This window comes from Parabacteroides chongii, from assembly GCF_029581355.1.
Lineage (GTDB): Bacteria > Bacteroidota > Bacteroidia > Bacteroidales > Tannerellaceae > Parabacteroides > Parabacteroides chongii.
Genome location: NZ_CP120849.1, coordinates 894,890 through 1,010,232, shown reverse-complemented (window position 1 = coordinate 1,010,232; position 115,343 = coordinate 894,890). Strand labels below are relative to the sequence as shown.

The window sequence follows — 115,343 nt, the reverse complement described above, 5'->3', positions numbered from 1 at the left end:
GCTCTATCTGCGCCTGCGTCTTGACCGGATTCTGACGCAACCATGCTTCCAACTCCGCTTTCTCAAAATAAAGCATTTTGCCCTGCGGCTTGTAATGGGGTATCAAGTTACCCGAAGTCAGCTTGTACAGGTAACTTTTAGAAAGGTTCAAGAACTTGCTCGCTTCATCGAAGCTAAGCACGTTCTTTGAAAGGAACAACATCTTTTCGAGTTCGGAAACTCTTAACTCTAAATCTCTTTCCATATTGTTTAGGAATTTAGGTGAAACAATATGAAGGTGCGCACCCTCGTTTTTTTGTTAACGGGGGCAAAGTTAAGAGCTTGAAAATGAAGTCTAATTGACCTTTGTTTGAGCGTTCAATCTATGCTCAACCTTTTTGCAGTTGTTTGATGTATTTGTCTATGATTTCATATCCTTTCGGATAGATGTTTTTCGCTTGGTCTGTCGCACTCGACAGGTCAGTACGTGTAAGCGGTTCACCTTTTATCTTCTTCAATATCAGCTTATTGTTTGCTATGACAGACTGCCATTCATAAACGATGTAATTATAACAGCTAAGTTGCATCATAAGATAGGCTAACAGACGGGTATTATTAACTTTCAATACCCCATTCAGTTTGCAGTTGAAAAAATCGGTAAGTATTTTGGCGCTGACGGTAGTAGTAAACATATTCGCTTCATTCACACAGTCGGTCAGAAGTTTGATTTCATTAGCTTTCAACGTGGACTTGAAAGGATTGCTTTTGCCCACAATCTTGGTTGGATTAGTATCTGCACTTTCCTCTTTCTCTTTTGGCAAGGCTTGCTCTTGGATGGCAACCGCATCTGTATGGTAATTGCTTTCCTGTTCTTGCAGATAGCGCAAATATTTGGAAAGCACGACAAGATTAACGATAATGGACAAATAAGGAAGCCGCCCATCATAACAGGACGGTTCATGCAAATATGCATCCATATCAAAATCAGAGCAGCGGAAACCGATATATTTTTTTCTTTCATCAGAATTCAAGTCCTCAAAATAACCACTTTCCCACAAAAAATCGGGAATATCCATATCCAATACAATGTTACGCACGACACGGTATTTTTGTTGGATGGCTACAATATTTTCAGTCACACGGAAAATTTCTTGCCGCAAATAATCCTTTAGCTGGGCTTGCGTCAAATATTCACGTTTTAAAAATAGTGCATCTACTTTAGTTTTATAGTCATGCGCTATACAACTATCTAATATCTTCTGTATTTCTCTGAAATTGGTTTCTATATGATTTTCCATAATCGTGTGCCTTTAAACGTTCTTACTACAAATATAAGGTAAGAATCTCACTTTTCCCGAAAACATCGGCAATAATAAGGAAGAAAAGATAAGGTAATAGTTAAGAAATTATAAAGATACAGGGAGAAAAATTATAAAAGTACACCTTTTCTTTGTATTCGTCATTCAGTACACATTTAGTACGCCCCATAAAAGCAGAAAACCCTGATAATTAAGTAATTATCAGGGTTTATTCGTACCCAGAGCCGGGATCGAACCGGCATGGAAGTGAATCCACTGGTGTTTGAGACCAGCGCGTCTACCAATTCCGCCATCTGGGCATCTGCTTTTTTGCTAATGCGTTGCAAAGGTACGCATAATTTTCATACATGCAAGCATTCGGGGTATTTTTTTCAAATATTCTTTGAGAAAAATCTAATAATACTTTATATGAGAATAAATCCCGGATTATTTCGTTAACTTTGTAAGAGTATAATTAAAAACAACCTGTATATCATGAAAGATAATTATTGCGTTATCATGGGTGGAGGGATTGGCAGTCGCTTCTGGCCTTTTAGCAGAGAAAGTTATCCAAAACAATTTCTTGATTTCTTTGGAACTGGCCGTTCCCTGTTGCAAATGACTTTCGATCGTTTTTCCAAGATTATTCCGATTGAAAATATTTTTATTGTAACGAATGAAGCTTACGCCGACCTGATCAAAGAACAATTACCCGAATTGAGGGAAGACCAGATCCTGCTGGAGCCGGCACGTAGAAATACAGCTCCCTGTATTGCTTACGCTGCTTACCATATAAAAGCATGCAATCCGAATGCCAATATCGTTGTCGCTCCTTCCGATCATCTGATTCTGAAAGAAGATGTTTTTCTGAAAGATGTTCAGAAAGGATTGGATTTTGTGAAGAATAATAATGCACTGGTAACATTAGGTATCAAGCCGAGTCGTCCGGAAACAGGTTATGGTTATATTCAGAGTAGTGATTCTATGCTGGGCGAATTTACCAAAGTAAAAACCTTTACGGAGAAGCCGAACCTGGAATTGGCGAAGGTCTTTTATGAAAGCGGCGAGTTTTTTTGGAACTCAGGTCTGTTCCTGTGGAATGTAAATGCCATACTGGATGCGTTTGCCAAATATCTTCCGGATATTGCCGTTCGTTTTGATTTGGGGAAAGACAAATTCAATACTGAGAACGAACGTGAATTTATCCGTGAAAATTTCCCTTATTGCCTGAAGATATCTATCGATTATGGTATCATGGAAAAGGCGGATAATGTGTATATGCTGTGTACTGATTTCGGTTGGGCTGACCTGGGTACCTGGGGATCGTTGTTCGAGCTGGCACCGAAAGATGAAAATAATAATGCAGTATTGAAGAATAGTAATGCGCTGCTTTATGAAAGTTCAGGGAATGTGATTGCCGTAGGTAATTCAAAAAGACTGGCTGTCATTCAAGGTGTAGAAGACTGTATCGTCGCTGAATCAGGCAATGTATTGCTTATTTGTAAGAAAGATGACGAACAGCGTATCAAGCAGTTTGTGGCGGATGCGCAGATAAAATTCGGGAAAGAATTTAATTAAACCATTTCTTTCCCAAATAATGTACGGGATACCAGGCGGCCATTAACCCGATGGCCGCTACCGTAATAAACGCAACGAGAAGATCGGTGAATACGACCCGTACGGGATAAGCATCGATGACAAAAGCACCTGCTGTCTGTCCCAGTTTGATAAATCCGAAATGTTGTTGCAGGAGACATAATACCAGACCGATCACAATTCCTATCACTGCCCCGAAACCGGATATCATCCAGCCTTCAAATAAAAAGATACGACGGACCAGTTTATCGTCGGCTCCCATATTCTGCAGGGTACGTACGTCGTCTTTTTTCTCGATCATCAGCATGGACAGGGAACCTACCACATTAAATAAGGCAATTGCCAGGATAAATGAAAGGATCAGAAAGGTCATCCATTTTTCTACCTGCATCATCTTAAAGGAGGCTTCCTGCTGTTCATAGCGATCCTGTACAATGAACCGGTCGCCTAAAAGCGCTTTTATCTGTTTCTTAGCCGAAGAGATATCTACACCGTCTGCAAGTTTCAGTTCGATGGAGCTGACCTCCTTGTCATATTTGAGCAATTGGCGCACCAGTGAAATAGGGAGTATCATATACCCTTCGTCATATACCTGTTGGTTGATCAGGAACACGCCGCCTATGTAAGCATATTCCTGGTTAAAAGAAGATGCCGGATTGGATAGATTAACCTTTTCATCCCGTTTGGGAACATATATCTCCAAAGGTGAAGCAAATCCCGGTTTGGCACCCAGTTTGGCAGACAGTCCGACACCTAATGTCGCATAATCGGCGACTTCATCTTTCAGTATGAAACTGCCGTCTATCAGTATGCTGTCGATCAGTGTCAGATGGCTGAAGTTTTCATCGACTCCTTTGATGACGGCGATGTCCTGGCGGTCGTGATAGCGAACCAGGGCATTGTCCTGGAGGACTTCTCCGAACCAGGCAATATCCGGTAACTGTTTTACTTTCTGAAATTCGGCTGTAGTCGGATCGAAAACCTTGCCGGTACGCGGACTGATCTTCAGTTCCGGATCGAAACTGCTGAACATACCTGCTACCAGGTCGTTGAATCCGTTATAGACCGACAGTGCACAAACGACTGCAATCGTTGCAACGACCACGCCGCAAACACATACCATCGAAATTATGTTGATGGCATTGTGGGATTTCTTCGAAAAGAGGTACCGCCGGGCTATATAAAACGGAAGATTCAAAGCTTGATTTTCTTATTTCTGCAACAGTTTGTCGATGTTTTCAATATAATCCAGCGAATCGTCGATGAAGAAACTCAGTTCCGGAATGATGCGGACCTGTTTTCCTATACGTTTACCCAGTTCGAATCGGATCGCTTTGGTATTCGTGCGGATCGCTTCAAGCAGTTCCTGGCCTTTTTCAGAAGGGAATATGCTCAGATAAGCTTTGGCTACGCCCAGGTCGGGACTGACACGCACGGCACTAACAGAAATCAATGTACCCGGCATTGCCTGGGTCTGTTTCTGGAAAATATCGCCTAATTCTTTCTGAATCAGACGACCTATCTTATTCAGTCTTGTACTTTCCATATCGTTCTCAATTTATTTTTTCCATATCATTGTCAGACCGTCTCGAAGCGGAAGGATCACTTTCTCCACCCGTGGGTCTTCCTTTATTTTATCATTAAAACTAAGTATCCCGATGGTTTGTTTATCCGACGGGTGAGGTTTTTCCAAAACTTTCCCATCCCACAGGGTATTATCGGCGAGAATCAGTCCGCCCGGGCGGACTTTGGGAAATACCAGGTCATAATAATCGGAGTACAAACGTTTGTCGGCATCGATAAATACCAGGTCGAATGTCTCGTCCAGTTCCGGTATGATCTCCATAGCATCACCGATGTGCAATCTTATTTTAGCCTTATGAGGAGAGCGGGAGAGGTATTTCATGATGAAATCTTCCATCTCGTCGTTGATCTCCAGCGTGTGGATCAAAGCGTCATCTTCGGTTCCTTCTGCCATACAAAGTGTGGCATAGCCCGTATAGGTACCGATCTCCAGTACACGATGGGGGCGAAGCATGCGGCAAAACATTTTCAGTATACGTCCCTGCAGATGTCCGGACAACATACGCGGACGCAGCAAATTCACATTGGCATCCCGGTTCAGGGCGGATAACAATGCGCCTTCTTCGTCGCTATGAGAGAGAATGTATTCGTCTAATGTCATTTGCTACACCTTTTTCGGTTTTATTTTATTTATTCTTTGAAGGTCGGGAGGGAATATTTACTTCCTGCGTCCAGTACTTTTCCTACGTTATTGATTTCGAGGAATGTTGTACCGCCGCCTTCGCCGAAGCTACCGCTCAGGTAAGCAACCATGTCGTTACGTGTGATACGTCCGCTCTTGATCAGTTCGTTCAGTGCACTGTAGAAATATCCGCGGCGGCTGTCATCCCACGGCTGATAAACTGCCCATACGCCGTATGATAAAGAAAGCATGCGGGTTACGCGTGAGTTGTAGCAGATAGCAAATACAGTAGATGTGCCACGGAAAGCTGCCAGGTAACGTGCTGTACGTCCGGTGTGGCTGTCAGTGATGATTGCCTTTACATGTAATTTGTTGGATGATTTTACAGCTTGTTTTGCCAGGAATGAAGTAACATCCAGGTCATTTCCTTCGATAGGGACACGGATATCATTTGCTGCCAGTTTGGTCTTTTCTGCTTCGCGGGCAACTTTAGTCATTGTCTGTACTGCCTCCAACGGATATTTACCGTAAGCTGTTTCGCCGCTAAGCATCAACGCATCTGTGCGATAATAGATGGCGTTGGCGATATCAGTTACTTCCGCACGGGTAGGACGTGGGTTCTTGATCATGGAGTGAAGCATTTGGGTCGCAACGATCACAGGTTTTTTCACTTCCACACATTTGCGGATCAATACGCGCTGGATTCCCGGAATCTTTTCTGCCGGCACTTCGATACCCAGGTCGCCACGGGCGATCATGATACCGTAAGCTACTTCCAGGATCTCGTCGATGTTGTCGACGCCTTCCTGATTCTCGATCTTGGCAATGATCTTGATCGGGCTTTTATGTTCGTCCAAAATGTGTTGGATATCCAATACGTCCTGTTTGTTTCTTACGAAAGAATGTGCGATGAAATCGAGGTCGTTCTCGATAGCCCAAAGGATATTCTTACGGTCTTTGTCTGTCAAGGAAGGGAGGTTGATACGTACACCGGGCACATTCACGCTCTTGCGGCTTCCCAGTGTAGCGTCATTTTCCACTTCGCAGACCAGGTAGTCGTCATGTTTCTCGATCACCTTCAGCTCCAGGTCGCCATCGTCGATCAGCACATCGCTGCCGACCGTCAAGTCTCCGACAAAATTCCTGTATGAAACATATATACAATCATGCGTAGTCTCTTTATCCGGGTCGCCCATGATCTTAACGGTTTCGCCGGTAGTGAAAGGTATTGGCTCGCTGGCCGTTGTAGTACGGACTTCCGGCCCTTTGGTGTCCATCAATATACCGATGCGGTCAGACACTTCGCGTACATTTGTAACAACACGGTTCAAACCTTCTTCCATCATGTGGGCCGTATTCAGGCGCACAACATTCATTCCTGCGTTGTATAATGAGCGGACGAACTCCACATCACAACGTTGATCAGAAATTGTAGCAACAATCTTCGTATGCTTTAACATATACCTTAAATATTATAACCTATTATTTACCTTTTTCGAATTGTATAAGCGCTTCGAGCGCCAAACGGTATGAATCTAGTCCGAATCCCAGGATCACTCCTTTGCAGGCTGCCGATATCATCGATACATGACGGAACGATTCGCGTGCATGTACATTCGAGATGTGTACTTCTATTACCGGAGTAGTCACTGATTTTATGGCATCGTGCAATGCGATGGATGTATGTGTATATGCTCCCGCATTCATTATAATACCATCGTATTCAAAACCCACTTCGTGGATCTTGTTAATCATTTCACCTTCTATATTACTCTGAAAGTAAGCTATTTCGCATTGCGGGTATCGGGCACGTAACTCGTCCAAATATCCTTCGAAAGAAGCATTACCATATACTGTTGGCTCACGTTTGCCCAACAGGTTAAGATTAGGACCATTAATAATCTGAATCTTCTTCATTTGCTGTAACTTTATTACCTTTGCACCACCTGGTACGGGCTGAAAAATATCCGGCAAAGGTAGTGATTTTATTTGACACATACATAATGACCTGTGTACAATGCAACAAGGAAAAGATATAATCAGCAAGTATAAGACCTGGCTCCGGCTGGAAAAGTCTCTATCTGCCAACTCGATAGATGCTTACCTGACTGATCTGGATAAACTGACCCGCTTTATAGAAAATGAGGGGAAAGAGTATACCGACATTACTTATCAGGATTTACAGCAGTTCGTTGCCCAGTTGCGCGACATCGGCATACACCCGCGTTCGCAGGCCCGGATTATCTCCGGTATAAAGTCGTTTTACCGCTTCATGCTACTGGACGAGTATATAACAGTTGACCCGACGGAATTGTTGGAGTCGCCGAAGATTGGATTGAAACTTCCCGAAGTGTTGACAGTCAATGAAATAAATAATATATTGGACTCCATCGATCTTTCTCTGCCGGAAGGACAGCGTAACCGGGCGATGCTGGAGGTATTATACAGTTGCGGTCTGCGTGTTTCAGAGTTGATCACTTTGCGTTATTCGGATGTTTATTTCGATGAAGGATTTATCCGGGTGGAAGGAAAAGGCAGTAAACAACGGCTGGTTCCGATCTCCGATACGGCTATCCGTGAGATAAAGAACTATCTGTTGGATCGTAACTTGATGGTAGTGAAGAAAGGGTTTGAAGATATTCTGTTTCTGAGCCGCCGGGGAACGGCTCTTTCCCGCATCATGGTCTTTCATATTATCAAACAACAGACAGAGATGGCAGGTGTCCATAAAAATGTCAGTCCCCATACATTCAGGCATTCTTTTGCCACCCATCTGCTGGAAGGTGGCGCCAATCTCCGTGCCATCCAGGATATGCTGGGACATGAAAAGATAACGACAACGGAAATATATACCCATATCGACCGCCAGTTTCTGCGCAAAGAAATACTGGAACATCATCCCCGGAGCCATCGCCGGGAATGATGTCTTTTACTTTTCTTCTTCCGGGTTACGGATGCGGTTTATCCTTTCGATCAGCTCGTCTCCTAGTGCCCGTTTGGTGCTGATATGTTCTTTCACGGCTGTGACGAACGGGTTTTGCTCGAATGCTCCGCGTACGATTTCGAAATCCTCTTCTTTTTCTTTGCGGGTGCCGTCTACACCGAAGCCGGTCATTGAGGTGAGGGAAAATTCTTTTTTAGCATCTTTATAAAGGAGTTCGTCCAAACCGATAACGGATGATTTCCATATTTCGACCAGTTCGATGATCTTATCGGCGGTAATCTTGCTGAGGCTAATGCCGTAGTATTCTTCTATCTTTTGGTAAGCCCATGTCCATTCCATGTCATAGTATGAGCGGTGCATAAGATGGAAGAAAGCCTCCGCCCTCTCCAGGGAGTTTATTTCACCGCTCTCGATATGCTCGATCAAACTGTCCAGTTGATCTTTGGGAAGGATCAATCCGGAAAGGTCGACCCATTCGCCAGTCCCTTCGGCAGTAGTAGGGACCAGTTGCCTGCGGACTTCTTCGATGTCGCGGAAGGGAGTTCCTTCCAGACGTTTGATAAGCGAATTTCCTAAAAACTTGTTGATAGCCATTCTATAGAACTTCAGTGCATTTTGCAGAGAAGAACCTTTGATGCGGGTATTTTGATAATAATATATTTCCGAAGTCTCTCCGACAAGCGTTTGCAGGTTTGTCAGGATATCGACAGCCTTTAGCATCTTCCGGATCGTATATGGGCTTAACAGATTGTAGTTAATCATATCCAGCTGGTTCGGATCGGTGCGTTTATCGCGCTTCGGCCATTTTTGGGCATCACGGATCGTACCGACACTCCGCAGGTTTACGCCCGGCACCAGATAAGTCTCGTCATCTTTCTCTATCAGATAAGAGAAAGGCATGTCGGAGGTGTCGCTATGATGGTGATGTCGTCCCATAACCAGGGAGAATGCTCCGATGCGTGCCGGCCAAAGAATATATGAATCGCTGGTTGTTTTGGAGCCTCTTTCCACGATACCCTGATGGATCGGACCGAGTTTGTACATATGGTTGCTTTGGTTCGAACCGCTTCCGGCGTTCAGGAATGAATACATACCGGCGATCAGCAGGCTGCTTTTATGCATGGAAACGGTGAACGGGCCGGCGAAGATGGCGCAGGCTTCCCCGTTTTCAAAGGAACAGTTACTGAACAACAGGGAATCGTGAGCCGAAAAGTTATGTGTTACGTGGCATGCCTGCCCGATAAAACAGCGGATGATCTTCGCCGCATCGGCAATCACGGCACCTGATGAGATGATAAAATCCTGGGCGATCACACTGTCGCCGATATATACAGGGGCTTCTTCGTTACTATTCACCGTCCCGTTTTCCAGGCGTGTACAATTTTCCAAGGTCGCATGCTTGCCTATATTGACATTCCGGATTGTTCCGGTGTTGATTATCCGAGTGTTCTCTCCGATTGTACCGTGGTCGGAAGTGACGCTTTTAGTATAACCGGCAATCAGTTCCTGCAATCGTTCGATCAGTTTCGGGCGGTGGCGGTAAAGTGCGATCACATAAGCCATCGGTGCTGAAAGCCAGTCGTAGATAGGGACCTCTCGTCCTCCCGTCTCGTTCAGTACCGAAACCGGTATATTATTACCGAAGGAACTTTCTCCGTCAACTACAATCACATTGACATTTTCTATAAAACAATTGTCCTTGATGCGGTAGTTCGCGATATAATTGTGTGTATTCTCGATCAACACATTATCACCCAGCATGCAGTTATGCAAGGTCGCATTTTTTAGACCGCTATGCTTCCTGATCCCGCCCGGCAGAGTGAATTTCTTTTCAAAAATACCGAGGACGACAGTGCCGGAGAAATGTACGTTATGAATATACTGTGTACCGAAAGCAACAGGGACTATAACATTTTCCCAGTTTTCTGCATGGCAGCCCTGAGATTGCAGGAGCGCAATCTCTTCCGGCCGCAGGTTTCTGATTTTTTCCATTGGTCAACTTATTAATAATCTTCTTGCCTATTCCTCGTCGTACTGCTGGAAGAGGAAATCGTTGTAGGGGAAGCGGGTGATATGTATCTGTTTAACCCGTTCGTATAATAATGCTTTCAGCGCATCTATGTTGGTGCGTTCTTTGGCTGAGATAAAGATACAGTTGTCCTGTAGCTTATTCATCCAGGTACGTTTCAGTTCGTCGAGGTCGATATTCTCCCGTGTTCGTGGTGTCAGGTCATCTTCTTCTTTGGGAGTGAAGGTGAATGCGTCGACTTTGTTGAATACCATGATCATCGGCTTCTCCGTTTTGTCGATTTCCGCTAGTGTCTTGTTTACGACTTCGATCTGTTCTTCAAAAGTCGGATGGGAAATATCCACTACATGGACCAGTAGATCGGCTTCGCGCACCTCGTCGAGTGTTGATTTAAACGATTCCACCAGTTCGGTAGGTAATTTGCGGATAAAACCGACCGTGTCTGACAACAGGAACGGCAGGTTTTCAACGATTACTTTTCTGACAGTGGTGTCGAGCGTGGCGAACAATTTGTTTTCGGCAAACACATCGCTTTTGCTCAGTTGGTTCATCAACGTGGATTTACCGACGTTGGTATAGCCCACCAGTGCGACACGGACCATCTTGCCACGATTCTTTCGCTGTACACTTTTCTGTTTGTCGATATCCACCAGGTCGCGTTTCAGCTTGGCAATCTTATCCAGGATGATACGTTTGTCGGTTTCCAGCTGGGTTTCACCCGGTCCGCGCATACCAACACCACCACGCTGGCGTTCCAGGTGGGTCCACAAGCGGGTCAGGCGCGGAAGCATGTATTTATATTGTGCCAGTTCGACCTGCGTTTTTGCATGGGCTGTTTGGGCACGGCTGGCGAATATGTCGAGTATCAGGCTGGTACGGTCGAGTATTTTCACCTGGAGTTCTTTTTCAATATTACGAAGCTGCTTCGGTGAGAGTTCGTCGTCGAAGATAACCAGTCCGATTTCATTCTCGACCACGTATTCTTTGATCTCCTGTAATTTACCGGTACCGACAAATGTGACGGGATTCGGATAATCTAGTTTCTGATAAAACTTTTTGACAGCATCTGCTCCGGCCGTATCGGCAAGGAATGCCAGTTCGTCCAGATATTCTTTTACTTTCTGTTCGTTTTGCTCGGGGGTAATTAAACCGACGAGCACAGCTTTTTCAGTTTTTGCTTCTGATATGATAAATTCTTTCATGCAGCAAAGATAATCATTTCAATTATTTCTTTATATTTGCAAACATAATAACGATCAAAATAGTTTAGCTATGAAAAAGAAACATTTACGTATGTTTCGGCGCATCTTTGCCGGAACAGCCATTCTGGCAATTTTAGTGCCTGTCCGGGCACAAGTGTCTAATCCGTCTGCATGGGGTGATTTCGTGAAAGGAAGCGGGAATGCGTTGGTTGTCGATACGATTAGGCGGCAAACATTTCGACAGCATCCCGAAGATAACTGGGAATATGTAACGAATGGAGAAACGGTTTTGCCGGATGGTACAACTACACTTCAGATACCTTTAGGTGGAACTGTCTCTTTTACTTCCTTCTCTACTGAGGGATATAAAGATGTTGTGATCAGGTTTCGTTGTGCCGGTGACAAGCTGGTCGATGGAGCGGATTTATCTGCCCGTTATTTAACAGAAGAAGGGGAGCTGACAAAAGTGTTATATGCTCCGAAGGTTAAACCTGATAAGGAGGACAATTGGTTTAATTATAAAGTTTTTCAAATAGAAGGGTCTCCTTCTTCTCTTGAGTTGTATGCTGAAAAGCCCGCTGTTGGCTCTAAAGATGGGGTTTATCTGGTAAATAGTTTTTCTGTCCATGGTCAAATTCCAGAATATTCTTTCTTCTCAGGAAAAGGAAATTGGAATGATGCGATTTGTTGGTCGAATCTTCCCCCTTTACGTCGTCGCTGTGCGCTCATCTCCGGAACAGCAACTATCAACTCTTTCATTGAGTGCCAAACTGCATCGCTAGGTAACGGTGGTAACTTGACTATCACAGAAAACGGCCATTTCATCGTGAATAACCTCTTCCTGCATAGCACTGACAATCGACCGACAGCTACTGACTTCTCACTGACAGTGCAAGGCAAACTATCTGTAAAAGAGAGTGTAAGCCTTCAGCATACTTTCCCCGAAAAAGCTAAATGGTATTTCCTCTCTTTCCCTTTCGATGTCTATCTGAAGGAGATCGATAACCGCTTCCAATTGAAGGATGAGCAATTTACAGGTAACGGCAATTACTTCTATGTACAAATGTACAATGGTGATAAGCGGTCCTCTACTCAAACACCGACAGGAAACTGGGAGGTCTTCTCTATTCCTGTTTCTTCAGATAACCCCCTTGTTTTTGAAAGAGGAAAAGGTTATTTAGTCGCATTGGATGCGGCAGCTTCTGATAATACATTAACCTTTTCCGTTGAGGGAGAAAATATACCTGAGGATTTCGGAAAGGCGGTTTCCATTCCTGTCAATGTCGCTTCGTCTATGGATGCAGGTGATGATAACAGTGGTTGGTATCTTTGTGGTAACCCTTTGCCCGCTTCATTAAAACTGTCTCAGATACAGCCTGATCCGGCACTCGACGGAAACATTTATCTATATGATGGAAAGAACTATGCCCCTTATGCAATAGGCAGCAATTATGAACTTCCCCCCTTGGCTGCCTTTTTCGTTAAAGCGAGTGCCACAACTGAACTGACTGTTACGAATGAACCGTCTACCGCAAAGGCAGTGTTGCTAAAATCCGGTTATCCTTTGCGTTCTGAACTGACGGAGCCGATAAATGTTAAAACTCAGCTGTTAAAAATAAGAAAAGAAAACGAGACGAGTATTTTAAAAGGTAATGTGCTCTATCTGAGTGGATTTTCGTCTGTCGGGAAACTGAAAGTGGTCGATGTCACGGGACAACTTGTATATTCCTGTCCGGTACCGCAAGGTTCGTCTGTGCAATCATTACCTCTTCGGGGCGGTTTGTATATACTGATTATTGAAGCTGGTGGTTATCGTGCCCAACACAAATGCGTTCTGGCCCAATGATAAAATAAACTATCTTGTATCTTTGCCTGTTGAAAAGTAAAAAAAAGAATCCGTTATGAAGAGAATTAATATTACAACCGGCGTTCTGCTTGTCTACCTGTTTGTTATGTGTGTATGGGGATGGCCCGGAAAACAGCCGGATCCGGATTGGGTACAGTATTTTTCGGTCCTGGGAGTTTCCCTGTTCGTTATCTTCCTACTGCGCTATCTGCAGGTCAAACGTATGAAGATGCGGAAAAAGTGGAAAGAAGAGAACGAGACAAAATAAAATAAAAAAAGGTGCGCCCTCATCATAGTGTGCGCTTTCCCCACTATTTTCATAGTTGTGGGGAATTATCCCCATCTAAGTGGGGAGTTTTCCCCTTCTTTGTGGGTTCTTTCCCCCATCCCAATGGGGAAAGATTCCCACAGTGATGGGTAGAATAGGGTACTGAACTTTATATTCTTGCTGAAGCAGGGAAGATAGGTTTTGTCATTCGGAGTAAAAAAGAGATTATAGTGTATTTAATACTTATTAACGCCTTTTCTGTTGCAATTATACGAATTATTCGTAGATTTGCGATACAATCGTAAATTGATAAGAATCATGGAAAAATTGACAATGCAGGAAGAAGAGGTAATGCGCTTGATTTGGCAGATTGGTCCTTGTTTCGTAAAAGAGATACTGGCGAAATATGCAGATCCGAAACCCCCTTATACAACGCTTGCTTCTATTGTAAAGAATTTGGAACGAAAGAAGTATGTGAAGAACAAACGTTATGGAAATACGTATGAATACACTCCGTTGATCCCGGAAAGTGAATACAAACGTACTTTTATGAGCGGAGTAGTTCGTAATTACTTTGAGAACTCGTACAAGGAAATGGTCTCTTTCTTTGCCAAAGATCAGAAGATTTCGGCTGATGACCTGAAAGATATCATCGATCTGATAGAAAAAGGAAAAGAATAAACCTTATAAACACCTTATTACCATGACACCGGAATTTGCCTACTTTTTGAAGGTGAATGTAGCCTTTGTACTCTTTTATGCCTTCTACCGTCTGCTCTTTTACAAGGACACGTTCTTTAAGTTGCGTCGGGTCTCCCTCCTTGCTTTCTTTGGCCTCGCATTGCTTTATCCGTTGCTGAATATTCAGGAGTGGGTGAAAGAACAGGAACCAATGACGGAAGTGATCATGATGTATTCGGCGATGATGCCGGAAGTTACCATCACCCCCGAAACGGTCGTTAAGACAGACTGGAAAGCCGTGATGCTTTCCGCAAGTTCGTATATTTACTGGAGTGTCGTGGCCCTTTTACTAGTCCGTTTCTTTGTGCAGTTGACCAGCATCCTGCTGTTGGCATACCGTAGTAAACGGACTCTTATTCATGGTGTCCTGGTTTATCGGCTCGATAAACCCGCCGGACCCTTTTCGTTCTTCCAAATGATATTCATACATCCGGAAAGCCATTCGGAGAAAGAGATAGATGAAATACTTACACACGAATGTACCCATGTATTCCAATGGCATTCGATAGACGTGATGATTTGCGAGCTGATTACTGTCGTATGTTGGGTGAACCCTTTTGCGTGGCTTTTGAAACGCGAGGTGCGCCATAACCTGGAATATCTGGCAGACAATACCGTTATCCAATCCGGATACGACTGCAAGAGCTATCAGTACCATCTACTGGGACTTGCCCATCATTATCAGGCTGCAGCAACATTATATAATAGTTTTAATGTATTACATCTAAAAAACAGAATTAGTATGATGAACAAAAAGAGATCCCACGGGATCGGAAGAACAAAATACCTGATATTCATTCCTTTGGCAGTATTCCTGATGCTGCTGAGCAACATCGAGGCAGTAGCCCGTATTACAAAGGAAATAGCAGCCGATGCTGTTGCCGATGTAAAGGAAGCTACCGAGGTGATGATCACTCAAGGGGATAATGTGAAAGTGACAGGTCAGGTAATCGATGATTTTAACGGACCGGTTATCGGTGCGTCAGTGATAATCAAAGGAACCAATGTCGGTACGATTACCGATACCAAAGGTAACTTTACTCTTGAAACAACAAAAGATGCCGTTCTTAGTTTTTCTTTCCCTGGAATGAAACCGAAAGAGGTTGCGGTAAAGGATGTGTTGGGTAACCTGAAAGTACAGCTGTATCCGGACGGAAGCATACAAAGAACGCAACCGACTACGGGAACTGCTCCTGCTGCCTCTCCTAAGCCTAGAACATCAACGGACCAGGTATTTACGGTAGTAGAAGTTATGCCGGAGTTTCCGGGTGGACAAGAAGCTCTATTGCAATTTCTGGCAAAAACCGTTAAATATCCGGTAATCGCCCAGGAAAATGGAATCCAGGGACGTGTGACGGCTTCTTTTATTGTAGAGAAAGATGGTTCGGTGACGGATATAGAAGTGATTCGTGGTGTAGATCCGTCGCTCGATAAAGAAGCTATCAGGGTACTTTCTACAATGCCGAAATGGACGCCCGGAAAGCAACGGGGACAAGATGTGGCTGTTAAATATACCGTACCGGTCACTTTCCGTTTGCAAGGAAAGGATGCCCCTGATTCCGGAGGAAACAAGCAAGAAAAACAAGAGTTGCAGGGAAAAGATGCCGAGAATGAAATAGTTGTTGTCGGTTATGGCGAGCAAAAGGAGACTACAGTTTCCGATCAGGTGTTTGTAATGGTAGAGAAGATGCCGCAGTATCCGGGCGGAGATGCAGCTCTCACTCGTTTTATCGCAAATACAGTACAGTATCCGGTGAGTGCTCAGCAAAACGGCATACAAGGACGTGTTGTTTGTTCATTCATTATCAATCCGGATGGAAGTGTCAGTGATGCGGAAGTGATCCAGGGGGTCGATCCCGCTCTTGACAAAGAGGCTTTACGTGTAATAGGTCAGATGCCTAAATGGATTCCGGGCATGCAGCGCGGAAAGGCTGTAAAAGTAAAATATACGACTCCTGTGACGTTCAGATTGCAGTAATCATTTAATACATACGAGCGGATGATGCACAAATATATTGTTTTGCTTCTTCTCAGTGTCCTGTCCCTTATGGGGCAGGCACAGAGTGTATCGCTTCAGGAACTGGTGAATAAGAAGAAATTTCCGGAAGTGATTGCCCTGGCCGATAGCCTTACTCCGGCAGATTCTGCCGATTATGTTACTATGTCGGCTATCGGCCAGGCTTACGAAGGTATCTTGGAGTATGATAAGGCTTACCGGTATTATCAGTATTGTCTGCAAATGGATACGACGAACGCAGATGCTTTCACTTCCGTAGCCCGGGTGGCGATGAATCTGGGAAAAGCATCGGTAGCTAAAGATTGTTTCCTGAAAGTTTTGGAAGCGGACAGTACGGACTTTTATGCTAATTATCAACTGGCGCGTCTGTATTCGCAGATCGGTGATTATGAGAATGCTGTCCTGCAGTTCAACGTCTTACGCGATCAGGACACGACGAAGGTAAATCCTGTTATCTACCGGAATATTGCCGATTGTTATATGAAGATGAATTCCGTACCGGCAGCTACGATCTGTTATTATCAAGCCTATAATGTGAACCGTGAAAATGCCGGCCTTGCAAGTGCGCTGGTCAATTGTCTGTACCGGTTGGGCGGCCCGAACGTACTGGACGGTCTGGCTGTTTGCGATACGGCTTTGTTTTATAATCCCGGCAATCAGTCCCTGCGTCGCAGCAAGGCGATGGGGTTCTATATGAATAAGCAGTATGCCACAGCCGATACCTTATACCAGGATCTGTTGGCGGAAGGCGATACCTCTTTTCTTACCTTGAAATATGGTGGTGCTTCGCGTTATCTGTCGGGACGTGCCATGGATGCGATCGACTTGTTGGAATGGGCTTACCGGAAAGATACGACAGATGTAGAAACAAATTTGTTGTTGGGAGCCGCTTTGGGGAAGACATACGATCGTAAACGTGCTTACCAGTTGTTCGACCAGGCTGAACAGTTGATGCAGCCGAATGAGGCTTTGGTCAATTTGTTGTTGACCTCCCGTGCCGAGACCTTATGGAAAGACGGGCGTTCGCGGGAAGCTGAAAGGTTGTTGTATAAGGAATGGTTGGCGAATAAAGACCGTTTGGATCTGTTGTTCCGTATCGAACAGAAGTTCTCAAATTGGGGACCGACTTATGACACGGAAGAAGAACGTGATCGTGCCTTATTTGTCAAAGTCACTTTCCTGAAAGAATGTATCCTGACAGGAAAGAAGCTGAAAGGGTTCCATGTATATCGTCCTTTGTTGCAATATATGTATGAAGATGCTTTCTTCAAGAAAAAGGATGAGCTGATTATGATCGCTCCCGACGGTAAGAGGAGTAAGTTGGCGGTGGACGAATTGAAGTCTGTCATCGATCAGTTGCCGGAAACTCCGGAACTCGAAAAGAAACTTCAAAAGCAGATGGAGGACAACTTCAAACAGAGAAAGCAAGCTGCGAATCCTAAGCTGGAGCCTCTCGACGAGAACTCTGAAGCTTTTAAAGCGAGCATGAAGGCTGCAGGAAAATTACACGAGGAACAGAAACTGACAGAAAAGAAATCAGAATAATTAAATAGAACAGATATGCAGAAGTTGATCAGAATGATGAGTACGATGTTATTCATCCTTACCTTTTACGTCTTTACATTACAGTCTCAGGAGCTTTCTTTGCAGGAGTTGGTAAACAGAAAACAGTTTCCGGAGGTGCTTGCTCGCACGGATAGTCTGACGGCGGCAGATTCTTCGAATTATGCAACTATGTCGGCCATCGGGCAGGCTTATGAGGGTATGTTTCGGTATAAAGATGCATATCGTTGTTTTCAGCATTGCCTGTCGATGGATACGACGAATATGGATGCATGGAATGCGCTTGCCCGTGCCGCTATTAATTATGGAAAGATAGCGGAGGCGGAGCGTTGCTACGGGAAAGTACTGGAAGCGGATAGTTTGAACTTTTATGCGAACAATCAACTGGCACGCCTGTATTATCAGTTAGGGGATTACGGGAAGGCGATGGATCACTATCGTACGCTGGCTACGTTTGAGAGCGATAATCCTACCATCCTGGCAGGTCTCGCCGATTGCCATATGAAAAAAGGAGGAATGAATACGCTGATCGCTTTGGAGTTATATGCCCGTGCAATGGAGATCAATCCGGAGAATATCCGTGTCGCTTCTTCCTTGATCAACCTGTTACTGTGGCAGGGAGATGGGAAAGGAGCATTGCAGGTCTGCGATACCGCTTTGTACTATAACCCCGATAACCGACAGATACGGCAGAGCCAGGGGATGGCTTTGTATATGACGAAAAAATACCTGAAAGCGGACACTGTCTACAGCAGTCTGTTGGCGGAAGGAGATTCTTCTTTTATCAATCTAAAATATGCCGGTGCTTCCCGCTATATGTCCGGTCATGCATTGGATGCCGTGGAACCTTTGGAGCTGGCTTATGCAATCGATTCGACTGATGTGGAAACGATTTTGCTTTATGGAGGTACATTAGGTAAAACTTACGACCGGCAGCGGGCATATGAATTATTCGACCAGGCGGAAGAATGTATGAAACCGAAGAAGTTTTTCGTCAATTTGCTGGCTACTTTCAGGGGAAGCGCTTTGGAGCGGGATGGCCGATTCAATGAAGCTGAAAAAGTCTATTATGAAGCCTGGAAGAAAGATCCGACACAGTTGAACCTGTTATATGAAATCAACAAACATTACTGGCTAAGAGATTCGGAGATGTTCGATGATGAGAAACGGTTACAGAAAGCGCTTTTCAGCAAATATATTTACATGACAGAGTTGATGAAGAGAAAGGAACCGAAAGAGAACCTGTTCGGCTTCCGTTATTTCTTGGAAGACTTATACAAAGAGGCTTTCTTCCGGAATATGACGGAGTTGACCATGCTGGCTCCCGACGGTAAAAAAAGCCGGTTGTCCATGCCGGATCTGCAAAACCTCATCAACCAGTTACCCGAACCTTCCGAATTGGAAAAGAAACGGCGCGAACAAATGAAAGCAGCTATGAAGGATTACGAGAAAAAACATAAGAAAGAAATAGCTGCAAGAGATTCGGCAAAGGAAGTTAACGTTGAAGGAAAGGCCGTTAAGCTGGAATGAACGGCAGAACGGAAAGCATACAGTATTAATCGTTAAATCAGTACAAATATGGGAAAAAGTATCAGGATCACAGGTGTTTGGTTGCTCGTATTGGCATTCTATATGCCGCTTATGGCACAAAAGAATATTGCTTTTGCGGATGGAGTGAATAAGCAGAAAGAGATAAAATTGAGTGAGGTGGCCTCCGGTGTGAAATACATCCCATTGGAAACGACTGCGGAATCATTGTTGGGTAAAGATATTATGGATGTGACTTTTGCCGGTGACTATCTGTTTGTCTGCGATTATGTTAATCTGTTCCAGTTTACCCCGGAAGGTAAATTCGTCCGTAAGATAGGAAAGGCAGGAGAAGGTCCGGGAGAATATACGCAGTCCGTGATGGCTGTCGTTTATGATGAAGATGCACAACAGATATTTATGTCTGATTTCAGAAAAGGAAAGGTACTGGTTTATTCTTTTGACGGCAAATACTTGTATGACATCGATACACAACGGGGATCGATGACTACTTACAGGGATAAAGCCGGTAACCTGTTTGGAGTAACCAATGAATACTTGTATACGAAGGATAAAAGGGGTAAAGAACTGTTCGTATATAACACCAAAGGAAAGGAACTGTATAGCTTTCACTTCAGACCGGAACAGGGTGTTCGTTATCCGGGGATTATCTTTACTTACGGTATTCTTTATGACCATCAGGGAAAAACTTATTATAAGAATCCTTTAGAGACGACGATTTTTCGTTTGGAGGGTAAAAAAAGGATACCGGAATATAAACTGGATCTTTCCCAATATGAAAAATTATCGGGTGAAGATGATGCCGTGATCGTTGTTGACAAGAAAACGAATACGGGAACCAACCTTCCCAATAAAGCTGCCGATAAGAAATTCAACTTCTTCAATATCCTGGAGACAAATCATGGAATGGGTATCGAGTATGCCCAGGAAAATGAACGTCGTTTTGCCTGGTATGACAAAGAAAAGGGAGCTCTTTGCCGTGTCCGTTCCCCGAAAGCTCAATGGGACGGTTTTACAGATGATATGGAAGGCGGCTGTACCATTTTCCCTCGTTTTATTTCGAAAAATAAGATGATTGCCGTTGCCTCTGCCGCTATCCTTTTGGAGAAAGTAAAACCTGCTGAAGCCAAAGGCTCTCTGAAAGAGCTCTTGCCGGATCTGATGGAAGATGACAATCAAGTATTGGTAGTTGCTCAATTGGTAAATTGAATAATTAAAAGGAAGCGGTTATGAGGAAACTTTGTATAACTCTTTTATCAACCTGTTTACTCTTGCTAATAATTAGTTGTGGAAATAAACGATTGTATCCTGTTCAACTTCATTATGAAGAGACAGAATCTCCGGCAAGTATTCAAAAAATAAAATTGTCCGGTGAATTACAAGGGTTGTCGTATAAAATTCGGATGGCACACTACAGGGATGGGGTTGTTTCCTATAAAATATTAAATGAGGAGCCCTCTGTAATCAAGGATACGGTGTTGTCGATTCGTATTGGAGCCGAACCGCTTCATGCACACGAAGTACGTTTTACTATTGAAGGGGAAAAAATAGTAGAGGAAAGAGTGGAAGTGGAGGATGTTTTACATAGTATCTTACTGGAAACATATCCTGCTGTCCCCTATTTCTCTAAGGATACAATCCCTCTTATCGGATATACGAGTGGTGCTTTATATGAGACTATGGTTGACGGTGAGTTAAGGCAGGGCGGCAGCTATTGTGATGTCCGCAATGCAAAATTGCCACCGAAGGAATGGTATAACGTGTTCGATATGAAAGAATACATATGGTTTGACCTGATTATTGAGTGAGATGATGAAGATTTAACTTTTATCCCATTGCCCCTGTTTTTATTTCGGTTTCGAGATAAGAATAAATATAATATGGGCTTTGATAATATAACTCAGTAGTCGGGTCGGATAATTTTACGAAGGTATCAGATGTATAAACCGTATCCAAAGCGGTTTGCAAATCCATCCCCAAGCGTTCCATCAGTAAAACAACTAAGTCCGCCGTAACCGATTCAACTATATAATCAAAATCTGTCATAGATAAAGTATCATGCGATAGCCCCTCCTTGGCGTTGGCAATAAAGTGTCAGATAAGAAAGAGCCTCTTTAAAATCGAGCGTACGAATAGCCTCATAGTGTTGCACCAAGAAATCAATTCCACGAAAACGGCGGATATAACGGTAAGCTTGCTGCTTATTCAGGCTATTCTGCTGTGCGAATGCATCAATCATAGCCGTTATAAATTCTACTTTACCTTTTATATTACTCATTGATATAGCCTTTTTACAAAAAAACATGATTTTCCTGATTTTCCAAATCGTAACAAATCTTTATTCAAGCTTGTATCGCTGATGATTAGCTATGGAAACAAGCTTGATTTGTTGTTGAGCGAATTATAATTAAACATTAAATCAGATGGAAATTCTGTTCTGACCCCTGTGAAGGGTGACGGCAGGCAAAACAAAGCCCCGGCGGAAATTCCGTCGGGGCTTTCGTTATTTATATATAAGGGAAAGTAGTCGTTCTCTTCTCTTATTCACTTAGAATCGTAAGTTCCGCCCCTGCTGCGAAATCTTGCCCATTCTGTGAGCTCAGGGCAGTGAAACGGATATAACGGCCTTTCACCGGCTTGTCGAAAAGAACTCGTTTCTCGTCTCTGTTTCTTTCGAACTGACCTTTGCAAACAGGTTCGCCCCAATTCTTGCCGTCGTTGCTGACCTGGATGGAATATTCCTTGATGTTACCGTTGTTGCTGTCCTGACGGGGCATGTAGATAAAGCCTTTGATAGCTTTTTCTTCGCCTGCATCCAGGTCTACCCAGTGCGGATATTTGGCAACGGTAACGGAATACATACTGTGCCAGATCGTGTTCGGATCGCCGTCTACCAGGTTCTTGGCATCGCCGCCGTCTACCTCTTCGCTGCTGGCATAGATAACTTCCGTCTGTATGCTTTCCATCTTGTTGAATGTCTTTGTGGACTTGATCTCCGGATTATTCTTGAACCAGGCTGTGATCGTCCCGCCTTCGCGCATTGGGATGGCTTCCGTATATTCTTTCGCTTTCTTGTCTTTACCGATGGTGTAACAGATAACGGCATCTTTGTCGATAGACGACAATTCTACCAATCCTGTACGACTGCGGGTAATAGAGAAAGGAATATCACCTGCGGCTGAAACCTGTGCAACGGCAGAAAGGTCTTGTGCTGCCGGTCGGATGATGAAACCGATGTTGTTTTGTCCGGCAAATACGCGGTCGTGCACCAACGGACCACCCTGTCCGCAACTGTTGCCACCCAAGCCTGTAACAGCCAGGTCGAGATGCAGATACGTGTCACCGGCTTTCGGCAGCTGGTAAGGATGTCCGGCCAATGTCAGATCGAGTGCGGAATATTGTAATGCCGAAGTCGAAAGACGGTCGGTTGCCACAAATACAGCTCCTTTACCGGCTTTGTCGGTCAGCGCACACCAGCGTACGTTTTCGTGATTACCCATATCCTGCGGTTTCGGGAAGTTGACGAACTGGTCGGCTACGGTCGACTGATACATTTCGATGAACTGTCCGACTTTACGGTCAGCGTAGTTTTCAACAGGTCCCCGTCCGTAATACGTGTAGTTCTCATAGCGTTGAGGAACTCTCATGACATAACCCAGGCGAGGCAGAACCAGACTCGGATTGTTGGATGTGATGCTTGCCTGCAGCTCTATGGAGCCGTCGCGATAGATCGTCCATACCTGGTCGGTAGTGAATTTGAAGTTGTCGTCGCTGAATACTTTGTCGGTCAGCTCTTCCACGCTATTCTTGCCGCTGGAAGTTCCTCCCAGTATCTTGGCTGCGTTAGGAGCCTGGGACTCTACGGTGTAGAATAATACGATGGCTCCGTCTTTCCTGTTAAGTACCTTAGCGGCGGTAGCCTTATGCTTCAGATTGTGCAGTCCGTTTTCAAACCAGCTTCCGTAGAACCAGTTGTCGTTGTTGGTAAAAGCACGGAAAGCATCCAGCTTCGGACCGTTACCGTCGGCGATGATTGTTTCGTTTCCATAATTCAGGCTGTAGATTGTTCCCGTTTCATTGTCGAATGTGGCAACGAAATGATCTCCTTTAATGGTCTGGAAGCGAGGATCCGCTTGTTTCTCAATAGTCAGCTCTCCGGCAGAAGCATTTGCTACTTCGTTGATTGCGGGTTTGTCCGTTGCTGCCTTTACAGGAAGCTGTTCTTCCGCCATTACATAACCTTTGTCAGCCCAGGGCTTGTTGTCGTTTAACAGGAATTGTATTTTGACGAAATATTCTTTGTCTGCTTTCAATTGACTGTATGTATAGGGAACGGATACCTGTACCCGGTTACGAGGAGCAACCTTGCCTGGATTCAGTGAACCGCTTTCCACTTCTTTTCCGTTTTCGTAAAGCGACCATTTGACATCATAGCCGGATAAGTCGTTGAAATAGTATTTGTTGAAGATTTCAAAAAGCCCTTTTTCTGCATTGACTTCCGATACGCCGATATGTTGGTATACTTTCTTTACTTCATAATATTGAGGCTTCGGCTCTAGATCCCCGAATACGATGCCGTTCATAACGAACTGACCGTCGTTAGGCGTATCGCCGAAGTCACCGCCATAAGCCAGATAACGTTTGCCGTCCAGTGTATAGTTGTAGAGTGACTGGTCTACCCAGTCCCAAATAGCACCGCCGCAGAAGAAGTTGGTCGATTCCATAGCATCCCAGTAGTCGATCAGGTTTCCGCAGGCATTTCCCATCGAATGGGCATATTCAGAGATATGGAATGGATACTTGATGTCATAATTTCCTTTCACGGCACCGCGCACCCAGGAGATGGACGGATACTGGTTGGAGCCCATATCCACGATATCATTATTTCGTTCGTACTGGACAGGGCGTGACAAATCCGCTTTTTTCAATGCATTGTAGGCTTCAACAAAGTTCGGTCCGGGACCGGCTTCGTTTCCTAATGACCAGATTACGATGGACGGGTTATTGATATTGGCGTGTACCATTTCCATAACACGTGCTACGTGGGCATCCCGCCATTCTTTCGGATGTGACAAAGAGGCTGCACCATAATAATATTCATGCGATTCGATATTCGCTTCATCTTCTAGATAAAGTCCGTATTTATTACACAGGTAGTACCAGTACGGATCGTCCGGATAATGGGAGTTACGGACATGATTGATATTGGCACGTTTCATCAGCATCACTTCGTCTTCCATCATCTTGCGGGTGATGGCATGGCCAACAGCCGGATTACTTTCATGACGGTTCACGCCTTTCAGCTTGACAGTCTTACCATTTACATAATAGTAGCGTCCGGCCAGTCCGAATTCGTCTTCCGAAGCGGGCGTATCTTTGATTTCCACTTTGCGGAAACCGACGGTGGTAGAGACTGTTTCCACCGTGCGGCCTTTTTTATCTTTCAACTCGCCTACTAATGTATAACGGTACGGTTGTTCGGCAGACCATTTATTCGGGTTTTGTATTTTCAGGACTGTTTCAGCATTCATTTCCAAGCCCGGAGGAATTTGGGCGATGGGGGCAGTAGCTGTTACGTTCTCTATTTTCGTATTGTCGTCAGAATAGAGTTTATTGGCATACAGCGAATAGACCATTGAGTATCCTTTCGCCATCTTCTTACCCAGGTTACGGATGTCTGCCCGGATAGCCAGTGAACCGTCTGTATAAGTTGCGTCCAGGTCAGGCGTGGCAACCAGATCGCGAACGTGCAGTTGAGGAACGGCAGTCAACGATACGGTACGGTAGATACCCGGCAGGCGGAACATATCCTGTGCTTCGAGGAAAGAACCGTCCGAACTGCGGTACACTTCAGCGGCTACGATGTTTTTCCCTTTCACTAGATAAGGAGTGATATTGAAACTGGCCGTATTACGCGAGTTTTTTGAGAAACCGACGTATTGCCCGTTTATCCAGAGATAGAAAAAAGAATCGACTCCGTCGAAATTGATAAATACTTCCTTTCCTTCCCAGTCCGTAGGGATGGTGAACTCGCGGCGGTAGGAACCGACTTCGTTGCGGTGTTTGAATGTAGTCCAGTTTTCGGGCGGTGTACGCATCACGCCGCCACGCCAGTCGTCGACCGCCACTTTATGCTGGAAGATAACAGGCTGGTTTACGTAGATCGGCGTACCGTACTTCTGTGTTCCGTCTTTCTGAAGACCGACGATGTTCCAGCTTGACGGTACGGGGATGTTGTCCCAGCCCGATACGTCGAAGCTGGTCTGATAGAAGTCTTTCGGACGGTCTTCGGGAGTCGGTACCCAGTTGAATTTCCAGTCTCCGTTCAGCGATTGCCAGTAAGCACTGTTTTCCGGTAAGACTTTCCGGGCACTTTCCTGATCCTGGAAGGAGAAGAACCAGGCATGGGGGTGTTCTTTGTTCAGCGCGATGTTTTCGGGCGATTCCCATTCATTCCCTTCGGGCGCTTGCTTTGTGGCATACTGATAGCCTTTCAATGGTTCTACTATGGCATGACTTTGTAAGGTGAAGCAGCATAGTAACAGACATAATGTAATTTTTTGCATATTGAGTGTTTTTTCTATGGTGAGAAAACTGCCTCAAAAATAGTACATTTATCGGAGAGGAGAACGACTTGTTTACTATTTTTATGTACTTATCGGCTTTAAAGTAAATTGTTTGCATCTTTGGCAGAAACCGACTACATTTGTCATAAATAGAGTGGAGATGAAAAAGTTACTATACTTTTTGCTGATGGTGCTGGCTGTTTTGCCTTCGTTGACAGCCCAACGGAAGAAAGTCGGGGTTGTGCTTGGTGGCGGAGGAGCAAAAGGAGTAGCTCATATAGGCGTGTTGAAGGTGTTGGAAGAAGCTGGCATTCCGGTCGATTATGTGGCGGGAACCAGTATGGGGGCTATTGTCGGAGGATTATACGCGATCGGTTATACACCGGCCGAGATCGATACGATGGTATTGGAGCAGGACTGGACGATGCTGCTCAGTGATCGGATCAAGCGTAGCAGCCTGACTTTTCCCGAAAAAGAGAATGCTGAACGATATATTCTGTCTTTACCTTTCGGGAGAAATAAGAAAGACCGTGTCATCGAGGGAATGATCAAAGGGCAAAACCTGATGAATCTGTTTTCCAATCTGACGATCGGTTATCATGATTCCGTAGATTTCCGGAAGTTTAACATACCTTTTGCCTGTGTCGCGGTAGATGCTGTCGACGGGAAGGACTATGTCTTTCGCAAAGGTAGCCTGCCGGTGGCGATGCGTGCCAGTATGGCGATACCGGCAGTGTTTGCTCCTGTCCGGCTGGATAGCATGGTGCTGATAGATGGCGGATTGAATGATAACTTTCCGGTAGATGTCGCCCGGGAGATGGGTGCCGATATCATTATCGGTGTGGATTTGGGAACAAGCGATCTGAAGAAGCTGGAAGCTCTGAATACGCCCGGTGATGTGATTGGACAGATCATTGCCCTGCATGGATACGAGAAGTATGCGAAGAACAAGGAACAGACAGACCTGTTGCTTCGTCCGAATATGACGTCTTATAATGCCGCCAGTTTCAGTACGGTTGCGCTGGATACCCTGATCAGACGCGGGGAACGGGAGGCGTATGCACATTGGGACGAGATTATTGCGTTGAAAAAGAAGATCGGAATTGCGGACGATTATCGTCCGGAAGAACATGGACATTTCCGGAAATCATATCCGGCATTGCCTACCGATAGTTTTTATATCCGTACGATTTCTTTTACCGGTACGGATCCGAGGGATGAGAAGTGGTTGATGAAGATCAGCGGTCTGCGTGAGAATAGTCGGATCACCTTGCATGAACTTCATCATGCGATGTCTGTGTTGATCGGTTCAAATGCTTATTCAAATGTGAATTACATGCTGACGGGAGAGCAGCAGCAAGACCTGGTACTGACGGCGCAAAAGAAGTCGGTTAGTTCTGTGAATCTCGGTTTACGTTTCGATTCGGAAGAGATTATCGGTGTATTGGTGAATGCTACATTCGATCACCGGGCGCGTAATCATTCCAAGCTGGGATTTACCGGACGTGTTGGAGGAAAAACATCTTTTGCCCGTCTGGACTATGCAATCGAAAGGAATCCGTTGCGTAACCTGAACCTTGCTTACCAGTTTACTTATCAGGATTTGGATATTTACAAGAAAGGGCATAAAACTTTTAATACCAGTTATACCCATCATTTTGCCGAGTTCGGTTATTCGGATATGAACTGGCTGAATTTCAAGTTTAAGCTGGGTTTGCGTTATGAATATTATGATTACAATTCTTTCCTGTATACCGGAGATAACAACCAGTATGAGGTGAAGCCTGAAGGTTTTATCAGTTACTTTGCGATGGCCCACCTGGAGACGTTCGACCGGCGGTATTTTCCGACGAAAGGTGTCTCCCTGAAGGCTGATTATTCTTTATATACGGATAACTTTGTCAATTATAACGGACATGCTCCTTTCTCGGCGGTCGGACTGAATTTTACATCCGTTATTCCTGTAACTTCCCATTTCAGTGTTCTTCCTTCTTTATATGGGCGTGTGTTGATCGGTGGAAATTTGGCGTATCCGTTCTTGAATGCGGTAGGAGGTGAGGTAGACGGACGCTATGTCCCTCAGCAGTTGTCCTTTGCAGGAATCAACCGGATGGAAATATTCGATAATTCAGTTGTTGTCACCCGTCTACATTTTCGCCAGCGGATTGCGGGAAATAACTATATTTCCCTGATTGGAAACTATGCGCTTCATCATGATGATTTCTTCCACCTGCTGAAAGGTAAGAGTGTATGGGGAGGAAGCCTGGGATATGCTTATAATAGCATTGCAGGACCGTTGAGTGCGACTTTCGGTATGTCTAATCAGAATACGAGTCTTCAGTTTTATCTGAATTTGGGATTTAGTTTCTAGTTTTTGTTGTACATTTGTTAATCCGTTAATCAATCAAATACAAAGAAATACATGAAACTTACACGAATTATGGGAATGGCTGCCTGCCTTTCCTTATGGCTGGTCGGTATGCAGGCTCAAATCAGCCTGCCGTCTGTTTTTACTGACCACATGGTTTTACAGCAAAAAAGCGAAGTTCCCGTATGGGGTTGGGGGGTAGCAAGTGGAACTGTCAAGGTGGTTGGAAGTTGGGCTCCTCAGGATACGGCGACAGCGACAGTCCGCTCTGATGGTAGCTGGAATACAACATTGAAGACTGCTGCTGCCGGAGGCCCTTATACTTTATCGGTTTTAGGAAATGGCAGTTGCCAGTTGAAAGATGTCATGTTGGGCGAAGTTTGGCTTTGCAGCGGACAATCCAATATGGAATGGACTCCGATGAGTAACATCGATAACCGGGACGAAGAGATTGCTGCCGCTAATCATCCTGATATCCGCTTTTTCCATATTCCTAAGCGTGGAGCAGCTACTCCGCAGAATAATTGCGAAGCATCCTGGGCTGCCTGTACACCGGATGTGATGAAGAATACCAGTGCTGTGGCATACTTTTTCGGACGCAATTTGCAGAAGGACCTGAATGTACCTGTCGGACTGATTGTTTCGGCGTGGGGAGGAACTCCGGCTGAAGTATGGATACCGGAAGAGTTAGTTGTGAATGATCCCCGGATACGCGATGCGATGCCTGGTAAGACATATCCGTGGTGGCCGGTTGAGCCGGGTGTGTTATATAATCAGATGATTAATCCGATCGTTCCTTATGCTTTGGCAGGTGCAATCTGGTATCAAGGGGAGTCAAACCGCGATCATCCGGACTCGTATGGTATCCTGATGAAGACAATGATCGAAAGCTGGCGGAAAAGTTTTAAAAAAGACTTTCCTTTCTATCTCGTACAAATCGCTCCTCATACTTATAATTCAATTGATAACGGGGCAGCTTTGATTCGTGAACATCAGGAGTGGATTTCCCGAACAGTCCCTGGTACCGGTATGGTCGCTGTTTCCGACTGTGTTGCCGATGTAAAGAATATTCATCCTACTGACAAACAAAGTGTTGGTTTACGTTTGGCTAATATGGCTTTGGGTAAAACCTATTCCCGGCTTGATTCTGGTTTTGAAAGTCCGGTATTTAATACGCTGACTGTCAATAAAAATAAAGCAGTGATTTCTTTTTTGCATGCGGAGAATGGGTTGATGTGTAAAGATAAGCAGATCGTCGGTTTTCGTATTGCCGGTGAAGATGGTGTTTTTGAGCCTGCAAAAGCACAGATCAAGGAGAATACAGTCGTTGTCTCTTCGCCACGCGTAAAGAATCCGGTAGCCGTACAATATTGTTTTGATGATGCAACTATCGGAAACTTATTTAATAAGGATGGTTTGCCGGTCGCTCCTTTCCGAACGGATAGAAATTGGAATAATGAATGATATTATTCCTTATCTTTGTTCTTAAAAACAGATAGTATGAATGCAGAGATTATACAATTCCTGAAGGAATTAAGTGCAAACAACAACCGGGAATGGTTCCAGGCTAACAAAGACCGTTACGATGTGTTGCATAAGGCTTTTTTGGATGAGGTTCAGCAGCTGATCAACAGGATCGCTCTGTTCGATCCGCAGGTAGCAGGTTTGGAAGCGAAAGATTGTCAGTTCCGTATTTACCGGGATTTGCGCTTTTCTCCGGACAAGACTCCTTATAAAATTCATTTTGCCGCTTACATGGCTCAGGGCGGACGTGCCAGTGAACGGGGCGGATATTATATTCATCTCGAACCGGGTAACTGCATGTTGTCGGGTGGAGTCTGGTGTCCTCCTCCCAAGCTGTTGAAGATGCTTCGTCAGGATATATACGATCATATTGACGAGTTTGTAAGCATTATAGAAAAACCGTCTTTTAAGAATACGTATCCGGTGATGGAGGGTGAAGTGCTGAAGCGTATGCCGGCAGGTTATCCGACAGATTTTAAATATGACGAAATTCTACGTCATAAGGATTTTTGTTTTGCCGCTAATAAACCGGATGAGTTCTTTTTGCAAGATGACTGGATGGATCAGACAATCAAGATTTTCCAGGAACTTCTCCCTCTCAATAATTTCCTGAATTATACGGTGGATGAATATCTAGGAAGGGTATAGGATATAATTAGAAAGATTTGAACTATTTTAATAAGAACCAGGTACGCGGATGACACGGATTAGGCGGATCAAAACGGATTAAATGATTCGATCCGTTCAAATCCGCTCAATCCGTGTCATCCGCGTACCTGGTTCTTTTATTGCGACAAATAGATTCAAATTTGAAAAAAAGCTGTGTCGTTATCCGGAAATAATGATCAAGATAATGCTGCAATCGCAGTCCCTACTAGATTGGCATTATTCATTTTATTAACGTGAACTTTTACGTCACCAATTCCAAGTTCGTTCAGAAGAATATCCAATTCTTCCATTACGAGTACATTATAATTCTTATCATTTCTGTTGAGGCTCCAGAACATACTGCCTTCAGCTACCAGGCAAACCTTTTTGATATCCTTATTATATGAAACCAGTAAAGAGATCAGACCGGCTAGTGAGGAGGCTACCAGTTGGGCAGAACGGTTATAGATCCAATGCGCAACCTGTACATATTTCTCCTTGTGGATATCCGGATAATTCATGATGGTAGTCAGTTTTTGGGCATCGAACTTTTCTTCGAACTCATCGAGAGGGAAAGTCGATTTCAGTATTTCTCCCAGATACATGCCGGAAACAGCCTTTTCAAATCGTTGCATACCACGGCTGTCAGAGCAGGCATCGACCATTTCGTCTACCGTCGTCAGGAAAGGCGGATGGAAATTGCCTGATTCCAAATTGACAGGGATCAAGCCGTCTGCCTGTATGGATACAGGAAGTTTGGTTATCTTATCTGCAGGAATGAAAGTTGCCATATTGGTCCCGGTTCCGACTATCAGTCCGATATAAGCATCGTAGTTACTATCCGTAAGTCCGGCAAATAAACTGGCAACCGTATCGTTCAATACTTTTATATTCGTGAATTTAGGTTCGTTCCGTTCATTGAGGTATTCGAGCAACGGTTTTCCTACGGGTTGTCCCAGCATTTCTTTGATGTGAACACCCTTTGTCCAATGCAATAATTTGGCATCGCCGCCCGGAAGCGATTCAGCCGCATATGAAAAACAGTAACCTATAGGCATTTCTACGTCCCGTTTGATCTCTCCGATCGGATCGGCTAACTCTTTAAATAATTCCTCTCGGGTGAAATCGGGAGTTTTCATAACCGATAAATCCTTTTTCCATCCGTTCTCAGGATGGATCGTCGCTTTGTCGTTTGCGAAGTTAACGGTAGCGACACGATAGTTGGTCCCTCCCAGGTCGAGAACCAGTGCCTTACCGTTTATATTATTATTTTTGGGGGTAATGAATGTCGGGAGGCATTGTATTTCAGCATTCTCTTTTGCTAACCCCTCTTCTACTTTCTGTCGCAATGAAAGAGCGATCTCTTTCAATTGCTCGTTTTCCAGTTTAAAAATATTTCTCTCCATGATATACTGATTTAATTGGGTACTAATATCATTCCTTTATTTGTAAATAACAAACGAGTATGGATATTTAGTTTTAAAGAATGTGTATGATACTCAAAAAAACTCTTTGTGTCAATTTGTAAGTTGTGAGTGATATTGTATTGGTTTATTTAGAAATATCGGGTAAAAAGTAGCTTTATTTTGTGCTTTTGAAGTAGGTTTATTATAAATTGTAAGTTGATCGGTCTTTTGTTGTAATGTAGAGGTGGTTTAAAATAGTTAAATAACTTATTTTGGCTATCAAAATGTCAGCAAATATTTGGTTTGTATCGGAAAACTATGTTCATTTGCACGCAATTTGAAAGTAAATCTTATAAGTAATATATTTTATGAAAGCTTCAGTTTTAAGAAAAGAGATTTTGTCACTTGTTGTTTTGTTCGTTTGTAGTCTGGCAATGAGTGCCGCATCTCCCAGAAACTATCTTTATGATACGAAAGAGGAGAACGGAAAGATCGTTTCAAAAGTAGTATTCTTGCAGGAAGAAGGGCTTTTGAATAAACAGGTGAAATACGAATTCACCTATAATGAGAACGGCAGAGTCGCTGAAAAGAAAGCGTATCGCTGGAATAAGACACAAGAAACATGGGATCCTTATTATCTGATTTCTTATCAGTATAATGAAGATGGAAATATAACTTCCGAATACGGAATGTGGAACAAAAAGAAAAAAGACTATAGCCTGAATCAACAGAAAATGATTGTTCCGGCTACAAGCTATGAAGAGATTTTCTCTTAAGAACCTATTTTATAAAACATTCATAGACACACACGAAAGTGGCGCGAATAACAAAAGACGTGAGTCCCTGTTATTAGCGCCACTTTTATTTTGTGAAAGATTACTGGGTTATCCGATAATCTTTTCTAATTCTTCCAAATTCTTGGCAACATCTTCGTCTGTTACTTCATAATTGGTCAGGTCGCCTGCCAGATACTGGTCGTAAGCCGCCATATCGATCAGACCGTGACCGGAGAGGTTGAACAGAATTGTGCGTGCTTTTCCTTCTTTTTTCGCTTCTTCTGCTTCTTGGATGGCAACGGCGATGGCGTGAGAGGATTCCGGAGCCGGAATGATTCCTTCTGCCTGTGCAAACATGGTTGCCGCATTGAATGTATCCAGCTGTTTTACGTCCGCAGCATTCATCAGTCCGTCTTTCATTAACTGGCTGACGATCGAACCTGCACCATGATAACGTAGACCACCTGCATGGATATTAGCCGGAGCAAAGTTATGTCCTAATGTAAACATCGGAATCAGTGGAGTGTATCCGGCCTCATCTCCGAAGTCATACTGGAACTGTCCGCGTGTCAGTTTCGGACAGGATGCCGGTTCTGCGGCGATCACACGAATATCTTTACCTTCTGTCAGTTTATGACGCAGGAACGGGAAAGTGATACCGGAGAAGTTTGAACCGCCACCGAAGCAACCGATCACCACGTCCGGATATTCGCCTGCCATTTCCATCTGCTTTTCAGCTTCCAGGCCAATCACGGTCTGGTGCAACATCACGTGATTCAAAACACTGCCCAATGTATATTTACAGTTAGGCACCTGCATAGCCAACTCTACGGCTTCCGAGATAGCAGTACCCAGACTACCCTGATAGTTAGGATGGTCGGTCAGGATCTTACGTCCGGCTTTCGTACTCATACTCGGTGAAGCGATCACTTGTGCGCCGAAAGTCTGCATGATCGAACGACGGTAAGGTTTCTGGTGATAGCTGACCTTTACCATATAAACAGCCAGTTCCAAGCCGAAAGCCTTGGCCGCATAGGAGAGGGCGGCACCCCATTGTCCGGCACCTGTTTCAGTAGTGATATTGGTAACACCTTCCTGTTTACAATAGTAAGCCTGTGCGATAGCAGAGTTCAGCTTGTGTGAACCGATCGGGCTGACACTTTCGTTCTTAAAGTAAATATGTGCAGGAGTATCCAGCATCTTCTCCAGTCCGTAAGCACGAACCAGCGGAGTGGGACGCCATACCTTATATAATTCGCGAACTTCTTCCGGTATTTCGATCCAGGCATCGGTCGTATTCATTTCCTGATGGGAAGCAGCTTTGGAAAACAGGGGATAGAGATCCTCTTCTTTCATCGGTTGCTTGGTCTGCGGATTCAAAATAGGAAGTGGTTTGTTCTTCATATCAGCCACAATATTATACCAGGCTGTGGGTATGTCTTTCTCCTCCAATAAAAACTTTTTAGTACTCATAATTCTTTATGTAGTTTACATTATTAATCAATTTGGCCTTTAAGGCTTACAACTTGGAAGCAAAGTAACAAATAATATTTCGTTCTTCAAATTGAATAAACAAAAATATATACCTTTGTGCCTTCAAATTAGACAAATAGATAACAAACGACAACAATGAAAAAACTAACTCTGCTACTGGTAAGTGCACTGACTTTGTTTTCCGCAACTGCCCAGAAGAAAAACTTCACTTACAAGTTTTATGGATTTGTGCGTGGTGACTTGTTTTACAACACGCGTGCGAATATGGCTCCGGTAGACGGAAACTTCTACCTTTTCCCTCTTGATGAACAACCGGATGCTGACGGGAAAGACCTGAACGCGACACCCAACGGTAGTTTCTATACGTTTACTTCCCGATTGGGAATCAGTGTGACCGGTCCGAATGTCGGCTCTGCAAGGACTTCCGCCTGCCTGGAAACTGATTTCGGTGGTTTCTCGGCAAGTACGACTATGCTCCGTATCCGTCAGGCATGGGTAGCACTGGATTGGGAAAAGAGTAATTTATTGATCGGTCACACCTGGCATCCGCTGTTCGGCTCCGTTTTTCCGGATATGCTGAATCTTTCTACGGGAGCACCTTTCCAGCCGTTCAACCGCAGCCCGCAAATCCGTTATCAGTATAAAGCCGGAAAGGTAAAGCTCACGGCTTCTGCTATCTGGCAGCTGCAATATACATCGAGCGGTCCGAAAGGAATGAGCGAGGATTATATTAAGAACAGCTGCGTGCCGGAGTTTTACGTCGGAGCGGACTATACTTCCGATAACGGCTGGCTGGCAGGAGCGGGTATCCATCTGATTTCCCTGAAACCTCGTACGACATCGGAGATAAATGACAAAGTTTATAAGGTAAATGAGCGAATGACGACATATTCCTATGAAGCTCACTTGAAATATACCGGACGTAATTATACCTTTGCAGCCAAAAGCCTGATGGCTTCCTGTTTGGACCAGACGGCTCTGATCGGAGGTTATGGCATCAGCTCTGTCGATCCGAAGACCGGTGAACAGGAATACACTCCGTTCCGCCATTCGACAACCTGGGCGAATTTTACCTATGGAACGAAGTGGAAAACGGGTCTTTTCATGGGATACACCAAGAATCTCGGTACGGACGACGAACTGACCGCATCGAAAACGGTCTACGGTATGGGACTGAACATCGACCAGTTATTTACTGTAAATGTAAATTTATCATATAATTTGCCTCACTGGCAGATCGGTCTGGAATATTCTCCGGCAACAGCCTGGTACGGTACGATCGACCAGAAGAATGGCAAAGTGGGAAACACCCACGCCGTAACCAATCACCGCATATTGGGATTGGTTATGTATTATTTCTAATTTGAACGCTTTTAAATGAAAACGAAGCTAGGTATGTTTTTATTGGCCGGACTGTTGATGGCAACATCCGGTTATGCACAGAAAAAGAATTTTTCGTACAAATTTTACGGACAGGTGCGTGGTGACTTGTTTTACAACTCGCGTGCCAATTCGGAGATCGTGGACGGTTTGTTCCATCTCTATCCGAAAGACGTCGAACCGGATGCCGACGGCAATGACTTGAATGCTACGGCTAACGGTAGTTTTTATCTGCTTTATTCCCGTTTGGGGATAGATGTGGCAGGCCCGAATGTCGGGAAAGCAAAGACAACCGCCAAACTGGAAGTCGATTTCCGTGGTTCCGGAAGTAACTTTGCGATGATTCGTGTGCGACATGCCTATGTGAATCTCGATTGGGGAAAATCAGCCGTATTGATCGGTCAGACCTGGCATCCGTTGTTCGGGGATGTTTCTCCGCAGATGTTGAACCTTTCTACCGGTGCTCCTTTTCAGCCTTTCAGCCGTAACCCGATGTTGCGCTATCGTTATACGAACCAGGGCTGGAGCCTGACCGGGGCGGCGATCTGGCAGTTGCAATATCTTTCTACCGGGCCGAACGGAAAGAGCGAAGAATATATAAAGAACGGCTGCGTGCCGGAATTTTATTTCGGAGTAGACTATAAGAAGGATAACTGGATGGCTGGTGTCGGTGCCGAGATCCTTTCCATCGCACCGCGCGTGAAGTCGACCGTGGGAGACAATATATATAAGGTAAAGGAACGGGTCACTTCCGTCTCTTTCGAAGCCCACGCCCGCTATACATACGACAACTGGAAAATTTCGGCCAAGACGTTGCTCGGCTCCAACCTGGCTCACCTTTGCATGCTGGGCGGTTATGGCGTAAGCAGTATCGATAAGCGTACGGGTGAACAGGAATATACGCCTTACCGTCATTCGATGACCTGGCTGAATGTTGTCTACGGTAAGAAATGGCAACCGGGCCTGTTTGTCGGTTATCTGAAGAACCTGGGTGCAGGCAAGGATATTGTCGGACCGACTTATGGTGTCGGACTGGATGTGGACCAGGTATTTACTACTAATTTGCAGATGTCGTATGTCCTGCCTCACTGGAAAGTAGGCTTGGAATACAGTCCGTCTCTCGCCTGGTATGGTGACCGTACGTTGGCTGACGGACGTATCCGCGATACGCATTCGATAACAAATCACCGTGTATTAGGTGTATTAATGTATATGTTCTGATGAAAACACTGATAATTGGAGCGAACGGCTTTACTGGCAGACGAATCTTGCAGCACCTGTCCCGGCAGGGAAAGTATGAACTGACAGGCTGTTCCTTGCATAAAGATATTTTGCCGGGAGATAATTACCGGTTTGTTCAGGCAGATATAAATAACCATCCAGCTATCGACCGGCTGATTGCTGATGTTCGTCCGGATGTCGTAATAAACGGTTCCGCCTTGTCCGTCCCCGATTATTGTGAATCACATCATGAAGAGGCCTACGCCGCTAATGTGCTGGCAGTAGAGAATATAGCCCGTTGCTGTGAGAGGACTGGCAGCCGTTTCATCCATCTGTCTACTGATTTCGTCTTCGACGGAAAGAAGACCGGATTATATACGGAAACGGATACCCCGGCTCCTGTGAACTATTATGGCATATCCAAATACCAGGGCGAATTGGCTGTTGCTGCTAGTTGCAGTAATTATGCGAATGTCCGTGTAGTCGTTGTTTACGGAAAGGCATTGCCGGGACAGCACGGTAATATCCTGCAACTGGTGAAGAACCGTCTGCAAGCCGGTCAGGAGATACGTGTCGTTTCCGATCAGTATCGTACACCGACCTGGGTACAAGATATTGCCGACGGTGTGGAGAAACTTATGCACACTTCTCTGAACGGAACCTGGCATATTTGTGGCGGCGAATGTCTGTCAATAGCCGATATTGCCTACCGTGTAGCCGATTATTTCCAATTGGATCGTTCGTTGATCATTCCGGTCACTACGGAAGAAATGAACGAAGCCACCCCGCGTCCCCGTTTCAGCGGACTGAGTATTGACAAAGCTGGTTACGAACTAGGCTACACTCCCCATTCCCTGGAAGAAGGAATGGCAGAAATGAAATAGAATTTTATATAACAACAATATGAGCACAGAAAACAAAAACTCTTTAGAACTGAAGTACGGCTGCAACCCTAACCAGAAGCCGTCGCGCATTTTCATGCAGCAGGGGGAATTGCCTATCGAGGTATTGAACGGTCGTCCCGGATACATCAATTTCATGGATGCCTTCAATAGCTGGCAATTGGTAAAAGAACTGAAAGAGGCTACAGGACTTCCCGCTGCCGCTTCTTTCAAACACGTCAGCCCGGCTGGTGCTGCTGTTGGAATCGAGATGAGCGATACGTTGAAGAAAATCTACTTTGTAGACGATCTTCCTCTGACTCCTTTGGCAACTGCTTATGCCCGTGCCCGTGGTGCAGACCGTATGTCTTCTTACGGTGACTTTATCGCTTTGAGCGATACTTGCGATGAAGCGACAGCCCGCCTGATCAACCGTGAAGTATCCGATGGCGTCATTGCTCCCGATTATACGCCGGAAGCTCTGGAGATCCTGAAGAACAAACGGAAAGGTACTTACAACGTTATCAAGATCGATCCGGCCTACAAACCGGCTCCGATCGAACATAAGGATGTCTTCGGCATCACTTTCGAACAGGGACGTAACGAGATCAAGCTGGATGAAAGCCTGTTGACCAATATCCCGACAAAGAGCAAGAATTTCTCAGAAGATGCTAAACGCGACCTGATCATTGCCCTTATCACCCTGAAATATACACAGAGTAACTCTGTTTGTTATGCGAAGGACGGACAGGCAATCGGTATCGGTGCCGGTCAGCAAAGCCGTATCCATTGTACCCGCCTGGCAGGAAACAAGGCTGATATCTGGTTCCTCCGCCAGCATCCGAAGGTAATGAATCTGCCTTGGATCGAAAAAATACGCCGTGCCGATCGTGATAATACGATAGATGTATATATCAGCGACGACCATGAAGATGTATTGGCCGATGGTGTATGGCAGCAGTTCTTCACCGAAAAGCCGGAAGTCTTGACCTGCGAAGAAAAGCGTGCATGGCTGGATACCATGAATGGTGTGGCTTTGGGCTCGGATGCCTTCTTCCCGTTCGGCGACAATATCGAACGTGCGCATAAGAGTGGCGTGGAATATATTGCACAGGCAGGCGGCTCAGTCCGTGACGACCATGTGATCGATACTTGCGACAAGTATGGTATAACGATGGCATTTACCGGAGTGCGGTTGTTCCATCATTGATTTATAGAAGAAGATGAGCAGATTTTCCATTCAAGAAATCTGCTCATTTTTATTAATGGCATCAACGTTATTCTTGTGTTGGTTATTTATACTATATTTGTTCGAGCTATACTCTTATGGAAAAGGATACATCATATATAGAAGAACTGGTGTTAGGAAGTCATGAGGCTTTCAGATGCTTGTTTATGAATTATTTCCCCAAAGTTAAATATTTTATCAGCCATCTTATTAAATCGGAGGTTATAGCTGAGGAATTGGCTCAGGATGTTTTTATGAGAATTTGGGAGAATAGGGAACAGTTGAGGAACGTCGTATCGTTTAATTCATATGTTTACCGAATGGCCAAAAACATAGCTTTGAATTATCTGCGGCATAAATATTTGGAAGAGAATTATCTGGAAGAATATGATGGAGAAACCGAGTTTACAATTGAAGGAGAGTTGTATGCTCGTGAGATAAAACTATTGGAACAATTGACTGTCAGTCGTATGCCTCCCAAGCGTAAAGCTATTTATGAAATGAGCCGGAAAGATGGGCTGACTAATGATGAAATAGCGACCCGCATGGGTATTTCTAAAAAGACCGTAGAGAACCACTTGAACCTGGCATTGAAAGAAATTAAAAAGACATTATTTTTATTCACTTCCTTTTTTATATAAAATACCTTCTTTTTTTTGGGTGTAAGTTTATTTTCGCGTGTCTTAATAATAGATAACGGAAAATAATATTATGTCGAAAGTATATCAGATCATAGAAAGTTTCTTTAAGAAAGATCATCCGGAAGAGATTCGAAAGGGGTTTACCCATTGGTTTTTCTCTTCTTCCAGGAAAGAGAAAGATGAAGCTCTTTTCCGGATTTGGGAAGAACTGGAGATTCATTCCGATGCCTCGACAGAAAGTTCCTTCAAGCATGTTGAAAGACGATTGGGATTTCCTGTGCGAAAGAGACTCTCTTTTTCATTGCAAAAGTGGGGACAGATAGCAGCTGTTTTGCTTATTCCTTTACTTAGTGTATGGTTTTCATGGAAGTATGTGCAGAATTATACTCAGGAGGAGATCGAATGGGTAGAATGTTTTGTTGCGGCAGGCGAAATTCGTTCTGTTGTTTTACCGGATAAATCGGAGGTCTTGCTTAATTCCGGAAGTTCTTTATTATATCCTGCCGAATTTAAAGGAAAGATTCGTAATATTTATTTAAGTGGAGAGGCTAAGTTCTCTGTTTTTTCAGATAAGAAGAAGCCATTTATTGTTAAAACACACGATATGGCCGTAGAAGCTTTAGGAACTGTTTTTAATGTATCATCCTATCCGGAAGCCGAAACAACAGTAGCTTCACTGGTAGAAGGAAAGCTTAAAGTGGACATTAATTCCAGTCAGGAAAGTTATATTCTTAATCCGGAAGAACAGGTTATATATGACAGGGAAACGGGAAAAAGCGAACATAAACATACTCGGCTGGATTATGTACTGGCTTGGGAAAAAGGACAAATGGTATTCCAAAGTGTTTCGTTGTATACTGTTATCAACGAGATTGAGAGAAAGTATGGAGTAACGGTTTATCTTAATTCCAAAGGTTTGAAAGACGAACGCTTGACAGTCAAATTCCTGCATGATGAGACGTTGGAAGAGGTCTTTTATACTTTGCAGCAAATCATAGCCGGATTCAGATATAAGATAGATGGAGATAAAGTATATATTTATTAATAATGAACACACAAACGATACCATGAAAAAAAGAACCGGAGAGTTTTATTTGCTGCACAACTCTCCGGTTTGAAATCGAACACATTTCATAAGGCTTAATTATAAAAATAGTATTCAACAACAAAAATAATATTATTCATGGAAAAGAATAACAATTTATCCTGTAAATCTTTACGAAAGATATTTACCTATTTGTTCCTTTTCTTCATAACCACAAGTATATCGGCACAAAACGTAAATATCAACAAGCAAAATGCCACATTGGCCGATGTCTTTGAGGAAGTGGAAAATCAGACAAAATTATCTATTGCTTACAGCGAATCGACAATTAATAAAGACCGACGTGTGTCCGTGAACATTTCTGAAAAACCTGTAAAAGAGGCGATGACAGAGATATTGAAAGGTACGGGAGCTGTATTTACAATTAAAGAAAATCAAATTCTGATAAAACCTGCACCTGTATCAACACAACCACAGCAGGAGAAGAGGAAAACAATTACAGGTACTATAAAAGATGAGTCCGGATTACCTGTCATCGGTGCTAACGTAGTGGAAAAAGGAACGAGAAACGGTATTATAACAGACCTTGATGGAAAGTTTTCGTTAACTTTGGAGCAAGGTGAAGTGGTGGAAGTGTCTTATATTGGCTATATGACACAGGATGTATCAGTCAGAAACAAGACCGATATATCGGTTATATTGAAAGAAGATACGCAAACATTGGATGAGGTTGTCGTTGTAGGTTACGGCACACAGAAAAAGGTGAATCTGACAGGTGCGGTATCTTCCGTTTCGGCTGAAGTTATGGAAAGTCGCCCTGTTACAAATATAGCCCAAGCCCTACAAGGGGTTGTGCCCAACCTGAATGTCAATATATCCAACGGCGCACCTAACACTTTTGCTTCTTATAATGTGCGTGGTGCAACATCCATGTCGAAGAATAGCAGCGGAACATGGCAGGTTGATAATGGCAGCCCTCTTATTTTGGTAGATGGTATCGAGATGGAGAATTTTAACCTTAGTGCTTTAAATCCGAATGATATGGAAAGTATCTCTGTTATTAAAGATGCTTCTGCTTCGGCCATCTACGGTGCGCGTGCCGCTTATGGGGTTATTCTGGTGACTACCAAGCAAGGGAAGAAAGGTAAAGGAAGAGTGCAATATTCGTATGATGTACAGTGGAATCATCCTTCAGCACGTCCGGATTTCATGAACTCTTATGATGCCGAATATGCAAGAATAATGAACAGAGTCTATACAGGTGGTTCCAGAACAACAGAAGATGATATGCGCCTGGAAGCATTACAAAAATATATAGATAATCCTGTTCCCGAAAATGCCTGGATGTATGAGCCGGGAAGCAACCAGCAATCTATTTGGTGGGTTGGAAACTTTGACCCGTTTGAAATGATGGTAAGAGACTGGTCTCCTACGCAAAAGCATAACGTAAGTATTTCCGGAGGTTCTGAAGCCTTGCGCTATTACGCTTCGCTGGGCTTCCAGGATCAGGATGGTTTTTATAAACTCCGCAATGACAATATGCGTCGTTATAACGGAATGGTTAATCTGGATGCGAAGATAAATGACAAGTTCAGTGTCAATATCAAATTGTCATATAACGCAACACGTTATAACGAACCATTACCTTTTTCTTATAAAGGCGATCCCTGGTCGGTTATTCTATATCAGGGGAAATGGAATCAGAATATGCCCTTGTTGACAGGACCGAATGACCCGGTTCCCAATACTCCGACCAACAGCATTGTTTCGGCTTATGCTTATAGCAACAGAAACAAAAGAACAGACAGAAGTGTAGCCGTATTCACTGTAAGTCCGGAATATCAGGTCTTGCCACAATTAAAATTGAAAGCCGACTTCTCCTATCGTCCTTCTTCTTATGATGTAAAAGACGTGGAACCCGAATTTCAGTATATTCAGGATAGCTGGGAAGCATTAAACATTGCGACTAATACGGAAACAGGACGTATCAGTAAAACGAAAGAAGATGTACAGCTTTTCACAACTAATATATATGCCGATTATAATCAGACATTTGGCAAGCATACATTGGGAGGATTGGTAGGTTTCAACCAGGAAGTCTGGAAGAAAGAACAGTTGTCTGCAGGAAATACAGGAATCATGAGTATTGGCGCTCCGACACTGGGAAATACCTATGGCATGAATCCTTCGAAAAGTGAAGTGGACGAACATTGGGCTGTACGTGGCGTATTCATGAGGGTTAACTATAACTTTTCTGACCGTTATCTTTTTGAAATGAACGGAAGATATGATGGTTCATCTAAATTCCCGCACGACTCGCGTTTCAAATTTTTTCCATCTTTCTCTGCTGCATGGCGTCTTTCGGAAGAAAGTTTTATGGCCGATACGCGTAGTTGGTTGGATAATCTAAAAATAAGAGCTTCCTATGGTTCGATCGGCAATCAGAATGTGGCCAACTATGGTTTCTATTCCAGAATGGGTTCCAGTCAGTCGAGTGCTATGATTAACGGGCAACGTCCTTATCAGGTGAATCCTCCCGGATTGATTAGTCCGGATTTTACCTGGGAAACGGCTACTACTATCAATGGCGGTTTGGATATCTCTTTACTTACCAACAGACTGAACTTTTCTTTCGACATCTACAGACGTGAAACGAAAGATATCATTATGGACGGTTCAACTTATCCGTCAGTGCTCGGAACCAGTGCTCCTATGGTGAACTCCGGTAAGCTGAGAACACACGGATGGGAGATGAGCATTGGATGGAAAGATCGCCTTTCAAATGGTTTCTTTTACGATTTGAACTTTGTGTTGTCCGATTATCAGACCGAAGTCGCTCTCTTCAATGGCAACGACAATTGTAGTTTGGGCTCTTTGTATACAGGAAAGAAAGTAGGTGAAATCTGGGGATATGAAACCGATCGCATTCTGCAGGAAGGGGATATTGCTGACAACCTGATTATCCAATATACAGACGTAAACGGAAACAACCTGCATCGTCCGCACGAATCGAATAGTGCTTACTATCCGGGCGATATCATGTATAAAGATATCAATGGAGATGGCGAAGTAAACAGAGGTATGAATACATTAGACGATCATGGCGACCTGAAAGTTCTTGGAAATAATACACCACGCCTGAAGTTTGGTTTGACAGCAAATTTTGCATGGAAAGGTTTCGACCTGAATCTCTTCTTCCAGGGAGTTGCCAAAAGAGATGTCTGGATTAGCGATAAAACATATTGGGGAGATGAAGATGGTCCCGGCAGTAAAACCGTTTATGAAAATTCATGGACACCGGAACGGACGGATGCCAAATATCCGCTTTATGGGGCCCGTCGTTCGCAGAACTGGTATACGCAATCGGCTTACATGTTTAACGGAGCTTATCTACGTTTGAAACAGGCTATTTTGGGGTATACTGTTCCGGCAGAAATCACGAACAAGATTAAGATGAGTAAACTCAGAGTCTATGTTTCAGGCTTTAACTTGTTTGAAATTACAGAATTACCCGGTGTATACGACCCGGATTTGCTGTCAACTTCCTATCCTCAGATGAGAAGTGTTGCTTTAGGTGTACAAGTTGGATTTTAAAAGATATGATAGTATGAGAAAACATAGTTCAAATATAAAAGTGCTGGCTTTATCAGCGTTGTCATTTTGCCTTTTTGCTTGTAATGACGATTTTATGGACCGTCCTCCCAAAGACGATATAGTAAGTGAAAACTTCTGGAACACGGAAACCGACCTGGAGCTTTATCTCAATGGTATGTACCGTATCTATGCCCGAGGGCATAACCAGGATCCATACGTTGCACCTTTGAACTTTAGAGGAAGCCACATTGCTTATGGCGATGCTTTTTCAGATAATGCAGTTCGTAGCGGTCAGAATGTGAACGTCAGACTGACTAATGCTTATACCGTTCCTTTGAATGATAATTACAATGGATGGAGTTGGGGAGATTTACGTCGCGTAAATTATTTCCTGACAAACTACGACAGAGCGCCTATTAGCGAGGATAAGAAAAAGGCTTATGCTGCTGAAGCTTATTTTTTCAAGGCATGGGACTACTTTAAGAAAGTACAGATTTTTAGTGATGTACCCTGGCTTAGCCGCGACTTGAACATAGACTCGGAAGAACTGTACGCGCCGCGTGATTCGAGAGAATTGGTGATGGACTCGGTGTTGTTTTGCATAAACCGTGCCATTGAATGGTTTCCGGAAGTTGCAACACCTAACTCGGTAGGTCGTATAAACAAGGATATGGCTCAGTTTTTGAAAGCAAGAATCTGTCTGAATGAAGGAACTTTCCGGAAATACCACACAGAATTGAATTTGCAGAACACTGCTAATGTATGGTTGGAAGAAGCTGTTAAAGCATCCGATTATCTGATTAAATCGGGACGATATGAATTGTTTACCAATGGAAATGATGATGCTTATTGGGCACTGTTCGCTCAGTTTGATACCGAAATTAGAACCAATCCGGAGGCCATTTTGGGAGTAGAATATAGCTTTGATAATAAGATTGGCAATGACCTGCTTCGTTATTATGACCAGAATAATCACATGGGTATTTGTGCTCAAAAGAGTCTGGTCGATGAATATCTGTGCGAAGACGGACGTCCTGTCTATATCGGTGGTTCGAAAGGTAATTATGAAGTAAACCCGCTGTTTGAAGGATATGGAAAATGGAGCGAGTTGAACAATCGCGATCCCCGTATGTCGCAGACAATCTGTAAACCGGGAGAATATATCACCGTCTGGAACAGAAACACAGGAGTATATGGCATCAACGAAAATGGAATAACCTATCCTAACCTGAAATATCTTGGTACTGAACAGTCTGGCTACCGATTCATCAAACATTGGAAACCGGACCTGGTGAACTACCAGAGAGCCAGTGGCTCAACGCAATCGGCTATTGAGTTTAGATATGCAGAAGCTCTGCTGATATATGCAGAAGCAAAATGTGAACTGGGCACAATCTCGCAGAATGATATTGATATAACTATCAATAAGTTGCGTCTACGTGCCGGGTTCGACTTCGAGAAATATCCAACAGCTAAGCTGAATATGGGAAATATTCCGGCAGACCCTCGCTTGGATGCTATTTACAGAGAAAAGTTGGATTATACGGTTTCCCCCTTATTGCGTGAGATACGTCGTGAAAGACGTGTTGAGATGGCCCAGGAAGACCTCCGTTATTGGGATTTAATGCGTTGGAAGGCGGCAGGCCTGTTGACTGTTCCGATGAGAGGTGTAAAATTTACTGAAGAGATGCAGGCTCTTTATAATGGAGATTACAACAATGGGGTAGTAGATCCGGAAACCGGTATCCGCGAAACAGCAGTGACGGCAATTGCCAATAAAGATGTCTTTTTAGATGAAGAAGGTTTCATCATTCTTTATCCGAAAAGTATAAATATTCAAACTGGCACATTACCATGGTCCGATTACCGTTACTACTGGCCTATCCCGAAAGGTGAATTATTGTTGAACACGAACTTAATTCAGACGAAAGGCTGGGAAGATAAATAAAGTAAAAGGTGATTTTATTTTATTAAAGCAGCTCAACGAGATAAATTGGTACCTGCCTGTAATTTATAATTACGGAATCATCCTGTGTAAAACCGTATCTGTCCTTTGAAGATAAACATCTGAAAGGGTGACGTCGCGATTGTTTATGACGTCACCCTTTTTCCCGTTTTATATAAGAACTATTCTTAGGACTTTCACTTCTAAAACTCCCTATAATTAAGCTATTTTCTCCTATAATTTGAATAAGGAACGCACTCCTTCCTTATTTGTAACCTATAGTATTCTAAAGTGTAAAGTATGCTCTGTTTTTTTGTAAAGTTATTATTTTGTATTTGAAACATAGGAGAAATGCCCTTAATTCGCCAGTGTTTAGATTTTAGTATTTCAGTGGTTCTCTCTTAGGGTTTGAACACTTCATCCGATCAGAATGAAAGTAGATGTGAGATGATATAATTACATCTCTGTTTGTTAGTAATTCTTTGTTGATAAGCTTGTTGTGTGTGTGGTCAATTCGTACTAATAGGAAAAGTTTACTTTTCTATATAATAATGTACATACGTACATATATTAATGTCATTATTATATTATTAATGAACATAAATCTAATAAGAAGTTTGATAATCAAAAATTATGGAGGGAAAAACGAGTGACGAGAATAAACGTTCCTTTTTTCTCGTCAGCAAAGTTACCACATTCTTTTAAACCTCCAATCTTTTTCAAAATAATTTTTTCTTCCCTATATGCTTTCTTATCAACCGAATAGCAAAGTTAGTACGAAATTGTCTTTTATGGTAACAAACCCTCAAAAAATGACGAGAAAAAAGGAACGTTTATTCTCGTCATTCTATTTAGAAGAGACAATTTATAAGAAGAACATATATTTCATTAACACTATTATTAATACTAAATTTTAGAATTATGAACAAAAAGTTTTCTACGCTTATGGCGGCGAGCTTAGTGCTTGCCGGTTCGCTGTGGAGTGGTGATGCTTGGGCAGAGAAGTACGTAATTAAAAGTATTTCTGATCTTAATAACATCACTACAACTGTTACAGATTGGAAAGGGGATGCCCAAAATGGCCAAGAAACTAATACTGATGTATGGCAATTTAAAACAGGAGAGGATGGCATTGTAAAAGGTGATGAGATTGTATTTGCCGAAGAAATAACATTTCCTACTTATGGCATAAAGTGGTCAGGTAGTGGTTATCTACGAAATTGTGCAAACTTCTTAAATGTAAATGTAGAAGGTATAACAATTACAGCTGAGGGTGATGGTGCTATTGTCGGTCAGTTACAAATTAGTGCGGATAATGTTACAGTAAAGAATCTTCCTATCACTGTAAATACATGTAATAATCAGCCAACTGCAAATAAAACGGGTATTGTACTTGATGCAAGTGTTGAAAAAGCTACTATTTCTAATAATACTATAACAGAAGCCACTAATCTTTTAGAGGGGGTCATGACTTATGGCATTGTTGTTAAAGGAAATGATGTTGCAGGTTTGAAGATCAAAGATAACAATCTTGCAATTCAAAAGAAAGTGACAACTGGCGATAACGCTACTTATCTGTCGACTGCTCTTACTTTTACAGGATTGACAGGTAAGACTAATGCTGCTGCTGATATCGCTTCTCAAAATACTTTTGAAGGAAGTGTATTCGAATATGCAGATGTTCGTCAATCAAAAGGAGAATCTTATTATTATAGTGCTCAGGTAAGTTTACCAGAAGATGCTACAGATGCAGAAATTGAAGTATTCCAGCAGGCTGTTATTGATATGGCAGCTAACTATAATACTAAGAGCACTCAGGCTCTGTCTGTAAATAATGCTGATGCTAATACAGTTATTGATGCTCTAGCAAACGGAACTTCCAATACAACAATTCCTGCAGACTTTGCTCTTGTTGTAGGTAACAAGAATGTTGTAGCTGGTAAGGGTTCAGTTTCTAATGATAATCAGGATATTACTGTAGAGGTAAAAGCAGATGGTAGCGTTGATGCAGATGCTGCTATTACTGCATGGGATGCAGACGATTTGAATGCATTGTTAGGTAATGGCTTTATGCTGAATCTGACAAGACCGGTTGATGCAGAAACTAGCCTTACTATTAACAATGGAAATGTATTGGCTGGCAAATTGCTTTATCTGGAAACAAAAAGTGGTTCTACATATCTAAAAGTTGGTGATAAGTACCTTGCTTTTGCTGATACCCAGTGGGAAAATGTTACTGGCATTGGTGAAAGATTGACTTTGGTAAGTAAGATTGATGATGCAGAGAAAGTAACAGTATTAGGTAATTCTGACGAAAAATCAATTGTAGCTATCCAAATAGGAGATGATAAGCTTTATTTGACAACAGTAAAAGCTGGAACAGATACTAATCCTCAGATCTATTTGACTACAACGGAAGAACTTCCTACCGTTTTGAATATTGCAATTGCTTCTGATACAAGAGTAAATGCATACGATAAGAAGAACAACCCATTCCGTGATCGTTATGTAACACTTACATTCGTTACAACAGATAAAAATTTGAAAGCTAAGAATGGTAAAGTCTTAGGTTTGGATAACGAAGGTAACTATTCTCCTGAATTGGTTGAAGCTGCTAGATATTTGCAGGCTGTTCCCGAAGCTCAGTGGGTAGTTTCATTGTCAGATGAAGATTCTGAAACACAGTTCACTTTCACAAACCGTGAAGCTGGTTCTAAAGCAACTGCTAAATTTGATGCATTGTATCTGAATGTGTTGGATGCAGCTAATAACAAGTATACTATTTCTTATGATGATAACGAAGCTATGTTCAGCTTTGGAGAACGTGATACATTTATCATCAACCCGGTTGATCCTAAATTGACAGTTGCTGATTTCTATACAAACTACAAAGAAACAGAAATCAAAGATACTCAGTATAAACTGGCTGTTGCTTCAACAGAAGAAACTGACTTCTATGTAACAGAAAATCATGCAGGTAAGCATTTGCTTGGTTTGACAAAAGAAAAAGATTATTCTGTTAACTGGCGTGTAGTTGCAACTGGCGACACTGCAATTGTAATTAGCAACTCTTATGATTATGATAAGAAAGGTTTCAAGGCTGTTGCTGATACTCTGTTCGTTCCGACTTATGCATTCCAGAATGCTGGAAACAAAGAGTATATGACTTATATCGATAAGAATAAAGTAGGTTTGGATGAAGATGCAATGTATTGCGATCCGGATTCTAAAGACTATAACTCTGAAGCAGGTCTGACTGCAAATAATAGCTTTGTATTGAAGAAAAAAGCAAACGGCTTATTCAATATCATCGGTGTAGCTGGTAAGATATCTAAAGATAATAAATATTATACTTTGGATCTGAGCAAGAAATTGTTCGGTGCAACAACAACTAAGCAAGGTCAGATTCAGGTGGAAGAATCTTGGGAACAGATTAACTCTAATGATTTGTTTAAACTGGTTTCTTTGGATGCTCCTGAATATCACAAAGTAGCTAAAGGCTTCGGTGAAATCGTAAGTATTTATCGTGCAGACAACAACTCTCAGGTATTGTATGAAAAGGCTGACAAGAACTCTGTAGTAGAAGACGAAGTTCAGAGCTTCCTGAATATTGACAACGTTCATCAGTTTGACAAGATCAACCCGGCTATGTTTGTTGATACAGCTTATATCAACCGTGGTACAAAAGAAAACCCGAATACTTGCTGGCAGTATCTGTTGGCTGTAAATGCTGACGTTCACGATCCTGATACTTGTACAGTTCCTGGTCACCCGAGAACAGACCGTATGGTAACAGCTCGCTATTTGGTCAACCTGATTGATACAGCTAATGTATACGGTGCAACTCATCTGCATAACAATCCTTATATCAATGAAGGTGAAGCTGGTGAAAACCTGGCTAAGCTAGCATTCGTAGATGGTATTCATATCAATGACACTCTGTATATCATCCGTAACAACGGTGATTCAGTTAAATTAGAATTGGATACTCCTGACTTCAATGTTGCTAAGTTCGCATTCCGTTATGTAAATCCTGCTAACGAAAGCGATAAGACTTTCAAAATTCAAACTCAGTATAAGAACTATATCGCTTCAGTTGACAAAGATGACGTGAAGGCGAACGAAGAAGCAGCTTCCAACGAAGGTTATCTGAAATGGATCAACGGTACAGTAGTTGTTGTTCCGACTTATGAAAGAGGTGATGTATTCGGTATCAACGAAGAAGAAACACAGGATGCTGTAAACAACGAAGCTATCGACGCTTCTGCTATCAGTGTTTCAACTATCGACGGTGCTGTAGTTGTTAAGGGTGCTGAAGGCAAGAACGTAGTGATCACTAACGTACTTGGACAGCAGGTTGCTAACACTGTTGCTTCTTCTAACGAAGTTACTATCTCTGCTCCGGCAGGTATCGTAGTAGTGGCTGTTGAAGGCGAAGCTGCTGTAAAGGCAATCGTAAAATAAGCAATTTACAAATTGAAAATAAAATTCTAAATTGTTTACCGTGCGTAGGGGCGGTTCGTGAACCGCCCTTGCAAAGTAACCTGCGATGGGGGAACAGGCGGTAGATATTAATACTAAAGTAATAAAATAAAGTTCATCTGTCAGTATCTCTGCGAAGAGAGGACACAGATACAAAATTGGCTCCGGTGACTATGGTTATCGGAGCTTTTTGTATATATATCTGAGTAATTCGTGTAGGATCAGGACTTCCATTGTCAGATCGCTCCGGATGGAATAGTGTGTTGTTAAATCACCAAAATATTTTATTGAACAGGCTTATTTTATCGATTATAAAAGATAAAACAAGTCTCATTTTATCTTTTATAGAAGACAATCCGGCTAATTCCACTTTTTCAAAACAAAAAAGGGACGGCCTCTAACAGACCGTCCCTTTTATATAGAAAGATTATAAAATTGTTATCCTATGTTCTTTACTTTGAGCAGATATTCAGCGATCTGAACAGCATTCAGGGCAGCGCCTTTCTTGATCTGGTCGCTAACGGTCCAAAATGTCAAGCCGTTCGGGTTGCTGATGTCCTTGCGGATACGGCCTACGTAAACCGGTTCTTTGTCGGCTACGAACAAAGGCATCGGATAGTCTTTGTTTGCCGGATCGTCCTGCAGGATTATACCTTCACCCTCTGCGAAAGCCTTGCGGGCTTCTTCTACGCTGATCGGACGTTCTGTTTCGATCCAGGTTGCTTCGCTATGAGCACGCATAACCGGAACACGGACGCAGGTTGCGCTCACTTCGATATCGGAGTGCATGATCTTGCGTGTTTCGTTATACATCTTCATTTCTTCTTTCGTATAACCGTTATCAGTGAATACGTCTACGTGAGGGATCACGTTGTATGCCAGCTGATAAGCGAATTTTTCTACTGTAGGTTCCTCGCCCTTCAAGAGTTGTTCGTACTGCTTGATCAGTTCGGCCATTGCAGTTGCACCTGCACCGCTGGCTGCCTGATAAGTGGCTACCTGTACACGCTTGATGTGCGATACCTTTTCGATTGCCTTCAATGCAACGACCATCTGGATGGTAGTACAGTTCGGATTGGCAATGATACCGCGAGGACGATTCAGTGCATCTTCCGGGTTCACTTCAGGAACTACCAAAGGTACATCGTTATCCATACGGAATGCGCTGGAGTTGTCGATCATCACGGTGCCATGTTTTGTAATGGTTTCTGCAAATTCGACAGATGTACCGCCACCGGCCGAAACAAAAGCAACATCGATTCCCTTAAAGTCGTCGTTATGCTTAAGCTCCTTAACGGTGTACTGTTTACCACGGAAGTCATAAACACGTCCGGCACTACGCGATGAGCCAAAAAGCACAAGCTCATCCATCGGGAAGTTTCTTTCGTCGAGTACGCGCAGGAATTCTTGTCCTACCGCTCCACTCACACCAACAATTGCTACTTTCATTTTGAGCACTAATTAAATTGTAATATAAAAAAAATGTTATAACTTTACCGCATCCAAAATCAGGGTCGCGCGTATAGTTGTAAACTATTAGTGCGCAAAGATAGATAATTTTATAACAAAACTATATAGCTATGAAACAATTTATTCTTTTTCTCCTTGTATTACTTCCTGTTTGTGCATTTGCACAATTCACAGAAACGTTTGATGGGCCTGTCTTATCTTCAGAATGGCTTGGTGCTCGTGATTCTTTTCTACTCGTAAATGGTCAATTGCAACTTAATGCTACGAAAGGGTATGGTGGTGTTGCCGCTTTAAAAAGACTAATTACTTATACACCCAATATGCAATGGGAATTTGAAATACAGATGAAAACAGTCCCAAGCGAGAAAAATTATATGCGTATCTATTTATATATGGAAAATGCGGAAACTTACTATTATGTACAGATCGGATGTAAAAAAGAAAAGAATGATAAAGTTGAAAAGAAAATAGGGTTGAGAAGAAATGGTGGAGTTGATATGTTCGACCGAAAAGAAAGTAGTCTTGATAGTAAAACTCACCTTAGTATCAAAGTAACTTTAGAAGATAATAAGTATTGGAAAATGTATTCTCGCAATATTAATGATAAATATTATAAAGAAGAAGGATCTTGTACATATCCAATTGCAAATGCTCCGGTGTCTGGTTATTTCATTATTAATATGATTTATACAGGAAGTCGAAATAAGCACTTCTTAATGGATAATATAAGAATATCAGATGAAATAACTCCTACAATTACAGACTCGGATGAAACACCTGTTGATCCGGATGATCCCGATGTCCCATCTGTGGAAATGCCTTTTCCTGATGTGGAAATAGTAAGTCTGTCAGAATTACAGTTTAATTTCGAATCTCCTGTTGATATATCCAATGCTAATTCATTTATATCAGAGATAGGAAAAGCTGATTACCTAAAATATGGTGATACAAAGGCTGTTGTGAATGCTGGCTTTCCTAAAGATATGACTCCTGGAGAATCTTATATTATTTCATTTACCGGACTTACGGATTTGTCAGGTAAATCATTGAACTTAGCATCTGAAGAATTTAAATTGGAAGATGAAGGTAATGATCCTGTGATTCCTTCCGGTACAATTCTAATCAATGAAATTATGGCTAAACCAGGCGATGGTCCATTTTTTGAATATATAGAGTTGTATAATACATCTCGGTCGTCAGTTGCTCTTAAAGGTCTGGAACTTTGGTGTGGAACAAGATGTTTTGTTTTGCCGGATATTGATTTGCAAACGAATAAATATGCATTATTATGTAAGAGTGGATCAGAAATTGATTTTGATTTAGATGGAATTGTTATACCTGTTAGTATGTATTATCCATTAAGAGATGAAGGACAAAGCTTGATGCTGAAAGATCCCTCCGGAACTATTATTGACCAATACGAATACCCCAAGGCTACCCCTGCCAAATCGTGGGAGCGTTCCTCTTCCGGTGACTGGCATCTGTCTTCCAATCCTCGTGGCGGGACGCCTGGCTCCGTTAATTCGTCCGGTAAAGAAGAAGAACCGACCGAGCCGGAAAAACCTGTGGAACCGGATGATCCCGACAAGCCCGATCATTCAGAAGATCCTGACGATCCGGATAAACCGGATGATTCTGAAGATGATCCTTCCGTTATAGTTGAACCGTCTGAATTTATTATTAACGAACTTCTGCCGAATCCTTTTGCCGGTGGCAGTGAATATATAGAATTGTATAACCGCTCTGATCGCTCTTTGCCGCTATCCGGCTTATCAGTAGCTGTCCGTAAAGCCGACGGCACATTGAATACCCGTTACCCTTTATCGTCTGTTGCTTCAATGATTGAACCGGATGGTTATGTGCTGTTGACTAAAAACAAATCAGGTGTCACCGATTTCTATACGATCCTGTCTTCCTTGTCTTTATTTGAAATCCCCAAACTTCCTATATTGGCAAATACATCTTCTACACTTGTATTATTCCGTACAAAGGATGAAACAGTGATCGATGAAGTCTCCTATTCCTCCAAATGGCATGCTTCCTCCATAAAAGACCAAAAAGGTGTAGCTCTTGAACGAATTGATACCGAAACTGAAACACAATCGGCAGCAAACTGGACTTCTGCGTCTGCTACAGCCGGTTATGGAACTCCCGGTTATCAAAACTCCCAGTCGAAGATACCCAATCCGGATGAACCGGATCAGCCGACCGGAGTAGAAGCTCCGGAATGGGTTTCCGGCTCGAACCATTATTCGATAACTTATTATCTGGATCAACCGGGATACAATTGCCGCGCCTTTGTTTTCAATACGGCCGGACAGCGTGTCGCTGAAATTGCCAACCATGAACTATTGGGCCTTTCCGGACAGCTTACCTGGGACGGTTCCTCGTCTGCAGGAAGAAAATTGCCAACAGGTGTTTATATCTTTTATGCCGAGGTTTACCATTCCGGCGGTACAGTAAAACGATATAAACAGGTATTCCTTATCCGGTAAAACGAGGTGGATAAGTTGTTCGTTAATAAATAGTTTTATGTTTGTTGGAGATGTTCGGAACCTTTATCTTTGTAATGTCTCCGATAAACATAGAGCGTTAATCAAAATTATTTTAATGCCTATGAAAGAAGAAGATTTTAAACGTAGAAAAGGATTCCTGGAAAGTCTTTTCATGAACTATTCGGGACAAATGAATGATCATTCTGATCAGGAAAAAGATTTAATAATGAAGAATATAGATGTTATTCTTGATTGGTATAATGCTTTAGTTAAAGAGATGGAGGAGTAATTTATGGATAATAAAGAATATTTAGAATCGCATCCGGAATATAGAAGTTTGTTTCCAACACAGGAAATGTATGAGGATTTCGTACGTTTTATGGATCTTGATGAAGACGGACGACGTATTTATTTTGAAGAGCATAAGGCTAAATTAGACACAATGTCACCGGAAGAACGTAAGCAAGATTGGGATAATTTAGTTAAAGGCACTGAATTATTGATCGAATTTGCGAAAGAAGAAATACCTCGGTTAGCTTATGAAAAGAAGATGTTGGAAGCTTCCAAGAAGCAAAATAAAGTAACATGGGAGGATATTCGTAAAAAGCTCAATAATATAGCAAGCCTATAATAAGATGAAATTAGCCAGTTCCCGTACTGTCACGAGAACTGGTTAATTTTTTATTCATAAACGGCTTTATACCACGCCAGCTGTTTATACCAATCGGCTAACTTTGTCAGAGACGGTTGGGGAACGAAGACAGACAGACCGGAATAATGCTCGATTTTCTTCGCTCCATACAATGCAGCATAATAGGAATAAGGAGTGGTATATTTACTGACAACAGCTTTCTCCATGCAGGCATTGAAGCGCTCGTACTGTTCGTTATTAGCCAGATGTCGGATAAAATCATCGAAATCATAAAGCATATGCGGCTTGCTTGCCGTCAGATATTCCAGTATCTGCATTTCCGACAAAGGCAATGCATAAATATCCTCTTCCGTTTTGTCTTTCAATATCTCGTTGACAACCGAAGCCAGCTCGTCCAGTTCGCTGGACTTGATCAGAGAAACCGTACCATATGGTCCGCCGCTGTTATTGTTGTAGTAGTCATAGAAACTTTTGGCAACCATCTCCAGGTCGGCTTCTTCCTTAAATAAGGCAGGCAGGAAATTCTCATAAGGAAATCCGCGGGCAAGCACTTCCGTTGGCGATCCGAGAAAATAATCCGTTTTGTCTTTCAGCTCATATGCACATTCAATGCCGCTCATATAACAGGCATCGAACAGCATAAAGTCGAAATGAAAACCTTCCAAAGCTTCGTTTATCTCTGTTATTTCCATGTATTTCTTGTTCTCTTCGCCAAAAGAACGCAAGGAACTGTAATTGCCGGGTAACCAGGATGTACCATGACTGGATAAAATGAAGCCGTAACTTTCAGCAGGAAACAATTCGGTCACCTCCTGAATCACATTATGCATAGTCTCCGGTGAGATAGCACTTTGATTTTCATAAAAACGAATCGTGTCCGTGACTATTGTTCCGTTCTTGTCTTCTTTTATCTGGAACAGGTAAGAATTGCTTTTATTTTCCGAATAATAGACAACCAAATTTCCTCCGTTCAGTTCTTTGTTGGAGGCTACGGTCATCATTTTGGTGATATTGGCGCGAAGATAGCCTCCCAGATTACTGGCAACCATATAGGCGAGTACCGTACGTTTTGGTGTTCCTGTCGGATGATCGATCTCCTCTTTTTCGCAACTAGCCAGCAAGAAAGCACAGAGAATACTATAAATGATAAATTTGATTTTCATGTCTTGTTTATTTCATTGCAAAGTTACGTATAATTTGTTTGCATCTAATGATTTATATTTCTTTATTTCTATCTTTGTGTGCTAATTGATTTTAAAGCATGTAGAGAAAAAGAAACGAATATGAAAAAGATACTGTTCATCGCATTGCTTTTGTGTTGTTTCGGTGGGGGAATGAAGGCTCAGACCGTGGCTGTCAAGTCTAATATCCTGTATGATGCAACTGCAACAGTGAATTTGGGTGCCGAAGTGGCTTTCAGCCGACATTGGTCATTGGATATCTCCGGAAATTATAACGGGTGGGATATCGCGAGTGACAAGTCATGGCAACATTGGATGGTGCAGCCCGAGGCCCGTTATTGGTTACACGAAAAGTTTAACGGGCATTACTTCGGTGTTCATGGTATTTATATCGATTACGATATCTCGAATTCAAACTTCATGTCGGTGATGAAAAAGAAATTTGCCTACAACGGCAACGGCTATGGCGGTGGTATTTCTTATGGGTATCAGTTGTACCTTTCTCCGCATTGGAACATTGAATTTTCTGCGGGAGTCGGTTTTGTACATTTCGAATACGACAAATCGGCGTATCCTTCCAATGGCGAGACTGCCTATAAATACCGTAATGACTACTTCGGACCGACCAAACTCGGTGTTAGTATTGTATATATAATTAAATAAGTGAACGATGAAAACTCCGGTCTATATATTTCTTTTTCTGTTGATCATGCAGCTGTGTCCTGTCCGGTTGCTGTCGCAGACGCAAGCGCAGGCTACTGTTTACAATGGTTTCGTCAATATCAAGCAGAACAAGGCTGAGGTAGAGAACGGCCAGTTGAAACTGGATATGGATCTTTTGCTGAGCGGTTTGTCGGTAGGGCGTTATCAGACGTTGGTGTTGACTCCGGTATTGCGTAACGGCAATCATTCGTTCCGTTTTGCACCTGTCCGTATTAATGGGGCGAACAAGCAAAAGATGTATGAGCGTACCATCGCTTTTGAGGGAAAACGGGTGGCTGACGGAGAGGCTTATGTGGTTCTGAAAAGTAATCCGTCCTTATTGCAGGAGGTCAACTATAAGAAAGTGATTTCTTTCCAGCCATGGATGGAAGACGCTGAACTGATTCTTATCGGTGAGTTGAATAATTATGATGATATTCCGGTTCAGACGTATACGAATGTCCTGACCGATCATTTTTATATTCAGATGGCTGAATAATACATAGTAAAACTGCATTTAACCGTTCATCGTTCACCTTTTCGCAATCATCCTTTGATAATTAAACAGTGATGGGTGAATAGTCGGGGTGAACGGTTTCGTAAAAAGGTGAACGGTTGGCGTAAACCATTCACCTATCTCGTCCTGATTTTGGTTGACTGTGTATTAAGAAAATCCTGTTATAGGTTGTCTGCAAATGTAAAAAAGTAGACGAACCTCTGTCTTTTTAGGGCTTCTTATGTTTAGCCTGTATGTTATTGATCACTACATGGAAAGTCCGGACTGACTAAGCCAAAGGTCATAATCTTTTTGCTTAACGACCACCGTCGTTAAGCTTGATGAGCGACGTCGCAAACCTTAACGGCCTTGGTCGCAAAGCTTGACGATGGTGGTGTGCGGAACTGTAAGTCGTGACTACTGAGTTAGTTGGTAGTAGGTTTGATAGTAAAAGATACTGTGTGCAAAGATAGTTTTGAGTAGTCCGTGTGCGAAAATAGTTTTGAGCTGCCCGTTTGCAAAGATAGTTTTGAGTTCCCGGATAACTGTTTTATAAGAAGGTGAACGGTTTAGAGGTGACCGTTCACCTTTTTATCAAACCGTTCACCCCAACTGTTCACCTGTGAGACGGTAATAATCAAAGGATGGATGTAAAAGGTGAATGGTTGAAAGGTATATTCTCAAATTCGCTAGTTGTTTGAAAGGTGTATTGCTCAAATTCGCTAATGTATGATGATTATAGCAACTAGGAGCCCCGTCGGGGCGAGCCAAATTACCCCAGTGTTTTAGCACTGGGTATCAATATCTTACCCGTTTTATCCCCTAAGCCCTGTAAGGGCGTTACAAGAAGTTTGTATTCCTTGTTTCGTCCTTACAGGACTTAAAAAACGAGAGAATAACCTGTTGATACCTAGAGTTAAAACTCTGGGCTAATTTGGGGTCAGGCTTACAGCCTTCAAGACAACGACGCTAATTGGCTCATTTTTCGTGTAATAATAAAAGTCTCCTAATCGGATATGACGGTGTAGCTACTGATAGTGATTTCTGAATGGATAAGAATAATCGTTTAGAAATAAACCGTTTCGTCGCTTGTGCCGCCATCCTGCCAGGGAGTGATGCTGCCTGAGATGCTGATATTTTGTGCCTGTATGGTGAAAGAGTAGGTTTGTTTTTTTCCTCCTTCAAACGCCTTTTTAGATTCGATGCGGTAATCCTTGCCACTCATTCGAACGATGAAAACAGGATTCTCTATCGGGTAAAGAAGGTGGTTTGTAACGATTGTTACTTCGGTCGGTGTCATTGCTACGCTCTGATTGTCAATAAGCGTGTAAGGTGTTGTTGAGGCGACTGCGCTTAGCTTACCGGTTTGTACGTTTAACTGCATGGTGGAGGGATAATTTTCCATCGAAATGCTTTGTAGAATCATATCTTCCTTGATATCATCCGCTTTTTTGAATTTAAGAGTGATGGCGGATAGGATATGGTTGAAAGATAGATTGACAGGGGTATCTCCTTGTGTTTTACTAAGATTCAGTACAGGGGTTGCCCACATGATATCGTCTTGTTTTTTTAGGTCGAATGGGATACTCAAAGGAGCGGTAGTTGCTGCTTCGGTATAAGGGTGATAAGCGTAAATGTTGAGTAAGGTGTCGGGGTTCACAGGGTAATGAGCGTGGGCGTCAGTGATTAGTTCTGAATTGGAAGATTTGGTATAAAGCTTGTTGTTTAAATCCTTACGTATGCTGGTATTGCTGATGTCCTCGTTGATTTTGTGCCCCCAACTAAAAATACCTACTTGAGAACTTTCGGGTAATGTCGTTCCCTCAATAAGAGTTTTGGAGGTTATGATCTTCTCTCCGAAATGTATTTCGGTATTGTCAAGAACTGCAATGTCTCTTTCGTTTCCGTTATTGCAACTTAAAAATACAATGAGAAATGTAATAAGATAAATAATGGGTTTCATTTATTCTTGCAGTTTAAAAGGATGATTGTCTATATGTAGGAAGAGGATGTGCCAAAAGTTTAAGGAACGCAGAATACGCAGACAGAGCGCAGAGTTACGCAGACCATTTAATAAAATAGATCTGCGAAAATCTGCGTATTCTGCATTATCTGCGGTCGCACGGGAAACTAAAATAAGTCTGTTTTAGATATCAGCACTACCACTTGCTTCAGTCCAGTCATTTATACTAGCATTTCCACTAATACTTTGAGCTTTAACTGTTAGTGCTATGGTGTAAGCTGTGCCTGCAGAGAATTTACCACTAGAAACGCCTGGTATAGTGGCTGTTAATGTGTTATTCGGGAAGGCTGAAGAAGAGACCTCTACTGTGATTGATGTAATATCGGGTTCTAACATAACTCCTTCTGTAGCAGTAGAGGCAGTTTCTGTAAGAGCTGTCGAGGGTGTATTATTTATAATGATTCCTTCGGTGATACTTCCGGCCCATGTTGTTAATTCCCCTGTTGCGAGGTTCATATTACAAGTGTTATGAATATCGGCTTTGCTGGCTTTTGTGATTTTCATAGTTGTAATTTGTATATTATCAGCAACACCTGCTGCTTTTTGTAGGGTGAATTTTATTTGAGTAAGTTTATGTTTGAAACTTATTTTTTGAGTACCAGGTGCTAATCTTGTTCCTACATTTACAGAAGAAGCATATAGTATATCTTCTGCTCCTGTAATAGTGATAGGCATTACATTTCCGGTCTCAAGTTTAGGATCTGTACTTAGACCTGTATAAACCCCAACAAAATGAACTTTGTTATTATTAACTGGGTAATATTGTATATTACTATCGAAGTCAATAGTTCCATCGGTTGGTATTTTTACTTTGATGGGAGTAAGCTCTGTAGCAGTACTCCAATCTACAGATTCTGCATCGCTTTCTTGTTTATATAGAAATACATTTGCTACCTCAGATGTCGGTTTTCCATCTGCATCACTTTCAATTGCGGCTTTGGTGGTAATACTTCCTACTCCTGCATTCAACTTTATCTCCACCTTTGCATCCTTCGGATTCACTTCGTCTACCGGATCACTCTCGCTTGTACAAGCGGTCATTGCTGCAAATGTTGCAGCAATGGTTAACATATTAAATACTAATGCTTTCATAATTATAAAAATTAAATTGTTTGAACTTTATTATTGCTTATTATTTAAATTACTCGATTTACTCGATGGTCATGTTGTCGCCGGCAGATACTTCCCAGTTTTTGATTGTTACGGAGAAAGTGACATTCTTTTCTACAGCTACCGATACGTCTACATTTACATGGTCGCCTTCCGCCTCGCCTATTGAGTTTCCCAGGTCGAGAGAGGAAGAGATGGTACTTCCGTCATTGAGGGTGAAATCCAGCTTTACCTCGTTGGTGGGGAGGACGGGCGGCTTTTCTCCTGTTTTGGGGGCAGTTCCCAGTATCAATAGATTGGTTTTGACTCCTTCCGCTGAAGTCGTCGTTTCAAAGTTTACTGTTGTTGTTTTATCCGGTACGATCTCTTGTTTGCTCAGGTTGAAGGCGGCAGGTATCCCTGACAGTTCCCCTTTGCACTCTTTTATGTGCTCCATGCCGTCGACTTTGATGTCGATCGTTACTTCGCGGATCAATGAAGCCATCTTGAACTCACGTTCGTTGTTTGTTCCTTCGTTGGCTTCCACTTCCAGTTCGTTGATGGCTATTCCATATAAAGGAGTGCGTACTGAAGCTCGGGTTCCCGTTGCTTTCGTCTCCGGGATGAATGCTTCTGCCGTTTCGTAGGTGTTCATGTTGCGGAATTCGATATTGTCGGCATCGCAATTGAAAACCAGTAAGCGGTATTTATCCGGTGGCAGTGTGAACTTCAGGCCGTCGGCATCGCCTTCGATCTGGGTCATCGCACCCTTTTCCATGGGATAAAAGCAGTAACGTACTTTCTTCGGGCTTTCATAACCACTCAAGGCCTGTTCCCATTTCAGCGAATATGAGATAAAACCGTAGGAGGACTGTTCCGGCTCTTCCTTCGTACTGCATTTAATGAAGCATGTAATGATCATTAATATGCAAGCGGCAATTCCGCACGAGCAACCTATTTCTCCTCTTATTATCATCATCAGATATTCTTTGAAATTCAATTACTTTTTCTTTATGACGCAAATGTATCGGGAAAAAGCATGCTGAAAATTGCTTTTTCTATCCAATAAGTTGTAAAAAATGCGAGAGTTGTTGATTTTTACTGCTTATTCCTCTTTTTTCGTCCGCAAGGCACGGGGAGACATGCCGAAATTGGCACGGCAGAAATGGGAGAAGTTGGAAAGGGATTCGAAACCATATTTGTAGCTGATCTCGGATATGGACATTTCGGTTGTGGTCAGGTCAGTCTGGATGTCTTCGCATTTCTTTTTCAGCATCCACTGGTAAACAGGTTCGCCGAAAGTCTCTTTGAACAGGCGGCGGAAAGTCGGCGTACTGTAACCTCCCAGCTGTGCAAATGCTTCCACGTCTTTCGCTTTCATATAGTTCTGCATAACGAAATAACGGAAACTCTTGCTGTACCGGTAGATCGGGGAGTAGAAAGCGGCAAGTTCTTTTAATGTATAGTAGCAGTTGAGCAGGTATACTAGCTCTGTCCGTTTGGCATTCAGAAAACCGGCACACAACAAGTCATCGTTCAGATACATTCGTATGCCTTCTACGAAGTATCGCAGGGGCGGACACATATTCATCACGATCGATTCAATACGTGAAGTTTCTGCAATACTTGCTCCTTTACTAAAACGTTCATTGCAGACATTGATCGGTCGCTCGAACAGATAGAGAACACATTCGGTGGCTTCAAGTATTTTGAATTCAACTTTTGAACCGATCGGTTGCAGAATAAATTGTCCTTCATGGAAAGTGGTGTCGGGATGTTCTTCGCTGTTGACCCATACGCTACCTTTCAGCAGAAAATACAATGTATTCTGCAGGCAGCGTTCCCGGGGAATGATGATCCCTTTGGGGTAAGAACGATATTTAAAGATGTGTTTCCTATATTCCGGACAGGAGCCACAATCTGTGAATTTGCTATATCTCAGGTCGGAAGAGAACATAGACACCCTTTATAATTTTACCTTTATACTCTTACCGTCGCTTTCATTATGGAAACGGTCTACGGCGGTCACAATATAGCGATATTTTTTCTTTCCGTTGTCATAAGGCATTAAAAATCTTGTGTTCCGGGTGATTTTTGCTATTTTGGCAGGGTTGCTGAGGTCGATCGGTTCTTTGTCCTCGAACCGGTAAACGACGAAGTAGGAGGCAAGCTCCGGATTTGTCGGACTTTGTTCTGCCTGCCAGTGCAACATGTAACCGTCGGGGGTCCATTCCTTTTTCAGTTTCTTCACCTCCTGCGGTGCCCGGTTATGCATATGGGTATAAGCCGGGATCAGTGCCGGATAACGGTGATAGTTTCTTTTCAGGCTATCCGCCACGCCTTTGTTGTTCCACAGCAGTTCGTTGGCAGGCCAGAAGCAGTTGCCTTTCACTTTCGACAAGGAGCGTTCGTAAAGCATTTTACGTGTCAGCTGGTCCGCCTTCATCGTGCGTGCCACGTCCTGTCCGATATACAGGTGAGGACCTTCGAGGGTCGCGTTCTTGTTCCACCACTGGATCAGGGTGATATAGTCGGCTGCCGTATGACCTATCTCCCAGTATATCTGTGGCATGTTATAGTCGATCCATCCTTCTCTAACCCAACGCAGGATATCTGCATACAGGTCGTCGTAGTTCTGCAGGCCGTTGGTGTTGCTGCCGGAATTGTCGGGCGTGCTTTTCTTGTTTCGGTAGATACCGAACGGGCTGATACCGAAACGTACCCAGGGTTTGGTCAGCAGTATCGTCCGTTTCAGTTCGCGGATCAGGGTGTTCACATTCTCCCGTCGCCAGTCGCCTCGCTGTGCTTCGGTATATCCTTTGTTCAGGCCGTATTTTCGGAAACTGTTATCATCGGGGAAAGGCATTCCCGGAGCAGGATACGGATAGAAATAGTCGTCCATATGGATGGCATCCACGTCGTAACGGCTGACGATGTCGCGTACCACCTTGCAGATGAACTCGCGGTTCTGAGGCAGTCCCGGGTCGAACAGGATCTGTTTGTTGTAAGTGACGAACCATTCCGGGTGCTGGTGGTAGATATGCGAATCGGCAAACCTGGTGTTGCCTGCCGTACTGGCACGGTAAGGGTTCAGCCAGGCATGAAACTCCATATTCCGTTTGTGGCATTCCTTGACCAGAAATTCCATCACGTCGAAATCGCCGGCAGGAGCGAGACCCTGCTGGCCGGTATAGAAGCGGCTCCAGGGTTCGATGTCCGATTTATAGAACGCGTCCGCTTCGGGACGGACCTGGAAGATGATGGCGTTGATACCGCAGGATTGCAGGTAATTCAACTTGCGTACAAAATCTTTCCGCATCTGTGCCGGAGTCATGTCTTTATATTCTCCTTGAAAGGCTGTCTGGATCCAGGCTCCCCTGAATTCCCGTTTGTCTTTTCCTTCTGTTTCGCGGACGGGTAACTGGCGTGTAGTCGAACAGGAGGTAACTACAAAAAGGATCACTGCCAGAAGCAGCCGGATATACTGATTGTTCATGAATCTTGTCTGGTTTGAGATTATAGTAACACTTTTTTATTCGGGGCAAAGATAATAAATAATAACAAACCCGAATACCTCGAAACTAAGAATCGGGTTATCGTTTCTTTTTGCTATTTTTGTATCCTTATTTGGAAAAGATTTATGTCTGAAAACAATTCTATATTTATCAAAGGGGCTCGTGTCAATAATCTGAAGAACATTGATGTAGAGATCCCACGCGACAAACTGGTCGTCATAACCGGATTATCCGGCAGCGGCAAATCTTCACTTGCTTTCGATACGTTATATGCCGAGGGACAGCGCCGCTATGTGGAAAGCCTTTCATCGTATGCCCGCCAGTTCCTGGGGCGTATGAGCAAGCCGGAGTGTGACTATATCAAAGGCATTCCGCCCGCTATCGCGATCGAGCAGAAAGTGAATACCCGCAACCCGCGTTCGACGGTGGGGACATCGACGGAGATTTACGAATACCTGCGGTTGCTTTATGCCCGCATCGGCAAGACGATTTCGCCGGTGTCGGGGATGGAGGTGAAGAAGCATCAGGTAAAAGACATTATCAGCGAAGTCCTGTCCTATCCGGCAGGTACCCGCTTCGCCGTGTTTGCTCCCGTAGTTCTGCCGGAAGGGCGGAGTATGAAGGAACAACTGGAGATATTACAGAAAGAAGGGTATACCCGTTTGTCGATCGACGATACGGCTCACCGTATCCAGGAGGTGATGGCGGACGAGGCGTTGCTTGCTTCTCCCAATATCGAACTGCTGATCGACCGTCTGACAGTCTCGGACGACAAGACATTGAAGAGCCGTCTTGCCGACTCGGCGGAAACGGCATTCTTCGAAGGGCATGACACCTGTATCATCCGTATCTATGCTGCCGAAGGAACGGTGGTGAAAGAATATTCGAAGAAGTTTGAGGCGGACGGCATTACGTTCATCGAGCCGACCGATATGATGTTCAGCTTCAATAACCCGCTGGGAGCCTGTCCGGTCTGTGAAGGATTCGGCAAGGTGCTGGGGATCGATGAGAATCTGGTGGTGCCGGATAAAAGCCTGTCGGTTTACCAGGGAGCGGTAGTCTGCTGGAAAGGCGAAGTGATGGGAGAGTGGCTGAAAGAGTTTATCGCCAAGAGCGAGAAATACAACTTCCCGATCCATCGTCCTTATTACGACCTGACGCAGAAGGAGAAAGATCTGCTGTGGCACGGTGCCCGGGGATTGCATGGCATCGACGACTTCTTTAAGTTTGTAGAAGAGAATCTGTATAAAATACAATACCGTGTCATGCAGGCGCGTTACCGCGGAAAGACGACCTGTCCTTCCTGTAAAGGTGCCCGGCTGAAACCGGAAGCGCTTTATGTGAAAGTGGGCGGAAAGAATATTGCCGAACTGGTATCGTTGCCTATCACGGAAGCCAAAGCGTTTTTCGATAATCTGGTGCTGGACGAAACGGATGCCGCTGTGGCTAAACGTCTGCTGACGGAGATTATGAACCGCCTGCAGTTCCTGCTGGATGTGGGGCTGGGTTATCTGACGCTCGACCGCCTGTCGGCTTCCTTGTCGGGTGGTGAGAGCCAGCGTATCAATTTGGCGACTTCGCTGGGTAGCAGCCTGGTCGGTTCCTTATATATATTGGATGAACCGAGTATCGGACTGCATTCGCGGGATACCGACCTGCTCGTAAAGGTGTTGCGCCAGTTGCAGGCATTGGGCAATACGGTGGTCGTGGTGGAGCATGACGAGGATATCATCCGGTCGGCCGATTATATCATCGATATAGGTCCGAAGGCAGGCCGTCTGGGTGGTGAAGTGGTCTACCAGGGCGATGTGAATAACCTGCAGACCAGCAGTAACAGCCATACGGTACGTTACCTGACCGGTGAAGATAAGATCGAGGTTCCGGCTTTCCGCCGTTTGTGGAATAATTATATAGAGGTAAAAGGGGCACGCAAGAATAATCTGAAAGGGATCGATGTGAAATTCCCGCTGAATGTGATGACGGTGGTTACCGGTGTCAGCGGTTCGGGAAAGAGTTCGCTGGTGCGCGATATCTTTTATGAAGGGGTGAAGCATTACCTGGATGAAGCCGCCCGGCTGATGGTGGACTGTTCAGGTTTGGAAGGGGATATGAAGATGATCGAAGGGATCGAGTTTGTCGACCAAAATTCGATCGGTAAGAGTTCCCGTTCCAATCCGGTGACTTATATCGGCGCTTACGATGAGATCCGTAAGTTGTTCGGCGAACAGCCGCTGGCAAAACAGTTGGGATATACGGCTGCTTATTTCTCTTTCAATAAAGAGGGAGGCCGTTGCGAAGAGTGTAAGGGGGACGGACGTATTACGGTAGAGATGCAGTTCATGGCGGATATCACCCTGGAATGTGAAAGTTGCCACGGTAAGCGTTTCAAACAGGATGTGCTGGATGTGGAATATTTTGGCGTGAGTATTTACGATATGTTGGAAATGACTGTCAACCAGGCGATCGAATTTTTCGAACAGCATCCCGGCTCGCAGGAAAAGAAAATTATCAAGAAGCTGAAGCCGTTGCAGGATGTTGGTTTGGGCTATATCAAACTCGGACAGACTTCTTCTACCTTGTCGGGTGGTGAGAACCAGCGTGTGAAGCTGGCGTATTATCTGGGGCAGGAAAAGCAGCAGCCTACTTTGTTCGTATTCGACGAACCGACTACCGGTCTGCATTTCCATGACATCAAGACGTTGTTGAAAGCATTTAATGCCTTGATCGATAAAGGTCATACCGTGGTGATCATCGAGCATAACATGGATGTGATCAAATGTGCGGACTATTTGGTCGACTTGGGACCGGAGGGTGGTAACGCCGGCGGTTATCTGGTTTGTGCCGGAACACCGGAAGAGGTGGCTCTATGTCCGGAATCGTATACGGGAAAATATTTAAAAGAAAAATTGTAGTAATATCATAGAAAAAGCGGTGTGCCGGAGGAATCCAATGGTACACCGCTTTTTATTTGAGCGTTTAATTATTATTTACTTCTTACTTTTTATTCATGTCGAATGCCAAATCAATCGGATTCTGAAGAGCATTCGCTTCACCTAACTTAGCTTCTGTTGCTGTTAAGTCGAATTTAAAGTTCTTTTTGTCGATAGCATAAGATGCTTTCTTGTCTGCAGTAATAGTAACGACTACTGCTGCGTTTTCTCCTAACGGAATGTTCAGAGGTTCCGGTTTCAGTGTGATAATAACAGAATCATTAGCTGCGTTCATCGCTGCAGTATAATTTACTTTATATGCCAGGCTGTCGCCGATTAAAGCAATGATACCGGCTGCAGCTTCTTTACCTACGACCGCTTCTACTAATGGCTGGTAAGGGAATGCTTCGAAAATGACAGAATCATTAGCTACTTTCAGATCTAATTCTTTGGCATCAGCTTCGAGATATTTCATCGTACCGCTATAGTTGCCATTCACTTCTTCCACTGTAGGAACAGCAGGAGTGTCGTCATCATCACAAGAGGTAAAAGTCATACCTACTACAGCTAACATCATCACAATCGACCATTTCAACGTCTTCTTCATCTTTCTTATTTTTTTAATGTTAATAAATTATGTACGACTATTAAGATGGGATGAAGTTGGAAAATGCTGCATATTGATTTTAATTAATCACTTTTTATTACCTCTGCAGGGTTTTTGTTTGCTGCTTTTAACACCTGACTTAATATTGTGGCAGATACTAAAAGGCTTGTTATTAATATGATAAACATAAATGTCCAACTATTTATCCCGATCGGATTGGGATACTGTTCTAACCATTTTTTTACAAAAATATAAGCTGTAGGTAATGCAATAAGGTTGGCTACAAATGTCAACAATACATATTTTCTGAGAAACATATAGATTATCTCTGTTGATGAGGCTCCTGTGACTTTCCGGATGGCTATTTCTTTTTTTCGTTGCTGCATATGGGATGATGACACGGAGTAAATGCCAAAGATAGAGATCAATACGCAGAGTGCGGCTAATAAAGAGAATAACCGGAGGCTGGCGTTTTCTGTCCGGGTCAACTGGTTCAGCCAATCATTTACGGTCATAGCCAGGCTGGGTGTGAATCCTTCCGGACTGATATGGGCGATCATTTCCCTGACAGCTTTCAGGGCTTCCTTTTCTTTTCCCGGTTGCGTACGCAGATAGAAATAGTTATCATAGAAAGCCCAGTATTCAATAATTGTAGGTAATATAGGATTGCGCAGACTTTGTGCGTGGAAATCGTCTACTACACCGACTATTTCGTAATAGATCAGGTCAGGTTTTTCTCCTATCAACGGATTTTTTTTACTGATCATTTTACCGATAGGGTCAGTAAAGCCGAGGAGATTAGACATCTGTTTGTTGATTAGTACTTTGCGACAATAAATGCTTGAAGGGTCATTGGGAGCCATGTCCGATTCATTCAGGTAACGCCCTTTAAGCAAACGGATACCCATGCTTTGTGCAAAGTCGATACCTGCCCGCAACAGATAGATTTCATATGCTTGTCCGGTAGGTTTGTTATCCCATCCGATCTCTTTCTCTGTTGAGAACTTATCGTGTGACAAAAAGAAGTTTCCCCCACGTATACATTGGGTAATAGACGGTATCTTTTTAATCTCTTCCTGAAACTGACTATAAATTTTATCGGAAATCTGCACCTGGATCAGATTTTCTTTATCGAATCCCATATCCGTGTTTTTCATCCGGTCGATCTGTAAGAACAGGATGAGTGAGGAAAACATGAATCCGATACAAATGACCAGTTGTAATCCGATATTTAATTTCCGTATCCATTCACGCCCTGCCAAATGTACCGCTTTGCCTGTTTTGACCGCATCTGCCAATCTGTAAATAAAACGACTAATGAATGCGAAAATGATCAGGAGTAACACTAACCATCCGAGGCTGCCGATCCAGGCCAGTTTGATATAAAGTTCGTTTTTTGAGAGAATCGTATCTAATATCTGTTCAATATAGGGAGTGAACTGCTCGATAATAAAGAATCCGGTCAGTAATGCTAATAGTACCTGGATAGATATCTCTATTGTCATTTGGATAAAAAGGTTTCGTTTGACGGCTCCGAGGGAAGAACGTAACTTGAACTCTTTTGAGCGCTCAAAGATACGGTTTACCTGCAGATTGGAGAAATTGAACAAGGAACATAATAAAAGCAGTAGTGCGGCAATGACGAAAGTCCGGATATAATTCAGATTGAAGGACATTTCCGAGCCGAGTTTATACCGGGCATCAGCGATAGGTGTAATTTCGATATATAGATTTGGATTGTATTGGTGGTCAATCGTATAAGTCCTGAGTTTTTTACGGAAAGCTTTTGTATCTATATTTTTTTGAAGGCATACATACATTTCATTCGGAGGAAAATTCCAGTAATATTCGGGAGAGTTGTCAGTGAAATTCTCTTTCTTACCGGAGCTGTAATATCCTTCTTGTCGGAATACGGTATTGACGGGAGGGTTCTCGACGACTGCGGTGACGGTCATAGTGAAACCATATTCATTAATAAGAATGTTGCCGATCGCTTCTTCCGGACTTCTCCAGTGTTTTAAGGCAAACTCTTTTGTTATCATTAGGTTATAGGTCGTATTGTTGTTGTTTGAGAAAATAGCATCGGACTGACTGCCAGCGATTACTTTTGGAGGGAAAAGTTTGATGAATTCTTTGTCAACATTTCTGAATTGAGGTGAACCGATCATTTTGCCATCACAAGTATAGGTATAGCCGCCTTGAAAAAGTGAGGTTGCGTATTTTGCTTCGACAAAATCTTCATTCAATACGGAGCATAGAACTGCCGGTGCTCCCGGCATGATTTTGCCTGTCTGTTTGTCTATAGTGTAAATTCTATAAATCTGTGGAGACTCCGGATAGAAACTGTCGTATGATGTTTCATAGGTGTACCAATGGTAACCGACTGTAAAAAAGGTTAGTCCGATAGCCAGTCCCAAAATGCTGATCAGTGATTGTGTCTTATATTTAACCAGATTTCGTATACCTGTTTTGAAGTAGTGCTTTATCATATCTGCTATTTGTGATATCATCCTATCAAATAATATGCCATTTATTTATATGGTTGTTAATTAAATGCTTATCTACAATATTGATATTTTATAAAAGTGCTCAATCGCACGTTGGGCGTTCGGTTTCGCACGCAAAAAGAAGAGGACCTCCAAGCTATAATACCATTTTTTGTGTTGTATCCTATTCTTATTGAGTATCTTTGTCTGTTCAATAAATATTTGACGAAATGGATTCTACTAACCATGCTATTTATCCGAGAGAGCGCATACGTTTTGCGGTTCTTTCCTTTTTTCTTGCCCAGGGACTTTGTTTTTCGAGCTGGGCAAGTCGTATTCCCGATATTAAGGAGTTTTTTACGGTGAACGATGCTCTGTATTGGGGAATTGTCTTGTTTATGATTCCGGTAGGGAAGTTTGTGGCCATTCCGCTGGCTGGTTATCTGGTGTCGAAGCTGGGAAGCCGCATCATGGTGCAGATAAGTATTATGGGATATGCCTTGTCGCTGTTTGCGATCGGAACGGCTTTGAATATCTATATGTTGGGCGCATTCCTGTTTTGCTTTGGGGTGTTCTGGAACTTATGCGACATATCGTTGAATACGCAGGGGATAGGCATTGAACGGCTCTACGGGCGGACGATCATGGCATCCTTTCACGGAGGATGGAGCCTGGCGGCATGTATGGGGGCGTTGATCGGCTTTATCATGATTGTTTCGGATCTTACTCCGTTCTGGCATTTTACATTGATCGCCGTATTGATTCTGTTCCTTACCATGGTGAACCGTAAGTATTTGCAGGAAGATATTGTTGTTGCCGACGTGAAAGAAGAACCGGCTGCAGATAAATCGGAGAAATGGCAATATATCCGGAAGCCGGAAATGCTGCTGATCAAGTTGGGACTGGTCGGATTGTTTGCACTGGTGGTGGAGAGTGCGATGTTCGATTGGAGCGGCGTTTATTTTGAATCGGTATTGCAGGTGCCTAAGTCTTTACAGATCGGATTCCTGGTGTTTATGGTCATGATGACTGTAGGGCGTTTCCTGGCTAATTATGCCTATCGGATTTGTGGAAAGCAACGGGTACTGCAACTGTCCGGCGCTTTTATTTTTATCGGGTTCTTTATCTCGGCGTTACTGGGCAGCACGTTCGACTCCATGGCCTTGAAGGTGATTGTCAACTCTTTCGGTTTTATGCTGGTGGGGCTGGGTATATCGAGTATGGTTCCGACCATCTATAGTTTGGTCGGTGCCAAGTCGAAGACACCCGTGGGGATTGCCCTTACCATCCTTTCAAGCATCAGCTTTATCGGTTCGCTTATTGCACCATTGCTGATCGGTGCTATATCACAAGCATTTAATATGGAGTATGCCTATATGGTTGTCGGCTTGCTGGGACTTTGCATTCTGTTGATGACGACATTCAGCAAGGCGTTTAGATAGTTGATAGTTGACAAGTGACAGTTGACAGTTCTTTCGACTTTCTGTCGATTTATTCATACAACGCGAATCCTGACTGTCATCTGTCAACTGAGAATATTTATTTGCTAAATCTCCGGAAAACGTAGTTCTGCTGTTTCCATACAACGGATGACTTCCTCTTTTGTACCGCTGAAAGGGCCTGAAGCCTCTATCTTCAGGGTCGACATAGCAGCGGCAAAACGGCCGGCTTCTTCTATGGAAGCACCTTTGGCACGCTGATACAGGTAACCGGTCATATAGGTGTCACCACAGCCGGTGGCATCTACCACTTCCCTGGGTTTGTAGGCGGGGATCTTATGGAAGGTCTTTCCGTCGTATATCACGGAACCGAGGCTGCCCAGTGTGATCAGTACCTCCTTTACTCCCCAGTCATACATTTTTTGTGCAGCGCCCACTACATCATCATGGCCTGTCAATACTTCCATTTCATGTTCGTTCGCTTTCAGGAAATGAATATATTTTAAAGCCTCCTCTTTTTCGGTCCAGTCGACGGCGTATACGTTCTTATCACGTACTTCGCGTAGATATCCCTGAGAGTCGGCGGACACAAGTCCTTTTCCAGCCATAAACTTTACAACGTCCAAAGAGAAATCGTCGGCAAGCAGGCTGCCCAGGTGGATGATACGTGCCTGTATATCTTTCAGGTAATCGACCGTGAACGGATCCGCTTTCGCCAGAACCCGCTGTGTACGGTTGTCCTGATTCTCGCCATAGATGTTTTCGAAATAAACGGAATGTTTGCTGGGCATGACTGAAACATCGATCCCTTCCGACCGTAGTTTCTCCACTTCTTTCATTTCAGTTTCAGCCAAAGCCGTGATCAGCGAATAATCGATATCGTTGAAATGTTTGATAGCATGCGAGAAGTAAAATGCGGTTCCTCCCGCCATATGTACCGTATTTTTCGGGGTCACTATTTTATCTAGTGTGATGTGACCGATACAACAAAGATCGTGCATAATATAATATTGTTGATAAGCGTACAAAAGTAGTCAAAAATGTGCATTGGTAGGAATGCTTCTTTATTTTTCTTATTTTTGTGTGTTGGCAATTATTAAAATGGATGTTATGAGTAAAGACCTGATTTACGAAAAGTTAATCAGCGCGATCAGAGAAAAGATACCCCACAAAGCCACCTTAACCAATGCATTGGTTGATTTACTGTGCATAGAGAGAGAAGCCGTATACCGCCGGATGAGGGGCGATGTCGCTTTCTCGTTTACGGAGATAGCAGCGATCTCCAATAAGTTCGGGATTTCGTTGGATAGTCTGGTTGGAGAATCTGCGGCAAAGAGCCGCCCTTACCAGCTGAGCCTGGTGGAGTATGTCGATCCGATCGAGGATGATTTTAAGATGTGGAGGATCTACAATGAACGGTTGCATAGCGTTCGCAACGATCTTTCTTCCTGCAGCGTGGAGTGTATGAATGTACTTCCTGCTACTTTCCTGCTGGACTATGACTATATCACCCGTTTCTACTTATGTAAATGGTATAATCAGTATGGCGATTCGGATAAGGCGGTCCATTTCAGGGATATAGAGACTTCGGCGGAACTACTGGAAGTACAGCGGGTGACAGCTGCGGAATCGAAGTATATCAGGAAGACTTCTTATATTATGGATCCGCTGATTTTCCAGTATATCGTGAATGATATCCAGTATTGCCGCAGCATTCATCTGATAGACGAGGAGAATGTCCGTCTTTTAAAACAGGAACTGCTTCGTTTCCTCGACAATATGGAGATATTGGCAACCCGTGGCGTGCACAGCGAGACTGGTAACCCGATCCAGTTCTATATTTCCAGTATCAATTTTGATGCCAGCTACAGTTATTTGGAAACGCAGGAATATCAAATCAGTATTATTCGTGCATTTATTTTGAATACGGTTATCTCGCTGGACCGGAAAGCGTATGAGATAATTCGTAATTGGTTGCAGTCTTTGCTGAAATCATCTACAATGATCTCTGTCAGCGGAGAGCAGCAGCGTATTTTGTTTTTTGAAAAGCAAAGGAGGATTGTGGATAGCTTGTAATGTTAAATTAATCTGTATATTAGCGGCGTTCTTAACAAGATGCTTATGGAAACCCTGCTAGTCATATTGATCGTGGTTGTGTGGATCAGCCTGTATTCCCATATAAGTAAGATGAATAGCCATACGGATTCTTTACGAAAAGATCTGTATAGCTTGCGGAAATATATCGAGATCCAGTTGGAAGAACTCAAAAAACAGCAGGCAACAATGGCCCCTGTTGAAGAAAAACCGGAGGAAGCGGTTGTTTCCGTGCCTGTGGCTGAAGAAGTCGTAGTTCCTGTTATTCCAGTCACTCCTGTCACGGTGGTAGAAGAACGGACTGAAAGTGAGCAGGAAGAACCGCCCCTTCCTGTAAATATTGAAGAGAAGAAGGTCGTTCCTGAGCCTGTTATCAAACCTTTTGGGATTGTCAAGGAGAAGAAAAAGGTCGATTATGAAAAATATATCGGCGAGAATCTCTTCGGGAAGATTGGGATTCTGGTGCTGGTGGTCGGTATGGGGTTGTTCGTCAAATATGCCATCGATAAGAACTGGATCAATGAAGTGTTCCGTACGGTGCTCGGGTTTGTTGTCGGCGGAGGGTTATTGTTTTTATCTCAAAGACTTAAAAAGACATACCGAACGTTCAGCTCTTTGTTGGCGGGTGGCGCGTTTGCCATTTTCTATGTGACGGTTGGGATGGCCTATCATTATTATGGGTTGTTCAGTCAGGCGGCTGCCTTTATCATACTGGTGGTGCTGACGGTCTTTATGTCGCTTCTTTCCGTTCTCTATAACCGGCGTGAGTTGGCGGTTATCGCCTTGATAGGTGGTTTTATCGCTCCTTTCCTGGTAAGTAACGGGATGGGAAATTATTTGGTGTTGTTTACGTATATGACCATTTTGAATATGGGGATGTTCGGATTGGCACTCTATAAGAAATGGGGTGAATTGCCGCTTATCTGTTTTATCGCTACTTATGTGATTATGCTGGGCTATTCGATGGTCGCGGATCTGGATGTTGCCCGAAATGCGCAGCTGGTTCATCTGTTGCTTTTTTCTACGTTATATTATCTGATATTCCTGTTGCCCGTCGTATCGGTGTTGCGTACGGACGATAAGAAGATCAATCAGTGGCTGGTGATGACGGTCGTGCTGAATAATTTCCTGTATCTCTTTTTCGCCCTTTGGTTTTTACGTGAATTGCAGCTGCCTTATAATATTAAAGGTGTGTTTACGCTGTTTATTGCTTTGATCAATGGTGTGATAGCCTTTGCTGTACGTAAACGGGCGGCGGACAAAGGGTTGTTGCTGGCTTTGCTGACGGGTATGTTTTTGACTTTTATTTCGTTAAGCATACCGATCCAGTTGGAAGGGACTTTCATTACGTTGTTGTGGGCTACGGAAATGGTGGTTGTTCTATGGCTTTTCAGCCGGTTCGGGAAACCGGTGTATGCTTATTTCACTTATATACTCTTCTTCCTGACGCTTATTTCATATATGATCGATCTGGAGAATGCTTTGTCTGACGGTGTGGCTTCTTCGCTGTTCGTGAACGGGACGTTTGCTACCGGAATATTTACCGGTTTGGCGTTCGGTGTTTTCGCGTGGCTGATGGAGCGCAGGAAGGCTTCATTCACAACTGCTTCGAAGATTTCATATATGCCGTTCAATGCGATTGCCTTGTTGGTGGGGTGCGGAATAATCTATCTGTCGTTTATTGTCGATTTCTGTTTGAATATTACTTATTATCCGTTGGAGGAAAGTGCTTGCCTGGCATTTACCAGTCTGGCGTTATTGCTGTTATTGGTTGGATTGAGGAGACGTTTTGCTATCGATCGATATGCTGTTGTTTATGTAATAGCTGCCGGACTTTCTGTCTGTTTGTTCGTGTTGTTGTCACCGATAGTCAATGAGTATGGCGATACTTCTTTGCTTTTGTTGCAGTGGGGTGCGTTGGTTGTTGTGATTATTCATCTCTTTTTATTGGCAAGATATTACTATAGTTTCTTTGACTTCCGGCAGAAAAGGGCGAATCCGATGACTTCGTTTATTGCGATTGCTTCTACTGTTTTGTTTGCGGTCGCTGTTAATAATATGCTGCATCTGGCTGGTTGGGAGAATGAATCGAGTGCGGCTTTGTCTATTTCTCTGAGTATGGCGGGGTTTATTCAGATGTCGTTGGGTATGCGTCTGCATCTGAAGATATTGCGTATGATCAGCCTGGCGGTTTTCGGTGTAGTCTTGCTGAAGTTGGTCATTGTCGATTTGTGGCTGCTTCCGACGGTCGGGAAGATTATTGTTTTCATTATGTTGGGGGTAATCCTGTTGGTCTTGTCTTTCTTGTATCAGAAGCTGAAAAAAGTATTGTTTATGGATAATGAAGAGAATCTATTGACAAAAGAATGAAATACCTATATATTTGTAGTCAGAGACTTACCTTCTTTTCCTGTTTATTATCCTAATTATTTTATGTTTGACAGTCGTGGAACAGCTGTCTGACGGGAGTGGGACAGCTATCCCACCGCTGTCGGACAGCTGTTCGAGCCGTGTCGAACAATAAAAATGTGCCAGGTAAATTGGATTGTCAGGCGTATGGTTCCAAAAGATCTTTGGGGTAGTTGAACTTTTCCGGCAGGTAATGGGGAAGTGGTCCTTACTGATTGCAGGAAAGAGCCCGGTTGTTTTCAGTCGTGAAATGCTTGTAGAAAAGGGATGAAATCATGGTTTTTAAACGGTCCCTGAAAGTCTGTTTTTTTAAACGTCTGATTAACAGATTACTTCCCTTTAGTAATTAATGTACGCGCGTACATTAATATATAGGTCAAATTTGATATATAATATTATGGAAATTAGTGTAATACGAAGAGTTCGAAATGACGAGAAATAACGTTCCTTTTTTCTAGTCAACAAAATTAGCTATAACTTTTGAATGCGCAATCCTTTTTTAATATTTTTTTCTCAACCTATATGCTTTCTTATCAATTGAATAGCAAAGTTAGTACGAAATTATACCTTTTGGATACGAACCCCCGAAAAAATGACTAGAAAAAAGGAACGTTTTAGCTAGTCATTACAGCTATAGAACGTGTACAAAGAAGTTTTCATTAACATTAGTATTAATATTAAATTTAGAATTATGAACAAAAAGTTTTCTACGCTTGTTGCCAGCGTCCTGCTGGCGGGTGCCGTTGGAACTGTGGGGGCTGTTGTTCCTTACAACAGTTATGTGAAGAGTGCCGGTGTCGGTACTCAGGCAGAAACAGTTGTTAATGGTGTGTCCTATCAATTGACTTCAGGCACTAATGTTCTGGTTATGCAGGAACAGAGCAATGGTACTATGGCATTAAAGATGGTTGCTGCCGATGAAGCAGATTTGATGTCTTCTTTATGGACGATTGTATCTGAAGATGATGGTGAAGGTGGTGTGTCTTATACATTCATCAACAAAGCAACAGGTCTTCCTCTTGCATTCGATACAAAAGATGCAAAATTAGGTGGTGCAAATGCTACAAATGCAATGGGTAATGTTTCTTTGTGGAAATGGAGAACAGGAACTTCTGTCAAAGGTGCTAAAGATTTAGTGTCTTATTTCCATAAGGACTCTGCTTTGGTTTTGGAAAATAATGGTGGAGCGATTTCTGCAAAGAAAGTGTATGCAAAGACGACAACTCCTTCAAGTTCTTTTACTGTTGATGCATATCAGGCAGAGGAAGTTGTTTTAGGGGTTGATGCTTTGAACTCAATGTTGGGTATCCAGCCGACAGATGGCAAGATGAAATTAGGCTTCACTCGCGATCAGTTGAATGGTGTTGAGAACATTTGGTTAAAAGAATACACAGCAGTAACGGCTCTTGGTGAAAGTGTTGTTGCTAAAGCTGCGCAAGCTGCTGCTCAAGCTGCAAAGAATGTAAATACTCCTTCTGGAGTTGCAGATGCCATTATTGCAACAATTACTCCTAGCTATACAGCTGCTCAAAAAGAGATTGTATATACAATCGCAACAGAGGCTGCTAAAGGAAGTACAGTTACTGAAGCAAAAACAAAAGCGACTGCTGCTGTTGGTAAGTATACTTCAGCTCAAACTGCAGCGACTCATGAATATGATTATGCAGTGCTGCAACAGACTGCTATTAACGCTTTAACTGCTGCAACTTATGCTGAATTTGTTGATGCTGTGGATGGAGCTTCTGTTACAACAGCTTCTTTGCAGGATGATGCAAAAGACTTAGTTGCAGAAGCCGGTTATAGCTTGACTGCAGCAAAAACGGCTATCCAAGAAATGGAAGATGAATATGTAGCAAAAAAAGCTAGTGCAGATCAAAAGAAGGCTATCAGAGATTTAATTGATGCTGAGATTGATAAAGCTTCTAGTGCTAACTATGGTGATTTTATCGTAGCTCTCAAAGCAATTAATTTGCCCGCGGTGGATCAAACTATATTTAATGATTTAAAAGCTAAAATTGTCTCTGTCGAGGAAGCTGCTTGTAACGGTGGAGGTGGTACGTTTGATCTTACTACTGCTAAAACTGCAGCAAAAGCTACATTAGTAGATTATGATGCTGCTGCAGCAACGGCTGCTACTAATCTGACAGATGTTCAGGCAATTAATACTGAAGTTAAAGCATTGACTGGCGTTAATTCAAAAGCTGATTACGATGCTGCTGTAGAAGCAGTTGCCGTAGGTGCTTCATCTGCTACAGCCGACGAAATGAAGGCAGTTCAAAAGGCTATGAAAGCATTGGTTGCTGGTCCTGGTTTTGTAAAACCAACAGCTGAAGCAGTTTTAGCTGTAGTTCGTTCTTTTGAAGATGCTAAGTTGGCTGCAACAGAAGCAAATACAATTGCAACAACTGTAGGTTCTGCAGTTGCTGGCTATAATGGTGATAAAGCACAGGTTCTTGCCGCTATTAATGCAACAAAACAATCTTATTATTCTACAGAAGAAAATGATGCTGTAACAGCTATTCATGATGCTGCTAATGCAAAAACAGCTGTGGCTGAAGTTATTGATGCTGCTGTAGAAAAAGCTGCAGAATATGTTGGTGCTTCTGCTGATTATGTATCTTTGGCTTCAAATATCAATAAAACAGATGCAAGCAAGACTACATATCTGCGTGTAGATACTACTTATTTGACAACTGTATCTTCTGATAAGTATCAGTTGGCATTTGCTGTCGGTACATTTAATTCTGCATTGAAAAACTCTAAAAAACAGTTGGTTGATGCACGTTTACAAGAAGACTTCAATGGTCGTTATAGCTTCAAGTTCACTTATTATCCTACTCAGGATTCTTTGATGATTGAACCGGCTTCTTACATTTATCCATTTACTGACAAAGCATATGCTGATATAACTAATACAGAAGTTGCAACAGCTAAAGCTAAACCGGAATATGCTGGTCAGCAGGTTAAATTGGCTATTTTGGCTAAGGATCACCGTGAAGTGACAGTAGGTGTAGCTGATAAAACGAACACATCTACATCTGCTACAACTATCAACACTCGTATCTACTTGGGTGGAAATTCAAACTACGAACGTACAACTTTGGCTTCCGGTGTTTATTTCTTCAATCTGGTAACAGATCTGAAATCAAGAATGGATGACAATGGTAAATATCGTGTAGCTACTTATTGTGGTGATAACTGGAAAGCTTATGAAAACGAAGAAACAACTCAGCGTTTTGGTAAAGCTCAGGACTTCAATCACATGCCACGTACTCAGTGGGTTGTTGAACAGAACGAAGGCGTAGCTGGAATTCAGACTGTAACTATCACAAACCGTGAATTTGGTGTTCGTTATAATAATGTTCAATTGTACAAAGCTGGTGACAATGTATTTGCTCAGGTAGGTGCATTTGCTAATACTTCTGTAATTGATACATTGGCTTATACTAAGGTTGCTGACAAATATACATCAGACAAATACCTTGGTTACAAGAAGTTTGAAAAAGCATTAGACTACGAAAAATTCTACAACTTGGATTATCTGTCAGGTATGGAATTGGGTAACTATGTAAGCTTCAAGGGTGACTCTTCTGTTTATGTAGACCTGAAGGGTGGTAAGACATTCATCGAATTTGTTCCTGCTTCTGAAGATACTGAATTCGGTTATGCAAGCACAAAAGCTGGTGCTGTACAACTTTATAAAGCAGCTTATGCACTGCGTGTTCATAACGAAACATTGTTGACAACTGGTAGTTATTATGTAACAGTTGGTAAAGATGGTAAATCTTATGTAATCACTCACGAAACTAGCGGTATTACTCCTTCTTACTTTGTTCTGAAAGAAAATAACGAATTGGTTTCTGAAGAAGGTGACACTACTTGTTACTATGCATTGCAGCAAGTTTCACGTTATGTAGACGATAAGAAATTCTATGTAAATAGCGACTGGAATCGTGTAGGTGTACGTGACGCTTCAATGGCATTTACTGTAGAAGAATCTTGTTATCTCTCTCCGGAAAAACGTATTGCTACCTTCGCTGTAGTAGAAGACAACACTCCGTTGTATCGTCGTTTGGGCGTATCAAAGGCTGATGATGGCTTCCAGGATATGACAGTTCAGAACGGTAAGATCTATACAGTAAACAGTGCTGCTAAAGAATATCTGTATGAAGATGCAACAAGCAAATATTCAGCAGGTAAGAATATTAACTTCTTGGGTCTTGAAGGTAAGGGTGTAGATGCTAAATCAGCGATGTTCGTTGATACAGCTTATGTACGTGGAAACACTAACATGCCTCAGTATATGTTGGTAATGAATCCGCAGATTGTTAAGGCTGATACAGTTTGGTGTAACGCTACATCAACTCACAAACATGCTACATTGGCAGACTCCTTGGCTTGTCCTCACACAACTATTACTCCGGCTAGTATCACAGGTCGTTACCTGATCAATGCAGAAGACTCTGTTGCTGCTGGTGATAATAATTATGTATGGAATACTAAGTACACTCGCTTGGCATTTGTAGATGCTAAACATATCGGTGATACATTAGTAATCTTCCGTAATGGTAAAGCTAGCACTGCTGCAAAAGACTCTATCTTCTTAGGTAATAATGACCATAACAAGGTAACAACAGCAAGACCTAACGGTATTAAGAATCCGGTATTCGCATTCCGTTTGGTTAATGCAGATGCTTGTGACTTCCTGATCGAATCAGCAGGTGATCATAAGATCCCGTCAGATGGAACAGGTAAATGGGTTGCTATTAAGAATGGTGTTCCTGTTGTAGCTGCAATGGAAACTTATACAGATGCTATCCGTGACGCTGAAATCTTCAACATCGAACCGACTGACGAAGTTGCAACTTCTACAGATGCTATCGAAGCTGGTGAAGTATCAGTAATCGCAACTGACGGTGCTGTAATCGTTAAGGGTGCAGCAGGTAAGAATGTTATCATCAGCAACGTTCTTGGTCAGACAATTGCCAACACAGTTCTTTCTTCAGACGAAGCAACTATCGCAGCTCCTAAGGGATATGTAACAGTAGCTGTTGAAGGTGAAAAGGCTGTTAAAGCAATCGTAAAATAAGAAACATTTAAATTGAAATTTAAATCTGTTACGCGGTTGACCCCGTAGAGACGCACGCCGTGCGTCTCTACCACAAACCAACCAACTACCCTGCGACAGGTGAACAAGTAACAGTTTAATACTAAAGTAATAAAATAAAGTTCATCTGTCAATACTCCTGTGAAGGAAGAAAGCAGACACAAAAAAGAGCCCCGGAGGTTTCGAACTTCTGGGACTCTCTTTTGATTTTTATTCAAATGAAGGAAGAATATCCTTTATTCCACTATCCATTTTTCATTATTACGTGTCTGTGCACTGAAATTTAATATGCCTTCTTTAATTTCTCTATTAGGAATTCCTAGTTGATAAAGTTCAAATTTTTCATCATGGTCTTTTATTGTTAAATATCCATATTGATAGAGTATTGGATTTGGTTCAGGGAACATCAAACAAGTAGTGTCAATCGATGGTATATCGATTTCTTCATGCGCCATGCGTTCCAGATCGTAATGATTTTGTTTGAGCAACTCGACGAGATAGGTCGGAGTGCCTGTTTCAAACCAGTAATTACTGAATTTGTTATATTTGAAAGTGTTCAGTAGGCTAAACGGATTATAAATTCCTTCCGTGTTTTCTACGAAATGGTATCCGTCATAATACTCTTTCAGTTTAGAGCAAACCTCCTCGAAAGTTATGTTTAGAGTAGTTGCTAGTTCATGTAGTTCTATTTCCAGATTATCATGAATCTCTTTTTCTGTCATACCGCATAAACTGATATACGGTTCGCGCATAGAAATGTCATCCAGGTTATTCAAATCGCTGAACATGCTGACTTTACCAAATTTAGTAACCCCTGTCAGCAGAGCGAACTTGATGAATTTGTCCATCGACTTAAGTACGCCGTAAAAGGGTTTCAGTATGCTTCGATAACTGGCTTGCAACTCTTTGTTGCCGATAGTTTGTAGCAAAGGCTTGTCGTATTCATCGACTAGTATGACTACAGGCTGTCCTGTTTGTTTAGCAGCTAACCGGATGACTTGATAGAAACGTTCTTCCGGAGCACGATTGCCATACGGACTGTTGTAGGCTCGTTCCCATATTTCCAAATGTTTGTTCAGCTCTTCCAACAGGGAGTTTTTATTTTCATAGTTGCGGGAGTTCAAATCTTGGAAATAAGCTTCCAGTGTAGAGAGCAGCAAGCTTTTACCAAAGCGGCGTGGACGGCTCAGGAGATAATAACTTCCAGTCTTCACCATTTGATAAACCAAAGCAGTTTTGTCTATATAGAAATAGCCGTCTTTGCGTATCTTTTCGAAACTTTGTATCCCGATAGGATAAATCTTACTGCTCATAACGATCTGTTTTAAAGTTTTCTATTTTGAGTCGTATACAAAAGTATAGTTTTTTCGGGAAAGGCGGGCATTTCTTGTGAAGTATATAATTTTGTGTAACTTTAAGCGCCCAAAATACATGAGGCATAAGATATTCAGCGATTATAAAAGAGTGTGAACAATGAGGAGAAAATAAATTTGACTGACGAGCAGGTGTTCAGGAATCTGTTTGACCGTTACTATGTGCCTTTGTGTGTGTTTGCGGAACGCTATGTGAACGATGAAGAAATAGCCTCGGATATTGTGCAGGAATGTTTTGCCAGGGTCTGGCAGAAACAGAATGATTTTCAGTTTATTTATCAGGTCCGCTCGTTTATGTACACCAGCGTTCGTAATTCCTGCCTGAACGAGTTGGAACACCGGCAGGTGGTGTCGGGCTATCAGGAAGTAACCATTGCCCGGATGGAAGAATCTACGTTTCATGACTATCTCATCGAAGAAGAAATGCATCGCATTGTGATGGAAGCGGTCGATAAACTGCCTCAGCAGAGCCGGAATATCATACGGCTGGCTTTGGAAAACCATTCAAACGCCGAGATTGCCGAAAAACTGTCCGTATCCAAAGAAACAGTACATACTTTGAAGAAAGGAGCCTATAAGAAACTCCGTGCTTTCCTGAAGGATTACTATTATTATGTACTTTTTTTATAAACCGATAAAATTTTCTTCAACGCCATTCACCCTGTTTTTGACTTCGCCTGTTTTACTAAATAAAGAACACAGGAATGTTGGAACAAGACTTCTATATTGCAGCATTAATTGCCAAATCAGTTACAAACTCCTTATCGGAAAAGGAAAAACAGGAACTGGAAGACTGGAAAAATGCGTCAGAGCATAATCTCCGGCTGTTCGAGTCAATGTGCCGTCAGGAAAATTTATATGCCTACTCCCGGAAGTCCGCGAAATATGATAAAAATATCGGCTGGGAACAAGTGCAGAAGCGGATCAGCACGGATCGTCGCAGAAAAATCTATATTACCATTTGCCAGTATGCAGCCATCTTCCTTCTCCCTTTGCTGGCAGGGATGCTGACCTGGCATTTTACCCGCGAGACAGAACAAAATCCTGCTATCCCTGTCGTAGCCCAGTCGGTACATATCACTCCCGGCGAAAGCAAGGCTATCTTGACATTGGGAGACGGTACCGTGGTCGACCTGGATGCTGAAACTCAGACAGAGCTGAAAGAATCCGGGATTCAGATCAATGTGAAGAAGGAGGAGCTGGCTTACGATAAGAAAGAAGCGGAAGCAATCACAGAAGAAGTCGTCTACAATAAAATAGAAATCCCCCGTGGCGGCGAATATAAACTTCGTTTGAGTGACGGCAGCCTGGTACATCTGAACTCCATGAGTTCATTACGCTATCCGGTTCATTTTACAGGTGATGTGCGGGAAGTGGAACTGAGCGGAGAGGCCTTTTTTGATGTCAGTAAAAGTGAAGCTTCCTTTATTGTAAAGACAGCAGGAGTAGATGTACGCGTATTAGGAACCCAATTCAACGTATCCGCTTATCCGGATGATCTTGTGACACAAACGACCTTGGTGACCGGTTCAGTCCGGATCCAGACCAAAGAGGGAGGAAGCATTGTTCTGGAACCTTCCCAACAGGCTGAACTGGATAATAAATCACATGAGCTGGTTGTCCGTCAGGTTGATGTCTCCCTGTATACATCCTGGATAACCGGAAAAATCTATTTTAAAGACGAACGGCTGGAAGATATTATGACTGTTTTGTCGCGTTGGTATGATGTGAATATTGTGTTTGCCGATGATAAATTGAAAAACCTGCAATTCGGATGTAATCTGAACCGGTATGATGAGATCGCTCCTTTCCTTGAACTGCTGAATGCTACCGGCAAAGTGAAGACACGAGTGGAACAGCGAAACATAACAATCTATTGATCAGAATAAAACTAAATAATTTCAAATTTTAAACATCATTATTATGAGAAAAAACAAAGAAAGCCTAGGGCAATCCACCGGGAAGAGAGTTCTCTGTATTTCCGGTTTGGTTTGTTTGTTTCTTGCAACCGGCCTGGCTCAGGCTCCGGCACGTTCTACCGCGCAGACTACTGCGACAGTAACTGTCACTTTCAATAATGCTACATTGAGAGATGTGATCTGGGAATTGCAAAAACAGACCGACTTTACTTTTGTGTACAGTACACTTGACGTACAAAACGTCAAAGTGAATAAAGTGGATGTCGTCAATGAAGATGTCTATAAAGTACTGGACAAATGTCTACGTGATACGAAACTCACCTATACGATCCATAATGGAGTGGTGGCTATCCGCCATGCCGAAGAAATGGCCCGCACTTCTGCCACCCAGCAAAAAAGAATGGTCCAGGGAAAGGTCTTTGACGAGACTGGCGAAACAGTTCCCGGAGCAAATATTGTAGTAAAAGGAACTGTACAGGGAGCGACGACCGATATGGATGGAAATTTCGCTTTTGAAGTGGCAGATGGTAAAAATATAACTTTGGTTGTTTCATTTGTCGGATACAGCCCGAAAGAAGTACGTGTAACAGGCAATTCACCGTTGAAGATTGTACTGGAATCGGAAGATCAGCAATTGGAAGAAGTCATTGTTACCGGTTACGGAACCTATAAGAAATCAGCTTATGCCGGTTCGGCTTCCACTATCAAGACTTCGGAAATGAAAGATGTGCCGGCTGTTTCTTTCTCGCAAGTGTTGCAGGGAGCAGCTCCGGGTGTTCAGATATCGTCTGCATCCGGCCAGCCGGGGGCAACCTCTTCCATTAATATCCGTGGTATGGGTTCTTTTAATGCATCTAACTCGCCGTTGTATGTCATCGACGGTGTTCCGGTCAGTTCTGGAAATATCAGTAGTACGGGATCTGACGCAGGTATGGATATTATGTCTACGATCAATACGTCGGATATTGAAAATATTACGGTGATCAAAGATGCGGCGGCAGCTTCCCTGTACGGTTCGCGTGCAGCCAACGGAGTTATCCTTATTACGACAAAGCAAGGTAAAACAGGTAAGCCGTCAGTCTCTTTGAAAGCTGACTGGGGATTCTCTGATTTTGCGATGGATTATCGTCCGGTAATGGGCGGTGAAGAACGTCGTAACCTGATTTATGACGGATTGGTAGCCGACGGAATGGTTCATCAAGGTATGACGGAGGCCGAAGCCCGTGCTTATGCGGATGGTGAAATAGATGATTATGCACCGGTTCCCTGGTGCGGGTTTGTCAATTGGGATGATGCGTTATTCCAGAAAGGCAGCCATCAGACGTATGAAGCGTCCATTACTGGCGGGACGGATAAGTTCAAATACTACAGCTCTCTCGGCTATTTGAAACAGGAAGGTGTTGCGTTGAATTCCGGCCTGGAACGTATAACCGGTCGTGTGAATGTCGATTATCAGGCAACCAAGCGTTTCAGTTTGGGTGTTAAGTCCCTTTTTGCCAATGTCAACCAGGATGTTAACCAGGAAGGAACTTCTTATACCTCTCCTTTCTATACTTCTAAAAGTGCCGTGACTCCTTCCGATCCTGTCTACAACGAAGACGGAAGCTGGAACCGCGAACTGATTCGTATTGCAGACCGTAATCCTCTGTTATCGGCCATGTATGACTACGAGCGTGAACATGTGACCCGTGCATTCAATACCGCTTATGCTCAGTATGAATTTATCGATAATCTGAAGCTGAAGAGTACGTTGAGTTACGATTATACTTTGTCGAAAGGAGATCGTTGGTATGACCCGCGTACCTCGAACGGAGATGACCTGAACGGTGACATGAAGAAAGTCTTTTATGAATATCGTAAGTTGGTATGGGAGAATGCATTGAGCTATCAGACGACTATTGCCCGGAATCATCATTTGGACGCTTTGGTCGGCTACGAAACAGATATGTACGAACGCGATTTCCTCTCCGGCGAATCTTCTAACTTTGCCCGCAACGACAGAAATGATGTGGAAAACGGAATGAAGCTGGAAGCTGTGGGTGGTTATGGCCGTTCATATCGTCTTGTTTCTTATCTGACACGTGTGAATTATGATTATAAGAATAAATATTATTTAGGTGGCAGTTACCGTCTGGACGGTAGTTCCCGTTTGTCAAGAGACAATCGTTGGGGTAGTTTCTGGTCTGTTTCCGGAGCGTGGAGAGCCATCGAAGAAGAATTCCTGAATGATTATAAGGATTGGTTGAGTGACCTGAAGATCAGAGCATCTTACGGTGTGAACGGCACATTGCCTTCCGATTATTATGGTTATATGGGATTGAGTTCCATCAAGGAAGGTTATCTGGAACAGCCGGGTATTTTGCAGTCACAGCTGGAAAATCTCGACCTGTCGTGGGAAACCAACCATAACTTTAACCTGGGATTTGACTTAGGTTTCTTTAACCGCCTGAATGTGACATTGGAATATTACACCCGTCGGACCAAGAACCTGCTGATGGACCGTCCGTTGTCTATGACGACCGGTTTTGATAAATATCTGATGAATATCGGTGAAGTAAAGAATAAAGGTGTCGAACTGGAAATACGCTCTACCAATATTTCAAATAAGAATTTCTCCTGGAGCACGGTCTTCAACCTGGGACATAACAAAAACGAAATCGTTCGCCTGGATGGTCTGCAGACAGAAATCATCAGCGGTTCGCAAATCCGTAAAGTAGGTATGCCTTATCGTACTTTTTATCTGATAGAGTTTGCCGGTGTTAATCCGGAAACCGGAGCACCTCAGTTCTATAAGAACAAACCGAATGCAGACGGTACGCTGGATCGTACAATTACGGAAGATCCGAGTGACGACGTGTATCGTATAGCAACGAAAAATGCGGATCCCGTTGTACAGGGAGGTTTGTCAAACACTTTGAGTTATAAAGGATTCGATCTGAACTTCATGTTGTCTTATCAGTTTGGCGGTTATTCTTACGACAACTGGGCACAGAAAACCGAACATGGCGGCGACGATCCGGAAGCAAATATTCCTACTTATTATCGGGATCGTTGGCAGAATCCGGGAGATAATACGAATATCGAACGTTTTATTCTGAATGGTGATGTTTCCATGAAATCGTATGCAACGACACGCCGTCTGCATAGTACGGACTTTATCCGTCTGAAGAACCTGACATTCGGTTATTCTCTGCCGAAAGCAGTGACCGGCAAGGCTGGTATCGACCGAGTTCGCCTGTATGTATCCGGAAATAATTTGCTGACCTGGGCAAAGTATGATTATTACGATCCGGAAGCTGTAAGCGGTGGTACGGCTATTTGGGGTACTCCTCCTTTGCGTTCGGTTACTTTTGGGTTAAATGTTAATTTCTAATCATTAAAGTCTATAGCATAATGAAAGCATTAAATTATATATTATCCGGTATTTTGACTTTGTCCGTTACTTCTTGCGGAAACGATTGGCTGGATTTGGAATCTTCAACGGAAATTCCATCTGAAGGTTCGCTGGAGCGTTTGTCGGATTTTCAATTTTCCTTGAACGGCATTTACAGTGCGATGCAAAACTCGGACGGGTATTCCGGACGTATTGTTTATTACGGTGATGTAACGGCAGACGATATACAGGCTGCCAGTGCCACGAAGCGAACAGGTACCTATTATTTGTTGAAATATACGAAAGACAATGCCCCTTCTTCTTTGTGGAAAATTCCTTATGAGTTGACCCGCAATGCGAATATCATCTTGCAAGAAATCGAAAATATTCCCGAGACAGAAGATAACAAGGCTGAACGTAGCGACATCATCGGTCAGGCACTGACGATCCGTGCATTAGCATTGTTCGACCTGACTCGTATCTATGGTTACCCTTATGCCAAAGACAACGGTGCATCGTGGGGAGCCTGTATTGTTCAAGATGTACGTCAGATCGATAGCAAGCCGGGACGTAACACGGTAGCTGAATGTTATGACGCTATCATTAAAGATCTGAACGATGCGGTTCCGCAGCTGAGCCCGAAGTTTAATTTCGGTAAATTGAACCGTTGGGGGGCCATGTTGCTGTTAAGCCGCGCTTATTTGTATAAAGGTGATAATACCAACGCGTTGAAAGTGGCGGAAGAAGCGATTGCCGGCATGTCCGAATATAAATATCATTTGTGGAGCAATGAAGAATATCCGACAGCTTGGGGAGATGAGCGCAGTGCATCCGATCCGGGTGAAGTTTTCTTCGAGATCGTGAATACAACTGTAGACAGCCCGGGTAAGGAAAGTATGGGATACCTCTGCTGGCGTAGCGGTTATTCGGATATGATTCTGACAAGTACATTCTTTCAGCTGTTGAGCGAAGATCCGGACGATGTCCGTAATGAAGTGTATGAGATTTATAAGAATAAAGCTTATATCAATAAGTATCAGCCGCAGAAAGGTGAGAACGAGGCAGATGCCAATATTCCGCTGCTGCGTGTATCCGAGCTTTATCTGAATGCTGCCGAAGCAGCCGTCAAGTTGGGCAATAATGCGAAAGCAGTTGAGTATCTCGAACCGATCGTTAATCGCGCGAATCCGGAAAAGACGCTTGAGGGCGAAACTGTTACTTTGGAACGTGTGCTGAATGAACGTCGTAAAGAACTCTTTGGCGAAGGTCATCGTCTGTACGATGCTTTGCGTAACAACCAGACTATCGAACGTAAGGATGTGAAAATCCCGGCAATCAGCAGTACGAAACATCTATCCATGACAGAAGACGCGAAGAAGTTCGACTGGAATTATTATAAGGTGGTATTGCCTATTCCTAAATTTGAGATCGATACGAATCCGAATATTGCAGCACAGCAGAATCCGGGTTACTAATCCAATGATTGAGGTATGAAATCCTACCAATATAGATTTATATGGTTATTCGTCTTACTGATAAGCTGCCTCGTGCAGCTGTCAGGGGCGGATAAAAAGCATGAAAAGCGGGCTCTCTCAACAGATGGCCCGTATTTGCTTTACACGGCAGAGCATGGTTTTCGGTCGGTATCGGTGGATACGGCCGGTTTTCTGAATGATCAGACTTACGGGGCTGTACCGAAGAATTTCTCATTTGATGTGTATTCTGATAAAGGGGAGAAGTTATTCCCGGTTTCCCTGCATAAAATCAAGCGTCCTGAATGGAAAAGTAAACAGGCAGGAAAAATGCTTATTCTTTCGGATCCTCATGGTAATTGGGAGTGCTTCTCTTCTATATTGAAAAAGTGGAATGTGGTGGATCAGGAGTATCGTTGGACATTTGGAAAGAATCAACTGGTCGTTATCGGTGATGTATTTGACCGGGGAAAGGACGTTCTTCCTATTTACTGGCTGCTTTATAAACTAGAAAAAGAGGCGGTTGATGCCGGAGGACAGCTTGTTTTCTTGCTGGGTAATCATGAAGGCATGGTGCTTGCCGGTGATCTGCGTTATGTCAAAAGCAAATATCTTCATTTGGCTGATACGTTGCATATTCCTTATCAGGAGTTATGGAACAAGCAGACAGAGTTGGGACGTTGGCTGGGTACGCGTAATACGATGCAGCTGATCGGCGACAATCTTTTTGTTCATGCCGGATTGAGTCTGAACTTCCTGGATAAGAACAAAAGTATTCCGGAGGTGAACAAGATCATGAGCGAGGGATTGTTCCTTAATAAGCAGGAACGTAAGGCCGCGTCGGATGAGATCGCTTTTATGTATGCGACTTACGGACCTGTCTGGTATCGCGGCATGGTTCACAGTGCCGACCGATATCATCCGCTGTATCCGGAAGATCTTCCGAAAGTATTGGATAAATACAAGGCTAAACGTCTGTTTGTCGGCCATACGATCTTTGATGACATCACAACGTTTTATAAATATAAGGTCGTGGCTGTCAATGTAGATAACAAAGAGAATATGGAGAAGAAACGTGGACGTGGTGTGTTGGTTGAAGATGGTCAAATGTATGTGATCTTTGATTCCGGTAAAAAGGAGTTGATACGGGAAGAGTGATCTTTTTTGAAAAACAGATCATAAAAAACTCCTGTAGGTGCCGAAAACCAGGACTTTCGTATATCTTTGCGAATAGAACTTAATTCTAAAAAAGCAGTTATGGCAAAAGTGTTGAATTTCACAGTTGAAGGCGTACAGGGCGATTTGAAGTTAGAGTACGATCCTTTTAAACTACGTTTGTATCAGGATGGAAGAGAGGTCGTGAGGCAAGGGCGATTTAATCCGAAATATTATGTGACCAATACGAATGGGGAACAGGAAGAGATGAAGATTGTCTATGGTTTTGACTTTGTTCATGTAGTTATGTTTCGCGGTCGGAAAATCGATTTGGAAGAACGGTTGTCTACCCGTGAGTATATAGTAGGTGGATTGCCTGTGTTACTCATCCTGTTAGGTGGCTTACTCGGTGCTTTATTCGGTATTGTGGGGGCTACGTTCAATTATAATTATATGCGGCAGGAAAAGTCTTTTGTGAAGCAGCTGCTTGTATCGTTGGGTGTTTCAGTTTTCTGCTATGTCGCTTATTTTGTGTTTGCACTTGCCATCCAGCTTATGATCGCAGGGTAGATGAGAAAGGTTAGGGGTGATTTTTTTCTTTATGGAGGAAATTGTGGAGGACTTCGGTCATTTGTTTGTCTATTGCCGGATCACCAAGGAAAGAAAGTGCCTTTATCCTTTGATAATAAATGAATGGAGAGGTGACGCTGTGATTATTTCCGGTGTCACCTCTTTTTGTTATTTTCCTGTTATCTTAGTTTTTATTACAAATGGCTTTCATGCGGAATTTTAAACCTTAAACTCCTTATATCTAATCTTTTTTCTGTGGTGTTTGATTTTTGAAATAAATATATTCTGAATATGTAATGCTTGCTTTACTTATTTATAATGATTACATTACGAAAACGAAAGGTATGCCTTTCTTATTTATAATATAGGAGAAATGACCAAAATTGTCCTATGCTGTATCTTTACTTTTTAGGAGGATAGATTTTAATCGCTATATATTCGGTTACGGTGACACCGTCGAGTGGCGGGTGACGCCGTTTCTTATTGTAGCGTCATTTGTAAGGTGTTGATTAATAGATTCTAATAAGCTTTTGACTGGTTCTGATGCCGCCAAATGTATAAACAATGTATATTCAATGTACGCATGTACATTAATAAAATGTGTAATTTATATATTTTTGATAGGGTGATATTGCTATAAGAATTGAAAATCAATGCACGTATGTAGTTCTATATGACTAATTTAAACGTTCCTTTATTCTCGCCAGCAAAGTTACTAGATTCTTTTTAACTGCCAATCTTTTTTAAAATAAAATTTTCTTACCTATATGCTTTCTTATCAATTGAATAGCAAAGTTAGTACGAAATTACAATTTTCACTTACAAAGTCCTAAATGATGACGAGAAAAAAGGAACGTTTTAGCTAGTCATTTAAGCTAAAACAACTATACGAAGAAGTTTTTCATTAACAATTAGTATTAATATTAAATTTAGAATTATGAACAAAAAGTTTTCTACGCTTATGGCGGCGAGCTTGGTACTAGCCGGTTCGCTGTGGAGTGGTGATGCTTCTGCTGCAACTGTTAAGGTGACCTCTTTGGCAGACTTGCAAGCAATTACTAACTGGGAAAAAATCAAAAGTCAAGGAGAAACAGGTACAGGAGTTTGGACGCTGTTAGAAGAAATCCCTGAAGGTTTGGCTGAGGGTATCGAGGTAAAACAGGATAATGAGAAGGATACTTCTATTGACAAGGTGATTTTCGCAATGAGCGGTGATCAAACACTTACTGCTTACCAGGTCGCTAAAGGTGGAAATGGTGGTGTAGCTAATTTGGCTAACTATCTTCGCATCAACCATCCGGTAACATTTGTTGCTGATAAGAGCAATGGAAAGATCACCGGTATGGGACTTGAAATTAACTCTGATGGTGTTACTATTGATGGTTTGACACTGGAAGTAAAGAGCTGCAACAATCAGCCTACAGCAACAAAATCGGCTATTGTGTTGGGTGCGGATGTGACGGAAGCTACTATTACCAACAATACGATTACAGATGCAACAAAACAAACAGGTTTGATGTCTTATGGAATTGTTGTAAAAGGTAATGATACGGAAAAATTGAAGATTGAAAATAATGATCTTAAAATTACAGCTGTTGCTAATGATCCTAATGGCCAAACTTGGGTCCCTTCTGCTCTTTCTTTCACAGGTTTGGAGGGAGATGATGATTCTGCTGCCAAAATTGCTGCAAAGAATGTCTTTGATGATTGTGTAATGGACTATGCTGATAGTCGTAAAACAAGTGCCGGAAAATCATATTATTATGATGCTCAGGTAACCCTAGGTGAAAATACAGCAGAAAATGCTTTTGCTCAGGCTGTTGCTGAGTTGGCATCTGGTTACAAGAGCGGTTATACAAGTAACTTAACTGTTAATGGCGCAGACATAAAGGATGTTGTTGCTGCTATTACGAAGGCAGGTGAAGCAGGTGTTACAACTGTTGAATTCCCTGATGACTTCGCTCTCGCAGTAGGCGGTGTAAACTTGGTTGTGGGTGATGCTTCTTTAGACAATGAAAATAAAGACTTGGTTATTGATTTGGATGGAAGTTTGGTTGCTACAAAATGGGATGCTGATGGCTTAAACGCCATGTTAGGTAACGGCTTTATGCTGGATTTAGTAGCTAATGATCATGCAATTACAAAAGGAGACATTTTTGACGGCAAATTACTTACGCTGACTGAAGATGGCTATTTAAAGGTTGACGGCAAATATCTGACTATTGACGGAACTTGGAGAATTGACGGAACATTGTATGATAAGCTAGCTACAACAGATAAAAAAGATAACGCAGAAAAAGTTGAAGTATGGGGTATTCCTTCTTCTAAAGTAATCTTTTATGTTAAAGTTGGTAATCAATATTTATCTGCTGTTGCAACTAAAGACGGTAATGCCATCGATGAACAGTATCTGACACTTGTTTCTAATAAAGATGACGCTAACTTGAGCTATGTATTCGCATCAGATACGCGCGTAAATGTTTACGACGAAAAGAACAATCCGTTCCTGGATCGTTATGTAACAATGACTTTTGTGACAAACGATAAAAAACTGAAAGCTAAAAATGGTAAAGTGTTAGGTTTGGACAATGACGGTGCTTCCGCTGAGTTGGTTGAAGCAGCAAGATATTTGCAGGCTAAACCGGAAGGACAGTGGGTTGTTTCATTGCCTAAAGCAACTACTGAAACTGAGTTTATTTTCATTAACCGTGAAAGTGAAGAAGTAGATTTTGATGTTCTGTATATGAATGTAATCGATGCTGCTAAGAATATGTATGCTGTAACATATAAAACAGCTTCTACATTCAGTTATGGTGAACGTGATACATTCATCATCAATGCTGTTGATCCGAAACTGACTGTTGCTGATTTCTATGTAAATTATAAGGAAACAGAAATCAAAGATACTCAGTATAAGCTAGCGGTTGCTTCAACAGAAGAAACAGATTTCTATGTGACTGAAAACCATGCAGGTAAGCACTTGCTAGGTTTGACTAAGGAAAAGAATGACGGTGCAAACTGGAAAGTAGTTGCTACAGGTGATACTGCTATCGTTGTCAATGCATCTTACGAATACAGTAAGAAGAAGAAGGGTTTTGTATCAGTTACTGATACTTTGTTTATCCCGACTTATGCATTCCAGAACGCTGGTAACAGAGAATTCTTGACTTATGATGATATGGATGGAAGTTTATCACTGGATGAAGATGCTATGATCTGCGATAAGAATGTTAAGGATCTGGAAGATGCAAAAGATATTGCAAATTATGCATTTGTTTTGAAGAAAAAAGCAGATGGTTTGTTTAATATCATTGGTATTGAAGGAAGAGTTTGGGTTGATGAAAAAGACCATAAAAAAGGATATGCTTATTACGGATTAGATCTTACTAAGAAATTGTTTGGTGCAACAACTACAAAACAAGGTCAGGTACAGGTGGAAGCTACTTGGGAACAGATCAACTCTAACGACTTGTTCAAGATTGTAAATTTGGATGCTCCTGAATATCATAAAGTAGCTAATGGCTTCGGTGAAGTTGTAAGTATCTTCCGTGCAGACAACGAATCTCAGGTATTGTATGAAAAACAGGATAAGGATGCTACTAATATTCTGAAAGATAGCGCAAGCTTCTTGAATATTGATAATGTAAATCAGTATGGAAAGATTAACCCGGCTCTGTTTGTCGATACAGCTTATATCAACCGTGGTACAAAAGAAAATCCGAATACTTGCTGGCAGTATCTGTTGGCTGTAAATGCTGACGTTCATGATCCTGATACTTGTACAGTTCCTGGACACCCGAAAACAGACCGTATGGTAACGGCTCGTTATCTGATCAACGTGATTGATTCTGCTAATGTATATGGTGCATCTCATCTACATAACAATCCGTACATCAATGAAGGTGAAGCTGGTGAAAACCTTGCTAAATTGGCATTCGTAGATGGTATCCATATCAATGATACATTATATATCATTCGTAACAACGGTGATTCTGTTAAATTAGAATTAGATACTCCTGACTTCAATATCGCCAAGTTTGCATTCCGTTATGTAAATCCAGCAAACGAAAACGACAAGACATTCAAGATCCAGACTCAGATCAAGAATTACAAAGAAGGTGATTTGGAAACTGATGACGAAGTATCTAACGAAGGTTACCTGAAGTGGATCAACGGTACAGTAGTTGTTGTTCCTACTTTCGAAAGAGGTGATGTATTCGGTATCAACGAGGATGAAACTCGTACTCCGACTGCAAATGACGAAATTTCAGCTTCTGAAGTATCAGTAGTTGCTATTAATGGCGCTGTAATCGTTAAAGGTGCTGAAGGCAAGAACGTCGTAATTACTAACGTACTTGGTCAGCAGATCGCTAACACGGTTGTTTCTTCTAGCGAAGCTACAATTGCTGCTCCGGCAGGTATTGTTGTAGTGGCTGTTGAAGGCGAAGCTGCTGTTAAAGCTATCGTAAAATAAGAAAATTATAATCAAATAAATCTGTCACGCGACCATCGATCAAGTATCCCGTGAGGGTGAACAAGTGACAGTTTAATACTAAAGTAATAAAATAAAGTTCATCTGCCAGTATTCCTGCGAAGGTAGAAAGCAGACACAAAAAAATCCCCGGAGGTTTCGAACTTTCGGGGATTTCTTTGTGTTTGAGCTTTTTGTTTATAAAATTTCCACTGTCTTTTCCAATGCCATTCCGTGAGAGCCTTTTATAAGGATATGATATCCTTTCAAAGGGTTGCTTTTTAATGCATTTAGTAAATCTTCAGTGGTGGCGTATGTCGTAAAATCTTTCCCTACTTTTTGAAAATGCTCTCCGCACAAAAATACCTGATCGAATTTTCCTTCTTTAATTTCTGCAATGACTTCAGCATGCAATTCGTCGCTGGTCGGTCCCAGTTCACGCATATCTCCCAGGATCACGGCTTTGGGTGATACCGGCATGGAGGCAAAGTTCTCCAGAGCGACTTTCATGCTGCTGGGATTTGCGTTGTAAGCATCGATAAGCAATGTGTTGTTGGCTGTCTTTTTCAGCTGCGAACGGTTGTTGGTCGGTTCGTATGCTGCGATGGCACGGCTGATGCGTTCTGCCGGGATCTTGAAATAACGACCTACGGCAACGGTAGCCAACACATTATCTAAATTATACGCGCCTATCAGATGCGTATCTACTGTATGGATTTTCCCTTGCTGCTTCCAGTCGAAAGTAAGGAACGGATTGCAGCTGACCACATGTCCCGAAGCAAATGATGTATCGTCGGAACCGTATGTGATCTGTTCGATCCCTTTAGCTATTCCCTGTAAGTCCTTATTCTCTTTCCGAATGAATATTTTCCCTTTTGTGCGACGGATATAATCGTAAAGCTCTCCTTTGGTCTTTACAACTCCCTCAAAGGAGCCGAAGCCTTCCAGATGGGCGCGGCCTACATTGGTGATGATACCGTAATTAGGCATTGCGATCTCCACCAACTCCTTGATATCTCCCGGATGGCTGGCGCCCATTTCGATAACGGCCATTTCATGATCGTGCGTCAGCCGGAGCAGGGTCAGAGGAACACCGATGTGGTTGTTCAGATTGCCTTCTGTATATAACAGGTTGAATTTGGTGGACAGGACAGCGGCCAGTAATTCCTTAGTCGTTGTTTTTCCGTTCGTCCCGGTGATCCCGATAATCGGAATACCCAATACCTTGCGATGGCGGTGAGCTAGTTGCTGCAAAGCTTTTAATACATCGTTTACCAGAATGGTACGCTCTCCTGTGACATAATCCGGATTATCGATGACAGCATAAGCGCAGCCCGTGTCGAGTGCTTTGGCTGCATATTGGTTGCCGTCGAAACGGTCTCCTTTTAAAGCGAAGAAGATCGAGCCGCGCGGACAATTACGGCTGTCTGTCGTTATTTGCGGATGGTGTATAAATAATTCGTACAGTTCTGAAATACCCATAGCTTTTTTTCGTTTGGTGATTATTGGTGAGCAAAAGTAGTAATTAAATAAAGAATGAGGAATGAAGAATGAATATTTAAGTGAGAATCGTGTATCTTTGCTGGAAATATAAAGTAAAATGTTTGATAAAGTGCTCAATATAAAGGGAACACTGATGTCTCTGTCTACTCCGGTAGTGATGGGGATTTTGAATGTTACCCCTGATTCTTTTTATGCCGATAGCCGGAAACAAACGGAGGCAGCCATTGAAGAACGGATACAGGCAATCTTATCCGAAGGTGCGCAGATCATCGATATCGGTGGTTATTCATCCCGTCCGGATGCGGCTGAAGTCTCGCCGGAAGAGGAAATGGAACGACTGGCTTTTGCTTTGAAGATATTGAATGCACATTATCCGGAGGCAATCGTTTCGGTGGATACTTTCCGTGCCGGTGTTGCCCGCAGGTGTGTGGAAGAGTACGGGGCAGCTATCATCAATGATATATCCGGCGGTGAACTGGATCCCGAAATGTTTGCTGCGGTGGCAGAACTGAAAGTACCTTATATCATGATGCATATGCGCGGAACTCCCCAGACGATGCAACAGCATACGGATTATGCGGATATGATGGAAGAAATCATGTTGTATTTTGCCGCGAAAGTCCGTGAACTACATTTGTTGGGAGTAAGCGATGTCATTCTTGATCCCGGTTTCGGATTCAGTAAAACGGTCAGTCAGAATTATCAGCTGATGGGACATTTGAAAGAGTTTGAAGCATTCGGACTTCCCCTTTTGGTCGGTATATCCCGCAAAAGCATGATCTATAAATTCTTGGGTGGTACACCGGCGGATAGCCTGAATGGTACTACCGTATTAAATACATATGCTTTGCTGAACGGTGCGGATATTCTCCGTGTTCACGATGTAAAAGCAGCTGTCGAAGCCGTCAAGCTAGTCTCTAAAACTGTCAATTGTCAATTGTCAATTGTTAATTCGTAATATTATGTGGATGCATTTTGGCGTAAAAGACCTGATTGATGTATTGCTGGTAGCCTTTTTCCTCTATCAGACTTATAAGCTGATGAAGAGTTCGGGAACAATGGCTATCTTTAGTGGGGTCGTTTCTTTTATTATTGTATGGATTTTGGTATCCCAGGTGTTGGAAATGCGTTTGATGGGTGCCATACTGGATAAGTTTATCAGTGTCGGTTTTGTCGTGCTGGTGATTTTGTTTCAGGATGAGATCCGGCGTTTCCTGATGGCTCTCGGTTCTCACAGGGGATGGAAATTTTTGGGAAATCTGTTTTCCAAGAGAGGATCGGATAAAGAGAATGAAGGAAAGTTTGTCGCTCCGGTAGTACTGGCCTGTATGAATATGGCACGTAAAAAGACCGGTGCCCTGATCGTTATACAGCAGGAGGTGGATTTGACCGTGTTTGAACATACAGGAGAGATGTTTAATGCCGATGTGAATGCCCGGCTGATTGAAAATATCTTCTTTAAAAATAGTCCTTTGCATGACGGGGCCATGATCATTGCCGACGGGCGCATCAAGGCTGCAGGCTGTATTTTGCCCGTTGCCCAAAACGCCAATTTGCCAAAAGATCTCGGTTTGCGCCATCGTTCGGCATTAGGAATGTCGCTTGAGACGGATGCGTTGATAATTATTGTTTCGGAAGAACGTGGCAAAATATCTGTGGCTCATAATGGTAAACTGGAAATTAATATTTCAGCCGAAGACCTGCAGCAAATCTTGTCCGGTGACCGTGAAGTCGTGAATTACTGTTAAATCTTCTGAAAGTGACAGCTCCGGATGCAAATCTTTTGCGCTTTTTGCAAACTCTATGTTGCATTTTGCCTACTTTTGTACCCGCAAACAGTAGCAATTACTAAATTCTATAAAAATATCTTCCGCTATGGACTTAATGCAAGAGATTATTGCACGCGCTAAAGCTGACAAGCAGCGCATCGTTCTTCCTGAAGGAACAGAAGAAAGAACACTGAAAGCCGCCGACCGTTTATTGGCCGATGGAGTTGCTGACATCATTTTGATCGGAAATCCGGCAGAGATTTCTTCTCTGGCAGCAAACTTCGGTCTGAACCACATCGGACAGGCTACTATTGTTGACCCTAAAGATCACGAAAAGAAAGCCGCTTACGCCGACCTGCTTTTCCAGTTACGCCAGAAAAAAGGTATGACTCCCGAAAAGGCTGCCGTTTTGGTAGAAGATCCTTTATTCCTTGCCTGCCTGATGATCAAGGCTGGTGATGCTGATGGTGAAATCGCAGGTGCTCAGAATACAACCGGTAACGTGCTTCGTCCTGCTTTGCAGATTATTAAGACTGCTCCAGGCATGAGTTGTGTATCCGGTGCTTTCCTTATGTTTACAAAGAAACCGGAATATGGTAAAGAAGGTCTTTTGGTCTTTGCCGACTGTGCTGTAATGCCGAACCCGACAGCTCCTGAATTGGCTAGTATTGCTGTAGCTACAGCTGCAACGGCTCGTGATATCGTAGGTGTTGAACCGCGTGTTGCGATGTTGAGCTTCTCTACTAAAGGTAGTGCGTCTCACGAAATGGTCGACAAAGTGGTGGAAGCTACTCGTCTGGCAAAAGAAATGGCTCCTGAACTGAAGATCGACGGTGAATTACAGTCTGATGCTGCACTCGTAGAATCGGTTGCTTCATTGAAAGCTCCGGGCAGCGAAGTTGCCGGTAAGGCTAACGTATTGGTATTCCCGACACTGGAAGTAGGTAATATCGCTTATAAACTGGTTCAGCGCCTGGGTGATGCAGAAGCTGTTGGTCCGATTCTTCAGGGTATGGCTGCTCCTGTCAATGACCTGTCACGCGGTTGTTCAGTTGATGATATCTATAAGATGGTAGCTATCGCCAGCAATCAGTCTATCGGCTTAAAGGCTGCTAAAAAGTAAAAAAAGACACAACAAGAAAGATATGAAGATATTAGTATTAAATTGCGGAAGTTCGTCTGTCAAGTACAAGTTGTTTGATATGGACAAACACGAAGTACTGGCACAGGGTGGCGTAGAAAAGCTGGGCTTGCCGGGTTCTTTCCTGAAATTCACTCAGCCGGACGGCAAGAAAGTGATTCTGGAAAAGGATATGCCTGAGCACAATGCGGCTATCGAGTTTATCCTGAGCGTACTGACTGACGATCAATACGGCTGTATCAAGTCGTTTAACGAAATCGATGCTGTAGGTCATCGTGTGGTACACGGTGGTGAAGCATTCAGCAGTAGTGTGGAAATTACTCCGGAAGTGATCGGTAAAATGGTTGAGTGCATCGACCTGGCACCGCTTCATAACCCGCCAAACCTGAAAGGTATCCGTGCCATGAGCGCATTGATCCCGGGAATCCGTCAGGTAGGTGTATTCGATACAGCTTTCCATCAGACAATGCCTGATTATGCTTATATGTATGGTTTGCCTTATTCTCTGTATAAGAAATACGGTATCCGTCGTTATGGCTTCCACGGAACCAGCCACCGTTACGTTTCAAAACGTGCGTGTGAAATTTTGGGTGTTCCTTATGAAGAACAAAAGATCATCACGGCTCACGTGGGTAACGGCGGTTCAATCGCTGCTGTAAAGAACGGTAAGAGCGTAGATACTTCTATGGGATTGACTCCGGTTGAAGGTCTGTTGATGGGAACCCGTTGCGGTGACGTAGATGCAGGGGCTCTTTCTTTTATCATGGATAAGGAAAAACTGGATGCAAAAGGTTTGTCTGACCTGATCAATAAGCAAAGTGGTGTTTTGGGTCTTTCCGGTATCTCTTCCGATATGCGTGAGATCGAAGCTGCTGTAGCTGAAGGCGACAAGCGTGCTATCATGGCATTGAACATTTACAACTATCGTATCAAGAAATATATCGGTGCCTATGCAGCTGCTATGGGTGGTTGCGATATTCTTGTATGGACCGGTGGTGTAGGTGAAAACCAGTGGGCTACCCGTCGTGTTGTATGTGAAAACATGGAATACATGGGCATGAAGATCGACGTTCAGAAGAACGACGGTATGCGTGGTGAAGAGATGGTGATCAGTACTCCGGACAGTAAGGTGACAATTATCGTTGTGCCGACTGACGAAGAATATATGATTGCTTCCGATACGATGGATATATTAGGTAAATAAACAGATACCCGGATATTAATCAGAAGACCGAAGGAATAGTGTATAACTATCCTCCGGTCTTTTTGTAAAATAAATACTATGTTGAAGATCCTGCCTGTTTTACAATCTCTGTTCAGAAACAAAAAGTTCCTTGCGCTGTTGATCGCTATGGGATTGGTGATCAAGCTGCTAATGATTCCCTTTATACCCGAGCCGGGTGATTATACCTTCTTTCTGAAGCCCTGGGTCGAGTTTATCCGGTCGCATGGTTATTGGCAGGCGTTCCGTTTTGAGTTTGCGAACTATTCACCGGCTTATTTATATTTCTTGCTGGGAATTGCCAAACTGGGAGGGGAGCCGCTTATTCCGATCAAGTTGTTGTCGATTTGTTTTGAATATGTCGCAGCCTGGTTTATAGGTGGGATTGCCTGTCAGAAATATAGGGAAAACTGGGTGAGATGGTGTGCTTTGGCGGTCGTTCCGCTATTGCCGACTGTACTGATCAATAGTTCTTATTGGGGGCAATGCGATTCGATATATGTCTCATTCCTGATCGGCAGTATTTATTTTGCGTTAAAGAAACGTTCTTTTCTTTCTATCCTGTTTTTAGGGATTTCATTTTCCTTTAAGCTGCAGGCTGTCCTGCTTTTCCCGTTTTATTTTGTACTGTTACTGAGAAACAGGATCAAATGGTACTATTTTCTGCTGGTGCCTGCTGTTTATCTGATTTCATTATTGCCTGCGTATTGTGCAGGTCGTCCGTTGACTGAACTGTTGTCTGTTTTCGTTGCTCAGTCCGGTCACTATGAGGAATTGTCGTTACAATTCCCGAATTTGTATATGTGGATCAGTAACGATTATTATGATTCGGTAAAATGGGGTGGTATCCTCTTTACATTCTTATTTGCTCTTTTGACGGGCGGATTGCTGGCTAAAAAATACAAGACGGAGTTAACGGATGATTATTTGGTTCGCCTGGCTCTTCTCTCAGCGGTGATCTTTCCTTTCTTATTGCCGGGAATGCACGAGCGGTATATGTATGCCGGTGACCTGCTGGCTATTGTTTATATCATGTATTTCCCTTCTAAGTTCTATAATGCTTTGGGAGTACCTCTGATCTCTTTCTTTTCATATGCACTCTGTACCTCGTTGAATGAGCCTCTGATCCGTTATCTGGGTGTTCCGGTAACTCTTTTTTATTTATGCGTTATAGGCTTGCTGGTACGGGATTTTTATGTGTCTTCACTCAAAGGAAATAAATAAATTGCTCCCGATTGAGGAATATCTGAAGAAAACTGTGTAAATTGCAGCCGTGAATAATTGAAGTACTAATCCTCACAGCTTACAAAACACAGGATTAGTGTTTAGACTGCTCCGACACCGGTTGGAGCAGTTTTTTTATGATCGTATGAAACATTTATTCCACTTCGAACTGTTCAAGGAACAGGCTTTCTCCATCCCATACAATGTACGAGAACAGTCTCATCCAGTCACCGGCTATCAGCAGGCGGGAAGTGCGGGAGAGCATCAGGTCGAGCATGATATGGCGATGGCCGAAAATAAAGAAGTTGATATCAGGATGTGTTTTCAGATATTCTTTGGCAAAGAGAACCATATATTCGCAGTCTTCTCCCTGATAATCGGCTGCCTCACTTGTCTTGTGCTTTTCCAATCCTTTTTTGCGGCTGCTCAGCGACCAGCCTAATGCAAAGCCGAAAGTCCAGCGGGGATGGATGCCGGCATACAGCCATTGGCAGAATTTATTGCGGAAAAGGGCACGGATAAAACGGAAAGCCTTGCTGCGGTAATCCACTTCGTCACCGTGACCGAGGAAGAAACGTTTACCCAGCAAATCGGTAATCAATACGTCGCGATGAATAATTGCACCGATCTCATTCGGCAGGTAATCGAACATCCAGATATCGTGGTTACCGATGAAAATATGAATTTCTACCCCGCTGTCCGACAGTTCTGCCAGTTTACCGAGAAAACGGATGAATCCTTTAGGTACGACATATTTGTATTCGTACCAGTAGTCGAACATATCCCCCAGAAAATAGATTGCCGTTGCCTCGTCTTTGATGCTGTCGAGCCAACGCACCAGCTTTTTCTCAATGGCCAGCGGGTCTTTATGAAATCGGGCGCCCAGGTGAGCGTCCGATGCAAAAAATATTTTCTTCCGGGATGAATTCATAAGAAACCGAGTTCCAGTTTTGCCTCTTCCGACATCATGTCTTTATCCCACTCCGGTTCGAATACGAGGTTGACTTCCACGTTGTTCACACCGTCTACCGATTCCACTTTCATGCGTACATCTTCCAGGATGAAGTCGGCTGCCGGACAATTCGGGGCAGTCAGGGTCATATCTATACGGACGTTCTTTTCGTCGTCTACGTCTACTTTATATATCAGGCCGAGATCGAATACGTTGACCGGTATTTCCGGATCGTATACTGTTTTCAGCATGGCGACAATCGCTTCTTCTGTTTGGAGGAATTCGTTGTTCATCTTCTTTTAATTTGAATGCAAACTTAATAAATAATTGAGAATTGAAAATTGAAAATTGATAATTATCTGATAAACATTTAACCCTAGTATATAGTTTACCCACCTATCCCTTTAATTTTCAATTCTCAATTCTCAATTTTCAATTCTTTAAAGTTGTCCTTCGTCTGCATAACTGAAGTAGCTCCCGTCGGAGAGGATTATGTGGTCGAGTAGATTAATTTCCAGCAATTCGGCAGCTTTATACAGACGTTTGGTGAGGGAGTCGTCCTGTGAACTCGGACGGGTATTTCCCGAAGGATGATTGTGGCAGAGAATAATACCTGCTGCCAGTGCGTTGATGGCTGTTTTCAGGATGATACGCAGGTCGGCAGAGGTCTCTCCGGTTCCTCCCTGGCTGATCCGGACTTTGCTCAGAACTTTTCCTGCACGGTTGGTCAGGGCAATCCACAGCTCTTCGTGAGGCAGGTCACAGAGCAAGGGGTGGAACAGGGAGTAAGCGTCGTGGCTGCTCCGGATGGACTGGCGGAGGATCGGGTCGGCCAGATTACGGCGTTTGCCTATTTCGAGGGCGGCACAAATCGTAATGGCTTTCGCTTCACCGATACCTTTGAAGCCGGAAATAAGCTCCTGGATAGTCAGCTTTGCCAATGCATTCAGATTGTTGTCTACAGTGTTGAGGATACGTTGTGAAAGTTGTACGGCTGTTTCATTACTATTGCCCGAACCGATCAGGATAGCCAGGAGTTCGGCTTCACTGAGAGAGGCAACGCCTTTGAGTAACATTTTTTCACGCGGGCGGTCTTCTTCTGCCCATTCTTTTATTTTCATAGTTGTATGTGTTTTGGTAAGGGCGGTTCGCGAACCACCCTTACAGTAATAGTATCATTCGCGGATACGTCCTACATAAGAACCGTCTGTCGTGTTGATTTCGATGATTTCGCCTTCGTTGATAAACAACGGAACACGAACTTCTGCTCCTGATTCAACTGTGGCCGGTTTCAATGTGTTAGTAGCTGTATCGCCTTTTACACCCGGTTCAGTATAAGTGATCTTTAACTGAACTTTTGTAGGCATATCGGCGAAAAGAACAGTTTCAGTAGATGCATCGGAAACAACTTCAACGATCTGTCCTTCGATCATATAATCGACGCCGTTGATCAGTTCTTTGTCGATAATAACATCTTCGAATGTTTCCTGATTCATAAAGTGGTAGTGTTCGCCTTCTGCATAAGTATATTGATAAGGACGACGTTCTACGCGTACATCTTCCAGTTTTTCACCGATATTGAAGCGACGTTCGATCTGGCCTCCTTTTACTACGTCTTTTAATGTAGTACGCATAATTGTGTTTCCTTTTCCCGGTTTTACGTGAAGGAAGTCAACACAGAAATACAGTTTGCCATCCAAACGAATACAAGTTCCTTTTTTAATGTCTTGTGAATTAATCATACGAATATTTTTATTTATAATGTTTTTTTGAATTGTCTCCGGTCATTTTTGGGTACAAAAGTAGTGTTTTCCTCTTAAAGAACCAATACATGCCTATCTTTTTTCTTTAGAAATGGGTTGCAAATCAGTCTGATATGATTTACAGCAGCCCTAGGAGAAAGAATTGATCTAAAACAGGGAAATGATAAAACTGATTACCGGAACCAGAATAGCGGTCATGATTCCCATCAGTCCGATCGCTAATCCGCTCAAAGCGCCTTCGATAGCTCCGATCTGAATGGCAACGGAAGTGCCCAGTCCATGTGAAGAGGCTCCGAGGGCTAATCCCTTGGCAATCCGGCTTTCTATGCCGAGTACTTTCATGACAAACGGTCCGACAATACTGCCGAATATACCTACGGCTACGACAATCACAGCAGTCAGCGAAGGTATTCCGCCGGCTTTTTCCGCAATCCCCATGGCGATAGGAGTTGTTACCGATTTCGGTTGAAGCGAGGCGATCAATGCCTGGTCGGCTCCCATCAGGTCGCCGATCACGATAACGCTGACGATGCCTATAATGGCTCCGACAAATACGGAAGTAAGGATGGAAATCACATTCCCTTTCAGATATTGTATCTGGTCATAGAGGACAAATCCCAATGCTACGACCGAAGGACCCAGCATGAAATGGATCAGATGGCTTCCTTTTTGGAAAGATTCGTACTCTATCCCCATTGTCTTTAAAACGAGAATGATAACGAATATGGAAGTCAGCAACGGGTTCAGCAGGCTGATACGCGTCTTTTTATATAATGCAAGTGCTGCCAGGTAAGTACCGATCACTAGAGTAAGTGCAAATACTTCGGAGTGTGCCAGACTATTCATTGCTTTCGCCCTCCTTGCCGAGTTTTTGTTGGATAAGGGCGACGCTGGCGATGACCAGGATGGTGCTGACCACGGATGCCGTAACGATTACTGCCCAATATTGTGAGATAATGCCGAGAGAACTCATAAGTCCGACACCGGCAGGAAGGAAGAACAACCCCATGTTCTCAGTCAGGATCGTCGATAGTTTCTTTACATTCGCTGGCTTGACCAATTTGAATACCAATGCCAGGAATAACAATATCATACCGATGACGCTCCCCGGGATAAAGCCATCAATGAAAGAACTGATAAATTCTCCGGTAAAATAGAAGAACAGAATGTAAAATGCTTGTTTTAGCATATTTCTTCGCTGTTTTATTATTCACTGCAAAGATAACAGTTCTATATGAAATATGTTCTACAACATATTAATTTAACATAGTCTGATGATTGATTTCCCTATTACGTCAACGCCGAAGATATGAACATATAAATCATCATTCCGATAATATCGTTGGTAATTGTGATAAACGGTCCTGTAGCCAATGCCGGATCGATCTTCAGGCGATCGAGCGTCATTGGGACAAGCGTGCCGAAAACGCTGGCGAACATGACGACTGCAAACAAGCTGAGGGAAACGGAAGCCGTAATCCCTTTGTCGCCCAGCATAAAGAAATTGTATACGAATACAACCAGGCTGATAATACTGGCATTGATCAGCGAAACGACCCCTTCCTTTAATATCTGCGGAATAATATTATCCTGTTTCAGAGAGTTATTTGCCAACCCCTGTACGACGATAGCCGAAGATTGTATTCCGACATTACCCCCCGTCCCGCCAATCAGCGGAATGAACAGCGCCATCTTGGGATTACTTGCCAGATTTCCTTCGAAACCGCCTAGAATGACCGAGTTGGCCAGTCCTCCGATCATACCGATCAGCAACCAGGGAAGACGTGCCGCCGTCTGGGTAAATACATTATCCGAAGTCTCCACGTCCTGCGAGATACCGGAAGCCAACTGGTAGTCACGTTCGTGCTGTTCGCGTACTTCGTCCATTACGTCGTCGATCGTGATACGACCGACCAGACGTCCGATACTGTCGACAACCGGCAGCGCCACAAGGTCGTACTTCTCGATCGTTTCAGCCACCTCTTCGATACTGTCACTGTCGCGGACGGAGATAGGCTCCTTCTTCATGACATGCTTGATCTTCGAAACAGACGGATTGGTGATCAGACGCTGCAAGGGAAGAACACCTTTCAGGCGTTCGTCGTCATCTATTACATATACATAATAGATTTCGTCCATATCTTCCGCCTGCTTACGCATTTCGTCGATACACTGCGGCATACTCCAGTTCTCGTTGACCACGATCATCTCCGTACCCATCAAACCACCGGCAGTGTCCTCGTCGTACTTTAACAGGTCGACGATATCGCCCGCCTGCTCCACGTCTTCGATATGCGAAAGAATCTCTTCCTGCGTATCTTCATCCAACTCACGCATCAGGTCTACCGCGTCGTCGGTTTCCATATTGTCGACGAAGCGTTTGGCGATCAGCTCGTTGGGTAATTCTTTCAGTAACTTGTGACGATCTTCTTCATCCAGTTCCATCAGGACATCGGCAGCCTTGTCGCCATCCATGAGCAAATACAGATAGATAGCTTCCCGCAGGTTCAGCTCCTGGTACAATTCGGCGATATCTGCCGGATATAGATCGTGAAGCAATGCCTGAGCCTTGGCATCGTCTTTGTCGGCGATGATATTTTTCAGGTTCTCGATATAGTCTTTCGTCATTTCAACCATGCCTGTTCTTTTTTAGATATTTTTCAGATGACGGTCTGCGATCAATGTGAGTTCGACGAACTGTTCCACCGAAAGCTGTTCGGGGCGTTTGTCGAAGATAGGAAGCGCATAGTCCGGGCAGTCTTTGCCCAGCAAAGGCTTCATTGAATTGCGTAGGGTTTTGCGGCGTTGATTGAAAGACGTTTTTACCACTGTCTTGAATAGCTTTTCGTCGCATCCCAGTTCTTTCCGGTCGTTCCGGACCATCCGGATAACTGCGCTTTTCACTTTTGGGGGCGGATCGAAAACTTGTTCACTGACAGTAAAAAGATATTCCACCGTGTACCAGGCTTGCAGCAGGACACTCAGGATACCATATGTTTTGCTTCCCGGTCCGGCTGCCAGACGTTCAGCGACCTCTTTCTGGATCATTCCGGAACAACACGGGACATGTTCTTTATAATCGAGTACTTTAAAGAATATCTGACTGGATATATTATAAGGATAATTTCCGATCACGCAGAACTGGCCGGGGAAAAGTTTCGCCAGGTCCAACCTGAGGAAATCTTCAGCGAGGATACGTCCTTCGAGTGCCGGAAAGTTCTGTTCCAGGTAATCGACTGACTCCATATCCAGTTCCACAACTGTCAGGTCGTGACCCGCCGTCAGCAGATGCTGGGTAAGCACGCCCATACCCGGACCGATCTCTAAAACCGGTAAATCTTTGTAGTCCGACAACGTGTCTGAAATACGCTGTGCGATCTGTAAATCCTTCAGGAAGTGCTGTCCTAATGCTTTCTTTGGCTTAACTAATCTCATCCGGTTATTCGATCTAAAATGTTTGTATTAAAATATAATGCTTATCTTTGCGGGTGTACAAAAATACAACAAATAATTTAAAGTATCCTACGTAGAATGAATTTTAAGAGTATCCTACAAACGTTTGTCAAGATATTTTTACCCTTAGGTTTTGGCTGTTTGTTGCTGTGGTTTCTGTATAGCAATATGGATATCAGCGAGATATGGCGCGTTATCCGTGAAGGGGTGAGATATGATATAATACTGGTTTCTTTGCTGTTCGGTTTGTTTGCCAACGTGGTCCGCGGATTGCGTTGGGGGCTGTTGATCTCCTCTTTGGGTGAACGCTTCAAGATGAGTAATATCATTTATGCCGTGCTGGGTAATTATGCCGTGAATATGGTATTGCCGCGTGTCGGGGAAGTATGGCGTTGCGGAATCATCACCAAATACGATAAGATTCCTTTCACCAAATTGTTCGGGACCTTGCTGATCGACCGTGTGAGCGATACGATCGTGGTCGGAACGATCACTTTGCTGATCTTTATATTCAATTTCGACTTCTTTATCAGTTTCTTTGCACGCAATCCGGCGTTGCTCGAAGGCTTTCAGAAAATGTTCGATTCGATATGGATTTACGTAGGTGCAGTAATTTTAGTTGCCGGAATTTGGTTTGTTTTCAAATATATGAGTAACTTTACGCTGGTTCAGAAAGCAAAGGCGTTGTTGCTGAATGTATGGGACGGAATGAAGAGCATCTGGCTCTTAAAGCAGAAAGACCGTTTCGTCTTACAGACACTGATGATATGGGGTGGTTATTTCTGTTATTTCTATATCACGTTCTACGCTTTTGACTTCACCCGCGATTTGGGGATAACGGTCGGACTGATCGCCTTTACCATGAGTAGTATCGGGGTTGCCGTCCCTGTACAGGCAGGTATCGGAGCCTGGCATTTTATGGTGATCGCTACATTGGTTTGCTTCGGTGTCAACGAGAATGATGCTGCCGCTTTTGCCCTTGTGGTTCATACAGTACAGACAGTCTGGACGGTGTTATGCGGTTTGTTCGGTATTGTGGCTTTGCCGCTTACCAACAGAGATAACAGCAAAGAGCTGGCAGTAGAATAATAAAGACTGCCGACTGTTAAAAAATTCCGTTTGTTATCCTTTTTATAGAATAAGTTTGTTACTAATATATTATTAATCATGTTGACAACAGGCAGTTGCAGTTTTATCTGTCAGCAGTCATTTGCCAACTTTCAACTTAGAAACTATGTCAGCAGAAATCAAGAATCTTTCCCCGCAGCATGTTTGGGGTTATTTCTATGACCTTACACAGATTCCACGTCCTACCGGACATATGGAAGCAGTAACTCGTTTTGTGGAAGCTTTTGGAAAAGGATTGGGATTGGAAACCCTACGGGACGGAATTGGAAACGTTTTGATCCGTAAACCGGCTACTCCCGGAATGGAAGATCGCAAAACAGTTGTCCTGCAGTCTCATCTGGATATGGTTCCCCAAAAAAACGCCTCTGTAAAACACGATTTTCTGACTGATCCTATTGATGCTTATATAGACGGTGATTGGGTAACAGCCCGCGAAACGACATTGGGTGCCGACAACGGTATCGGTGCTTCGTTGGCGATGGCGGTGCTTTCAGATACGACTATTCAGCACGGACCGATCGAAGCTCTTTTTACCATTGACGAAGAAGAAGGAATGGACGGCGCTTTCGGTTTGAAATCCGGTTTCCTGAAAGGCGAAACATTGATCAACTGCGACTCGGAAGAAGAAGGCGAACTGTTTGTCGGTTGTGCGGGCGGTGCGGACCTGAATATTTCGATCCAGTTTAAAGAAGATACGTATATTCCTGAAGGCGATGTGGCTGTAAAGCTGAGTCTGACAGGGCTGAAAGGCGGTCACTCCGGAGTGGATATCCATCTGGGACGTGCCAATGCCAATAAACTGATGTTCCGCTTCCTGAAAGAAGCCGTTTGCGATTACGGGGCACGCTTGTCTTCTATCGACGGCGGTTCGTTGCGTAATGCGATTCCGCGGGAGGCGTTTGCTGTGATCACGATCCCGGGCGACAATGTGGAGGCTTTGTGGGAGTTGGTGGCTGATTATCGGGATATGTTCCGTGAAGAATATGCCGGTATTGAGAATAAGATTGACTTTGTGGCGGATATGACTGATTTGCCTGCTACATTGATTCCGGAAGAGATTCAGGACGATATCATCAATGCGATAGAAGGTTGTCAGAATGGCGTGATCAGCATGTTGAACGATTTCCCCGGCACGGTGGAATCTTCATCCAACCTGGCGATTGTCAGGTCGTCGAATGAATTGATCGAAATAAAGATATTGGTGCGCAGTTCTTCCGAGAGCCGTAAAGCATCTGTATGTTCCAGCCTTGAAAGTGTCTTCTCTCTGGCAGGTGCGAAAGTAGAATATGGCGGTGCTTATGGCGGATGGCAGCCGAATATCAATTCTCCGATCCTGAATGTGATGCAGAAGACATACGAAGAGTTGTTTGGAAAGAAGCCGTCGGTAAAAGTAATGCATGCCGGTTTGGAATGTGGCATCATCCAGGAGTCTTATCCTGCCATGGATATGATCTCTATCGGACCGGACCTGGAGCATCCGCATTCACCGGACGAACGGGTGAATATTCCGTCTGTACAGAAAGTTTGGGATTTCATCGTGGCTACGCTGGCGCGGATTTGATAAGAAACAGGAATATCTTTTTGTTTTTCATTATTAATGGAGTCACCTAAAAGATAAACAAGGTTTATTCCTTGAAAATAAATAGATAGAGAGGTGATGCCGGGGTTATTTCCGGCATCACCTTTTTTTGTTTTCCTCCAGTTGTTATTCTTTTTATCGTTAATAGCTTTTATGCGGAACTTTAAGCCTAAAGCTCTATCTATTTAATCTTTTTCCTGCTGACTTTTGTTTTTGTAATATTATTATTCCTAAAATGTAAGGTATGCTTTATATAAATGTAAATATCTAGTTGCAAATATGTAACGTATGCCTTACGCTTATAAAGTATAGGAAAAATGCCCTAAATAGTCCTATGTTTTAATCTTGGTTTTAAGGGGGATGGATTTTAATTGTCGTATGCTCCGTAACAATGGCATTGAAGAGTGGTGAGTGACGCCATTGTTCTATTACGGCGTCATCTATAAGACGTTGAATAACAGTTGATAATATGTAATAGATTAGTTGTGATGCCACAATGGGGAGAAATAATATATAATAATGTACGCACGTACATTGAAATATGCATGTTTGTAGATATATAAAATAGAGGTAAATTGGTATATACTTTGAATAATAAGGAATGTACGGTATTATGAGTGACTAATTTAAACGTTCCTTTATTCTCGCCAGCAAAGTTACTAGATTCTTTTTAACTGCCAATCTTTTTCAAAATAAAATTTTCTTGCTTATATGCTTTCTTATCAATTGAATAGCAAAGTTAGTACGAAATTACAACTTTCAGTTACAAAGTCCTAAATGATGACGAGAAAAAAGGAACGTTTAAACTCGTCATTTGTATTTGGGCAGTTTAAACGAGCCAAACGAGAAGGACTTTTATATACACTATTATTAATATTAAATTTATTGATTATGAACAAAAAGTTTTCTACGCTTATGATGGCGGGTATGCTGGTTGCAGGTTCGTCGTTTGTTAGTGCTCAGGATGCTGTTATGCTGAATGGGAAACCACTGAAGCTGGTTGAAATCAAAGCCGATGATTCTCGACAGATGGATAATGTTATTCTTCTTCGTGATGGTGGTACAATTGGTGAGATTGATGAACAAGATCTTGTTATTTTGGCTACAAAAGACCAAAATGGTACATTAACTTATACGGTAAAAAAACTTAGTGAGCTTAAGGATGCAGGAAACGATGATGCTGAAGATGCTGCTGTTTGGAATATCAAAGAGCATATAATGGGAACTCCTGATGCTCCTAAATATTATTATAGCTTACAAAGTGCTAATACAGGGGACTTTGTGACTATTAGTACCAAGGGGGGACAGTATTCCGTTGTAACTGAAGCTGGAGGCTCGTACACTTCTGCGACTTATCATAAAGATGATAAAGGTACTTACTTTGCAACTTATGATAATATTTGTGCGCGTTTTAATCAAAAAGATCCCCTTTATTATCAACCGGCTAGTTGTGGAGCAAATAATTTCATGGTGGAAGAAGGTAATACTACTGATGTAAGTGGCGGTATTGGTGTTGGTGGCGGTACATCTGCAAGCCTCCTTATTGTTACTATGGAAGACAGAGTTGTTGATGTAGTCGATGAACTGAACGACCAGAAAGGTGGTAAAGGCTTCCAATTCACATTCCCTGATGGTGAAACGGTAATCGACAACATCTTCAAAGACTTGGATTTGAGAGCTTTCAGAGTGAAGTTGGCTGGTGCACAGGCTGCAACTGGTGACTCTATCGGTTGGGAAGACCAAAGTGGTAACTATTTTGAAATCCCGGCAGGTATCTATTTGGCAACAGGAGATTCTTGGAAAGAATTGGCTAAAACAGAAGAAGGAAAAGCTATTCTGGAAGATAACATTATTGATAACGCGGCCGAAAAGGAATTGTTCCAAAAAATGACTTTCTTGGCTATCGATCCGCAGGACTTCACTACAATCACGAATACAAAACGTGAAGATGGTAAAGGTTTTACATTGACTACTGTGAAAGGTAGCGACATGAATTACTATGATGCTGAAACGGCTAAGAATAATGAAAAGTATAACGCTAATATGGACTCCAAAAAGGATGAAGTATTCGTTGGTAACGCATGTTTCACAATCACAGAAATCAACCCGTTGTCAAAGAATGACGAATATAGCTTGTCTGTTGCCAATGCCCGTTTGGATAAGAAAGGTGATGACAAACATGAATATTTCAAAAAAGTCACTATTGGTAAAATACCTAATACCAACAACGACAATGTTGATACAACAGAAGAATTTGTTTATCTGGTAACTAACGGTAACGCTGTAAAAGTAAAAGCTGTTCCTTCAACAACTATCGCAGACGTGAAAGAACTGTTGAACAATGATGCAACTCCGGCTATCTATGCTATCAAGTTTGTCAGCGGTGCAGAAGAAGCTGCCAATGAAGAAGTTTCTGAGTATGGTCAGTATCTGACCCTTGAGTCTAATGGTAGCTTTACATTTGCTGCTATGCCAAGTGTAAACGACGGAGCTAACGAAAACGATCCGTTGTATCAGTTTGTTGTTACAGGTGTTGCTGATAATGATGATGACGATAACTATGAAACTGTTAAGATTACAAATCGTCTGACAAAAGCGTCTGTATCGGTAGTACTGTATGATGAAGAAGAACTGGGTGAAAATGTTTATACAATTTATCCGTCGCTTCCTGATGGTTTGACACGTGATCAGAAATTGCAGGTGGCTTATACGGAAAATGGAAAACTTGTTCTGAAAGATAAAGAAATCAGAGGTATGCAGGTGGAGTTGATCAAGAAAGAAAATGTAGATAAATTCGCTACATTCGAAACTGCCCAGAGCGAACAAGGCTTGTTTACTTTCGAATTCGCTAAGACCGCTGAAGCTGACGATAGATTGTATGCTGCCGTTCCGAGAGATAAAAAGACCGGTGAATACGACTTTACAAAAGCTGCAAATGGAGTTGTAACCTCTAAGACTGCTGACCAGTTTGAACTGATTCGTGTAAAGAAAACTGCAGCACCCAAAGAAGACAAAGTATCTTATATCCTGAATGACTTCATCTATATCGCAAACGATAGAGTTGTAACTGCTCAGACTAAGAAAGATACTGTTGCTTTCTATTCTTACAATATAAGACTGTTTGCACCGGATGAAACTGATGAATATTATCTGAATACAGGTAACTTATCAAAAACAGAAGCTGAACACATTATCAAATACAATGTAGATGGTTCTGTATCTGTATTTGCAACAACTACCCCTGCTAACAATTTCCAGAGTCCTCGCTCACAAAATGTCTTGTTAGTTAGTTCGGAGTTGCAATCTGGTGAAGTTGCAGAAGATGAAAACGTAGATGTTCGTGCATGGGTATATGGTTATTATTATGACTATCAAGTTATGGCAAATATGCCGGTTAAGACTTTCTTAGTTGCAGAAAAAGTATATGGTACATTGAATCCTGTTCCGCAGGAAACTGAATTCAACGAAAAAGACGGTTTCGGAGCTCTTTATATGAACGAAGATAAAAACGGTATTCTGAATCCGTTCGATAAGATGACATTCAGATTGGATACAGTAGATACAGATACGAATGTTCCTTCATTCTATATCTCTAAAATGGTGGATAATGCTCGTCACTTCCTGTATTTTGCAAAAGACTCAGCTGATAGTAAGCGTGTAACCAATTGGCAGAAGTATACATTTGCCAATGGTAACGACAAGTATCAGACGCGTCTGATCTTTAAGGCGGCAGCCGGTATCAACTCTGATACTTTGCAGACTGTAGTCGACGGTAAGCAGACTAAGGTTGCAGAAAAGGCAAATAAAGTAACTGGTGTTGTAGGTGGTTTGAACAACTTCAAATTCCAGGTAATTGAATCAGGAGATGAAGATGGTACGTATGTAATTCGTAACAAAACTAACGGTTATTTGATCCAGATCAACAACCAGCTGACATTAGGTTCCGACATTGAAGGTGCCACTCGTTTCTTGGTTGATCCGGACGAAACAGTTGCTAACGAAAACATTAACACATCTTCAATCAAGGTTGTAGCAGCTAACGGCGCTATCATTGTGAAGGGAGCTGCCGGTAAGAATGTTGCTATCAGCAACGTACTTGGTCAGACAATTGCTAACATAGTTGTTTCTTCTGATGAAGCTACAAT

At 43.0% G+C, this 115,343-nt stretch carries 80 protein-coding genes, 1 tRNA gene and 3 pseudogenes (2 of these 84 running past the window's edge); 48 read left to right on the top strand and 36 right to left on the bottom strand.

Annotated features, from left to right (window positions below):
* From P3L47_RS04135 to P3L47_RS04125, 3 genes are all read right to left on the bottom strand, one after another.
* Positions 1-244: the 5' portion of a helix-turn-helix domain-containing protein gene (locus P3L47_RS04135; RefSeq protein ID WP_004310673.1), read on the bottom strand. The gene continues 44 nt to the left of window position 1, outside the view; the window shows 244 of its 288 coding nt (coding positions 1-244); the start codon lies at positions 242-244; its stop codon lies off the left edge, out of view.
* A gap of 124 nt (positions 245-368) precedes the next feature.
* Positions 369-1,277 carry a hypothetical protein gene (locus P3L47_RS04130; protein WP_007479974.1) on the bottom strand — a complete coding sequence of 303 codons (909 nt, stop codon included), beginning with the start codon at positions 1,275-1,277 and terminating at the stop codon, positions 369-371.
* Positions 1,278-1,513: 236 nt separating this feature from the next.
* Positions 1,514-1,597 (bottom strand) — tRNA-Leu (locus tag P3L47_RS04125).
* A gap of 175 nt (positions 1,598-1,772) precedes the next feature.
* On the opposite strand from P3L47_RS04125, the gene P3L47_RS04120 reads away from it, so the two are divergent.
* Positions 1,773-2,855: a mannose-1-phosphate guanylyltransferase gene (locus tag P3L47_RS04120; RefSeq protein ID WP_122361334.1), complete on the top strand. Its 1,083-nt coding sequence runs from the start codon at positions 1,773-1,775 to the stop codon at positions 2,853-2,855.
* On the opposite strand, the gene P3L47_RS04115 is transcribed toward P3L47_RS04120, so the two are convergent.
* Genes P3L47_RS04115 through aroQ form a run of 5 tightly spaced genes read right to left on the bottom strand, consistent with a single transcriptional unit; the run spans position 2,848 to position 6,996 of the window.
* Positions 2,848-4,071 (bottom strand): ABC transporter permease, encoded by a 1,224-nt coding sequence (locus P3L47_RS04115; RefSeq protein ID WP_277782766.1) that lies wholly within the window; start codon positions 4,069-4,071, stop codon positions 2,848-2,850. The two genes, P3L47_RS04120 and P3L47_RS04115, sit on opposite strands and share 8 nt — an antisense overlap.
* Before the next feature lie 12 nt (positions 4,072-4,083).
* Positions 4,084-4,419, bottom strand: a complete 336-nt coding sequence (gene rbfA / locus P3L47_RS04110) for a 30S ribosome-binding factor RbfA (protein WP_122361332.1) — start codon at positions 4,417-4,419, stop codon at positions 4,084-4,086.
* A 12-nt stretch (positions 4,420-4,431) separates the two neighbouring features.
* Positions 4,432-5,058 (bottom strand): O-methyltransferase, encoded by a 627-nt coding sequence (locus P3L47_RS04105; RefSeq protein ID WP_122361331.1) that lies wholly within the window; start codon positions 5,056-5,058, stop codon positions 4,432-4,434.
* 29 nt (positions 5,059-5,087) lie between these two features.
* Positions 5,088-6,539 carry a pyruvate kinase gene (pyk, locus tag P3L47_RS04100; RefSeq protein ID WP_122361330.1) on the bottom strand — a complete coding sequence of 484 codons (1,452 nt, stop codon included), beginning with the start codon at positions 6,537-6,539 and terminating at the stop codon, positions 5,088-5,090.
* Between the two features lie 22 nt (positions 6,540-6,561).
* Positions 6,562-6,996, bottom strand: coding sequence for a type II 3-dehydroquinate dehydratase (aroQ, locus tag P3L47_RS04095; protein ID WP_122361454.1), 435 nt, complete (start codon positions 6,994-6,996; stop codon positions 6,562-6,564).
* Between the two features lie 100 nt (positions 6,997-7,096).
* On the opposite strand from aroQ, the gene xerD reads away from it, so the two are divergent.
* The gene (gene xerD / locus P3L47_RS04090) at positions 7,097-8,002 is read left to right on the top strand and encodes a site-specific tyrosine recombinase XerD (protein WP_122361329.1); all 906 of its coding nucleotides are present in this window, start codon (positions 7,097-7,099) and stop codon (positions 8,000-8,002) included.
* Positions 8,003-8,008: 6 nt separating this feature from the next.
* Here xerD and P3L47_RS04085 read toward each other — a convergent pair whose 3' ends face one another.
* Both P3L47_RS04085 and hflX read right to left on the bottom strand, forming a co-directional pair.
* Positions 8,009-10,015 carry a DUF4954 family protein gene (locus tag P3L47_RS04085; protein ID WP_277782765.1) on the bottom strand — a complete coding sequence of 669 codons (2,007 nt, stop codon included), beginning with the start codon at positions 10,013-10,015 and terminating at the stop codon, positions 8,009-8,011.
* Between the two features lie 27 nt (positions 10,016-10,042).
* A complete protein-coding gene (hflX, locus tag P3L47_RS04080; protein ID WP_277782764.1) occupies positions 10,043-11,254 on the bottom strand; it encodes a GTPase HflX in 1,212 nt (403 codons plus the stop codon).
* Between the two features lie 70 nt (positions 11,255-11,324).
* On the opposite strand from hflX, the gene P3L47_RS04075 reads away from it, so the two are divergent.
* The 8 genes from P3L47_RS04075 to P3L47_RS04040 all read left to right on the top strand — a co-directional run bounded on the left by P3L47_RS04075 (position 11,325) and on the right by P3L47_RS04040 (position 21,045).
* Complete coding sequence (locus tag P3L47_RS04075) at positions 11,325-13,100, top strand: T9SS type A sorting domain-containing protein (protein ID WP_277782763.1); 1,776 nt, start codon at positions 11,325-11,327, stop codon at positions 13,098-13,100.
* Between the two features lie 55 nt (positions 13,101-13,155).
* Positions 13,156-13,368, top strand: coding sequence for a hypothetical protein (locus P3L47_RS04070; RefSeq protein WP_277782762.1), 213 nt, complete (start codon positions 13,156-13,158; stop codon positions 13,366-13,368).
* A gap of 318 nt (positions 13,369-13,686) precedes the next feature.
* Positions 13,687-14,049, top strand: coding sequence for a BlaI/MecI/CopY family transcriptional regulator (locus tag P3L47_RS04065; RefSeq protein ID WP_122361324.1), 363 nt, complete (start codon positions 13,687-13,689; stop codon positions 14,047-14,049).
* 22 nt (positions 14,050-14,071) lie between these two features.
* The gene (locus P3L47_RS04060) at positions 14,072-16,087 is read left to right on the top strand and encodes a M56 family metallopeptidase (protein WP_277782761.1); all 2,016 of its coding nucleotides are present in this window, start codon (positions 14,072-14,074) and stop codon (positions 16,085-16,087) included.
* 21 nt (positions 16,088-16,108) lie between these two features.
* Complete coding sequence (locus tag P3L47_RS04055) at positions 16,109-17,671, top strand: tetratricopeptide repeat protein (protein WP_277782760.1); 1,563 nt, start codon at positions 16,109-16,111, stop codon at positions 17,669-17,671.
* Positions 17,672-17,686: 15 nt separating this feature from the next.
* Positions 17,687-19,219 carry a tetratricopeptide repeat protein gene (locus P3L47_RS04050; RefSeq protein WP_277782759.1) on the top strand — a complete coding sequence of 511 codons (1,533 nt, stop codon included), beginning with the start codon at positions 17,687-17,689 and terminating at the stop codon, positions 19,217-19,219.
* A 48-nt stretch (positions 19,220-19,267) separates the two neighbouring features.
* Entirely contained in the window at positions 19,268-20,446 is a 1,179-nt protein-coding gene (locus P3L47_RS04045) for a 6-bladed beta-propeller (RefSeq protein ID WP_277782758.1), read from the top strand.
* A 194-nt stretch (positions 20,447-20,640) separates the two neighbouring features.
* On the top strand, positions 20,641-21,045 hold the full coding sequence (locus P3L47_RS04040) for a hypothetical protein (protein WP_277782757.1): 405 nt from the start codon (positions 20,641-20,643) through the stop codon (positions 21,043-21,045).
* Between the two features lie 19 nt (positions 21,046-21,064).
* Here P3L47_RS04040 and P3L47_RS04035 read toward each other — a convergent pair whose 3' ends face one another.
* The 4 genes and pseudogenes from P3L47_RS04035 to P3L47_RS23880 form a co-directional block, all read right to left on the bottom strand.
* Positions 21,065-21,283 carry a hypothetical protein gene (locus tag P3L47_RS04035; protein ID WP_122361319.1) on the bottom strand — a complete coding sequence of 73 codons (219 nt, stop codon included), beginning with the start codon at positions 21,281-21,283 and terminating at the stop codon, positions 21,065-21,067.
* A gap of 10 nt (positions 21,284-21,293) precedes the next feature.
* Positions 21,294-21,515, bottom strand: a complete 222-nt coding sequence (locus P3L47_RS04030; RefSeq protein WP_277782756.1) for a DUF3791 domain-containing protein — start codon at positions 21,513-21,515, stop codon at positions 21,294-21,296.
* Positions 21,516-21,777: 262 nt separating this feature from the next.
* Positions 21,778-23,358 (bottom strand): annotated as a pseudogene (locus tag P3L47_RS23885) (beta-galactosidase small subunit-related protein); the annotation flags it as partial.
* Positions 23,359-23,432: 74 nt separating this feature from the next.
* Positions 23,433-25,803, bottom strand: a pseudogene (locus P3L47_RS23880) (glycoside hydrolase family 2 TIM barrel-domain containing protein); the annotation flags it as partial.
* Between the two features lie 160 nt (positions 25,804-25,963).
* On the opposite strand from P3L47_RS23880, the gene P3L47_RS04020 reads away from it, so the two are divergent.
* Genes P3L47_RS04020 through P3L47_RS04010 form a run of 3 tightly spaced genes read left to right on the top strand, consistent with a single transcriptional unit; the run spans position 25,964 to position 30,343 of the window.
* Positions 25,964-28,174: a patatin-like phospholipase family protein gene (locus P3L47_RS04020; RefSeq protein WP_122361316.1), complete on the top strand. Its 2,211-nt coding sequence runs from the start codon at positions 25,964-25,966 to the stop codon at positions 28,172-28,174.
* Between the two features lie 51 nt (positions 28,175-28,225).
* Entirely contained in the window at positions 28,226-29,635 is a 1,410-nt protein-coding gene (locus P3L47_RS04015; protein ID WP_277782754.1) for a sialate O-acetylesterase, read from the top strand.
* 36 nt (positions 29,636-29,671) lie between these two features.
* Positions 29,672-30,343 (top strand): DUF2461 domain-containing protein, encoded by a 672-nt coding sequence (locus P3L47_RS04010; RefSeq protein ID WP_122361309.1) that lies wholly within the window; start codon positions 29,672-29,674, stop codon positions 30,341-30,343.
* A 197-nt stretch (positions 30,344-30,540) separates the two neighbouring features.
* Here the strand turns inward: P3L47_RS04010 and P3L47_RS04005 are convergent, their stop codons facing one another.
* Positions 30,541-31,749 (bottom strand): hexokinase family protein, encoded by a 1,209-nt coding sequence (locus tag P3L47_RS04005; RefSeq protein ID WP_277782753.1) that lies wholly within the window; start codon positions 31,747-31,749, stop codon positions 30,541-30,543.
* 368 nt (positions 31,750-32,117) lie between these two features.
* On the opposite strand from P3L47_RS04005, the gene P3L47_RS04000 reads away from it, so the two are divergent.
* Positions 32,118-32,525, top strand: a complete 408-nt coding sequence (locus tag P3L47_RS04000) for a DUF3836 domain-containing protein (RefSeq protein ID WP_122361307.1) — start codon at positions 32,118-32,120, stop codon at positions 32,523-32,525.
* A 108-nt stretch (positions 32,526-32,633) separates the two neighbouring features.
* On the opposite strand, the gene P3L47_RS03995 is transcribed toward P3L47_RS04000, so the two are convergent.
* Positions 32,634-33,998 carry a TrpB-like pyridoxal phosphate-dependent enzyme gene (locus P3L47_RS03995; protein ID WP_277782752.1) on the bottom strand — a complete coding sequence of 455 codons (1,365 nt, stop codon included), beginning with the start codon at positions 33,996-33,998 and terminating at the stop codon, positions 32,634-32,636.
* Between the two features lie 156 nt (positions 33,999-34,154).
* Here P3L47_RS03995 and P3L47_RS03990 point away from each other — a divergent pair, with 156 nt between their 5' ends.
* The 9 genes from P3L47_RS03990 to P3L47_RS03950 all read left to right on the top strand — a co-directional run bounded on the left by P3L47_RS03990 (position 34,155) and on the right by P3L47_RS03950 (position 50,418).
* Positions 34,155-35,381 (top strand): hypothetical protein, encoded by a 1,227-nt coding sequence (locus P3L47_RS03990; RefSeq protein ID WP_277782751.1) that lies wholly within the window; start codon positions 34,155-34,157, stop codon positions 35,379-35,381.
* A gap of 15 nt (positions 35,382-35,396) precedes the next feature.
* On the top strand, positions 35,397-36,620 hold the full coding sequence (locus tag P3L47_RS03985) for a DcaP family trimeric outer membrane transporter (protein ID WP_277782750.1): 1,224 nt from the start codon (positions 35,397-35,399) through the stop codon (positions 36,618-36,620).
* The gene (locus tag P3L47_RS03980) at positions 36,617-37,504 is read left to right on the top strand and encodes an SDR family oxidoreductase (protein WP_277783666.1); all 888 of its coding nucleotides are present in this window, start codon (positions 36,617-36,619) and stop codon (positions 37,502-37,504) included. The genes P3L47_RS03985 and P3L47_RS03980 overlap by 4 nt, the downstream gene beginning before the upstream one ends.
* A gap of 19 nt (positions 37,505-37,523) precedes the next feature.
* Entirely contained in the window at positions 37,524-38,711 is a 1,188-nt protein-coding gene (locus P3L47_RS03975) for a phosphoribosylaminoimidazolecarboxamide formyltransferase (protein WP_277782749.1), read from the top strand.
* Between the two features lie 116 nt (positions 38,712-38,827).
* Complete coding sequence (locus tag P3L47_RS03970) at positions 38,828-39,370, top strand: RNA polymerase sigma-70 factor (protein WP_122361301.1); 543 nt, start codon at positions 38,828-38,830, stop codon at positions 39,368-39,370.
* A gap of 70 nt (positions 39,371-39,440) precedes the next feature.
* Positions 39,441-40,415, top strand: coding sequence for a FecR family protein (locus P3L47_RS03965; protein WP_122361300.1), 975 nt, complete (start codon positions 39,441-39,443; stop codon positions 40,413-40,415).
* A 138-nt stretch (positions 40,416-40,553) separates the two neighbouring features.
* Positions 40,554-44,009: a TonB-dependent receptor gene (locus P3L47_RS03960; RefSeq protein WP_277782748.1), complete on the top strand. Its 3,456-nt coding sequence runs from the start codon at positions 40,554-40,556 to the stop codon at positions 44,007-44,009.
* A gap of 13 nt (positions 44,010-44,022) precedes the next feature.
* Positions 44,023-45,957: a RagB/SusD family nutrient uptake outer membrane protein gene (locus tag P3L47_RS03955; protein ID WP_122361298.1), complete on the top strand. Its 1,935-nt coding sequence runs from the start codon at positions 44,023-44,025 to the stop codon at positions 45,955-45,957.
* 918 nt (positions 45,958-46,875) lie between these two features.
* A complete protein-coding gene (locus tag P3L47_RS03950) occupies positions 46,876-50,418 on the top strand; it encodes a DUF6383 domain-containing protein (RefSeq protein ID WP_277782747.1) in 3,543 nt (1,180 codons plus the stop codon).
* 456 nt (positions 50,419-50,874) lie between these two features.
* Here the strand turns inward: P3L47_RS03950 and P3L47_RS03945 are convergent, their stop codons facing one another.
* On the bottom strand, positions 50,875-51,885 hold the full coding sequence (locus P3L47_RS03945) for an aspartate-semialdehyde dehydrogenase (protein WP_122361296.1): 1,011 nt from the start codon (positions 51,883-51,885) through the stop codon (positions 50,875-50,877).
* Positions 51,886-52,016: 131 nt separating this feature from the next.
* Between P3L47_RS03945 and P3L47_RS03940 the strand changes: the two genes are divergently transcribed.
* The 3 genes from P3L47_RS03940 (at position 52,017) to P3L47_RS03930 (ending at position 55,032) form a co-directional block, all read left to right on the top strand.
* Positions 52,017-54,401 (top strand): lamin tail domain-containing protein, encoded by a 2,385-nt coding sequence (locus P3L47_RS03940; protein ID WP_277782746.1) that lies wholly within the window; start codon positions 52,017-52,019, stop codon positions 54,399-54,401.
* A 121-nt stretch (positions 54,402-54,522) separates the two neighbouring features.
* A complete protein-coding gene (locus P3L47_RS03935; RefSeq protein ID WP_158585867.1) occupies positions 54,523-54,690 on the top strand; it encodes a hypothetical protein in 168 nt (55 codons plus the stop codon).
* Positions 54,691-54,693: 3 nt separating this feature from the next.
* Complete coding sequence (locus P3L47_RS03930) at positions 54,694-55,032, top strand: hypothetical protein (protein ID WP_122361293.1); 339 nt, start codon at positions 54,694-54,696, stop codon at positions 55,030-55,032.
* 50 nt (positions 55,033-55,082) lie between these two features.
* Here the strand turns inward: P3L47_RS03930 and P3L47_RS03925 are convergent, their stop codons facing one another.
* Positions 55,083-56,216: a clostripain-related cysteine peptidase gene (locus P3L47_RS03925; RefSeq protein WP_277782745.1), complete on the bottom strand. Its 1,134-nt coding sequence runs from the start codon at positions 56,214-56,216 to the stop codon at positions 55,083-55,085.
* A gap of 120 nt (positions 56,217-56,336) precedes the next feature.
* On the opposite strand from P3L47_RS03925, the gene P3L47_RS03920 reads away from it, so the two are divergent.
* Positions 56,337-56,897, top strand: a complete 561-nt coding sequence (locus tag P3L47_RS03920) for a DUF3575 domain-containing protein (RefSeq protein WP_277782744.1) — start codon at positions 56,337-56,339, stop codon at positions 56,895-56,897.
* Between the two features lie 7 nt (positions 56,898-56,904).
* On the top strand, positions 56,905-57,435 hold the full coding sequence (locus P3L47_RS03915; protein WP_277782743.1) for a DUF3868 domain-containing protein: 531 nt from the start codon (positions 56,905-56,907) through the stop codon (positions 57,433-57,435).
* A 1,063-nt stretch (positions 57,436-58,498) separates the two neighbouring features.
* Here P3L47_RS03915 and P3L47_RS03910 read toward each other — a convergent pair.
* The 5 genes from P3L47_RS03910 to P3L47_RS03890 all read right to left on the bottom strand — a co-directional run bounded on the left by P3L47_RS03910 (position 58,499) and on the right by P3L47_RS03890 (position 64,040).
* Entirely contained in the window at positions 58,499-59,395 is an 897-nt protein-coding gene (locus tag P3L47_RS03910) for a fimbrillin family protein (protein WP_277782742.1), read from the bottom strand.
* Between the two features lie 183 nt (positions 59,396-59,578).
* A complete protein-coding gene (locus P3L47_RS03905; RefSeq protein ID WP_277782741.1) occupies positions 59,579-60,547 on the bottom strand; it encodes a fimbrillin family protein in 969 nt (322 codons plus the stop codon).
* A gap of 58 nt (positions 60,548-60,605) precedes the next feature.
* Positions 60,606-61,523 (bottom strand): DUF5119 domain-containing protein, encoded by a 918-nt coding sequence (locus P3L47_RS03900; protein ID WP_233577053.1) that lies wholly within the window; start codon positions 61,521-61,523, stop codon positions 60,606-60,608.
* Positions 61,524-61,649: 126 nt separating this feature from the next.
* Positions 61,650-62,501, bottom strand: a complete 852-nt coding sequence (locus P3L47_RS03895) for an AraC family transcriptional regulator (protein ID WP_122361287.1) — start codon at positions 62,499-62,501, stop codon at positions 61,650-61,652.
* A gap of 9 nt (positions 62,502-62,510) precedes the next feature.
* Positions 62,511-64,040, bottom strand: a complete 1,530-nt coding sequence (locus P3L47_RS03890) for a glycoside hydrolase family 10-like protein (RefSeq protein WP_122361286.1) — start codon at positions 64,038-64,040, stop codon at positions 62,511-62,513.
* A 144-nt stretch (positions 64,041-64,184) separates the two neighbouring features.
* Here P3L47_RS03890 and uvrA point away from each other — a divergent pair, with 144 nt between their 5' ends.
* Positions 64,185-66,971 carry an excinuclease ABC subunit UvrA gene (gene uvrA / locus P3L47_RS03885; RefSeq protein WP_277782740.1) on the top strand — a complete coding sequence of 929 codons (2,787 nt, stop codon included), beginning with the start codon at positions 64,185-64,187 and terminating at the stop codon, positions 66,969-66,971.
* Between the two features lie 82 nt (positions 66,972-67,053).
* Here uvrA and P3L47_RS03880 read toward each other — a convergent pair whose 3' ends face one another.
* Together P3L47_RS03880 and P3L47_RS03875 are read right to left on the bottom strand one after the other, a co-directional pair.
* Positions 67,054-67,596, bottom strand: coding sequence for a DUF4840 domain-containing protein (locus tag P3L47_RS03880; RefSeq protein ID WP_122361283.1), 543 nt, complete (start codon positions 67,594-67,596; stop codon positions 67,054-67,056).
* An 83-nt stretch (positions 67,597-67,679) separates the two neighbouring features.
* Positions 67,680-70,085 carry an ABC transporter permease gene (locus P3L47_RS03875; RefSeq protein ID WP_277782739.1) on the bottom strand — a complete coding sequence of 802 codons (2,406 nt, stop codon included), beginning with the start codon at positions 70,083-70,085 and terminating at the stop codon, positions 67,680-67,682.
* A gap of 227 nt (positions 70,086-70,312) precedes the next feature.
* On the opposite strand from P3L47_RS03875, the gene P3L47_RS03870 reads away from it, so the two are divergent.
* On the top strand, positions 70,313-71,524 hold the full coding sequence (locus P3L47_RS03870; RefSeq protein ID WP_277782738.1) for an MFS transporter: 1,212 nt from the start codon (positions 70,313-70,315) through the stop codon (positions 71,522-71,524).
* Between the two features lie 104 nt (positions 71,525-71,628).
* Here the strand turns inward: P3L47_RS03870 and P3L47_RS03865 are convergent, their stop codons facing one another.
* The gene (locus tag P3L47_RS03865; protein ID WP_277782737.1) at positions 71,629-72,522 is read right to left on the bottom strand and encodes a PfkB family carbohydrate kinase; all 894 of its coding nucleotides are present in this window, start codon (positions 72,520-72,522) and stop codon (positions 71,629-71,631) included.
* 109 nt (positions 72,523-72,631) lie between these two features.
* On the opposite strand from P3L47_RS03865, the gene P3L47_RS03860 reads away from it, so the two are divergent.
* From P3L47_RS03860 to P3L47_RS03850, 3 genes are all read left to right on the top strand, one after another.
* A complete protein-coding gene (locus P3L47_RS03860; RefSeq protein ID WP_277782736.1) occupies positions 72,632-73,597 on the top strand; it encodes a helix-turn-helix domain-containing protein in 966 nt (321 codons plus the stop codon).
* 45 nt (positions 73,598-73,642) lie between these two features.
* Complete coding sequence (locus P3L47_RS03855; protein WP_277782735.1) at positions 73,643-75,985, top strand: DUF2339 domain-containing protein; 2,343 nt, start codon at positions 73,643-73,645, stop codon at positions 75,983-75,985.
* Positions 75,986-76,715: 730 nt separating this feature from the next.
* The gene (locus P3L47_RS03850; RefSeq protein ID WP_277782734.1) at positions 76,716-81,113 is read left to right on the top strand and encodes a DUF6383 domain-containing protein; all 4,398 of its coding nucleotides are present in this window, start codon (positions 76,716-76,718) and stop codon (positions 81,111-81,113) included.
* A 296-nt stretch (positions 81,114-81,409) separates the two neighbouring features.
* On the opposite strand, the pseudogene P3L47_RS03845 reads toward P3L47_RS03850, so the two are convergent.
* Positions 81,410-82,444: pseudogene (locus P3L47_RS03845) on the bottom strand (ATP-binding protein); the annotation flags it as partial.
* A gap of 153 nt (positions 82,445-82,597) precedes the next feature.
* Here P3L47_RS03845 and P3L47_RS03840 point away from each other — a divergent pair.
* The 7 genes from P3L47_RS03840 (at position 82,598) to P3L47_RS03810 (ending at position 95,467) form a co-directional block, all read left to right on the top strand.
* Positions 82,598-83,134 carry an RNA polymerase sigma-70 factor gene (locus tag P3L47_RS03840; protein ID WP_122361276.1) on the top strand — a complete coding sequence of 179 codons (537 nt, stop codon included), beginning with the start codon at positions 82,598-82,600 and terminating at the stop codon, positions 83,132-83,134.
* 74 nt (positions 83,135-83,208) lie between these two features.
* Positions 83,209-84,384 carry a FecR family protein gene (locus P3L47_RS03835; protein WP_277782733.1) on the top strand — a complete coding sequence of 392 codons (1,176 nt, stop codon included), beginning with the start codon at positions 83,209-83,211 and terminating at the stop codon, positions 84,382-84,384.
* 43 nt (positions 84,385-84,427) lie between these two features.
* Positions 84,428-87,796: a SusC/RagA family TonB-linked outer membrane protein gene (locus P3L47_RS03830; protein ID WP_277782732.1), complete on the top strand. Its 3,369-nt coding sequence runs from the start codon at positions 84,428-84,430 to the stop codon at positions 87,794-87,796.
* Between the two features lie 20 nt (positions 87,797-87,816).
* A complete protein-coding gene (locus tag P3L47_RS03825; protein ID WP_122361273.1) occupies positions 87,817-89,271 on the top strand; it encodes a RagB/SusD family nutrient uptake outer membrane protein in 1,455 nt (484 codons plus the stop codon).
* Positions 89,272-89,286: 15 nt separating this feature from the next.
* Complete coding sequence (locus tag P3L47_RS03820; RefSeq protein ID WP_277782731.1) at positions 89,287-90,426, top strand: metallophosphoesterase; 1,140 nt, start codon at positions 89,287-89,289, stop codon at positions 90,424-90,426.
* A gap of 99 nt (positions 90,427-90,525) precedes the next feature.
* Entirely contained in the window at positions 90,526-90,993 is a 468-nt protein-coding gene (locus P3L47_RS03815; RefSeq protein ID WP_277782730.1) for a hypothetical protein, read from the top strand.
* A gap of 937 nt (positions 90,994-91,930) precedes the next feature.
* A complete protein-coding gene (locus tag P3L47_RS03810) occupies positions 91,931-95,467 on the top strand; it encodes a DUF6383 domain-containing protein (protein WP_277782729.1) in 3,537 nt (1,178 codons plus the stop codon).
* Between the two features lie 195 nt (positions 95,468-95,662).
* Here the strand turns inward: P3L47_RS03810 and P3L47_RS03805 are convergent, their stop codons facing one another.
* Positions 95,663-96,946 (bottom strand): UDP-N-acetylmuramoyl-tripeptide--D-alanyl-D-alanine ligase, encoded by a 1,284-nt coding sequence (locus P3L47_RS03805; RefSeq protein WP_122361269.1) that lies wholly within the window; start codon positions 96,944-96,946, stop codon positions 95,663-95,665.
* A gap of 118 nt (positions 96,947-97,064) precedes the next feature.
* Between P3L47_RS03805 and folP the strand changes: the two genes are divergently transcribed.
* From folP to P3L47_RS03780, 5 genes are all read left to right on the top strand, one after another.
* On the top strand, positions 97,065-97,925 hold the full coding sequence (gene folP / locus P3L47_RS03800) for a dihydropteroate synthase (RefSeq protein WP_277782728.1): 861 nt from the start codon (positions 97,065-97,067) through the stop codon (positions 97,923-97,925).
* A 4-nt stretch (positions 97,926-97,929) separates the two neighbouring features.
* Positions 97,930-98,715 carry a diadenylate cyclase CdaA gene (gene cdaA / locus P3L47_RS03795; protein WP_122361267.1) on the top strand — a complete coding sequence of 262 codons (786 nt, stop codon included), beginning with the start codon at positions 97,930-97,932 and terminating at the stop codon, positions 98,713-98,715.
* Positions 98,716-98,842: 127 nt separating this feature from the next.
* Entirely contained in the window at positions 98,843-99,859 is a 1,017-nt protein-coding gene (gene pta / locus P3L47_RS03790) for a phosphate acetyltransferase (protein WP_122361266.1), read from the top strand.
* Positions 99,860-99,881: 22 nt separating this feature from the next.
* Positions 99,882-101,081, top strand: coding sequence for an acetate/propionate family kinase (locus P3L47_RS03785; RefSeq protein ID WP_277782727.1), 1,200 nt, complete (start codon positions 99,882-99,884; stop codon positions 101,079-101,081).
* 78 nt (positions 101,082-101,159) lie between these two features.
* Complete coding sequence (locus tag P3L47_RS03780) at positions 101,160-102,323, top strand: hypothetical protein (protein WP_277782726.1); 1,164 nt, start codon at positions 101,160-101,162, stop codon at positions 102,321-102,323.
* Positions 102,324-102,477: 154 nt separating this feature from the next.
* On the opposite strand, the gene P3L47_RS03775 is transcribed toward P3L47_RS03780, so the two are convergent.
* The 8 genes from P3L47_RS03775 to rsmA all read right to left on the bottom strand — a co-directional run bounded on the left by P3L47_RS03775 (position 102,478) and on the right by rsmA (position 108,473).
* Positions 102,478-103,254 carry a UDP-2,3-diacylglucosamine diphosphatase gene (locus tag P3L47_RS03775; protein WP_277782725.1) on the bottom strand — a complete coding sequence of 259 codons (777 nt, stop codon included), beginning with the start codon at positions 103,252-103,254 and terminating at the stop codon, positions 102,478-102,480.
* Entirely contained in the window at positions 103,251-103,568 is a 318-nt protein-coding gene (locus tag P3L47_RS03770) for an SUF system Fe-S cluster assembly protein (RefSeq protein ID WP_122361262.1), read from the bottom strand. The genes P3L47_RS03775 and P3L47_RS03770 overlap by 4 nt, the downstream gene beginning before the upstream one ends.
* Before the next feature lie 147 nt (positions 103,569-103,715).
* Positions 103,716-104,396 (bottom strand): RadC family protein, encoded by a 681-nt coding sequence (radC, locus tag P3L47_RS03765; protein WP_277782724.1) that lies wholly within the window; start codon positions 104,394-104,396, stop codon positions 103,716-103,718.
* A 54-nt stretch (positions 104,397-104,450) separates the two neighbouring features.
* Entirely contained in the window at positions 104,451-105,017 is a 567-nt protein-coding gene (gene efp, locus P3L47_RS03760) for an elongation factor P (protein WP_122361260.1), read from the bottom strand.
* Between the two features lie 168 nt (positions 105,018-105,185).
* Positions 105,186-105,884, bottom strand: coding sequence for an LrgB family protein (locus P3L47_RS03755; RefSeq protein ID WP_122361259.1), 699 nt, complete (start codon positions 105,882-105,884; stop codon positions 105,186-105,188).
* Complete coding sequence (locus tag P3L47_RS03750; RefSeq protein ID WP_277782723.1) at positions 105,877-106,227, bottom strand: CidA/LrgA family protein; 351 nt, start codon at positions 106,225-106,227, stop codon at positions 105,877-105,879. Before P3L47_RS03750 ends, P3L47_RS03755 begins: the two co-directional genes overlap by 8 nt.
* A 101-nt stretch (positions 106,228-106,328) precedes the next feature.
* Entirely contained in the window at positions 106,329-107,666 is a 1,338-nt protein-coding gene (gene mgtE, locus P3L47_RS03745; RefSeq protein WP_199715615.1) for a magnesium transporter, read from the bottom strand.
* Positions 107,667-107,687: 21 nt separating this feature from the next.
* Complete coding sequence (rsmA, locus tag P3L47_RS03740) at positions 107,688-108,473, bottom strand: 16S rRNA (adenine(1518)-N(6)/adenine(1519)-N(6))-dimethyltransferase RsmA (protein WP_277782722.1); 786 nt, start codon at positions 108,471-108,473, stop codon at positions 107,688-107,690.
* A gap of 96 nt (positions 108,474-108,569) precedes the next feature.
* Between rsmA and P3L47_RS03735 the strand changes: the two genes are divergently transcribed.
* From P3L47_RS03735 to P3L47_RS03725, 3 genes are all read left to right on the top strand, one after another.
* Positions 108,570-109,580, top strand: coding sequence for a lysylphosphatidylglycerol synthase transmembrane domain-containing protein (locus P3L47_RS03735; RefSeq protein ID WP_277782721.1), 1,011 nt, complete (start codon positions 108,570-108,572; stop codon positions 109,578-109,580).
* Positions 109,581-109,725: 145 nt separating this feature from the next.
* Positions 109,726-111,180 (top strand): aminoacyl-histidine dipeptidase, encoded by a 1,455-nt coding sequence (locus P3L47_RS03730; protein ID WP_122361253.1) that lies wholly within the window; start codon positions 109,726-109,728, stop codon positions 111,178-111,180.
* Between the two features lie 909 nt (positions 111,181-112,089).
* On the top strand, positions 112,090-115,343 hold the 5' portion of the coding sequence (locus P3L47_RS03725; RefSeq protein ID WP_277782720.1) for a DUF6383 domain-containing protein. 70 nt of this gene lie beyond the right edge of the window; 3,254 of the gene's 3,324 nt are visible here — the first part of the coding sequence; its start codon is at positions 112,090-112,092; its stop codon lies off the right edge, out of view.

Bases quoted from the DNA above. Each gene is read 5' to 3' on its own strand.
- P3L47_RS04130 (WP_007479974.1), bottom strand. From the start codon at position 1,277: ATGGAAAATCATATAGAAACCAATTTCAGAGAAATACAGAAGATATTA.
- P3L47_RS04120 (WP_122361334.1), top strand. From the start codon at position 1,773: ATGAAAGATAATTATTGCGTTATCATGGGTGGAGGGATTGGCAGTCGC.
- rbfA (WP_122361332.1), bottom strand. From the start codon at position 4,419: ATGGAAAGTACAAGACTGAATAAGATAGGTCGTCTGATTCAGAAAGAA.
- P3L47_RS04105 (WP_122361331.1), bottom strand. From the start codon at position 5,058: ATGACATTAGACGAATACATTCTCTCTCATAGCGACGAAGAAGGCGCA.
- pyk (WP_122361330.1), bottom strand. From the start codon at position 6,539: ATGTTAAAGCATACGAAGATTGTTGCTACAATTTCTGATCAACGTTGT.
- aroQ (WP_122361454.1), bottom strand. From the start codon at position 6,996: ATGAAGAAGATTCAGATTATTAATGGTCCTAATCTTAACCTGTTGGGC.
- xerD (WP_122361329.1), top strand. From the start codon at position 7,097: ATGCAACAAGGAAAAGATATAATCAGCAAGTATAAGACCTGGCTCCGG.
- P3L47_RS04085 (WP_277782765.1), bottom strand. From the start codon at position 10,015: ATGGAAAAAATCAGAAACCTGCGGCCGGAAGAGATTGCGCTCCTGCAA.
- hflX (WP_277782764.1), bottom strand. From the start codon at position 11,254: ATGAAAGAATTTATCATATCAGAAGCAAAAACTGAAAAAGCTGTGCTC.
- P3L47_RS04075 (WP_277782763.1), top strand. From the start codon at position 11,325: ATGAAAAAGAAACATTTACGTATGTTTCGGCGCATCTTTGCCGGAACA.
- P3L47_RS04070 (WP_277782762.1), top strand. From the start codon at position 13,156: ATGAAGAGAATTAATATTACAACCGGCGTTCTGCTTGTCTACCTGTTT.
- P3L47_RS04065 (WP_122361324.1), top strand. From the start codon at position 13,687: ATGGAAAAATTGACAATGCAGGAAGAAGAGGTAATGCGCTTGATTTGG.
- P3L47_RS04060 (WP_277782761.1), top strand. From the start codon at position 14,072: ATGACACCGGAATTTGCCTACTTTTTGAAGGTGAATGTAGCCTTTGTA.
- P3L47_RS04055 (WP_277782760.1), top strand. From the start codon at position 16,109: ATGATGCACAAATATATTGTTTTGCTTCTTCTCAGTGTCCTGTCCCTT.
- P3L47_RS04050 (WP_277782759.1), top strand. From the start codon at position 17,687: ATGCAGAAGTTGATCAGAATGATGAGTACGATGTTATTCATCCTTACC.
- P3L47_RS04045 (WP_277782758.1), top strand. From the start codon at position 19,268: ATGGGAAAAAGTATCAGGATCACAGGTGTTTGGTTGCTCGTATTGGCA.
- P3L47_RS04040 (WP_277782757.1), top strand. From the start codon at position 20,641: ATGGCACACTACAGGGATGGGGTTGTTTCCTATAAAATATTAAATGAG.
- P3L47_RS04035 (WP_122361319.1), bottom strand. From the start codon at position 21,283: ATGACAGATTTTGATTATATAGTTGAATCGGTTACGGCGGACTTAGTT.
- P3L47_RS04030 (WP_277782756.1), bottom strand. From the start codon at position 21,515: ATGAGTAATATAAAAGGTAAAGTAGAATTTATAACGGCTATGATTGAT.
- P3L47_RS04020 (WP_122361316.1), top strand. From the start codon at position 25,964: ATGAAAAAGTTACTATACTTTTTGCTGATGGTGCTGGCTGTTTTGCCT.
- P3L47_RS04015 (WP_277782754.1), top strand. From the start codon at position 28,226: ATGAAACTTACACGAATTATGGGAATGGCTGCCTGCCTTTCCTTATGG.
- P3L47_RS04010 (WP_122361309.1), top strand. From the start codon at position 29,672: ATGAATGCAGAGATTATACAATTCCTGAAGGAATTAAGTGCAAACAAC.
- P3L47_RS04005 (WP_277782753.1), bottom strand. From the start codon at position 31,749: ATGGAGAGAAATATTTTTAAACTGGAAAACGAGCAATTGAAAGAGATC.
- P3L47_RS04000 (WP_122361307.1), top strand. From the start codon at position 32,118: ATGAAAGCTTCAGTTTTAAGAAAAGAGATTTTGTCACTTGTTGTTTTG.
- P3L47_RS03995 (WP_277782752.1), bottom strand. From the start codon at position 33,998: ATGAGTACTAAAAAGTTTTTATTGGAGGAGAAAGACATACCCACAGCC.
- P3L47_RS03990 (WP_277782751.1), top strand. From the start codon at position 34,155: ATGAAAAAACTAACTCTGCTACTGGTAAGTGCACTGACTTTGTTTTCC.
- P3L47_RS03985 (WP_277782750.1), top strand. From the start codon at position 35,397: ATGAAAACGAAGCTAGGTATGTTTTTATTGGCCGGACTGTTGATGGCA.
- P3L47_RS03975 (WP_277782749.1), top strand. From the start codon at position 37,524: ATGAGCACAGAAAACAAAAACTCTTTAGAACTGAAGTACGGCTGCAAC.
- P3L47_RS03970 (WP_122361301.1), top strand. From the start codon at position 38,828: ATGGAAAAGGATACATCATATATAGAAGAACTGGTGTTAGGAAGTCAT.
- P3L47_RS03965 (WP_122361300.1), top strand. From the start codon at position 39,441: ATGTCGAAAGTATATCAGATCATAGAAAGTTTCTTTAAGAAAGATCAT.
- P3L47_RS03960 (WP_277782748.1), top strand. From the start codon at position 40,554: ATGGAAAAGAATAACAATTTATCCTGTAAATCTTTACGAAAGATATTT.
- P3L47_RS03955 (WP_122361298.1), top strand. From the start codon at position 44,023: ATGAGAAAACATAGTTCAAATATAAAAGTGCTGGCTTTATCAGCGTTG.
- P3L47_RS03950 (WP_277782747.1), top strand. From the start codon at position 46,876: ATGAACAAAAAGTTTTCTACGCTTATGGCGGCGAGCTTAGTGCTTGCC.
- P3L47_RS03945 (WP_122361296.1), bottom strand. From the start codon at position 51,885: ATGAAAGTAGCAATTGTTGGTGTGAGTGGAGCGGTAGGACAAGAATTC.
- P3L47_RS03940 (WP_277782746.1), top strand. From the start codon at position 52,017: ATGAAACAATTTATTCTTTTTCTCCTTGTATTACTTCCTGTTTGTGCA.
- P3L47_RS03935 (WP_158585867.1), top strand. From the start codon at position 54,523: ATGAAAGAAGAAGATTTTAAACGTAGAAAAGGATTCCTGGAAAGTCTT.
- P3L47_RS03930 (WP_122361293.1), top strand. From the start codon at position 54,694: ATGGATAATAAAGAATATTTAGAATCGCATCCGGAATATAGAAGTTTG.
- P3L47_RS03925 (WP_277782745.1), bottom strand. From the start codon at position 56,216: ATGAAAATCAAATTTATCATTTATAGTATTCTCTGTGCTTTCTTGCTG.
- P3L47_RS03920 (WP_277782744.1), top strand. From the start codon at position 56,337: ATGAAAAAGATACTGTTCATCGCATTGCTTTTGTGTTGTTTCGGTGGG.
- P3L47_RS03915 (WP_277782743.1), top strand. From the start codon at position 56,905: ATGAAAACTCCGGTCTATATATTTCTTTTTCTGTTGATCATGCAGCTG.
- P3L47_RS03910 (WP_277782742.1), bottom strand. From the start codon at position 59,395: ATGAAACCCATTATTTATCTTATTACATTTCTCATTGTATTTTTAAGT.
- P3L47_RS03905 (WP_277782741.1), bottom strand. From the start codon at position 60,547: ATGAAAGCATTAGTATTTAATATGTTAACCATTGCTGCAACATTTGCA.
- P3L47_RS03900 (WP_233577053.1), bottom strand. From the start codon at position 61,523: ATGATGATAATAAGAGGAGAAATAGGTTGCTCGTGCGGAATTGCCGCT.
- P3L47_RS03895 (WP_122361287.1), bottom strand. From the start codon at position 62,501: ATGTTCTCTTCCGACCTGAGATATAGCAAATTCACAGATTGTGGCTCC.
- P3L47_RS03890 (WP_122361286.1), bottom strand. From the start codon at position 64,040: ATGAACAATCAGTATATCCGGCTGCTTCTGGCAGTGATCCTTTTTGTA.
- uvrA (WP_277782740.1), top strand. From the start codon at position 64,185: ATGTCTGAAAACAATTCTATATTTATCAAAGGGGCTCGTGTCAATAAT.
- P3L47_RS03880 (WP_122361283.1), bottom strand. From the start codon at position 67,596: ATGAAGAAGACGTTGAAATGGTCGATTGTGATGATGTTAGCTGTAGTA.
- P3L47_RS03875 (WP_277782739.1), bottom strand. From the start codon at position 70,085: ATGATAAAGCACTACTTCAAAACAGGTATACGAAATCTGGTTAAATAT.
- P3L47_RS03870 (WP_277782738.1), top strand. From the start codon at position 70,313: ATGGATTCTACTAACCATGCTATTTATCCGAGAGAGCGCATACGTTTT.
- P3L47_RS03865 (WP_277782737.1), bottom strand. From the start codon at position 72,522: ATGCACGATCTTTGTTGTATCGGTCACATCACACTAGATAAAATAGTG.
- P3L47_RS03860 (WP_277782736.1), top strand. From the start codon at position 72,632: ATGAGTAAAGACCTGATTTACGAAAAGTTAATCAGCGCGATCAGAGAA.
- P3L47_RS03855 (WP_277782735.1), top strand. From the start codon at position 73,643: ATGGAAACCCTGCTAGTCATATTGATCGTGGTTGTGTGGATCAGCCTG.
- P3L47_RS03850 (WP_277782734.1), top strand. From the start codon at position 76,716: ATGAACAAAAAGTTTTCTACGCTTGTTGCCAGCGTCCTGCTGGCGGGT.
- P3L47_RS03835 (WP_277782733.1), top strand. From the start codon at position 83,209: ATGTTGGAACAAGACTTCTATATTGCAGCATTAATTGCCAAATCAGTT.
- P3L47_RS03830 (WP_277782732.1), top strand. From the start codon at position 84,428: ATGAGAAAAAACAAAGAAAGCCTAGGGCAATCCACCGGGAAGAGAGTT.
- P3L47_RS03825 (WP_122361273.1), top strand. From the start codon at position 87,817: ATGAAAGCATTAAATTATATATTATCCGGTATTTTGACTTTGTCCGTT.
- P3L47_RS03820 (WP_277782731.1), top strand. From the start codon at position 89,287: ATGAAATCCTACCAATATAGATTTATATGGTTATTCGTCTTACTGATA.
- P3L47_RS03815 (WP_277782730.1), top strand. From the start codon at position 90,526: ATGGCAAAAGTGTTGAATTTCACAGTTGAAGGCGTACAGGGCGATTTG.
- P3L47_RS03810 (WP_277782729.1), top strand. From the start codon at position 91,931: ATGAACAAAAAGTTTTCTACGCTTATGGCGGCGAGCTTGGTACTAGCC.
- P3L47_RS03805 (WP_122361269.1), bottom strand. From the start codon at position 96,946: ATGGGTATTTCAGAACTGTACGAATTATTTATACACCATCCGCAAATA.
- folP (WP_277782728.1), top strand. From the start codon at position 97,065: ATGTTTGATAAAGTGCTCAATATAAAGGGAACACTGATGTCTCTGTCT.
- cdaA (WP_122361267.1), top strand. From the start codon at position 97,930: ATGTGGATGCATTTTGGCGTAAAAGACCTGATTGATGTATTGCTGGTA.
- pta (WP_122361266.1), top strand. From the start codon at position 98,843: ATGGACTTAATGCAAGAGATTATTGCACGCGCTAAAGCTGACAAGCAG.
- P3L47_RS03785 (WP_277782727.1), top strand. From the start codon at position 99,882: ATGAAGATATTAGTATTAAATTGCGGAAGTTCGTCTGTCAAGTACAAG.
- P3L47_RS03780 (WP_277782726.1), top strand. From the start codon at position 101,160: ATGTTGAAGATCCTGCCTGTTTTACAATCTCTGTTCAGAAACAAAAAG.
- P3L47_RS03775 (WP_277782725.1), bottom strand. From the start codon at position 103,254: ATGAATTCATCCCGGAAGAAAATATTTTTTGCATCGGACGCTCACCTG.
- P3L47_RS03770 (WP_122361262.1), bottom strand. From the start codon at position 103,568: ATGAACAACGAATTCCTCCAAACAGAAGAAGCGATTGTCGCCATGCTG.
- radC (WP_277782724.1), bottom strand. From the start codon at position 104,396: ATGAAAATAAAAGAATGGGCAGAAGAAGACCGCCCGCGTGAAAAAATG.
- efp (WP_122361260.1), bottom strand. From the start codon at position 105,017: ATGATTAATTCACAAGACATTAAAAAAGGAACTTGTATTCGTTTGGAT.
- P3L47_RS03755 (WP_122361259.1), bottom strand. From the start codon at position 105,884: ATGAATAGTCTGGCACACTCCGAAGTATTTGCACTTACTCTAGTGATC.
- P3L47_RS03750 (WP_277782723.1), bottom strand. From the start codon at position 106,227: ATGCTAAAACAAGCATTTTACATTCTGTTCTTCTATTTTACCGGAGAA.
- mgtE (WP_199715615.1), bottom strand. From the start codon at position 107,666: ATGACGAAAGACTATATCGAGAACCTGAAAAATATCATCGCCGACAAA.
- rsmA (WP_277782722.1), bottom strand. From the start codon at position 108,473: ATGAGATTAGTTAAGCCAAAGAAAGCATTAGGACAGCACTTCCTGAAG.
- P3L47_RS03735 (WP_277782721.1), top strand. From the start codon at position 108,570: ATGAATTTTAAGAGTATCCTACAAACGTTTGTCAAGATATTTTTACCC.
- P3L47_RS03730 (WP_122361253.1), top strand. From the start codon at position 109,726: ATGTCAGCAGAAATCAAGAATCTTTCCCCGCAGCATGTTTGGGGTTAT.